This is a genomic window from Bradyrhizobium sp. CCGUVB14, assembly GCF_024199935.1.
In the GTDB taxonomy this organism is placed as follows: domain Bacteria; phylum Pseudomonadota; class Alphaproteobacteria; order Rhizobiales; family Xanthobacteraceae; genus Bradyrhizobium.
The window spans coordinates 3,130,795-3,238,663 of record NZ_JANADS010000001.1; the positions used below are offsets into that span (position 1 = coordinate 3,130,795).

Annotated in this window: 125 protein-coding genes and 9 pseudogenes (2 of these 134 running past the window's edge); 63 read left to right on the top strand and 71 right to left on the bottom strand. The window is 60.4% G+C overall.

Features of this window, described 5'->3' with window-relative positions:
* Positions 1-213: the end of a cell envelope biogenesis protein TolA gene (locus NLM32_RS14415; protein WP_254129628.1), read on the top strand. The gene continues 405 nt to the left of window position 1, outside the view; only the last 213 of its 618 coding nucleotides appear in the window; the start codon falls outside the window, past its left edge; its stop codon occupies positions 211-213.
* A 45-nt stretch (positions 214-258) separates the two neighbouring features.
* Here the strand turns inward: NLM32_RS14415 and NLM32_RS14420 are convergent, their stop codons facing one another.
* Positions 259-432, bottom strand: a complete 174-nt coding sequence (locus NLM32_RS14420) for a hypothetical protein (RefSeq protein WP_254129629.1) — start codon at positions 430-432, stop codon at positions 259-261.
* Positions 432-1,343: a non-homologous end-joining DNA ligase gene (ligD, locus tag NLM32_RS14425; RefSeq protein ID WP_254129630.1), complete on the bottom strand. Its 912-nt coding sequence runs from the start codon at positions 1,341-1,343 to the stop codon at positions 432-434. Before ligD (NLM32_RS14425) ends, NLM32_RS14420 begins: the two co-directional genes overlap by 1 nt.
* 104 nt (positions 1,344-1,447) lie before the next feature.
* On the opposite strand from ligD (NLM32_RS14425), the gene NLM32_RS14430 reads away from it, so the two are divergent.
* Complete coding sequence (locus tag NLM32_RS14430; RefSeq protein WP_254129631.1) at positions 1,448-1,636, top strand: DUF3606 domain-containing protein; 189 nt, start codon at positions 1,448-1,450, stop codon at positions 1,634-1,636.
* 42 nt (positions 1,637-1,678) lie between these two features.
* Here NLM32_RS14430 and NLM32_RS14435 read toward each other — a convergent pair whose 3' ends face one another.
* A complete protein-coding gene (locus NLM32_RS14435; RefSeq protein WP_254129632.1) occupies positions 1,679-1,942 on the bottom strand; it encodes a hypothetical protein in 264 nt (87 codons plus the stop codon).
* 626 nt (positions 1,943-2,568) lie between these two features.
* Here NLM32_RS14435 and NLM32_RS14440 point away from each other — a divergent pair.
* The 3 genes and pseudogenes from NLM32_RS14440 to NLM32_RS14450 form a co-directional block, all read left to right on the top strand.
* Positions 2,569-2,760: pseudogene (locus NLM32_RS14440) on the top strand (ArdC-like ssDNA-binding domain-containing protein); the annotation flags it as partial.
* Positions 2,757-3,194, top strand: a pseudogene (locus NLM32_RS14445) (TrbI/VirB10 family protein); the annotation flags it as partial. The pseudogenes NLM32_RS14440 and NLM32_RS14445, both read left to right, overlap by 4 nt.
* A 6-nt stretch (positions 3,195-3,200) precedes the next feature.
* Complete coding sequence (locus tag NLM32_RS14450) at positions 3,201-3,440, top strand: DUF2274 domain-containing protein (RefSeq protein ID WP_254129633.1); 240 nt, start codon at positions 3,201-3,203, stop codon at positions 3,438-3,440.
* Here the strand turns inward: NLM32_RS14450 and NLM32_RS14455 are convergent.
* Entirely contained in the window at positions 3,413-4,345 is a 933-nt protein-coding gene (locus tag NLM32_RS14455; protein ID WP_254129634.1) for a LysR family transcriptional regulator, read from the bottom strand. The two genes, NLM32_RS14450 and NLM32_RS14455, sit on opposite strands and share 28 nt — an antisense overlap.
* 586 nt (positions 4,346-4,931) lie before the next feature.
* Between NLM32_RS14455 and NLM32_RS14460 the strand changes: the two genes are divergently transcribed.
* Both NLM32_RS14460 and NLM32_RS14465 read left to right on the top strand, forming a co-directional pair.
* Positions 4,932-5,960: a LysR substrate-binding domain-containing protein gene (locus NLM32_RS14460; protein WP_309144844.1), complete on the top strand. Its 1,029-nt coding sequence runs from the start codon at positions 4,932-4,934 to the stop codon at positions 5,958-5,960.
* Between the two features lie 1,302 nt (positions 5,961-7,262).
* Entirely contained in the window at positions 7,263-8,951 is a 1,689-nt protein-coding gene (locus NLM32_RS14465) for a methyl-accepting chemotaxis protein (RefSeq protein ID WP_254129635.1), read from the top strand.
* 478 nt (positions 8,952-9,429) lie between these two features.
* Here NLM32_RS14465 and NLM32_RS14470 read toward each other — a convergent pair whose 3' ends face one another.
* The gene (locus NLM32_RS14470; protein WP_254129636.1) at positions 9,430-10,455 is read right to left on the bottom strand and encodes a LysR family transcriptional regulator; all 1,026 of its coding nucleotides are present in this window, start codon (positions 10,453-10,455) and stop codon (positions 9,430-9,432) included.
* Positions 10,456-10,660: 205 nt separating this feature from the next.
* On the opposite strand from NLM32_RS14470, the gene NLM32_RS14475 reads away from it, so the two are divergent.
* Positions 10,661-11,887, top strand: a complete 1,227-nt coding sequence (locus NLM32_RS14475; RefSeq protein WP_254129637.1) for a serine hydrolase — start codon at positions 10,661-10,663, stop codon at positions 11,885-11,887.
* 129 nt (positions 11,888-12,016) lie between these two features.
* Here the strand turns inward: NLM32_RS14475 and NLM32_RS14480 are convergent, their stop codons facing one another.
* Complete coding sequence (locus NLM32_RS14480) at positions 12,017-12,880, bottom strand: tyrosine-type recombinase/integrase (protein WP_254129638.1); 864 nt, start codon at positions 12,878-12,880, stop codon at positions 12,017-12,019.
* Between the two features lie 240 nt (positions 12,881-13,120).
* Between NLM32_RS14480 and NLM32_RS14485 the strand changes: the two genes are divergently transcribed.
* Positions 13,121-13,759: a TetR-like C-terminal domain-containing protein gene (locus NLM32_RS14485; RefSeq protein WP_254129639.1), complete on the top strand. Its 639-nt coding sequence runs from the start codon at positions 13,121-13,123 to the stop codon at positions 13,757-13,759.
* A 162-nt stretch (positions 13,760-13,921) separates the two neighbouring features.
* Positions 13,922-14,437: an NYN domain-containing protein gene (locus tag NLM32_RS14490; protein ID WP_309144881.1), complete on the top strand. Its 516-nt coding sequence runs from the start codon at positions 13,922-13,924 to the stop codon at positions 14,435-14,437.
* 428 nt (positions 14,438-14,865) lie between these two features.
* Here the strand turns inward: NLM32_RS14490 and NLM32_RS14495 are convergent, their stop codons facing one another.
* Both NLM32_RS14495 and NLM32_RS14500 read right to left on the bottom strand, forming a co-directional pair.
* A complete protein-coding gene (locus NLM32_RS14495) occupies positions 14,866-15,045 on the bottom strand; it encodes a hypothetical protein (protein ID WP_254129641.1) in 180 nt (59 codons plus the stop codon).
* Positions 15,042-15,266, bottom strand: a complete 225-nt coding sequence (locus tag NLM32_RS14500) for a hypothetical protein (protein ID WP_375143557.1) — start codon at positions 15,264-15,266, stop codon at positions 15,042-15,044. The genes NLM32_RS14495 and NLM32_RS14500 overlap by 4 nt, the downstream gene beginning before the upstream one ends.
* Positions 15,267-15,584: 318 nt before the next feature.
* On the opposite strand from NLM32_RS14500, the gene NLM32_RS14505 reads away from it, so the two are divergent.
* The 7 genes from NLM32_RS14505 to NLM32_RS14530 all read left to right on the top strand — a co-directional run bounded on the left by NLM32_RS14505 (position 15,585) and on the right by NLM32_RS14530 (position 18,202).
* Entirely contained in the window at positions 15,585-16,046 is a 462-nt protein-coding gene (locus NLM32_RS14505) for an Hsp20 family protein (protein WP_254129642.1), read from the top strand.
* Positions 16,047-16,128: 82 nt separating this feature from the next.
* A complete protein-coding gene (locus tag NLM32_RS14510) occupies positions 16,129-16,464 on the top strand; it encodes a hypothetical protein (RefSeq protein WP_254129643.1) in 336 nt (111 codons plus the stop codon).
* Complete coding sequence (locus NLM32_RS45820; RefSeq protein WP_256568249.1) at positions 16,458-16,580, top strand: hypothetical protein; 123 nt, start codon at positions 16,458-16,460, stop codon at positions 16,578-16,580. The genes NLM32_RS14510 and NLM32_RS45820 overlap by 7 nt, the downstream gene beginning before the upstream one ends.
* Before the next feature lie 141 nt (positions 16,581-16,721).
* Positions 16,722-16,991, top strand: coding sequence for a hypothetical protein (locus tag NLM32_RS14515; protein WP_254129644.1), 270 nt, complete (start codon positions 16,722-16,724; stop codon positions 16,989-16,991).
* A gap of 30 nt (positions 16,992-17,021) precedes the next feature.
* Entirely contained in the window at positions 17,022-17,513 is a 492-nt protein-coding gene (locus tag NLM32_RS14520) for a 2'-5' RNA ligase family protein (protein ID WP_254129645.1), read from the top strand.
* Positions 17,514-17,764: 251 nt separating this feature from the next.
* Entirely contained in the window at positions 17,765-17,956 is a 192-nt protein-coding gene (locus NLM32_RS14525; protein WP_254129646.1) for a hypothetical protein, read from the top strand.
* A gap of 63 nt (positions 17,957-18,019) precedes the next feature.
* Entirely contained in the window at positions 18,020-18,202 is a 183-nt protein-coding gene (locus NLM32_RS14530; protein WP_254129647.1) for a hypothetical protein, read from the top strand.
* 204 nt (positions 18,203-18,406) lie between these two features.
* On the opposite strand, the pseudogene NLM32_RS14535 reads toward NLM32_RS14530, so the two are convergent.
* The 3 genes and pseudogenes from NLM32_RS14535 to NLM32_RS14545 all read right to left on the bottom strand — a co-directional run bounded on the left by NLM32_RS14535 (position 18,407) and on the right by NLM32_RS14545 (position 20,491).
* A pseudogene (locus NLM32_RS14535) lies at positions 18,407-18,992 on the bottom strand (cell envelope biogenesis protein TolA).
* Between the two features lie 148 nt (positions 18,993-19,140).
* Positions 19,141-19,290, bottom strand: coding sequence for a hypothetical protein (locus tag NLM32_RS14540; RefSeq protein ID WP_254129648.1), 150 nt, complete (start codon positions 19,288-19,290; stop codon positions 19,141-19,143).
* Positions 19,291-19,357: 67 nt separating this feature from the next.
* The gene (locus NLM32_RS14545) at positions 19,358-20,491 is read right to left on the bottom strand and encodes a DUF1236 domain-containing protein (RefSeq protein ID WP_254129649.1); all 1,134 of its coding nucleotides are present in this window, start codon (positions 20,489-20,491) and stop codon (positions 19,358-19,360) included.
* 220 nt (positions 20,492-20,711) lie between these two features.
* Between NLM32_RS14545 and NLM32_RS14550 the strand changes: the two genes are divergently transcribed.
* From NLM32_RS14550 to NLM32_RS14560, 3 genes are all read left to right on the top strand, one after another.
* Entirely contained in the window at positions 20,712-20,939 is a 228-nt protein-coding gene (locus NLM32_RS14550) for a hypothetical protein (RefSeq protein ID WP_057746595.1), read from the top strand.
* Between the two features lie 253 nt (positions 20,940-21,192).
* Positions 21,193-21,603, top strand: a complete 411-nt coding sequence (locus tag NLM32_RS14555; protein ID WP_254129650.1) for a hypothetical protein — start codon at positions 21,193-21,195, stop codon at positions 21,601-21,603.
* A gap of 175 nt (positions 21,604-21,778) precedes the next feature.
* Positions 21,779-23,182 carry a TAXI family TRAP transporter solute-binding subunit gene (locus NLM32_RS14560; protein ID WP_254129651.1) on the top strand — a complete coding sequence of 468 codons (1,404 nt, stop codon included), beginning with the start codon at positions 21,779-21,781 and terminating at the stop codon, positions 23,180-23,182.
* Between the two features lie 124 nt (positions 23,183-23,306).
* Here NLM32_RS14560 and NLM32_RS14565 read toward each other — a convergent pair.
* Positions 23,307-23,667, bottom strand: a pseudogene (locus NLM32_RS14565) (Ku protein); the annotation flags it as partial.
* A 576-nt stretch (positions 23,668-24,243) separates the two neighbouring features.
* On the opposite strand from NLM32_RS14565, the gene NLM32_RS14570 reads away from it, so the two are divergent.
* Both NLM32_RS14570 and NLM32_RS14575 read left to right on the top strand, forming a co-directional pair.
* Positions 24,244-24,390 carry a hypothetical protein gene (locus NLM32_RS14570; RefSeq protein WP_254135570.1) on the top strand — a complete coding sequence of 49 codons (147 nt, stop codon included), beginning with the start codon at positions 24,244-24,246 and terminating at the stop codon, positions 24,388-24,390.
* A gap of 56 nt (positions 24,391-24,446) precedes the next feature.
* Positions 24,447-24,755: a hypothetical protein gene (locus NLM32_RS14575; protein WP_254129652.1), complete on the top strand. Its 309-nt coding sequence runs from the start codon at positions 24,447-24,449 to the stop codon at positions 24,753-24,755.
* Between the two features lie 241 nt (positions 24,756-24,996).
* Here the strand turns inward: NLM32_RS14575 and NLM32_RS14580 are convergent.
* The 3 genes and pseudogenes from NLM32_RS14580 to NLM32_RS14590 all read right to left on the bottom strand — a co-directional run bounded on the left by NLM32_RS14580 (position 24,997) and on the right by NLM32_RS14590 (position 26,490).
* A pseudogene (locus NLM32_RS14580) lies at positions 24,997-25,183 on the bottom strand (hypothetical protein).
* 162 nt (positions 25,184-25,345) lie between these two features.
* The gene (locus NLM32_RS14585; protein ID WP_254129653.1) at positions 25,346-26,077 is read right to left on the bottom strand and encodes a hypothetical protein; all 732 of its coding nucleotides are present in this window, start codon (positions 26,075-26,077) and stop codon (positions 25,346-25,348) included.
* Positions 26,074-26,490, bottom strand: a complete 417-nt coding sequence (locus NLM32_RS14590) for a phage holin family protein (protein WP_254129654.1) — start codon at positions 26,488-26,490, stop codon at positions 26,074-26,076. Before NLM32_RS14590 ends, NLM32_RS14585 begins: the two co-directional genes overlap by 4 nt.
* Before the next feature lie 250 nt (positions 26,491-26,740).
* On the opposite strand from NLM32_RS14590, the gene NLM32_RS14595 reads away from it, so the two are divergent.
* Positions 26,741-27,829 carry an IS5 family transposase gene (locus NLM32_RS14595; protein ID WP_254128493.1) on the top strand — a complete coding sequence of 363 codons (1,089 nt, stop codon included), beginning with the start codon at positions 26,741-26,743 and terminating at the stop codon, positions 27,827-27,829.
* A gap of 128 nt (positions 27,830-27,957) precedes the next feature.
* On the opposite strand, the gene NLM32_RS14600 is transcribed toward NLM32_RS14595, so the two are convergent.
* A complete protein-coding gene (locus tag NLM32_RS14600) occupies positions 27,958-28,458 on the bottom strand; it encodes a hypothetical protein (RefSeq protein ID WP_254129655.1) in 501 nt (166 codons plus the stop codon).
* A gap of 10 nt (positions 28,459-28,468) precedes the next feature.
* Positions 28,469-29,431 carry a DUF3618 domain-containing protein gene (locus tag NLM32_RS14605; protein ID WP_254129656.1) on the bottom strand — a complete coding sequence of 321 codons (963 nt, stop codon included), beginning with the start codon at positions 29,429-29,431 and terminating at the stop codon, positions 28,469-28,471.
* 150 nt (positions 29,432-29,581) lie between these two features.
* Between NLM32_RS14605 and NLM32_RS14610 the strand changes: the two genes are divergently transcribed.
* A complete protein-coding gene (locus tag NLM32_RS14610) occupies positions 29,582-31,018 on the top strand; it encodes an IS701 family transposase (protein WP_254128466.1) in 1,437 nt (478 codons plus the stop codon).
* A 252-nt stretch (positions 31,019-31,270) separates the two neighbouring features.
* Positions 31,271-32,665 (top strand): carbohydrate porin, encoded by a 1,395-nt coding sequence (locus NLM32_RS14615; RefSeq protein WP_254129657.1) that lies wholly within the window; start codon positions 31,271-31,273, stop codon positions 32,663-32,665.
* A 695-nt stretch (positions 32,666-33,360) separates the two neighbouring features.
* Here NLM32_RS14615 and NLM32_RS14620 read toward each other — a convergent pair.
* Complete coding sequence (locus NLM32_RS14620) at positions 33,361-33,501, bottom strand: hypothetical protein (protein ID WP_254129658.1); 141 nt, start codon at positions 33,499-33,501, stop codon at positions 33,361-33,363.
* A gap of 24 nt (positions 33,502-33,525) precedes the next feature.
* On the opposite strand from NLM32_RS14620, the gene NLM32_RS46360 reads away from it, so the two are divergent.
* A complete protein-coding gene (locus NLM32_RS46360; RefSeq protein ID WP_375143639.1) occupies positions 33,526-33,771 on the top strand; it encodes a histidine kinase dimerization/phosphoacceptor domain -containing protein in 246 nt (81 codons plus the stop codon).
* Positions 33,693-34,061 carry a sensor histidine kinase gene (locus tag NLM32_RS14625; RefSeq protein WP_254129659.1) on the top strand — a complete coding sequence of 123 codons (369 nt, stop codon included), beginning with the start codon at positions 33,693-33,695 and terminating at the stop codon, positions 34,059-34,061. Before NLM32_RS46360 ends, NLM32_RS14625 begins: the two co-directional genes overlap by 79 nt.
* Before the next feature lie 373 nt (positions 34,062-34,434).
* Here the strand turns inward: NLM32_RS14625 and NLM32_RS14635 are convergent, their stop codons facing one another.
* From NLM32_RS14635 to NLM32_RS14660, 6 genes are all read right to left on the bottom strand, one after another.
* Positions 34,435-35,523 (bottom strand): IS5 family transposase, encoded by a 1,089-nt coding sequence (locus NLM32_RS14635; RefSeq protein ID WP_254128493.1) that lies wholly within the window; start codon positions 35,521-35,523, stop codon positions 34,435-34,437.
* A gap of 137 nt (positions 35,524-35,660) precedes the next feature.
* The gene (locus tag NLM32_RS14640; protein ID WP_254129660.1) at positions 35,661-35,960 is read right to left on the bottom strand and encodes a DUF6894 family protein; all 300 of its coding nucleotides are present in this window, start codon (positions 35,958-35,960) and stop codon (positions 35,661-35,663) included.
* 301 nt (positions 35,961-36,261) lie between these two features.
* Positions 36,262-36,414, bottom strand: a complete 153-nt coding sequence (locus NLM32_RS14645; protein ID WP_254129661.1) for a hypothetical protein — start codon at positions 36,412-36,414, stop codon at positions 36,262-36,264.
* A 37-nt stretch (positions 36,415-36,451) separates the two neighbouring features.
* The gene (locus NLM32_RS14650) at positions 36,452-36,604 is read right to left on the bottom strand and encodes a hypothetical protein (RefSeq protein ID WP_254129662.1); all 153 of its coding nucleotides are present in this window, start codon (positions 36,602-36,604) and stop codon (positions 36,452-36,454) included.
* A 771-nt stretch (positions 36,605-37,375) separates the two neighbouring features.
* Positions 37,376-37,798: a hypothetical protein gene (locus tag NLM32_RS14655; RefSeq protein ID WP_254129663.1), complete on the bottom strand. Its 423-nt coding sequence runs from the start codon at positions 37,796-37,798 to the stop codon at positions 37,376-37,378.
* 92 nt (positions 37,799-37,890) lie between these two features.
* Positions 37,891-38,235: a DUF1236 domain-containing protein gene (locus tag NLM32_RS14660; protein ID WP_254129664.1), complete on the bottom strand. Its 345-nt coding sequence runs from the start codon at positions 38,233-38,235 to the stop codon at positions 37,891-37,893.
* A 199-nt stretch (positions 38,236-38,434) separates the two neighbouring features.
* Between NLM32_RS14660 and NLM32_RS14665 the strand changes: the two genes are divergently transcribed.
* Positions 38,435-39,721, top strand: coding sequence for an Nramp family divalent metal transporter (locus NLM32_RS14665; RefSeq protein WP_254135304.1), 1,287 nt, complete (start codon positions 38,435-38,437; stop codon positions 39,719-39,721).
* 141 nt (positions 39,722-39,862) lie between these two features.
* Here the strand turns inward: NLM32_RS14665 and NLM32_RS14670 are convergent, their stop codons facing one another.
* Together NLM32_RS14670 and NLM32_RS14675 are read right to left on the bottom strand one after the other, a co-directional pair.
* Positions 39,863-40,291, bottom strand: coding sequence for an AI-2E family transporter (locus NLM32_RS14670; protein ID WP_254129665.1), 429 nt, complete (start codon positions 40,289-40,291; stop codon positions 39,863-39,865).
* On the bottom strand, positions 40,243-40,932 hold the full coding sequence (locus NLM32_RS14675; RefSeq protein ID WP_254129666.1) for an AI-2E family transporter: 690 nt from the start codon (positions 40,930-40,932) through the stop codon (positions 40,243-40,245). Before NLM32_RS14675 ends, NLM32_RS14670 begins: the two co-directional genes overlap by 49 nt.
* Before the next feature lie 373 nt (positions 40,933-41,305).
* Between NLM32_RS14675 and NLM32_RS14680 the strand changes: the two genes are divergently transcribed.
* From NLM32_RS14680 to NLM32_RS46365, 3 genes are all read left to right on the top strand, one after another.
* Positions 41,306-41,704 carry a hypothetical protein gene (locus NLM32_RS14680; protein WP_254129667.1) on the top strand — a complete coding sequence of 133 codons (399 nt, stop codon included), beginning with the start codon at positions 41,306-41,308 and terminating at the stop codon, positions 41,702-41,704.
* On the top strand, positions 41,701-42,714 hold the full coding sequence (gene ligD / locus NLM32_RS14685; RefSeq protein ID WP_254129668.1) for a non-homologous end-joining DNA ligase: 1,014 nt from the start codon (positions 41,701-41,703) through the stop codon (positions 42,712-42,714). The genes NLM32_RS14680 and ligD (NLM32_RS14685) overlap by 4 nt, the downstream gene beginning before the upstream one ends.
* A 371-nt stretch (positions 42,715-43,085) precedes the next feature.
* Entirely contained in the window at positions 43,086-43,499 is a 414-nt protein-coding gene (locus tag NLM32_RS46365; RefSeq protein WP_254129669.1) for a hypothetical protein, read from the top strand.
* A 265-nt stretch (positions 43,500-43,764) separates the two neighbouring features.
* Here NLM32_RS46365 and NLM32_RS14695 read toward each other — a convergent pair whose 3' ends face one another.
* The 5 genes from NLM32_RS14695 to NLM32_RS14715 all read right to left on the bottom strand — a co-directional run bounded on the left by NLM32_RS14695 (position 43,765) and on the right by NLM32_RS14715 (position 47,686).
* On the bottom strand, positions 43,765-44,808 hold the full coding sequence (locus NLM32_RS14695) for an AI-2E family transporter (protein ID WP_254129670.1): 1,044 nt from the start codon (positions 44,806-44,808) through the stop codon (positions 43,765-43,767).
* 348 nt (positions 44,809-45,156) lie between these two features.
* Complete coding sequence (locus tag NLM32_RS14700) at positions 45,157-45,693, bottom strand: DUF4142 domain-containing protein (protein ID WP_254129671.1); 537 nt, start codon at positions 45,691-45,693, stop codon at positions 45,157-45,159.
* A 10-nt stretch (positions 45,694-45,703) separates the two neighbouring features.
* Positions 45,704-46,192, bottom strand: coding sequence for a ferritin-like domain-containing protein (locus NLM32_RS14705; protein ID WP_254129672.1), 489 nt, complete (start codon positions 46,190-46,192; stop codon positions 45,704-45,706).
* Positions 46,193-46,855: 663 nt separating this feature from the next.
* A complete protein-coding gene (locus tag NLM32_RS14710; RefSeq protein WP_375143558.1) occupies positions 46,856-47,128 on the bottom strand; it encodes a DUF3551 domain-containing protein in 273 nt (90 codons plus the stop codon).
* Between the two features lie 321 nt (positions 47,129-47,449).
* Positions 47,450-47,686 carry a hypothetical protein gene (locus NLM32_RS14715; protein ID WP_309144845.1) on the bottom strand — a complete coding sequence of 79 codons (237 nt, stop codon included), beginning with the start codon at positions 47,684-47,686 and terminating at the stop codon, positions 47,450-47,452.
* 133 nt (positions 47,687-47,819) lie between these two features.
* Here NLM32_RS14715 and NLM32_RS14720 point away from each other — a divergent pair, with 133 nt between their 5' ends.
* The 4 genes and pseudogenes from NLM32_RS14720 (at position 47,820) to NLM32_RS14735 (ending at position 51,468) form a co-directional block, all read left to right on the top strand.
* A complete protein-coding gene (locus NLM32_RS14720; protein ID WP_254129674.1) occupies positions 47,820-48,251 on the top strand; it encodes a pyridoxamine 5'-phosphate oxidase family protein in 432 nt (143 codons plus the stop codon).
* A 329-nt stretch (positions 48,252-48,580) separates the two neighbouring features.
* A complete protein-coding gene (locus NLM32_RS14725; protein ID WP_309144882.1) occupies positions 48,581-49,369 on the top strand; it encodes a DUF72 domain-containing protein in 789 nt (262 codons plus the stop codon).
* A gap of 59 nt (positions 49,370-49,428) precedes the next feature.
* Positions 49,429-50,491 (top strand): annotated as a pseudogene (locus NLM32_RS14730) (FAD-dependent oxidoreductase).
* A gap of 35 nt (positions 50,492-50,526) precedes the next feature.
* The gene (locus NLM32_RS14735; RefSeq protein WP_305884115.1) at positions 50,527-51,468 is read left to right on the top strand and encodes an ATP-dependent DNA ligase; all 942 of its coding nucleotides are present in this window, start codon (positions 50,527-50,529) and stop codon (positions 51,466-51,468) included.
* Positions 51,469-51,494: 26 nt separating this feature from the next.
* On the opposite strand, the pseudogene NLM32_RS46000 reads toward NLM32_RS14735, so the two are convergent.
* The 5 genes and pseudogenes from NLM32_RS46000 to NLM32_RS14760 all read right to left on the bottom strand — a co-directional run.
* Positions 51,495-51,566, bottom strand: a pseudogene (locus tag NLM32_RS46000) (hypothetical protein); the annotation flags it as partial.
* Between the two features lie 12 nt (positions 51,567-51,578).
* Positions 51,579-51,995 (bottom strand): hypothetical protein, encoded by a 417-nt coding sequence (locus tag NLM32_RS14745; protein WP_254135571.1) that lies wholly within the window; start codon positions 51,993-51,995, stop codon positions 51,579-51,581.
* Between the two features lie 418 nt (positions 51,996-52,413).
* Complete coding sequence (locus tag NLM32_RS14750; RefSeq protein ID WP_254129677.1) at positions 52,414-53,142, bottom strand: hypothetical protein; 729 nt, start codon at positions 53,140-53,142, stop codon at positions 52,414-52,416.
* 234 nt (positions 53,143-53,376) lie between these two features.
* The gene (locus NLM32_RS14755; protein WP_254129678.1) at positions 53,377-54,633 is read right to left on the bottom strand and encodes a hypothetical protein; all 1,257 of its coding nucleotides are present in this window, start codon (positions 54,631-54,633) and stop codon (positions 53,377-53,379) included.
* Between the two features lie 27 nt (positions 54,634-54,660).
* Complete coding sequence (locus NLM32_RS14760; protein ID WP_254129679.1) at positions 54,661-55,839, bottom strand: zinc-dependent alcohol dehydrogenase; 1,179 nt, start codon at positions 55,837-55,839, stop codon at positions 54,661-54,663.
* 138 nt (positions 55,840-55,977) lie between these two features.
* On the opposite strand from NLM32_RS14760, the gene NLM32_RS14765 reads away from it, so the two are divergent.
* The 5 genes from NLM32_RS14765 (at position 55,978) to NLM32_RS14785 (ending at position 60,446) form a co-directional block, all read left to right on the top strand.
* Entirely contained in the window at positions 55,978-56,763 is a 786-nt protein-coding gene (locus NLM32_RS14765; protein WP_254129680.1) for an SDR family oxidoreductase, read from the top strand.
* Positions 56,764-56,801: 38 nt separating this feature from the next.
* Positions 56,802-57,089, top strand: a complete 288-nt coding sequence (locus tag NLM32_RS14770) for a hypothetical protein (RefSeq protein ID WP_254129681.1) — start codon at positions 56,802-56,804, stop codon at positions 57,087-57,089.
* 81 nt (positions 57,090-57,170) lie between these two features.
* A complete protein-coding gene (locus tag NLM32_RS14775; RefSeq protein ID WP_254129682.1) occupies positions 57,171-57,569 on the top strand; it encodes a VOC family protein in 399 nt (132 codons plus the stop codon).
* A 135-nt stretch (positions 57,570-57,704) separates the two neighbouring features.
* The gene (gene uvrA / locus NLM32_RS14780; RefSeq protein ID WP_254129683.1) at positions 57,705-60,257 is read left to right on the top strand and encodes an excinuclease ABC subunit UvrA; all 2,553 of its coding nucleotides are present in this window, start codon (positions 57,705-57,707) and stop codon (positions 60,255-60,257) included.
* A gap of 18 nt (positions 60,258-60,275) precedes the next feature.
* Positions 60,276-60,446 (top strand): hypothetical protein, encoded by a 171-nt coding sequence (locus NLM32_RS14785; protein ID WP_254129684.1) that lies wholly within the window; start codon positions 60,276-60,278, stop codon positions 60,444-60,446.
* Here the strand turns inward: NLM32_RS14785 and NLM32_RS14790 are convergent.
* A complete protein-coding gene (locus tag NLM32_RS14790; protein WP_254135306.1) occupies positions 60,443-61,177 on the bottom strand; it encodes a DUF72 domain-containing protein in 735 nt (244 codons plus the stop codon). The genes NLM32_RS14785 and NLM32_RS14790 overlap by 4 nt on opposite strands.
* A 157-nt stretch (positions 61,178-61,334) precedes the next feature.
* Between NLM32_RS14790 and NLM32_RS14795 the strand changes: the two genes are divergently transcribed.
* The 3 genes from NLM32_RS14795 (at position 61,335) to NLM32_RS14805 (ending at position 65,033) form a co-directional block, all read left to right on the top strand.
* Complete coding sequence (locus tag NLM32_RS14795) at positions 61,335-63,656, top strand: FdhF/YdeP family oxidoreductase (RefSeq protein ID WP_254129685.1); 2,322 nt, start codon at positions 61,335-61,337, stop codon at positions 63,654-63,656.
* A gap of 157 nt (positions 63,657-63,813) precedes the next feature.
* Positions 63,814-64,071 carry a hypothetical protein gene (locus NLM32_RS14800; RefSeq protein ID WP_254129686.1) on the top strand — a complete coding sequence of 86 codons (258 nt, stop codon included), beginning with the start codon at positions 63,814-63,816 and terminating at the stop codon, positions 64,069-64,071.
* A gap of 44 nt (positions 64,072-64,115) precedes the next feature.
* Complete coding sequence (locus tag NLM32_RS14805) at positions 64,116-65,033, top strand: cytochrome c (RefSeq protein WP_254129687.1); 918 nt, start codon at positions 64,116-64,118, stop codon at positions 65,031-65,033.
* A 3-nt stretch (positions 65,034-65,036) separates the two neighbouring features.
* Here NLM32_RS14805 and NLM32_RS14810 read toward each other — a convergent pair whose 3' ends face one another.
* From NLM32_RS14810 to NLM32_RS45825, 9 genes are all read right to left on the bottom strand, one after another.
* The gene (locus NLM32_RS14810) at positions 65,037-65,447 is read right to left on the bottom strand and encodes a cytochrome c family protein (protein WP_254129688.1); all 411 of its coding nucleotides are present in this window, start codon (positions 65,445-65,447) and stop codon (positions 65,037-65,039) included.
* Positions 65,428-66,324: a cytochrome c oxidase assembly protein gene (locus NLM32_RS14815; protein ID WP_254129689.1), complete on the bottom strand. Its 897-nt coding sequence runs from the start codon at positions 66,322-66,324 to the stop codon at positions 65,428-65,430. Before NLM32_RS14815 ends, NLM32_RS14810 begins: the two co-directional genes overlap by 20 nt.
* Positions 66,312-66,653 carry a hypothetical protein gene (locus NLM32_RS14820; RefSeq protein ID WP_254129690.1) on the bottom strand — a complete coding sequence of 114 codons (342 nt, stop codon included), beginning with the start codon at positions 66,651-66,653 and terminating at the stop codon, positions 66,312-66,314. The genes NLM32_RS14815 and NLM32_RS14820 overlap by 13 nt, the downstream gene beginning before the upstream one ends.
* Positions 66,650-67,252, bottom strand: coding sequence for a cytochrome c oxidase subunit 3 (locus NLM32_RS14825; RefSeq protein WP_254129691.1), 603 nt, complete (start codon positions 67,250-67,252; stop codon positions 66,650-66,652). Before NLM32_RS14825 ends, NLM32_RS14820 begins: the two co-directional genes overlap by 4 nt.
* Positions 67,249-69,135, bottom strand: coding sequence for a cytochrome c oxidase subunit I (ctaD, locus tag NLM32_RS14830; protein WP_254135307.1), 1,887 nt, complete (start codon positions 69,133-69,135; stop codon positions 67,249-67,251). The genes NLM32_RS14825 and ctaD overlap by 4 nt, the downstream gene beginning before the upstream one ends.
* A 23-nt stretch (positions 69,136-69,158) precedes the next feature.
* Positions 69,159-70,133, bottom strand: a complete 975-nt coding sequence (gene coxB / locus NLM32_RS14835) for a cytochrome c oxidase subunit II (protein WP_254135308.1) — start codon at positions 70,131-70,133, stop codon at positions 69,159-69,161.
* Between the two features lie 32 nt (positions 70,134-70,165).
* Positions 70,166-70,732, bottom strand: coding sequence for a c-type cytochrome (locus NLM32_RS14840; RefSeq protein ID WP_375143559.1), 567 nt, complete (start codon positions 70,730-70,732; stop codon positions 70,166-70,168).
* A gap of 65 nt (positions 70,733-70,797) precedes the next feature.
* Positions 70,798-71,616 carry a formate dehydrogenase accessory sulfurtransferase FdhD gene (gene fdhD, locus NLM32_RS14845; RefSeq protein ID WP_254129692.1) on the bottom strand — a complete coding sequence of 273 codons (819 nt, stop codon included), beginning with the start codon at positions 71,614-71,616 and terminating at the stop codon, positions 70,798-70,800.
* Positions 71,617-71,735: 119 nt separating this feature from the next.
* Positions 71,736-71,990 carry a DUF2934 domain-containing protein gene (locus tag NLM32_RS45825; RefSeq protein ID WP_309144847.1) on the bottom strand — a complete coding sequence of 85 codons (255 nt, stop codon included), beginning with the start codon at positions 71,988-71,990 and terminating at the stop codon, positions 71,736-71,738.
* A gap of 208 nt (positions 71,991-72,198) precedes the next feature.
* Between NLM32_RS45825 and NLM32_RS14850 the strand changes: the two genes are divergently transcribed.
* From NLM32_RS14850 to NLM32_RS14860, 3 genes are all read left to right on the top strand, one after another.
* Positions 72,199-72,366, top strand: coding sequence for a low affinity iron permease family protein (locus NLM32_RS14850; protein ID WP_254129693.1), 168 nt, complete (start codon positions 72,199-72,201; stop codon positions 72,364-72,366).
* A 172-nt stretch (positions 72,367-72,538) separates the two neighbouring features.
* Complete coding sequence (locus NLM32_RS14855) at positions 72,539-72,859, top strand: hypothetical protein (protein WP_254129694.1); 321 nt, start codon at positions 72,539-72,541, stop codon at positions 72,857-72,859.
* A gap of 33 nt (positions 72,860-72,892) precedes the next feature.
* Complete coding sequence (locus tag NLM32_RS14860; protein ID WP_254129695.1) at positions 72,893-73,513, top strand: general stress protein; 621 nt, start codon at positions 72,893-72,895, stop codon at positions 73,511-73,513.
* Between the two features lie 119 nt (positions 73,514-73,632).
* Here the strand turns inward: NLM32_RS14860 and glgX are convergent, their stop codons facing one another.
* From glgX to glgA, 4 genes and pseudogenes are all read right to left on the bottom strand, one after another.
* Positions 73,633-75,870, bottom strand: coding sequence for a glycogen debranching protein GlgX (gene glgX / locus NLM32_RS14865; protein WP_254129696.1), 2,238 nt, complete (start codon positions 75,868-75,870; stop codon positions 73,633-73,635).
* A 24-nt stretch (positions 75,871-75,894) separates the two neighbouring features.
* A complete protein-coding gene (locus tag NLM32_RS14870) occupies positions 75,895-76,173 on the bottom strand; it encodes a hypothetical protein (protein ID WP_254129697.1) in 279 nt (92 codons plus the stop codon).
* 69 nt (positions 76,174-76,242) lie between these two features.
* Positions 76,243-77,379 carry a glycosyltransferase family 4 protein gene (locus tag NLM32_RS14875; RefSeq protein ID WP_254129698.1) on the bottom strand — a complete coding sequence of 379 codons (1,137 nt, stop codon included), beginning with the start codon at positions 77,377-77,379 and terminating at the stop codon, positions 76,243-76,245.
* Positions 77,380-77,398: 19 nt separating this feature from the next.
* Positions 77,399-78,806 (bottom strand): annotated as a pseudogene (glgA, locus tag NLM32_RS14880) (glycogen synthase GlgA).
* 327 nt (positions 78,807-79,133) lie between these two features.
* Here glgA and treZ point away from each other — a divergent pair.
* Both treZ and NLM32_RS14890 read left to right on the top strand, forming a co-directional pair.
* Positions 79,134-80,987 (top strand): malto-oligosyltrehalose trehalohydrolase, encoded by a 1,854-nt coding sequence (treZ, locus tag NLM32_RS14885; RefSeq protein WP_254129699.1) that lies wholly within the window; start codon positions 79,134-79,136, stop codon positions 80,985-80,987.
* Positions 80,988-81,120: 133 nt separating this feature from the next.
* Positions 81,121-81,888, top strand: coding sequence for an EAL domain-containing protein (locus NLM32_RS14890; RefSeq protein WP_254129700.1), 768 nt, complete (start codon positions 81,121-81,123; stop codon positions 81,886-81,888).
* 77 nt (positions 81,889-81,965) lie between these two features.
* Here NLM32_RS14890 and NLM32_RS14895 read toward each other — a convergent pair whose 3' ends face one another.
* Positions 81,966-82,499 (bottom strand): Lrp/AsnC family transcriptional regulator, encoded by a 534-nt coding sequence (locus NLM32_RS14895; RefSeq protein ID WP_254129701.1) that lies wholly within the window; start codon positions 82,497-82,499, stop codon positions 81,966-81,968.
* Here NLM32_RS14895 and NLM32_RS14900 point away from each other — a divergent pair.
* Together NLM32_RS14900 and NLM32_RS14905 are read left to right on the top strand one after the other, a co-directional pair.
* Positions 82,481-83,533: a DMT family transporter gene (locus tag NLM32_RS14900; RefSeq protein ID WP_309144848.1), complete on the top strand. Its 1,053-nt coding sequence runs from the start codon at positions 82,481-82,483 to the stop codon at positions 83,531-83,533. The genes NLM32_RS14895 and NLM32_RS14900 overlap by 19 nt on opposite strands.
* Entirely contained in the window at positions 83,530-84,306 is a 777-nt protein-coding gene (locus NLM32_RS14905) for a hypothetical protein (RefSeq protein ID WP_254129702.1), read from the top strand. Before NLM32_RS14900 ends, NLM32_RS14905 begins: the two co-directional genes overlap by 4 nt.
* Before the next feature lie 13 nt (positions 84,307-84,319).
* Here NLM32_RS14905 and NLM32_RS14910 read toward each other — a convergent pair whose 3' ends face one another.
* From NLM32_RS14910 to NLM32_RS14930, 5 genes are all read right to left on the bottom strand, one after another.
* Positions 84,320-85,924 carry a gamma-glutamyltransferase family protein gene (locus NLM32_RS14910; protein ID WP_254129703.1) on the bottom strand — a complete coding sequence of 535 codons (1,605 nt, stop codon included), beginning with the start codon at positions 85,922-85,924 and terminating at the stop codon, positions 84,320-84,322.
* 291 nt (positions 85,925-86,215) lie between these two features.
* The gene (locus NLM32_RS14915; RefSeq protein WP_254129704.1) at positions 86,216-86,434 is read right to left on the bottom strand and encodes a DUF6894 family protein; all 219 of its coding nucleotides are present in this window, start codon (positions 86,432-86,434) and stop codon (positions 86,216-86,218) included.
* 360 nt (positions 86,435-86,794) lie between these two features.
* Positions 86,795-87,028: a DUF6894 family protein gene (locus tag NLM32_RS14920; protein WP_254129705.1), complete on the bottom strand. Its 234-nt coding sequence runs from the start codon at positions 87,026-87,028 to the stop codon at positions 86,795-86,797.
* Positions 87,025-87,759 (bottom strand): Crp/Fnr family transcriptional regulator, encoded by a 735-nt coding sequence (locus NLM32_RS14925; protein ID WP_254129706.1) that lies wholly within the window; start codon positions 87,757-87,759, stop codon positions 87,025-87,027. Before NLM32_RS14925 ends, NLM32_RS14920 begins: the two co-directional genes overlap by 4 nt.
* 228 nt (positions 87,760-87,987) lie before the next feature.
* Positions 87,988-88,194, bottom strand: a complete 207-nt coding sequence (locus NLM32_RS14930; RefSeq protein WP_254129707.1) for a hypothetical protein — start codon at positions 88,192-88,194, stop codon at positions 87,988-87,990.
* Positions 88,195-88,385: 191 nt separating this feature from the next.
* Between NLM32_RS14930 and NLM32_RS14935 the strand changes: the two genes are divergently transcribed.
* Both NLM32_RS14935 and NLM32_RS14940 read left to right on the top strand, forming a co-directional pair.
* The gene (locus NLM32_RS14935; protein WP_254129708.1) at positions 88,386-88,622 is read left to right on the top strand and encodes a hypothetical protein; all 237 of its coding nucleotides are present in this window, start codon (positions 88,386-88,388) and stop codon (positions 88,620-88,622) included.
* Between the two features lie 46 nt (positions 88,623-88,668).
* Complete coding sequence (locus NLM32_RS14940; RefSeq protein ID WP_254129709.1) at positions 88,669-88,905, top strand: hypothetical protein; 237 nt, start codon at positions 88,669-88,671, stop codon at positions 88,903-88,905.
* Positions 88,906-89,393: 488 nt separating this feature from the next.
* On the opposite strand, the gene NLM32_RS14945 is transcribed toward NLM32_RS14940, so the two are convergent.
* The 4 genes from NLM32_RS14945 to NLM32_RS14960 all read right to left on the bottom strand — a co-directional run bounded on the left by NLM32_RS14945 (position 89,394) and on the right by NLM32_RS14960 (position 92,562).
* Positions 89,394-89,897: a ferritin-like domain-containing protein gene (locus NLM32_RS14945; RefSeq protein ID WP_254129710.1), complete on the bottom strand. Its 504-nt coding sequence runs from the start codon at positions 89,895-89,897 to the stop codon at positions 89,394-89,396.
* A 365-nt stretch (positions 89,898-90,262) separates the two neighbouring features.
* Positions 90,263-90,898, bottom strand: coding sequence for a cysteine hydrolase family protein (locus NLM32_RS14950; protein ID WP_254129711.1), 636 nt, complete (start codon positions 90,896-90,898; stop codon positions 90,263-90,265).
* 54 nt (positions 90,899-90,952) lie between these two features.
* Positions 90,953-91,504: an MOSC domain-containing protein gene (locus NLM32_RS14955; RefSeq protein WP_254129712.1), complete on the bottom strand. Its 552-nt coding sequence runs from the start codon at positions 91,502-91,504 to the stop codon at positions 90,953-90,955.
* Entirely contained in the window at positions 91,501-92,562 is a 1,062-nt protein-coding gene (locus tag NLM32_RS14960; RefSeq protein WP_256568459.1) for a YihY/virulence factor BrkB family protein, read from the bottom strand. The genes NLM32_RS14955 and NLM32_RS14960 overlap by 4 nt, the downstream gene beginning before the upstream one ends.
* 470 nt (positions 92,563-93,032) lie before the next feature.
* Between NLM32_RS14960 and NLM32_RS14965 the strand changes: the two genes are divergently transcribed.
* Entirely contained in the window at positions 93,033-94,031 is a 999-nt protein-coding gene (locus tag NLM32_RS14965) for an alpha/beta fold hydrolase (RefSeq protein ID WP_254129714.1), read from the top strand.
* Between the two features lie 192 nt (positions 94,032-94,223).
* Positions 94,224-94,436, top strand: a complete 213-nt coding sequence (locus NLM32_RS14970; protein ID WP_254129715.1) for a DNA-directed RNA polymerase subunit alpha C-terminal domain-containing protein — start codon at positions 94,224-94,226, stop codon at positions 94,434-94,436.
* A gap of 58 nt (positions 94,437-94,494) precedes the next feature.
* On the opposite strand, the gene NLM32_RS14975 is transcribed toward NLM32_RS14970, so the two are convergent.
* Positions 94,495-94,707 (bottom strand): hypothetical protein, encoded by a 213-nt coding sequence (locus tag NLM32_RS14975; RefSeq protein WP_254129716.1) that lies wholly within the window; start codon positions 94,705-94,707, stop codon positions 94,495-94,497.
* 9 nt (positions 94,708-94,716) lie between these two features.
* Positions 94,717-94,911, bottom strand: coding sequence for a hypothetical protein (locus NLM32_RS14980; RefSeq protein WP_254129717.1), 195 nt, complete (start codon positions 94,909-94,911; stop codon positions 94,717-94,719).
* Between the two features lie 491 nt (positions 94,912-95,402).
* On the opposite strand from NLM32_RS14980, the gene NLM32_RS14985 reads away from it, so the two are divergent.
* A complete protein-coding gene (locus NLM32_RS14985) occupies positions 95,403-95,576 on the top strand; it encodes a hypothetical protein (protein WP_254129718.1) in 174 nt (57 codons plus the stop codon).
* A gap of 463 nt (positions 95,577-96,039) precedes the next feature.
* Here NLM32_RS14985 and NLM32_RS14990 read toward each other — a convergent pair whose 3' ends face one another.
* The 6 genes from NLM32_RS14990 to NLM32_RS15015 all read right to left on the bottom strand — a co-directional run bounded on the left by NLM32_RS14990 (position 96,040) and on the right by NLM32_RS15015 (position 100,917).
* A complete protein-coding gene (locus NLM32_RS14990; protein WP_254129719.1) occupies positions 96,040-96,198 on the bottom strand; it encodes a hypothetical protein in 159 nt (52 codons plus the stop codon).
* A gap of 518 nt (positions 96,199-96,716) precedes the next feature.
* Positions 96,717-97,244 (bottom strand): hypothetical protein, encoded by a 528-nt coding sequence (locus NLM32_RS14995; protein ID WP_254129720.1) that lies wholly within the window; start codon positions 97,242-97,244, stop codon positions 96,717-96,719.
* A 436-nt stretch (positions 97,245-97,680) separates the two neighbouring features.
* Positions 97,681-98,196: a ferritin-like domain-containing protein gene (locus NLM32_RS15000; protein WP_254129721.1), complete on the bottom strand. Its 516-nt coding sequence runs from the start codon at positions 98,194-98,196 to the stop codon at positions 97,681-97,683.
* 125 nt (positions 98,197-98,321) lie between these two features.
* Entirely contained in the window at positions 98,322-98,684 is a 363-nt protein-coding gene (locus tag NLM32_RS15005) for a response regulator (RefSeq protein WP_254129722.1), read from the bottom strand.
* Between the two features lie 281 nt (positions 98,685-98,965).
* Positions 98,966-100,246 (bottom strand): DUF892 family protein, encoded by a 1,281-nt coding sequence (locus tag NLM32_RS15010; protein WP_254129723.1) that lies wholly within the window; start codon positions 100,244-100,246, stop codon positions 98,966-98,968.
* Positions 100,247-100,716: 470 nt separating this feature from the next.
* Entirely contained in the window at positions 100,717-100,917 is a 201-nt protein-coding gene (locus NLM32_RS15015; RefSeq protein ID WP_254129724.1) for a hypothetical protein, read from the bottom strand.
* Positions 100,918-101,238: 321 nt separating this feature from the next.
* Between NLM32_RS15015 and NLM32_RS15020 the strand changes: the two genes are divergently transcribed.
* Both NLM32_RS15020 and NLM32_RS15025 read left to right on the top strand, forming a co-directional pair.
* On the top strand, positions 101,239-102,168 hold the full coding sequence (locus NLM32_RS15020) for a Ku protein (RefSeq protein ID WP_254129725.1): 930 nt from the start codon (positions 101,239-101,241) through the stop codon (positions 102,166-102,168).
* 39 nt (positions 102,169-102,207) lie between these two features.
* A pseudogene (locus tag NLM32_RS15025) lies at positions 102,208-102,810 on the top strand (cell envelope biogenesis protein TolA).
* 41 nt (positions 102,811-102,851) lie between these two features.
* Here the strand turns inward: NLM32_RS15025 and NLM32_RS15030 are convergent.
* Positions 102,852-103,148 (bottom strand): hypothetical protein, encoded by a 297-nt coding sequence (locus NLM32_RS15030; protein ID WP_254129726.1) that lies wholly within the window; start codon positions 103,146-103,148, stop codon positions 102,852-102,854.
* Between the two features lie 141 nt (positions 103,149-103,289).
* Positions 103,290-103,559, bottom strand: coding sequence for a hypothetical protein (locus tag NLM32_RS15035; protein ID WP_254129727.1), 270 nt, complete (start codon positions 103,557-103,559; stop codon positions 103,290-103,292).
* Between the two features lie 250 nt (positions 103,560-103,809).
* On the opposite strand from NLM32_RS15035, the gene NLM32_RS15040 reads away from it, so the two are divergent.
* The 6 genes from NLM32_RS15040 (at position 103,810) to NLM32_RS15065 (ending at position 107,054) form a co-directional block, all read left to right on the top strand.
* The gene (locus NLM32_RS15040; RefSeq protein WP_254129728.1) at positions 103,810-104,052 is read left to right on the top strand and encodes a hypothetical protein; all 243 of its coding nucleotides are present in this window, start codon (positions 103,810-103,812) and stop codon (positions 104,050-104,052) included.
* Between the two features lie 235 nt (positions 104,053-104,287).
* Positions 104,288-104,743, top strand: a complete 456-nt coding sequence (locus tag NLM32_RS15045; protein WP_254129729.1) for an Hsp20 family protein — start codon at positions 104,288-104,290, stop codon at positions 104,741-104,743.
* An 84-nt stretch (positions 104,744-104,827) separates the two neighbouring features.
* Positions 104,828-105,148: a hypothetical protein gene (locus NLM32_RS15050; protein ID WP_254129730.1), complete on the top strand. Its 321-nt coding sequence runs from the start codon at positions 104,828-104,830 to the stop codon at positions 105,146-105,148.
* A gap of 216 nt (positions 105,149-105,364) precedes the next feature.
* Positions 105,365-105,538, top strand: coding sequence for a hypothetical protein (locus NLM32_RS15055; RefSeq protein ID WP_254129731.1), 174 nt, complete (start codon positions 105,365-105,367; stop codon positions 105,536-105,538).
* Positions 105,539-105,869: 331 nt separating this feature from the next.
* On the top strand, positions 105,870-106,727 hold the full coding sequence (locus NLM32_RS15060) for a glucose 1-dehydrogenase (protein WP_254129732.1): 858 nt from the start codon (positions 105,870-105,872) through the stop codon (positions 106,725-106,727).
* Positions 106,728-107,054, top strand: a complete 327-nt coding sequence (locus tag NLM32_RS15065; protein ID WP_254129733.1) for a hypothetical protein — start codon at positions 106,728-106,730, stop codon at positions 107,052-107,054.
* Here NLM32_RS15065 and NLM32_RS15070 read toward each other — a convergent pair.
* A protein-coding gene (locus tag NLM32_RS15070; protein ID WP_254129734.1) for a DNA topoisomerase IB crosses the window boundary here: on the bottom strand, positions 107,044-107,869 show its 3' portion. It continues 278 nt past the right edge of the window; 826 of the gene's 1,104 nt are visible here — the last part of the coding sequence; its start codon lies beyond the right edge, outside the window; it ends in the stop codon at positions 107,044-107,046. The two genes, NLM32_RS15065 and NLM32_RS15070, sit on opposite strands and share 11 nt — an antisense overlap.

Consider the following 107,869-nt stretch of genomic DNA (forward strand, 5'->3'; position numbering starts at 1 on the left):
GCCACCCGGCAGAAGGAGCGCGAACGCCGTCAGCAGGCGGTCGACAAGGCGCAGGCCGCGCTGAACAAGGCCGAGCAGGAGCACGCGAAGCGTGCCGCGGCCATCCAGGCCGAGGTCGAGGCTATCGAGAAGAGATCGCAGGCCGAAGAAACGCGCTGGGATAAAGAGAAGGCGCGATTGGAAGCTGCGCTGCGGCGCGCGCGGACCAGTTAGCGGTTCTTGGGCTGCTGCGCCCATGCGTGAGAGCCCTCCGTCCCTTTAGTGTTCATCGCTTGTATTCTGTGCGTGCGCTGCGGCCTGGTTGACCGCGGTGCGGCTGCGCCGGTCTTCAGGCGCGAGCTCCATGACGGCTCTATGTAGCTCAGCCGGAATCGGCAGCGTACTTTCCAGTGGCTTGTCGGCCCATTGCCAGAAGCGATCGAATGCGTCCATCAAAGGTCCTCCCGCAGGCCCCGGAAGAACGGGTGCCTGACCTTTCCCTCGGCCGACTTCGCGCGATACTCGATCTCGGCCAAAAGCTTGGGTTCAACCCAGATGCCCTTGTGGTTGATGCGCTTAGCATAGGGCTGGGTCTTTCGGATGAGAGGCTTAAGCCGCTTCTGCAGATCGGCGGCCGAGACCTTGTCGAAGCCGTGGTCGACTTTGCCGGCGTAGACCAGATCGTCGCCCTTGCGCCGGCCGACATAGAGGCCGGTACCATCGAATGCGAAGCCGGCAATGGTCAGCGTCTCCCGCTGCACGCAGGTCTTCTTGACCCAGTCGTTCGTGCGTCCCTTGGGATAGGCACTGTCCCGTACCTTCGACACGACGCCTTCGAGGCCGAGCTTGCAGGCGTGCGTGAACATCTCGCGGCCGCCTATCTCGAAACTTTCGCTGAACTGGATGTCGGTGCCATTCAGGATCTTCTTGAGTTCGGCCTTGCGCTGAAACAGCGGTAGCTTCCGGATATCGCGGCCGTTCAGATAGATTAGATCGAAGGCCACAAGCACGATGCTCTTCGACTTGCCCTTGAGCTCGTTCTGCAGGACCGAGAAGTCGGTCGTGCCGTCGGCCGCCGGTACCACGATCTCGCCGTCGACCACGGCCGAGTTCGCCTTGATCCGCCAGGCGTCATGGGCGACCTTCTTGAAACGGTGCGTCCAATCGTGGCCGCGGCGGGTGAAGATCTTCGCCGCCTCGTTGGCCAGATGGACCTGAACACGATAGCCGTCGAATTTGATCTCGTGAATCCAGCGGGCCCCTGACGGCACCTTGTCGATCGAGGATGCCAGGGCGGGCTCGACGAAGCCGGGCCGGGGCGCCTTGAGGCCGATCGCCTCGGGCTTTTTACGCTGAAACGCCACTGAACAACTCCACGCTACAGCCGATTCAAATTGGCACAGTTCGAATCGTTCCGGAACCTCAGAATCCCATTCGCGTTGCTTGGGTGTCATAACAGGAGGCACCCATGGCGGTAGCGACGAAGACGAAGACGGCGCGCGGGCGAAAACAGGATCGGGTACGGGTGGCCGGCGGGCAGAACTATGAAGTGCAGTACGAGGCAAAGAAGACCAGAAAGTCGGCATCAGCCGTGAAAAAGGCCGTCAAAAAGGTCGGGAATGCGCGCAAGCGCGTGGAGAAGAAGCTGGGCCGTTGAAGTGGGTAACCGGGCTGGCGTTGAGGCCCGGCACCAGCCCTTCTAGTCTGGGGCGCATTCCGGGCAGGTATCACCGATCGAGTTCAGCACGTCGCGAACCTCGGCCGCCGCGGCATCAGGGGAGACGCCTGCTGGCGGGTCTCCACGGGCGATATCAAGGGCCCGCTCCCGTGCATGCGGATCGGCGCGATCTTGCATCCAACCGTGTTCTTCACACTCGCGGATGGCGCCCGCTTCCTGGAGCACCTGGATCGCCCATCCGCGCAGCGTCCGTATCATTGGCCGTCGTTCACCCATCATCAGCATTGAGAAGCTCCTGATACGACGAATCGTTATGTCCGTTATTCGTTCCCCCGTTAGCACAGGGCTGGGATTCGCAATGACGAGAGAGCAAGGTTTGGCGTGCACTGCGACCGCGAAGTGCGCGCTTCTCGTAGGGGCGCGTGCCGCTTCGCCGCACCGGGCTCTCGTGAACCGAGCCGCTTTGCGTCTCGGCCATTCGGCTTCGATCCCTCGCGCAAACACTGCGGAGCTCGTCGCCGGGGGCACTCGGGAAAGGGGCTCGCCTTCGGCGACCGCTATCACTGCCCCGTTCCCGGGTGCCGTTGTTAACCGGTCTCGTCGCTGCACTCGGACCCGCGTGCCCCTTCGGGTCGCTATGCTCACGCCCTCCGGGTGCCATTTCAGTGGGGCGATGCGCCAGTGGCGCGCGCCTGATCAGGGCCTGCGGCCCTAAGCAGAAGGCCACATCCCATGAAGAAATGGGGCGGAAGGTGGGTCGCTCCGCAGATGGTCGCATTCTCTCACTTGCGAGGGCGTCACGCATCGTCGCTTCCCGCACAAGAAGCCGAGAGTAAGAGAGTTGAATGGGTTTGCCGTGACGGGTCACAGGCTGCGAGAGAGGCTCGCGGCGCCCGTCGCGGAGACCCGCGATGTCCATACACTATCCTCGGGCGCGCACCGGTGAGGACCGGGCAAGCCTTTATGACGACATCACCAACAAGATCATCGGTGAACTTGAGGCCGGCCGAATGCCGTGGGTGCAGCCTTGGGGCGCCGCGGCGGCGAAGGCGTGTTTGGCCATGCCGAAAAGCGCCGCGACTGGCCGTCAATACAGCGGCCTCAGGGAGCGCGTCTGATCGGCGTGTACGATAGCCAGGTCACTTTTGGCCAGTCACGCGTGCTGCTCGTCTGGACCCGGTTGATCATGCCGAATGGCCGCTCGATTGTTCTCGAACGGCAACGGGGCGCGGACGCGGCGGGATACGCTGGTCTAGAGGATGAAGTAGACAACCATTGGGGCGAGTTGTTCAAGGCTGCCGCGCTGTCGACATTCCTGGCTGTCGGCACCGAAATTGGCGCAGGTTCCGACACCAATAGCAATGACAGTGCGATCATTCAGGCCCTGCGGCACGGAGCAAGTGATTCCTTGAATCAGACAGGGCAACAGATCGTTCGTCGTAGTCTGAATATGCAGCCGACGCTGACGGTCCGTCCCGGATTTCCAGTGCGCGTCATCGTCAATCGCGATCTCGTGCTCGAGCCTTACAGGGGGTAATTGCGTATGACGAAACTAAAAATTGCAGTGCTCCCGGACGATAAGCCGGTCAAGGTCATCATGGAATTGCCGGCACAAGTTCATCGAGATCTCGTCGCCTACGCGGAGACGTTTGCGCAAGAAACGGGTCAGTCGGTAGATCCGATCAAGTTGATTGCCCCGATGCTGGCGCGGTTCATGGCCAACGACAGAGGTTTCGCCCGACTGAGGCGCAGCCGTCATTCCGCCACCGGCGGTGAAGGATAGCGCTCGGCCAAAAGTGCTAAGAACCGCCGAAGGGCGGGATTCTCATTGTCGTCTCTCCAATGAGCATGGAAGCCAATACGACTTGGACCGGAGCCGTCCTGTATTTCGCGATAGACCAAGCCGGCAAAGCTGGCACCGACATCCGATTCCATGACGAGGCTGACGCCGAGCCCCATGCTAATGAGACTCTTCACGATGCTGCGGCTCACGTCATGCCGTTCGATCCTGGGGCGTTTATCTTCGGCCACCAGATTGGAGATCAACAGATTCTCTATGTCTGTTCCTGGGTCATACTGACTCAAGAGAACCGTTTCATTGCGTAGATCGGTCCAATGTATTTCTTCGTACTTCGAGAGGAAATGATCTTTTGGGAGCAAGATCATGATGCGCTCACTCCAGATCGAGAGGCGCTGACTGTCCGACGATGGGCTTTGCCCCGGAACAATTGCGATGTCGATCGTGCCGTTCCGGAGTGCGGCCATAAGGCGGATCCGAGATCGCTCCACGGTAGCCAGATCGACCTGAGGCGTGCGTTGTTTGAATTCAACCAGACTTGCCCTCAGATTGCCGGCGGAGATTGATGTGCAAAAGCCTATCGAAAGGCGCCCGGAGTTGGCACTCCCGCTCGACCGGCCGGTTATGACCAGCATGTCAACTTGTTCGAGAATCATCCGGGATATCCGCAGAATGCGCCGCCCGGCGAGAGTCGGAACGACTCCTCCACGAGATCGCTTGAACAACGTCACTCCAACATATTGCTCAAGTTGACTAATTGAGCGGCTCAACAAGGAATGACGAGTACCAAGCAATTCCGCCGCTTGTCGAAAGCTTCCGGAGTCGCCGGCGGCGACCGCCGATCGCAGATGATGCAAGGTGACATTGGCTGATCCGATGATTGCGGGCATGTAGGTTCGCGTTGGCTAGGCCGTCGTGTCGGTTAATTAAAACGCGCCGCTACGCGGCACTCAAGGCGCGGATCGCGGAGCCGGAGAGATTTCCCTGGAAGGCGTTGGTGTAAAGGGACGCGCGGGCGCAGTAACGTCCTCTGGGAGGTCGATGTCGGAAAAGTCAGGCGGATCGAGGGCGAAGGTCGCGGCGGGATAGGCCGAGGCGATGGTGGCGCTCAATCGAACGGTCACATCTGAGGAGGCGCCTCGGGAGGCGCGCGAACGGTTGAAGCCGGCCCCAAGACCAGGCCGATTCATCCAAATTTTAGCTGAGGTTCTACCAAACAATCGATTTTGAAAAAGTGCCTAAGTTTTCTAGGGTCGATTGCGTTGAAGATCGCCATTGCAGCAAGCAAAGGGCGCAGGTTCACAGCGTTTGCCTGAATTGGAAGTGTGACCGGGGCGGCCGGGCGCGCCGCTTCCGGACTTCTGCACGGGGCGTGCCGTTCGTGCTGACCGTATCGGAAACATGCACTCGATCGATCAGCGCCGTGCCGGCAATTCTGATCGGACGAGATGCGGCTGCGAGGCTATTGACGCTGCGATGACTGCGTTTGTCGATAATCAGGACCGGAAGGGCGCCGCGCGGCGAGGACTTCCTCCTCTTGCAGCCTTGCGGGCCTTCGAGGCTGTTGGTCGAACCGGAAGCGTCAGAGCTGCGGGCCATGAACTCGCTGTCAGCCACTCGGCTATATCCCGGCATGTTCAGAAACTTCAATTCAACATGGGTGTCGTGCTTGTGCGCGGGAGCGGCCGGGGGATAGCGCTCACTGAGGCAGGTCGAGAGTTTCACGCCAAGATCTCGAGGGCGTTTGACACGATCGCAAATGCCGCTGGATCGCTCCGTCCATCCCGTCCATCTCCTCTAAATATATGGTGCGTTGACAGCCTGGTTGGGCAGCTCGTGGCCCGGCTTGCAGAGCTGGCCTGCGCATTCGAAGACCGCGAGATAAATCTGCGAACGATCTCTTCGCGCGCCGATCTGGCAGACATGGAAGCCGACGCAGCTATCGGCTACTACGATGACGACATCGATCTTGACGGAGATCTCGTCGCGCACGAATTGTGGCGTCCGCGGATATTCCCGATAGCCAGCCCAGCGTACCTCGCGCAATGCGCGTCGATTGACGATGTGGCGGACTTGCAGGGTGTCACGCTGCTTCATGAGGAATCGACCGAGCAATGGGAAAGGTGGCTCGAGCTTGCAGGAGTTGTCGACCCCGCGCAGCTGCGAGGCCATCGATTTTCAAATGCCTGCCTCGCCATTGAGGCGGCACGATCTGGTCATGGCGTTGCACTCGCCAATGATGCCCTCGTGACCCATCTCCTTGAATCCGGGGCGCTGGTCGAGGTTGCGTCGAGCGATGTGTACATGGGCTCGTATCAGTTCATTGCTCGCAAGCGCATATGGACCAGTCCCGCTATCGTGACGTTGCAGCAATGGCTGGAACGCGCGCTGAGTATCTCCGGATTCCTCGCGGACGGAATAACAGGGGTCGACCCGGCTGCCAACTTATCGGGTCAAAACAACGATCAAACAGGCGTTTCGCAGTCGGACGCCGATTCTGCTTAGCCAGGCATCATTGACGCCGACGTTCCGTTCGAGATCCTGAATTGACTTGAGAGAGAAGTGTGGACCCGCAAACACCGCCTAGTAGCGCTTGCTGCACGCCGACCGAGTTGCGCAACGCCATCGCCGCCGCGACCGACGAAGGGCCGAGGCTCGGCTTGTTTCCGAAGCGCCGGGTAGGGGGGCGCGCCGACATGCTGCGTCCTTCTGAGAGCCGTGCCGCCTTTCCGGAACCGCTCCATCCGGGCGAGAGCAATAGAGGCGCGCGAGCTGTGCTGCAAACGATATCAATATCCCGATCGTTCTATCGCGATGTGAGGGACGGCGACGAAGCAGCAATGCTGGTGGCGGCTATCCTGATCGCAGTCGCCGCGAGGTCGAAGCGGGGCTTCACATTCCATGAGTTCGCAGACAGGGTGCTGGCGTTTGGCTTACACCGATGCATGAAAGCTCTCCTGCGACGCCGCGCATCCATCCCGGTCATAAGCTACATTACGGCTACGAACTTCGTCGGATGGCCGCGATACAAGCAGATCAGGACCCTCGCACTAATGCGACAAGGGCTGCGGTCATCGCGGAACCTTGCGAACGCCCGGGTCCCGATCAGGGAAGACAGTGTCGATCGCAGGCGCGCTGGGCCGTCTCGAACCCGATCGATAAGTTGACGGTCATCAGGGACCGGGCCGTGCAATGATCCTTGCGACATACATCTACCGAACCGGGACGAACTTCCTTCTGCTGACCGCAACACACTTGTCTTTGAATCGTCTCGATCAATACGCCCATCGGGCAACGCTCGCTGCGACCATACTGAGCTACGCGGCTATGCGGTTTCTCACTGCCCTCCGATCGCTTTCGTTTCTTAGGAAAATCGAGCAACTGGAGCACGAGTGCCGTCACTCGGAACACGTGGTGAGGCGGCGTACGAAGTTTAGCCGTCCGCAATTATTGGCGATGGTCCGCTCGACCAGGAAAAGCAGTGAAACGATCGCCTACATCGATTGCCTTTTCCTAGCATTTGTCATCGTTCTATGTCTTTCCAAAGTGCTTCTCTGATGGCTCGGACGGTCGTCGCGTCGCTAAGCGTGAACTCGGCATTGGTGTCTATTGCGCGATCTATTGGTGACCTGGTTAGTCCAGTGACGCGAGTCTTGAATGATGGTCGCTGTCGATCGAGAGAAAAGTTCATCCGCAGCATGAAAAGCGATGGTTCGTGATGCGATGTTAAGGCGGCCATAATCGGTTCGCTGCACGGTTGTTGAACGCAGCGTGATCGCGCCGCGACGTCATCGATAGGAAAAGTTCATGAAGCTGTTTGATTACCTTCCGATCTCCGCAAAGCTCGGGTGCCTGGTATTGATTTCGCTGCTGGGGTTCGGAGCGGCCGGTCTGTGGGCCGCACGTTTGATGAGCGACGAGATCTTGAATGATCGGATAGTCCAGACGCACATCGTTGTCGAGATGGCCAAGAACGTTGGGTTGGGTCTGCAGAAACAGGTTGAAGCGGGCGAGCTATCGCGGGAGTTGGCGATCAAGGAGTATGCGCGTCGGCTCCAAAGCATGACGTACGACGGGGGCACGGGGTACGTGTTTGCTTACTCGATGGATGGCGTCGTTATCGCGATGCCCAATCATCAGCTCATAGGAACAAACTCGCTTGACGTCAAAACCAACGGGCGGATGATTGCGCGTGAGCTGCGGGACGGGGTCGCGGCAAAGGGCGAGGTCACGCTTCGCTACGAGTTCGTAAAGCCTGGCGAGAAGGAACCGGTACGCAAGCTGAGTTATGCAGTTGCCATGCCGGGTTGGGACCTGTTCATAGGGACGGGGGCATATCTCGATGATTTGGACACCAAAGTGAGACCCGTTATGTGGTCGTTGGCGCTTGCGATGCTGGGAATTGTTGCTGTGACGGGGGGCGCTGCGTGGTTGACGGCCAGAAGCATCACCGGCCCACTCGGGCAGCTCGGCCGGTGCATGCAGGAGCTCGCGGCCGGAAAGTTGGAGGTCGCTGTGCCGAGTGCCGACCGTCGCGACGAAATCGGGCCGATGGCGACGACCGTTCAGGTGTTCAAGGATAATGCAGATCGCCTCAAGGAGCTCGAACGCAAGGAAACGGAGATGCAGGGTCTCGCGGCTGCGGAACGTCGAGCAGCGATGGCCTCGCTTGCGGAATCTCTCGAACGCAGCGTTGATGGCGTGGTGCGTTCGGTGGCGTCGTCGGCAATCGAAATGCAGGCTGCGGCCGAGTCCATGACGACGACGGCAGGTGACACCAGTAACCGTGTGAAAACCGTGGGCGAAGCCTCGGAAAAGGCGTTGAACAATATGCAAACCGTAGCCGCCGCGGCCGACGAGCTATCCTCTTCAGTCGCGGAAATATCCCGTCAGGTGACGCAATCCAGTGAAGTTGCCCGGCGGGCTGTCGCCGAGGCGGAGCAAACCAACACCACGGTCATGTTGCTGTCGGCCGGAGCCGGAAAAATCGGTGCCGTGGTTCAGCTCATCCAGACGATCGCCGCCCAGACAAATCTGCTTGCGCTGAACGCCACCATCGAGGCCGCTCGCGCCGGTGAGGCGGGCCGGGGGTTCGCTGTGGTTGCCTCCGAGGTAAAGTCGCTCGCGACCCAGACGGCCAAGGCAACAGAGGAGATTGCTGCCCAGGTTGCCAACATGCAGTCCGCGACCAGCGGGGCTGTCGCCGCAATCACAGGCATTGCGGGAACGATCGGGACAATGAGTGAGATCTCTCTGATCATTTCTTCGGCGGTCGAGGAGCAGGAAGCTGCAACGCGGGAAATTGCACGGAACATCCAGTCTGCGGCGGATGGGTCGCGCGAGATCACCGATCAAGTTGGAGGCGTCAATGAGGCTGCCTCGGCCGCGCAGGCGGTGGCATCCGGCGTGCTGCGCGGTGCCCGGGAGCTCGATCAACAGGCGGGAATGCTCCGCTCGGCGGTGAGTTCGTTCCTGGGGCAAGTTCGTGCCGCTTGAATCCAGGTCGCTGAGGGATCAGCTCGCACGAGCATATGTCACGGACTTCACGTCGTGGGCGCTGGCGCGCACTCGTTAGCCGCATTCGAAACGCCAGGGCCTCGAGCGGCGGCCCGCTTGAGGCCCGGCGTCCGGATGTCGGCGGGTTTCGTTGACTGGTGGGGGACATTGGTCGGCATCGTCCTTGCGGCGCCTCTGTGAGCCGCTAGACGCCTACGGGGATGCAAGAGAACATGTACCTTGCCGCTTTGCTCCAAGCAGTGTTGCTGGGCCACAAGCCATTGCTCAACCTCGTCGGTTGGAGCAGCGCCGACAGCTCTCTCAGCAAATAGCTCAGGTCGCGTCTAAGGGGCGGCGATCACGGAAAAGTCGCTGATGCGTTGACGTACCGTGTTGCCATCAGCGCGGCTGGTACCTCGTCATGTTGCGCGCGTTAGGAGGCGGGGATCGGCCACGAATGTGATTGTAGGGTCGGAAATCAAGGCCAGAGGAGATGTTCCCGCTCTGGCAATGTCACGGCGAAGCCCGGAGGTGGGATGTTGCGGAAGAATGAGCGTAGAGTCGTGATGAACTGCCGAAGAAACGCAGGCTTTGCTTCCCCATAGATGTCGGCCACCAGCAAGACCGAGTGAGCAGCAGTCTCCTCGATGAGAGGTCGACGAACGATGCGGGGCGAATCTGGTGTTGTGCAGGTGAGCGGGCGCATATTGAGAAATGAAAATCCAAGGCCTTCGCCAACAGCCGCACGCACCGTTTCATAGGAGCGTGTACGCAGAGCCACATGTGGCTGCGCGCCGGTGATTTCAAATCTGCTCATGATGCGCGGGGAGTTATGCGGATGATCGAGCAATACAAATGGTTTGTCGACAAGGTCGAAAATCGACACCGCGTCGCGATCGGCCAAGGGGTCCGATGCCGGCAGTACGACGTGAGCCGGCACATTGCAGATCGGAGTGATCGGGGCGCCTGGTTCTAGTCCGGCATCATAGGTCACCGCAAAGTCCACGTGCCCGGCGGCGAGCCAGGTCCGTATCTGGTCTTGATCACCTTCCATCAAGACCACGTTCGATAGGCCGCTTTCGTCAATGAAGCGCTTGAGCAGCGCTGGCATGAAAAGGGCGCCAAATGGCTCGAAACAACCGATGTGCACCGAGGGCGGGGTCACCGATGCCAAAACGTCGATCTGACGATCGAAGCTCGATTCCGCGAGCAGAAGGTGATGGGCTGCGGCCAGGAAATGGCTACCCGCAGGCGTAACGGTCGTTCCACGATTGGAGCGCCGTTGAAAAATAGCGCAGCCGAAATCCTGCTCGGCGGCGGTGATCGCTGCAAGAATAGAAGAGGGAGAAATATGCAGTTTGCACGCGGCGCCGGAGACGCTGCCGACCTCCGCCACTGCGACGACGTAGCTCAACTGCCGTAACGAAATGCGCATCCAATTCTTCCAATTTATGTTGGGTTTTCCATCAGACAATGCATTTTCCGCAGCATTGCGATTGGCCAAATGTTGGGCCACGAACAAGAGGAACGAGGCAGATCGTTGTGAACGAAGAGATGTCTCTCTCGAAGAGCAGGATGAAAGACCCGTTAAGAATTTGGAGCAAAGTCTCCGCCGGCAATTGGCCGCGAGCCTCGAACTCCAGATCCAACCAGTTTGCGCCGTGCTCGTCTTCGCCAATCTTACCACAGGAATCAGGGAGTACACCAAGATGTCCTACACAGAAACCGATCCTGAGCAACTTGGTTGGATGAAAGGATTTCCACCGTTGTCAGAGCGCACCATCGCTCTTCATGATGGGTCGCTTCGCAACTTTCCCGAATTGCGTTGGACGTGGAGCAATATGCGCCAGCTCGTGCCGACCGTGAATGTGTGGCGCGGAGCAGGCCTGGCGTCGGCGCTGCCTCACGTCGAACGGGACATCGGTGGCTCCGCGTTTGTCGCCATGGATGGTCGTTCGATGACCTTTGCGCAAATGCTCGATGAGACCTACACTGACGGCGTCGTCGTCCTGCACAAGGGGCGCTTGATCTACGAGCGTTACTTCGGGGCGTTGAAGCCGCACAAGCCGCACGTCGCCATGTCGGTCACGAAGTCGTTCACTGGAACGCTCGCCGGCATCCTCGTGAGCGAAGGCAGGATCGACACCCTCGCGCCTGTCGTGGAGTATGTGCCCGAACTCAAGCGGAGCGCGTTCGGCGACGCTCGGGTCGAGGAGGTGATGGATATGACCACCAGCCTTGTCTACACCGAGAATTATACCGATGAGACGTCTGGGGTCTGGGAGTTGCGGCGAGCCAGCGGAACGGCGCCGATCGAATCGGATTACGTGGGTTCGACGAACATCTTCGATTTTCTCTGTGCACAAGGAAAGCAAGGCGAGCACGGTCGCGCGTTCGCCTATAAGTCCGTCAACACGGAGGTGCTGGCCTGGATTTGCCGGCGTGCCAGCGGTCTCACATTGGCGGAGCTTCTGTCCGACCGCATCTGGCGGAAGATCGGCGCGGAAGAGGACGCTTACTACCACGTTGATCGTGTTGGTACCGAAAGCAGTGGCGCAGGGCTTTCGACCGCCCTGCGGGACCTCGCGCGGTTCGGGGAAACCATGCGTAACCACGGTCGCTTCAATGGTCGCCAGATCGTGCCGGCGGCGGTGGTAGAAGACATCGAACGCGGCGGCGATACCAACAAATTCAAATGCGCGGGTTACACAATGCTCCCTGGCGCTTCTTATCGTAATCAATGGTGGGTGAGCAACAATGCGCATCGCGCGTACTTGGCACGTGGAATTCACGGCCAGGGCATTTACGTCGATCCCACTGCACAGATGGTGATCGTGCGCTACGCTTCGCATCCGGTTGCTGTCAATTCGGCCAACGACCCGGTGACTTTGCCGGCTTATATGGCGCTTTCGAAGCAGCTGATGGCGGACGGATGACACGTGCCTGTTCGGTGGGCAACGCTAAGCGACTGACTCAAACAACAATATGCGATGGTTGCACGTCCCTGCAACCATCGAATCCTGCGATATCGGCGCAGGCGACCCGGAAGGGTCGCCTTTGGTGACTTAAGCCTGCACGCCTCCCTTGATCGGCATCACCTTCTTGGGATCGAGCCAGTGATCGATCCGATCAGCCCAATGCTGCATCAGCTTGGTGCGCGAGCCAATCAGCGCGAGCGGTCCGTGCTTCTTGTAAAGACCTTCCACAGTAGAGTTGTCGAGATGCGCGAGCTGCAGCTCGACGACATCGCCATCCCATGCCTTCGCATCCTTGATCTCCTCATGGTGAGACAGCGTCGAGAAGGTGGTCCGGAATCCGTGGGCACAATGATCAGTCTTGGTGTCAATGCCAAGGAGCCGCAGCCGCTTGTTGTCCGTGTTGTTCGATAGTGGCGCGTCCTTCGAGCAGGAAAACGCGTATCGGCGATGGCCGGTCAGCTTTCGAACGCTATGCAGTATCGCGAGTGCCTGCCGTGACAGACGCACGACATGGTCCCAGCCGGTCTTCATTTTGGCGGCTGGAACAGTCCAGCGTTTGGTATCCCAATCGACCTCGCTCCACTCCATTTCATTGACCATGCCGGGGCGGGGAATCGTCAGCGCATCAAAGCGCAAGGCAAGGCCAACAACGTCACTAAACCTCGCTCTCGTCCACGGTGCGCTGATGAGCTTGAAAACGCGCGTCGCGTCACGTGGCTCGATGACGCCGGGGCGTGGCGTCGAAATGTTGGCGATCATCTGCCCCTTCAAGTTGCGGAATGGATTGTAGCCGTCGCCTTCGACATCGGCATAGTCGCAGATTTGCTCACCGATGCTGCGCACGCGGTCGCGCGTTTCCAGCTTTCCCTCGGTTTCGTATGAACGCATGAACGAAATCGAACGGATTGGATCCCGCGAAGAGCCGAGCTCATACGTTGGGCTTTCCAGCACTTCGCACCGAATCAAAAAGGGTCACGTTCACTGATCCACTGGATGCGTGGTGCGTCGCCCTTGACGAGTCATGGTCGACCGATTGCCAAGTTCTAAGCGTCTGGGATGGCGGAGCGCGCTTAGTGGTCCGAGATCCGCAAAACCTGACCACGTTCTTTCTTATTTTCGCGTCAAGCCCGAAACCGGTATTTCGACGATGCAAGCGGGTCTGGGTCCGCGGGAACGAACTTGAAGTCAACTATGAACGGCAGCCGCCTTGCTACGCACTGGGAAGGAATCAGCTCGATGAAGCACCCGCGCGACTTCTCGATCGATGAGATCCTGGCTACGAACTGGGACAAGCGGCTCGCAGACGACATTGCGGCCGAATTGGAACTCGCTTCGGGTGAGCCACGCATCAGCATCCCGGAGATCCGGCGCTTCTTCGCGATCAAGTCGTTCCGGAATCTGTTAGGTCGGCTCGAAAGCATACGAAGCGGCAAATCGTCGTTTTCGGCGCTTAGGGCAGTCGCCGGTGAAATGCGCCGGTTTGCGGTCGAGCACCCTGGACTGGCTGCAGCAACTTTTCGTGCGCCTTTAGGCGAATGTCCGGAATGGCGCCGAGCTTATCAGGAACTCCACGAGTTCATGGTCGCCGTGTTCGCTGAATGTAATCTCCACGGCCGAGAAGGCGATGACGCTCTGCAAATCCTCCGATGCCTGGTCCGCGGCTTTGCTTTGCACGAATTCATGGACGCGTTCTTACATACATATTCTTACGATGAGGCTTACGAGCGGGCGCTGGACATTTTTATTGCGGGCTTGCGTATCAGCAAGACAGATCGCTCTGAACTAGGTTTCCGGTATTCCATGTCCGCGACGAGCGAACCACGGATCTAGTTCAATCTCCGAAGGTTGATGACCTCTGCTTAACGTCGAATCGTGCCCAATAGGCCGACTGATTGTTCCCAAGCGGCCGAGCGAGATGAAAGCGGCTGATGCATCAGCGTTGGCTCAAAACGCGATGGATAGCTCACGGGCCAGCGGACTGCCGCACTCTTTATTGACGGGGACAGTCTCCATTTGACCGCAAGAGCCCTGCGCTTCGATGTCGATTACCGAAAGCTACTCGGCGAATTTCGAGGCAGGGCGAACGTCCTACGAGCCTTCTATTACACCGCGATCGTCGACAACCAGGACTACTCCGGAGTTCGACCTCTGCTCGACTGGCTCGACTATAACGGTTTCACGGTGGTCTCAAAGCCAGTCAAGGAGTTTTCTGACGAACGGGGCCGCCGAAAATTCAAAGGTAGTATGGGCATCGATCTCGCAGTCGGCGTCATGCAATTGTCGGAACAGTTAGACGAGATTTTCCTGTTTTCAGGCGACGGTGGGTTCAGTTCGCTGGTCAGGGCCGTCCAACGACGCGGCGTCCGCGTAACGGTTGTTTCGAGCTGTTCGACCCAGCCAACGGTGATCGCAGATGAGCTAAGACGGCAGGCGGATGACTTCATTGATCTGGCCCAGCTGCAATCAAGAATTGAACGTAATTCCGGGAGGATGGAGGAGCATATGTGAACTCGCGCAGGGTCGGGCGCCTCAAAGTCTGCAGTACCGTGCAGCCAACGACCACCGGCCGAACGGACGCGATCGCCACACTAACATCCTAACAGGACATCGTCAGTCCGGCAGACCGGATTAGGTACTTTACGGAATCGATCAGGCTTTTCTTCGCTTGGCCACAACCGAACGATGGTCCAACGACCAAGATATCGTGAAGATGGCGATCTTAGCCAGCCGGATCGCTGAGCGACGTTCGTGCTCCCTCTACCTGCGCAGAGACTTGCTCCTGCCGGGTTATCCCCAAGGCGTAGCGGTTGCGCCCGCTCCCCCTTGTATCTAGCGCCCGCGCGGCTGCACTCCAATAGGGATGCCATCACCGCTCCTCCGGTCGCGCTGTCGCAGCGCGATGTTGTAGCCGGCGAAGCCGTCCTCGTCGGCGGAGGTCATGCCGCATCCCGCATAGGCAAACCGTCGCGCAGCTGATCGAGAAGACGTTCTTCGCGCTCGATCCGCTCCAGGTACAACGCGCGTTCCCTCTCGGTCTTGGCGCCGGCGAGCAGAAGCCGATAGTGCCCGACGACCTTCTCGCTGCCGCGGATGAGCAACTCTCGTACTGCGGTCATGACACGGGTCCCGCGATCGCCGGTGGGGGCGCTTCAGCCATGTCGAACGTCAGAGGGAAGGTGCTGGACACCAGCGTCCGAAGCGCCGAGTTCTCTTCGGAGAGCCGCCGTTCGATGAACCGGCGTTCGAGATCCGAGAGCCGCGTGTTCAGCAGCTTGCGATAGCGGTGGATGTTGTTTCGGTGCGCAGGGATACGGGCAAAATCTTCGTCGAGCATCATCGCCACTCCTGACGGTCCTCCAAATCCTTCGGGTTTCGAGAACGGGAAAATAATTCCCTGCGCAGAAAATATTCGGCGGCCGGATGCTGTCAAGATGGTAGTGGTGCGGGCGCGAACGCTCCGCGGATCGCTACTCGCTTAGTTCAAAAAATTTTCGCCGACCCTCTTGAACGGTTCTTGCGTTTTTCTATCTCGTTTTTCGCCGCGAGAGCGGTGTGCGGGTCGCCTTCCAGGGTCCCGCGCGGGCGCAGGCCGGAAGTCTTGGGACCGACGTCCTGCGTTCCTTCGTAACCATCTTGCTCTTTGGAGGACTTGGATATGAGGACGACCTTCGACTTCGCGCCGCTGTGGCGCTCCACCATCGGTTTCGACCACTTGGCCGGTCTCGTCGACAGCGCGCTGCGCCAGGCCACGGACGACAACTACCCGCCCTACAACATCGAGCGTTCAGGCGAGGACCACTACCGCATCACCCTGGCGGTCGCCGGTTTTGGCGCCGACGACATTTCCGTCACCGCCGAGCAGAACGCGCTCACAATCGAGGGCCGCAAGCCGGACAAGCCGGCGGGCGAGTACCTCTTCCAGGGCATAGCCGCGCGGCCGTTCCGCCGCGTATTCAACCTGGCCGACTATGTGCAAGTGAAGGAAGCCGCCTTCCGCGACGGTCTCCTCGTCATCGATCTCGTCCGCGAGGTGCCGGAGGCTATGAAGCCGCGCCGCATCCAGATCGCCGGCGCGACCGGAACAACTCAACAGATCGAGCAGAAGAAGGCCGCCTGACGGCTTGGGGCGGCGGCGACCCCGCCGCCACCGCGCTCGCCAAACCCATCCCTTGAAAGGAGCGTAAGAAGGGAGACGACCTATGACCAATGCGAATACCAACGCTGGCAATCTCCATCATCTTTTCCATCCCGCTGCCCACTACGCATCTCCGGACGACGTCCTGAGCGATGCCGCGCTGTCCGCCTCGGAGAAGCGGATCATTCTGTCGTCGTGGGCGTCGGACATGTTCGCCGTCGAATCCTGTCCCGCCTTGCGCGAGATACCCGGCATGGAGCGCCCCATCCGTCTCGCCGACATCCTCGCCGCATTGCGCAAGTTGGACGGCGATGACGATGACCCGCCGCGCGGCGGGGGCGTCCCGATGCGGTTGCGGCGGCCCTGGGCCGCCGCTTTTCGGAGGTTGCCGGGATGCTGACGCAGGCTGTCCTGACGATGGTGATGCTCGGCAACGTCGCGGCGGCTTGGGCAGTGCCGTTCGTCGCGATGTCGACGACGCTCCGGATCGAAGGCTTTTCGCCTCCTCGACAGTAACATCTCCTCCGGCCCAACCTGTCATCGGATGGGCGGAACACGTGGACAAGCTTCAGCCCTGCCGATTGCGAATCCCTGCCGCGTGCTTACCGCCCGGAACGAGCGGTGGGCGGGAGAATTCGTCCTGCAGGAGCGATCTCGATGCTCAAGACGAAGGAAACACCGAAGGCGATCCGGACGCTGGGCGGGTGGGCGATCCACGTGCTGCAGGACGCCGGCGCCATCCACGAATGCGAGGAGCACGGCTGGGCGAAGGACCGGGCCGATCCCCACGCCCGCGACCGGGCGGTCGACATCGCACGCCGGCATCCTCCCGGAGGCGTTCCCGCCGATGGAGCTGCTGCTCTCCTTCGCGACGTGCTCGATGGCATCCGCGACACCTGTCCCGAATGTCCGGACAGAGATTGCTGAAGACAGGCGGATCGCGATATCCGAATTGAGATGACGCCGACGTTCCTCCTCACCGCAGAACTGGATCTCACGAGCTTCGCCTGGCTGGACAGCCTACGCCGGGGTCACTTTCCTCCCGAGCGCAACCTGTTGCCGGCGCACCTCACGTTGTTCCACCGTCTCTCGTCGGCGCAGACGGCGCGCCTGTGCAAAGTCCGCCTTCCACTCGGCCCGATACCGATTTTGCTGGATACGCCGCTCCTGCTCGGCTTCGGGGTCGCGATCCGCGTCCGGTCGCCGGAGCTTGAACAGGTCCGGTCCGCAGCGCGCCTGGCCATGGGCGGCGAGTTTTTCAGCCAGGACAGCCAAGGCTGGCGACCGCATGTGACAATCCAGAACAAGGTCGCCGCCGACGATGCGAGGCGGCTTCATCGGGAACTCTCGACGGGCTTCGAGCCGCGCGCCAGCGCGGCTACCGGACTTCTGGTCTGGGAATACCTCAACGGGCCGTGGAAGCTGGTAGACCGGCTCCCCTTCGAGTAGATGCCGGCGCTTCTCGTGTGCTGCGCGATGTTTCGCGCCGTCCCGTGAAGATTCGGAGGGACGGCGTCGCAGAACCGAACGGGAAAAATTGGCACTGTCGGAGCGCTCACATTTTCAAGCCCCGCAGCCCGCGGATCGCTCTTCCAAATCGACGTTTGTTGTTCCCGCAACGGCCGGCGATAAGTCGTGCGCCGGTTGAGACCACGGGCTCCGGCCATCCCCTCATTTCCCGTCAAAGTGAAAAGTCTCTGTTGACCGACCTCGAGAAGCGCGTCGAAGAGATCGAAGCCAGAGCCGCAGAGAGCAAGTTGCTCGGCAACCTGTCGATGGACGAGGAGGCGCGCATTTACAACCGCCGCCTGGCCGTCGAACTCAAGGAATACGCGCTAAAGCTCCGCGGTCAAATGGAGAGCGTCGGGAAGGAACCCAAACCGGGCGCCTGACATCGCGAAACCTTTTGCCTGCATGTCCGTATCTGCGGCGAGATGAGGGTCGAATTCAGGGCGATGGTAAGCGGATGGTTCGGCGACGACGCCGTTGCGCTCGCGACGCGACTGCAGGCCATCGAAAACTGGCTTGCGCGCAACAGCGGAGCGAGCCAAGCGGACGACGACGATCGCAAGACCGTCGAACTGATGGCGAAGCGCCTTGCGCTCCTCGCAGGAACGTCTCGAGACGTCATCCGGTAGGATGGAGGACATTTCATGCGCAGGACGAGCTCGACGTCGCCGGATACTCAATCGGACCAAGACAGAACCGACGGCCTCAGGCAGATGGTCCGCGAAGATATCGCGGAGCAACGGCAGACCGTCGAAAGACTGCTTCGTAAATTGGATCCGCGGATACCTCCGAAACTGAACTAGGTCTGCCACCTTACCCCGATCGCCCGTCTCCTATTCCCGCGTGCGGCGAAGCGCGTCCCTGAGTGTCTCCCTTTCGGCTTCCCAGCGCGCGTCCTCGGCATCTATCCGCTTCTCGACATCGCGCCGCTCGGCGTCGAGCGCCTCGGACCTTTCTTCGTGCTCTCGTTGCGCGGCGTCCAGCGCCGCCTGGGCTTTGTTAACCAGCTTCTCGCGCCTGGCGCGCTCCTTCTCCCATGCCGCCTCCTCCTTGCGACGTTCGACGTCCCGCCGCTTCTGCTCGCGCTCGAAAGCCGCAGCGGCCTTTTGCGAATCCTCGACGCTGGCCTTGGGAGCCGCTCGTCGCTTCGGCTCCGGACGGCGGCTCTTCTTGGGCTTGGCTCCTTCGTCCACGTCCGGCAGGTCGGCATGTTCGGCGAACCGCCCGCTGGAGCCGGCAGGCCGCTTCAGGACCACGCCGGGTTTCGCCATGGTCGCGGCGACGACGTCTGGATCCTCGGTCTCCGTGGCGTGTCCTTGGTGAACACCACGCCTCCAGCGCGGCCTTCATCGAAGGCGCGGCGATCGCGAGGTCGTAAAATCCGAGCGAGGTCTGGTAGGTCTTTAGCTTTCGCGGCACCTGAGTTCACCTGCGCGACGGGGAAACGCCAGTGTAACACGCGGCGTAGCGCCCGGCAGGTCCGACCGCCACTGGTCGACTTCTCTTGATCGCCGATTTGTCGAAAGTTGCTCACCTCCGCTACTCGTCCGCCAGTGGCGCGGGAATCCTAAGCGACCCCCGCTCCAAGAAGCCGCAGGGCCGTCTCGATCTTCGCGAGCAGCGCCTGGATTTTGGTTCTTTCGTTGGGTCCGGGCTCTGCCTCGAGGCGCTCCAAAAGCTGTCTCTTCTGTTCAGTCAGTTTCGCGATCGCAGACATATGGTACCCCTAATCGGAAGGGCCGCGCGGGCGGCCCTTCCTTCTCAAACAAGTCCTCTCGGTACGGTCAGTCGATCTCTTCGATCACGCGGCGCTCGCGCGGCTCGACGATGTAGGTGTGGCTGTCGCGGTTGATGTACCGGTACTCCCGCAGCGTCGGCGCGTCGCGATAGACTTCCTCGGGGAAAGTCTCGACCTCGACGCCCTCGGGCACGCGCTCGCCGGTCCGGATCTCGGTACGGACCGTGCTGCCGGTAGTCACGTGCTTCTCGCGCTCGACCGGGCGCGCCTTCGCGTGCTTCCGGATCACCTCGCGGTCGCGATCGCTGAAGGTGGTCTTGCGCTCCTCGCTGCGGGCGGGCGCTGACGCCGTGGACCTACCGGAATACGGCAGCGTGGCGACGATCTTGTAGCTGGACGGCTCGACGATGACGATCTCATCCTTCACGACGACGAAGTCGTAGCCGCGGTATTGCGGAACGATCTCGACGACGTCGGCCGGCAACTGCTGCAGGCGAACGTCGCGCGGAACGACGGTGCCGACGGACACCGAGAAGTTCACGCTGGTGAGCGGTCTCACGTCTAGACGCGCGATCGACTGGCTGACGCGGGTGCGCTGCTGGTCGTTGATATTGACCGACGCGTTCACGTTGGTCGACGAACGGTCGAAATTGTTCTGCCGGTCGTCGGTTCGCTGCGCGGCATTGGTGGAGTTCGAGCCGGTCTGGTTCTGCTGCGCCTGATTGCTGCCCGTCGCCGGCGGATTGGCCGACTGGGTCTGGCCGCTGGAGGGCTGGCTGGTCTGGGCCTGGTTCGATGGCGGATTGGTGGTGTTGGTCTGCGCCTGGCTCGGCGAAGTCGAAGTTGCCGGCGCCTGCGACGTGCTGGTGTTGCTGCCGGAACCCGTCGACTGACCCGAGGCGCTCTGGTTGGAGGTCGAAGGGGCCTGCGTCTGCGCCGAATTTGTCGACGAAGGATTCGAAGTCTGCGCGGATCCGGTCGGCGTCGTGCTCGACGTCGACGGACTGGTGGTCGACGCGGACGGTGCGTTCGTCGTCGCAGGCGTCGAAGTCGACGTCATAGAATCCTGCTGACGCTGCGCCGACGGGGCGGTTGTCGAAGTGTTCGGCGAAGATTGGGCCAAAGCCGAAGTAGCGATAGCGACGAAGGCGGTGGTCGCCAACAAAATACGTTTGTTCATCTGAACCTCCTGAAACATGGGTGCCCATCAACATTTCATGGTGTCAGCGGTTCCAAATCGGGAATTAGCGGTAATCCATTTCGCTAAGCAATATTCGATTACAAGAAAATTGCATTCGAGGCGGCTTCGGAGGTCGCGTCGGGTTTCGGGAAAAACAGGAACAATCAGCCTTTCCTCTCGTTTCCGTGATTACTAAATCGCTACTGGAGGAGAAAACATCATGAAGAAACTGATCGTGTGCGGCGCTCTCGCCGCTTTCGCTCTTGGCACCCAGGCCGCAAGCGCCGCGGAGTTCTACATCGTGCGCGACGCGACCACGAAGAAGTGCACCGTCGTCGACAGCAAGCCCACAACGACCACCACCACGGTCGTAGGCGACGGCGTGTACAAGACCAAGGTCGAGGCGGAGTCGGCCGTGAAGACTACGAAGGTCTGCACCGAACAGTAATTGGATCGGACCGCGAGGTCCTTCCGAGAGGGGTCCGTCCGGGAAACCGGGCGGGCCTTTTTCTTGGATCCCGATCGTGGTGCAGAAGATCATGACCGCTCTTTCCTAGCTTCGCGTGAGACGCTGCAGTCGCTGCTTGAGGAGTTCATGATCGCGGTGAGAAGTGTCGGCGCTGGCTCTATCGAGGCGCCAGCAACCATTGCCTGTTTTTCCCGTTAACGGCTGGGGCGCGCGCATAGAGAAAGGAATTCCGATGAAGAAGATTGTAATGTCGGCGTTGATGGTCGGCGCCCTCGGTCTGGCATCGGTAGCCACGACGTCTCCCGCCGAAGCCCGATGGCGGGGCGGTGGCTGGGGGCCGGGCATCGCCGGCGGCCTGGTCGCGGGAGCCGTAATCGGCGGGCTTGCATCGTCGGCGTACGGCTGGGGACCCGGCTATGGATACGGCCCCGGCTACTATGGCGCCGGTTACTACGGCGGCCCGTACGCTTACGACTACGGCTACGACGAGCCCTATCGCTGGGGCGGCGGCTACACCACTAGCTACTACAGCGCGCCGGTCTCCTATGGCTACCGCTATCGCCGCGTGGTGCGGCCCGCCTACGCCTACTACGGTGGATCCTATCCGTTCGTTCGGCATCGCTGGCATCGCCACCATTGGTGAGGCTGGCCGATCTCATGCAAAGGAGGCCGCGCGGGATGGCGCGGCCTTTTTTTATCGCCAGCGTCGGATCGCCCTTGCGCCGGACGGAACATTCCCGCCCGAGACCGGTTCGCCCAAACTCACGGCGCATAGTTGCGGCTCGAAGGCAGGTTGATCGTTCACCCGGGTTTTGCCGATGTCATCATCCGCCCCGATCAGGAGCGCGTACGACGGACGCCAACGAAGGCTGCTGGTGGTGCTGGCGTTGGGGTTCGTCGTCTTCGGCGCCGCCGCGGTCGCTCTCTACTACGTTCTGCAGCCCGAGACCCTCCGCATCGCGGTAGGCCCCGCAGGCAGCGACGACCATCAGGTGGTCGAGGCGATGGCCGATGCATTCGGCGAGGAGAGCAGGTCGCTCAGGCTATCCCCGATCACGACCGAAGGCGCCGCCGAGTCCCTCGCTCTGCTTGGCGCCGGCAGGGCCGAACTGGCGGTGGGTCGCGGCGACCTGAGCATGCCGACGGATGCGCAGACGTTGGCCGTGCTGCGGAAGAACTACGTGGTCCTTTGGACGCCTTCCGGACGACATGGCAAGGACTCCCGGAAGAAGGGAACTGGAAAGATCGCTGAGATCGCCGATCTGGCAGGCCACAAGGTCGGCATCCTCGGAAGGACCGGCGCCAATCTGGCGCTTCTGCGCACCGTTCTGATCGGCTCTGGCGTGGAGCCCGATAAGGTTGCGACTGTCCAATTCGGGACCGACCAGATCGAAAAGCTCGCGCAGGACGCCACTCTCGACGCCTATCTCGCGGTTGGACCGCTCGACAGCAGGATCACGGCCGACGCGATCGCTGCGACTTCGCGATCGCGCGGAGCGCCGAAGTTTCTTCCGGTCGACGTGTCCGAGTCCATCGCCTTGAAGCAACCGCGCTACGAAGCCGAGGAAATTCCCGGCAGCGTATTCAGCGCGAACCCGGCCTGGCCGGAGGACAAGGTCGACACTATCAGCGTCAGCCATCTCATTCTCACCAGGAGAGCACTTTCGGAAAGCAAGGCGGCAGCCTTCTATCGCCAATTGTTCGCGGCCCGCGACACGATCACGCGACGTGTCGTCGGTGCCGCCCACATTACCAAGCCGGAAACCGAGAAGGAAGCCGAGCCCTCCGTGCACAGGGGCGCGGCAGCAGTGATCAACGGGACGGAACGAACCTTTCTGGACAAGTACAGCGACTACTTCTGGTTCGCCTTGCTTCTTTTTTCCGGCATTGGTTCGGCCGCCGCCTGGCTGCGCCGCTATCTGAACAGAGACGATCGCGATGACGATACCGGTCGTTGCAACCGCGTTCTCGCTCTGGCATCGGAGCTTCGGGATACCGGGCCCGAGCATGACCTGCTGTCATCGCAACGCGAAGTCGACACGATCATCGCCGAAACCCTGAAATGCTACAACGATGGCGCGATTGAACAAGAGGATATGGTGGCGTTGGCCCTTGTCGTCCAACTGTTTGATCATGCTGTCGCGGAAAGACGCGCGGCGCTGGAAAGCGGTGCCGTCGATCCGACCCGGTCTACGGGTCCGACGCTGGCATCGCGCCGGTAGGCATACGATAGCTCCGCCGCGAAACTGGAATGCCCGCTGGCGTTGAGCCCAATCAAAGGCATCCGCAGAGCGATCTTGCGGCCGCATCCGCGTGCGCGCGTCGGCCCAAAACCAAGCCGAACATTCAAGCCGACTTCCGCCGCGTCCCCGCCGCAAGATTCTTTGCCGCAACTTCCTTCACCGGCTTCTTGCCGGCGATCGGCATCAGCATTTCCTTCTGTCCTTGGGCGGCCTTTTTCGGCTTCTTGACCGGCTTGGCTGCCTTCGCCGACGCGGCCTCTTGGCCAACGCAGCGCCTCCATCAGATCGACGACGTTCTCACCCTTCGGCCACGCCTTGGGGCGGATGACCCTGCCGGCCCGCTTCTCGTTGATCAGGTCCACCCAGGCCGTCTCGTAGTGGTCCTCGAATTTGTCCGGCTCGAAGTTGCCGGCCTTCTGATTGACGTGCTTGGCCAGGTCGAGCATGTCCTTCGCGACTTTGACTGGAGACGTCACCTGGAGCGGAACACCCGCGAGCCGCCGATCAGCGCCAGGCCTTCTCGTTTTTCTGCTCGTAGTCCTTGAAGGCCTTATCGAGACCGCCCAGGATTCTCGGCAGAGGTTTCGAACATCGCCTTCAATGGGGGTTCGTCCACTTTTTCGATGTCCTCGCGCAGATGGTTCCGGATGTCCCGGAGGCCTTCTGCATTTTATGTGTGTGGTGCTGCGGATCGCGGTCTGCTGCACTTCCCATGGTCTCATCACCGCTAATGTGGCCGCGCCGGGATTCGGGGAGCGTCCAGGGCGCCGGCGGGTCGACCCAATGCCGCAAGCATCGTTCCAACACGAAATTCGATAAAGACCGCATGAAATACGAGGATTTACTTACAGGGTTCATCAGGTTGCCCATTCTGCACCATGCTGCGGAGCACGAAATCTACTGCCAGTGGATGATCGAGGAACTGGCCCGCCATTGCACGTTTTCGAATTCACGGGCGAGGCCATCAAAAATAGCCTTTCGGATCATGTGTACTTGATTAGCCTCGCGAAGCCTTCATCCATGTGGTCCTGGTGGTGGCAGTGGAAAAAAGTGTCGCCGGTTGTCGGCGCGCGCACTCCATTCCCGAGCTCGACCACATGCACTGGGATGTCGAAATGGCCCGCAAGGACGGCGCCCCTGCCGACCGAATCCTGAACGCGATGCCGCTCACGGATATCACGCGCTAGCTCCGCCAGAAGCGGCGCTCGCTCGCCCGCGCCGCCTGACGTCGCAGGAGCACGACTTGACGCTCGAGGGAAGGGTCGTGGCGCTTGCCGCCGATCGCGAGCACCACTTCAGCAAGCCGTCACGGGATCAGATCGTCCTGGTGGAGGGCCATGGTGTCGAAGGCGACGCCCACGCCGGTCCGTTTGTCCGCACCGATACCTCGCCCGTCGCCAGCCCGGCTTCCCAATCTGCGGCAGGTCCATCTGATCCCTCCGAACTCTTCGCAACGCTAGTTAAAGCTGACTTTGAGGTCGGCAGCGGCGACCTCGGCGAGAGCATCACCCTGCTCGCCTGGACCTTGAGCGCCTGCCGCAAGGTTGCCTGATCGAACTCGATAGCCGGATCGAAAAACGCTCGTTAGATCGTGCTGGCAGGCCGCAACCAACGTCACGGCGTTACGCCTGGGGCTGGGAGGCAATCGACGGTCGGGAGACTGCCAATCCTCGGAGGTGTCTAATCGCGTTTCACTCGCGAACCCACTTGTTGATCTTCTTCATACGTAAAGGCCTCCAGTCATTGTGGAGGCCTCTCACTTGAAGTCGCGATGACGCGTCTTCTGCTTGGATTTACCCTTTTTGTTTCTCTTCAGCGGTTTTTCCATCCGAGCTTTTAGAGCGTTCCTCGAAACGATCAGCGCCCTTGGCTAGATCGTGCCCCATCTTGCTCTCGTTTTGCGCCTTCCTTAGAAGCGGCCTCGCGCAAGCCCTCAGCGGCCCGTTCCCCCGCTTTTGATGATTTTCGTTCGTCACTCATGTGCGGCTCCTTCCTCTAAAGACAATCGCCGGAAACTTCCTGACATAGCTTCGCCATCAAATGGCGAGCATTCTTAAAAGCGGGCACCGATGGCATTCCGCGGCGCATGTTCCTCTAACTCCGACGGGCAGTAGCGCGTGATATGGCCCACCGGGCCGCCCCTCACAACTGCTTGGTTTTGTCCTTGGCAGCGTAAGCGGCATCAGTTCCCGCCTGCTTCACGCGATCGATCGCCTCGGCTCCGATGTCACTCGCGTCGGCCGCGATCGTATCAGCAGCTTCACGCAGCGCTTTCGATACAGCGGTACCGCGTCTGCTCAGGTCCTCCTTCACGTCGTCGCTGACGCCGCCGATGTAGTTGTCTTCGATCGGGGTCGTTCTAAACGCGCCTGCGAGTGCAGCGCCGGCCGCCAAACCAATGGCGCCGATGAGCAGCGGCTGGCGCTCCATCAGGTCGCCGAGCGAAGACTGCGCTTTCGTCAAGGTATCTCCTGCCGGCAGAGGATTGCCCATCTTAGCAAACTGTTCCCGGGCGTAAGCGACGCCCTCGTCAAACCGGTCGCGGACTCTGTCCACTGCTTCAGACATCGAGTCGGTTGCCGTTTGCGCGGCATCGCGTGAATCCTTGGCCACGCTGCCCCCTTCATGATCCATCTCAGGTGCGGTCGGCGGCGCCGCGGTCCGCTGCAATCCCGAGGTTGCAGCCTTCAAATTGCTGGCACCGCTATCGACCACACCAGATGCGACGTTCGCGGCGGATTGCGCAGCGCCCTTTAATTTGTCGTCGCCGACCAGCAGCCAGAGTGCTCCGCCGCCAATAAGCAAAGCGGAAAGCGGGTTCTCTCTGGCGGCAGCGAGTAGACTGTCAAAAAAGCCGGTTTGCGCACCGCTCATCGCACCATTCCCTTCACAGTATCTTTGTCCTTTTCAAGTTGCCGGATTGTTTCCCGCGGAGTGAGGGTGCGCGCGTCAATCCGCTTGATGCCCACGGCAAACAAAGTGCCCGATATGGCGGCGGCGACGATCGCCGATGTCAGGTAAGCCAATGCTGGTGACCACCCGGCACTGATCAACGCCGACGACAACGCGAACAGGGCCATCACGATGGCGGGGATGACGAAAACCGCCCCGCCGACCAGCAGTCCCAACGCTCCGCCAAGCTTTTGAACCTTTTCGGCAAGTTCAGCCTTCGCCAGATCCACCTCATTTTGGAAAAGCTTCGCGACCTGAGCCATAGCGTCGCCGACAAGGCCCGAGATGTTGTGAAGATCGCTTTTCCCGGTTTCGATATCGTGCTTGATGCTCATGATGCGCTGCCGCCCCCCGCATTGGCTCGCTGACCCGTCGATTTCATGGTGCTTTGTCCACCGAAGCCTTCGCTCGCATACGATGTCCGATCTCCGGATGCGCCAGCTTCCGCGCCGGTCTGCGAACTTGTCCGCTGCGAGGTTGAGGAGCCGCCCGAAGCCTTTAGCAGGCTGCTGAAAAAGTCGCTTCGCGCGACGCGCGGATTGTGATTCCCTGCATTTGCTTGATTCCTTGGGGCTGGGGATTGCGATGCGCGGGGCAGATCAGCGGTCGGAAGGCATATTCAGCTACGTGCGATTGGAGCAGCGTGTTCCGGCGGATCATCCGCTGCGTGCGATCCGCGACCTGGTCGACGCTGCGCTGAAAGAGTTGTCGCGCGATTTTAGCAGGCTTTACTCGCGCGAAGGTCGGCCGTCGATCCCGCCGGAGCGGCTTTTGCGAGCGCTGCTGCTGCAAGCCTTCTATACGGTGCGTTCGGAACGGCAGTTGATGGAGCAGCTCGACTATAATCTGCTGTTTCGCTGGTTCGTCGGTCTTTCGATGGATGACGCGGTGTGGAATCCGACCGTGTTCTGCAAGAACAGGGATCGGCTGCTCGACGGCGACATCGCCGCCAAGTTCTTCGTCGCCGTGCTGAACCTGCCGCAGGTGCGAGGACTGCTGTCCAGCGAGCACTTTTCGGTTGACGGTACGCTGATCGAGGCCTGGGCCAGCATGAAGAGCTTCGTGCCGAAGGACGCTGGCGATCCGCCCGCGGGAAAGGATCGCGGCTCCCGCAATGCCGAGCGCGACTTCCATGGCGAGAAGCGCAAGAACGCCACGCATTCCTCGACGACGGACCCCGACGCCCGCCTGTTCCGCAAGGGTGCTGGCAAGGAGGCCAAGCTCTGCCACATGGGGCATCTGATGACGGAGAATCGCAACGGACTCATCGTCGATGCGCGGTTGACCGAGGCCAACGGCACCGCCGAGCGCGCGACTGCGCTCGACATGATCGAGGACAATGCCCGGCCCGGTAGCACGGTCGGCGGCGACAAGAACTACGACACTGCCGACTTCGTCGCCGGCTGCCGCGAGCGCGGCTGCACGCCGCATGTCTCGCAGAACGACACCAACCGCCGCTCGGCGATCGACGCGCGCACCACCCGCCATCCCGGCTATCGGATCAGCACCATCAAACGCAAGCTGATCGAGGAGCCGTTCGGGTGGATCAAGACGGTTGGCGGCCTGCGCAAGACGCGCCATCGCGGCCGCGGCCTGGTCGAGTGGTTCTTCGTGTTCACCGCCGCAGCCTACAACCTCGTTCGCATCCCAAAGCTGCTGGCCGCGACGGGATGAATCCGTCTGGAGCGTCAAAAATGAGCCACCAACCCCACCTATACAGCGCATGCGGAGCTCATCGAGGCCCATCGCTGGCTTCGTTTTCAAGCCGCATATTACGAAAATCATCATCCAAGGCATCTTTTTCAGCAGCCTGCTAGGAAGCGCACAGCGGCGAACCCAGCCAAAACCGATAGGCCGAGAAATGCCGCGGGTTGCCGCTTCGCAAAATCAGTCGCACCGTCGACGAGGTCGCGGAAGCTGCCATCGCGAACCTTCGCGGCCGCTTCTTCCACATAGTCGGCGGCCGAATTTATACCGCGTGCAGCAAAGGGCACGTCAGTTTCGAAGGCGCCGGCAGCTTGGCGGAAGTTACCCGCCAAGCGCTCAATGAAATCGGCACCGGTCTGTTGCTGCTCCCGTGCCCGTTCCTGAATCTGATCGACGGTGCCGCTCGCGACATTCTTGGCGGCATCGGCGGCTTCGCCGAACTTGTCCCGAGCCATGTCCGTCGATGCCTGCAGGGCTTCCCCGGCGCGCTGCTTCATCTCGGCCCCTGCATCGCCGATCTGATCCTTCAGACCGGTGGAGGAGCTGCTCTTGCCTTTGTTGAAGTTGGCCGGCTTGACCACATCTGAATCGCTCATGTTGTGTCTCTCAGGTGCTCGATTTCGGGGAAGGGCTGAATGCTGCGTCAACAACCTCGGTCGCCGCTTCCTTGAGGTTGTCAGCCAAATTACGGGTCATCCGGCTCGCGTGTCGTCCAAGGTCAGCTTCACTAACGCTTCTTGTCGCGGCATCGGCCGCAGACAACGTCGTCTCCTTGGCTGCCTCGAAACCGGATTGAGCGACCTCGCCTGCAGCGCGCTTCAGGCTGTCGCTCGCTGGCCCCGCCGCCCGATCTTCGAGCTTCGTTTCCGGAAGGGCCGCCGCGATGATTGCCCCGATGGCGATACCGAGCCCTCCGATCAGCGCGGCGTTGTCACCGATGATCTGTCGCGCCTGTTCTGGAGCGACGGAGGCCGAATCCTTGATGGAGTCCATGCCGTCCGTGATCTTGTCACCGATCGTCCCTGCGGCCTCCGTTGCCCGGGCCTTGAGGTCTTGGGCCGCTGTCTTTGCCGAATCTATCGCGTCGTTGACCGCGCCAGCGGCGCGTCCTTGGGACTCGGAGATTTTCGCCTGGGCCCCACTTCTTGCTTCCTGAACTCTGTCGACAGTCTGGTCGATGACCCGACCGGCACCATCCATCACGGGCGATACCGCTCCAGCGGCCCGGTCGCGCGCGGTCTTCGAGGTAAGAGCGAGGCCTGCAGCAATCATGAGAAGCGGCAGAGGCACCCCTTTTGCCAGTCGCAGCAACGGCACAGCTATGGCGGTACCGGCAGCGACGGCGCGCATCGGGTTATCCATCGCCTGCTGTTTGAGCCCTTCGACCCAGCCTTGGGCTTTGTCGCTTACGTAGCCCGACATTTCGGATTTAACGTGTTGAGGCGAGACCATGTGACGCAGATCCCGGGTCGTGTCCGATATCCCCTGCTTGAGACGTTCGACCGTGGCCGCCAATTCCGCCCGGTTACGCTCGGACTCCCGTCGTAGCTCCTCCACCGATCGCGTCATCTCACCCTCTTGTCTTCTTGGCTTGTGCTTCGAGGACGAACGCGCCCTTTATTGGATGGTTCCTAGTCTGACTGAGTCACAAAACCGCAGGCTTTGGCCGGCCAGAATCAGCGATGGTTGAGGCATCGACCATCAACCGACGAGGCCGACATGAACGGGCGTGGCACCAAGACCAGCGAAATGCGATTTGCGGCGTATTTGGAAGGGCTTGCCAGCGTCATCGGTCATGCGGATCGGAAGGCGCCACTGCGCGACTATTGCGTCGGTCTGATGGCCTGTGGCGGTCGCAAGAGCGTGGAGCCGATGGCGGCGGTGACGGCCCCGGAACGGACGGCCGCCCAGCATCAATCGCTGCTGCATTTCGTCGGCAGCGGCGCCTGGTCGGATGAGAAGGTGCTGGGCAAGGTACGCGAGATGGTCCTGCCGGCGATTGAACGCCAGGGCCCGATCGAAGCTTGGATCATCGATGACACCGGATTTCCCAAGCAGGGGCGACACTCGGTTGGAGTTGCACGGCAATATTGCGGGCAGCTCGGCAAGCAGGATAATTGCCAGGTGGCGGTGTCACTGTCGATTGCCAACCACCACGCCAGCCTGCCTGTCGCCTATCGCCTTTATCTTCCGAAGGAATGGACTGAGGATTGCGATCGGCGGCGCAAGGTGGGCATTCCTGCCGAAGTCGGCTTCCGGACCAAGCCTGAGATCGCGCTGGAGCAGTTGCGGTGGGCCTGTGCGAGCGAACTTCCGCGCGGTGTCGTGCTGATGGACGCGGGCTATGGCAACAACAGCGATCTGCGCACGGAGATCACGGCGCTGGGATTGACCTATGTGGCGGGTCTTCTGTCGAGCACAACGGTATGGGCGCCCGGCACCGGTCCCTTGCCGCCGAAGCCATGGTCGGGCCGCGGTCGTCCCCCGAAACTGATGCGCCGCAACCGTCAGCATCAACCGGCCGCCGTCAAGGCGCTCGCGATCGGCCTGCCGGCCAAAGCTTGGCGCACCATCACATGGCGGCAAGGAACGAACGAAAAGCTGAGCTCGCGCTTTGCCCGCGTCCGGGTCCGTGCCGCGCACCGTGATTATTGCCAAACCACCCAGCGGTTGGAGGAATGGTTGCTGATCGAATGGCCGAAAGGCGAGGACCAGCCTACCAAATACTGGCTCTCGACATTGCCGGAGGATGTGGCATTCCGGACTCTCGTAGAGACGGCTAAATTGCGCTGGCGCATCGAACGCGACTATCAGGATCTCAAGCAGGAAGTCGGGCTTGGCCACTTCGAGGGACGCGGCTGGCGCGGCTTTCATCATCACGCAACGATGTGCATTGCAGCCTTCGGATTCCTGATCTCCGAGCGGGAGACGATTCCCCCCTCAGGCGCTCGGTGCGCCCGGCCGATCCCGCTCGCTCGCGTTCCCGCAGATTACAGACCCCGCGGATCTGCCACTGCGAACCCAACGCCACATTCCAGATTCGATCACGACGATGCGACGGCGGCTCGAACAAGGGCTGGTCCGAACGTTGTTGAGATGTCCTTGTTGTGCGATCAAGTTCGCCCACTCCACCGACCACCGTTTGTGACGCAGTAGGACTAGTAGCCTTGGAGGACCTTCCGCCGCACGCCACGCGCCGACGCGCCCGCGCATTCGCCCGCCGGCTGCTGCAGGACCGACGGGGCGGTCTCGGCGACCGCGCTCGTTCCAGGTCTGTCAGAGGATCCGAGCCGCAGCGGTCGCTTTCTCGAAGGAGGAGAAGCCGCGGGTGTCCCCTTGAGTTTGCCGTTGAAGCGTGTCCCAATATTCCCGACCCCACCCAGAATCTGGTATGCGGCTCGATTGAAAATGTCCGTTAGAGGCCTGGCGCTGGCGATCCTTCTTGCGGGTCTTCTCGAAGGCTCCCACGCATTCGCGCAGGAGGACAAGAAGACCGACGACGACAAGCCCGCCGATCCCGACACCGGCGAGAGTACCGTCGAGGAGAAGACCCTCGGGCTTCTGCCGAACCCATTCCAAAAGTACGGGATCAAGTTCGCCGCAACCTACATTGGTGAGACGCTGGCGAATGTCTCCGGCGGACTGAAGCAAGGAGCGATCTACGAAGGCCGGTTAAACCTTGCGATCGATGTGGACCTGCAGAAGCTCGTCGGCGTCGACAAGCTGTCGTTCCACGCCAACATGTTCCAGATCCACGGCGAGGGATTGTCGCGCAACAATCTCGACAATTTTTTCGTTGTGAGCGGGATCGAAGCCTTGCCCTCAAATCGTCTCTACGAAGCCTACTTCGAAAAGCAGTGGGGCGACAAAAAGATCTCTTTGAAGTTTGGGCAGCTTGCCGCCGACAGCGAGTTCTTCAATACGAAATACACCGACGCCTTCACCAACGCCTCGATGGGATGGCCGGCAATCACGTCGCTCGACCTGCCGAGCGGCGGTCCGTCACCTCCGTTGGCCGCGATGGGCGCCCGGCTGCTGGTCAACATCACGGATCAGCTCTCCGTCCTTGGAGGCATCTTCGACGGCAACCAGGCGGGTCCTGGACCGGGCGACCCGCAGGAACGCAACCGATACGGCGTCAACTTCCGGATCAACGATCCGCCTCTGCTGCTAGGGCAGATCCAGTACGCCTGGAACAACAAGAAGGGCGATCCCAACCTGACTGGCCAGGTCAAGTTCGGCGGGTGGCGTCACTTCGGGCCGTTCTCCGATCTTCAACTCGCAAGCAGCGGCGTTTCGCTTGCCGCGCCGGCCAGCAGCGGCACGCCGCTCACGTTGGCGGGCGACGTCGGCGCATGGGCGGTGTTCGAGCAGCAGCTTTATCGCGTTCCCAAGAGCGATGACCGCGGAGTCGGCATCTTCGCTCGCGTCTCCGGCGCCCCCGCCGACCGCAACCTGATCGACCTCTACGCCGACGCGGGGCTCGAATTCATCGGTCTCAGCGACAAACGGCCGGACGACAAGCTTGGGATCGCGGCCGGCTACGCGCACGTCTCGAAGCGAGCCCAGGCGCTCGACTTCGACTATCGCGCACTTGCCGGTCCCGCTTGGCCGGTGCGCAGCTTCGAAGGACTCCTCACGGCGGTGTATCAGTATCAGGTGAGGGACGGCTGGACCCTCCAGCCCAATTTCCAATACATCATCCGGCCGGGCGGCGGAGCGACGGACCCGACAGGCCCGCTGCCGGGCCGGGCGCTGAAAAACGCGGCGGTCTTCGGCCTGCGCACGACGTTGAAATTCTAGGAAACTTCAGTTGCGTGTCGCTGGATGCGAAAGGTGAAGAGCTCATCTCGCTCCTCCTAAACCATGTCTCTTTCCCTCCTGCCGATGATGGGCAGACAAAAAGAACGGCCAGCTTCCGAATGCCGACGGATCGTCCTCCAGACGCCTCGAAATCCGCCGAGATTGATGGCCGATGGCGAAAGCGACGCGTCAACGTGGTTTCGAGTATTTCGGCGTCGCGGACGTTCCGTCGAGCACTATATGGCCGGCCTGTCAGCCGAGCGGATCGGCTGTTCAGGTGGCGAGGGCATTGACGAGATGGAAACCGAGTTTCAAGCCGACCCTCCTTCCGGACAGTCAGCGAAAGCCCGTCCTGTGACCGGGAGCCGCTTGAGAAGACTATCGGAAGCGGTCTGACAGCTGCTGGAACATCGAGCCTGGAAGGCACGTTCCTTTCGAATGGGAGCCTTTCTGCACCGCCTCTTCACGGCCAAGTCGGACTTTCCGATCTGGGTGTGCTAGATCTTGACGCTCAGCCTGGTCGGCATCGCGTTCTTCGCCCGGGTGATGCTGGACGATCACCTGCGCTCCTACCCCGTTCTGCTCTCATTCCGGCAATCTTCCTGTCCTCCATCCTCTTCGACCGCGGCAGTGGTATCGTGGCCACCGCGGCAGCCGCCGCGCTTGCCGCCGCATACTTCATCCCGGGACCTCCATCATCCGCTGCGATCCCGCTCGTCTTGTTCGTCTTGACCGGCATTTGCATCGCAGCCGTCACCGAGTTCCTGCGGCACGCTCTGCAGAATCTTGCCGAAGCCAAACGATATTCGGAAGTTCTGCTGCAGGAGCTCGCGCATAGAACGCGGAACGACCTCGCCACCATAGTCTCCGTCCTCAGACTTCAGGCCCGCTCAACGACCGATCCTGCGGTCCAGGCGGCGCTAGCGTCAGCGGTGAGCCGGGTGGACGTGGTCGCAAAGGTCCACGACCGTTTGCGCAATACCGCAGACAGCAGCCGCATCGACCTCGCGCCGTACATCGAAGCCCTATGCGGAGCCTCGCCGACTTCCATCGTGGGGTACGCACGATCTCGATCGGTGTCCGCTGCGAGCATATCGAGGTGCTGAGCTCGCAGGCCGCGTCGATCGGTCTGATCGTGAACGAACTGGTGACGAACTGCTTCAAGTACGCCTTTCCGGAGGGTCGCCGCGGCGCGGTGGAGGTGGACGTGCGCGCCAAGGACGACCGCATCGTCGTGACCGTACAGGACGACGGCGTCGGCTGTCCGGTCGCAGTCAAGAGCGGGCTCGGCACGCAATTGATCAGCCTGCTGGCGTCACAGATGAAGGGGGCAGTGACGAGAAGGCCTCTTTCGGAAAGCTGCGAGGTCCAGGTTTCACTCGCGCGTGACGCATGAGCGCCGCAGGACGACGCTCGCTACTCAAGATCACCTTCGGCGAGATGCGGCAAATGGGCTTGAGTGGCGTCCTGGTCTATACTGCGGTCATCACGTTGCGCTCGATGCCTATCATTGGCCGGGACCAATGCGTTTATCCGACGCTGAGCCTCGATCTGTGTGTGAGGGTCGCCGTAGTCGCGACGCCGATGTCGGACCTGACTTCGAGCGAGGTGACCCGCGCTTTACTACTAGCAGGCTGCTGAAAAAGATGCCTTGGATGATGATTTTCGTAATATGCGGCTTGAAAACGAAGCCAGCGATGGGCCTCGATGAGCTCCGCATGCGCTGTATAGGTGGGGTTGGTGGCTCATTTTTGACGCTCCAGACGGATTCATCCCGTCGCGGCCAGCAGCTTTGGGATGCGAACGAGGTTGTAGGCTGCGGCGGTGAACACGAAGAACCACTCGACCAGGCCGCGGCCGCGATGGCGCGTCTTGCGCAGGCCGCCAACCGTCTTGATCCACCCGAACGGCTCCTCGATCAGCTTGCGTTTGATGGTGCTGATCCGATAGCCGGGATGGCGGGTGGTGCGCGCGTCGATCGCCGAGCGGCGGTTGGTGTCGTTCTGCGAGACATGCGGCGTGCAGCCGCGCTCGCGGCAGCCGGCGACGAAGTCGGCAGTGTCGTAGTTCTTGTCGCCGCCGACCGTGCTACCGGGCCGGGCATTGTCCTCGATCATGTCGAGCGCAGTCGCGCGCTCGGCGGTGCCGTTGGCCTCGGTCAACCGCGCATCGACGATGAGTCCGTTGCGATTCTCCGTCATCAGATGCCCCATGTGGCAGAGCTTGGCCTCCTTGCCAGCACCCTTGCGGAACAGGCGGGCGTCGGGGTCCGTCGTCGAGGAATGCGTGGCGTTCTTGCGCTTCTCGCCATGGAAGTCGCGCTCGGCATTGCGGGAGCCGCGATCCTTTCCCGCGGGCGGATCGCCAGCGTCCTTCGGCACGAAGCTCTTCATGCTGGCCCAGGCCTCGATCAGCGTACCGTCAACCGAAAAGTGCTCGCTGGACAGCAGTCCTCGCACCTGCGGCAGGTTCAGCACGGCGACGAAGAACTTGGCGGCGATGTCGCCGTCGAGCAGCCGATCCCTGTTCTTGCAGAACACGGTCGGATTCCACACCGCGTCATCCATCGAAAGACCGACGAACCAGCGAAACAGCAGATTATAGTCGAGCTGCTCCATCAACTGCCGTTCCGAACGCACCGTATAGAAGGCTTGCAGCAGCAGCGCTCGCAAAAGCCGCTCCGGCGGGATCGACGGCCGACCTTCGCGCGAGTAAAGCCTGCTAAAATCGCGCGACAACTCTTTCAGCGCAGCGTCGACCAGGTCGCGGATCGCACGCAGCGGATGATCCGCCGGAACACGCTGCTCCAATCGCACGTAGCTGAATATGCCTTCCGACCGCTGATCTGCCCCGCGCATCGCAATCCCCAGCCCCAAGGAATCAAGCAAATGCAGGGAATCACAATCCGCGCGTCGCGCGAAGCGACTTTTTCAGCAGCCTGCTAGGGGTCATCGCACGCGACGGACGCCGTGAGAGGCCGACAGCTGAGGCCGTCTTACTTTGGCTTTTCGGCTTTGATGTGCAAGACGTAGAGCGTATTTTGAAATTCGTCCGTGACTTCCATCCGCCATCCATGGTCCGGCGTTAGCTCCCCGTCCAGGCCTCGGAGTATCTGCCCAGCCGTCACTGTGGCCTCACGCCAAGCGGCGTGCTTGTCCGGCAATTCCGCGCCTTCGGGGTCAGGTTCATAGCGTTTGTGTGTCACGTGGAAGAAATAGCGCGGCATACGCCAGTAATGCTGACAAGCGAGTGCACGTTCCAGAATAGGCGACTGGTCAAGATCAACCTGGGCCAATACGTTCGCAGACAAGAGGCTGCAAACCGCGCAGGCCTTAGTCTTTGTCCTCAGTCCAAGAGCGCTCGCCACACCGGCACTCGAACATGCGTACAGTCAGGCCGCGCACTGGATCCATCATCGTATGAGCCAGTCGAGGCTGCGCGCCGCATTTACAGCGCTGCTCTTCCCGCGTCTTCGGTCCAGAGAACTTGTCGCCACTGAAAAAATTCACGGGAATCACCCTGCCAAAGGCCGACTCAATAAGTACTAAAGTGGACAATTGTTCCCTTGCCCAATGTGAGTCTACTGCTCGGGAGGGTTAGGCTCCGGCAAGCCGCTCTTGGCTCGCTTCGCGGCTATCTTCCGGCTTCGCTTGGCTCTCCATCGCCGCTTTCAGCTTAGGGTCCGATTCTTCGGCCGCCATCCGTCTAAACTGGAGGGCGTGTTCGAGATACTCGCCGAGCAGCTTCACCACCCCTTCAGGACAGCCAGCATCGATTAGTAGAGATTCATTCGGGCGGCCGTAGGCCGGGTGAACGAAGCCAGTCACTCAGATGCGCGCCGGTCTGCGCAATTTTGGCTTGTTTCAGCAGGGCTTCGCGCTCGGCTCCAGCGGGTAACTGGCTGGCCTGTTCTTTCAGCTTTGCCGCCTGTTCTGCCATTAGTTCTTCAAGGGAGCGGGTCTGTATTATCCACCGACGATGCTGCGTCAAAACGGAGATGGCCGGTTTCGGTTCCGGGAATGAAACTAGACCTTTAGTAAAGTGGGGAAGCTTGGCGTACGTGCCCGGGGCGGGTTCAGGAGCAAAGGCCGCCGGACAAGCTCGGGACTTTCGTTGGCTCCCCACCGAGCTGGCGGAGCACGCCAAGCCCCTGCGAGGCCGGGCCCGTGTCTCCGCAAGCATACTCGCACCTTGATGGCCAGCAGGATGTTCTCCGTCGATCAAGCTCGAGCTTTTTCTTGATGCAGGCCGGCTCTCCTCGGCCGTCAGTCGCCCGAGAAAAGCCGGGTACGAACTGGGTTAATCCCGTGTCAGCCGGAAAGCGCGCGTCAGCACGCTTTTGCGCGGGCCCGCTCGCGTGACGCGCGGCGGCGCTGGATCAGGCTTCGGCCGGACCATCTGGCGCCCAGAGCAGGGGACGCCGCCGGTGCTGAAGCCGGAGGCCCCACGGCGGGGCGCAGCGCTCTCTGTCCGCCTTCTGCATCGCTGGGGCGGCGGCTACACCACAACCTACGAGACTCCGCCCGTCTTCTGCGGTTATCGCTATCCCCGTGTCATCGGCCCAGCCTACTCGTATTACGGCGGCTCCTATCCGGTCGTTCGGCCACTGGCATCGGCACTACCGGCAGGGTGAAGGAAGTCCGCATGCAACGGGGCCGCGCTATGGAAGGCGCGGCCTTTCCTTTTTCGACATCACGCCCCAGCATTCTGTCACCACCATCCGCCAGCAAATGGGTCGGGCCGCTCGAAGGCAAGACGCCGGTCGGGCGCTCTTTTCTGTGGTTTTGCCGAGCGCTTCGGATGCGGGCGAGCCGCTGCGGCCGCGCGCACAGGTGTCTCTTTCTTCACCTCAATGGCAGGTGCGGCAGGCACTGCGGCCATGGCTTCGCGCACCTGGTGCTGCGGTACTACAGGGACCGGATCGGCTTGCGCGATGATCGGCACATCGGTGCGAGGACGCGCGTCGAACACGATCTTCTCCGGTAGGCTTCTCGCGGAGGCGATCCGGATGATGGTCCTGTCCGGATCGGAAGCGCCCGCGCGCTCGAAAGGGGCCGGCAGATACCGGTCCGCAGCGAAGAGCAGCGCCAGCAACAGCGCGCCGACGAAGACGAAGTATCGGATGATCGGCATGGACGGCCGCTTGCAATGAAGGAATCAGGAATCGGCGGGGCCGGAGCGGACACGGGCGGGCCGCTTTGCTCCAGCGACCCGCCCGCAAGGATTCAGTCGATCTCCTGAACGACCGTGCGCGTCGACGGATCGACCAGCATCACGCGTTCGCCCGAATAGACGTAACGGTACTGGGTGAGCGACGGACCCCAATCGGCGGGCACGGACTCGAGCTCTACTTCGCGCGGCACGGGCTGCCCGACCACGATCTTCTCGCGGGTCTCTATGGGGCGCACCTTGTGCTCAGTGACGTAGGTGCGAATCTTCGTGCGGTATTCCGGATCGATCTGTACGGCGGCGGCGTGGCCGGCGCCGGTGGTGGTGACGACGGTGGACTGCGCCAACGCGCCGGTCGAGATCAGCGCGGCAGCCGCGCACGTCAGCATCAGCTTCTTCATGAAAATCTCCTGGCCGCAGGATGCGGCATGCGAGAACCCGCGAATGATGGCAAGGTTCCGGATTCGCGACAGGAAATTGCCTGTTTTTCCCGAGCGTACTGCGACTGAAATCGACGGCGCGCGCGACCGTGCGGACCCTTGGGAAGGTCCGAGCGTTGACGGTTCCGTGACTGAAACAAGCGGAGGGTCGGACGTGACGATGAAGGCGGGGAAGAAGCCGATTAAGAATGAAGATCGGGACAGCTTTTTGCAGCGCCTTGGTCCTGGCCTGATCACCGGCGCTTCCGACGACGATCCTTCGGGCATCGGCACCTATAGTCAGGCGGGCGCCCAGCTCGGATTCGGCATCGGCTGGACGATGCTGATCACCTATCCGCTGATGGCCGCAATCCAAGAAATCTCGGGACGCATCGGTCGGGTCACAGGCCACGGCATCGCAGGAAACGTCTGCCGGAATTTCCCTGCTCCCGTGATCTGGTCCATGATCCTGCTGCTCTTCGTGGCCAACACGATCAACGTTGCCGCCGACCTCGGGGCGATGGGCGATGCCCTCAGGCTTCTGATCGGCGGACCGGGCACGCTCTACGTCATGGTCTTCGGCGTGGTTTCGGTGATCGCGCAGATCTTCTTCAAATATGAGCGTTACGTCTCCATCCTGAAATGGCTGACGCTGGTGCTCTTCGCCTACGTGATCGCGCTTTTTCTCGCAAAGGTCCCTTGGGGCGAGGCCTTGAAGGGATTGCTCATTCCTAGGCTCCAATGGGATGGGCCCTTCCTGACGACCCTGGTCGCGATTCTCGGTACGACAATTTCGCCCTATCTGTTCATCTGGCAATCCTCTCAGGAAGCCGAGGAGCAGCGGATTGATCCTGACAAGAAGCCGCTCAAGCGCGAGCCCGAGAAGGAGGCCGAGGAGGTCAAGCGGATCCGGATCGACACCCTTGTGGGCATGGCAGTGTCGAACGTCATCGCTGTCGCGATTATCATGACGACGGCAGCAACGTTGCACGCATCCGGCAAGACCGACATCGAATCGTCCGCTCAGGCCGCGGAAGCCTTGAGGCCTGTCGCGGGGGCGATGGCCGAGTTGATCTTCGCCCTCGGCATCATTGGAACGGGGCTGCTTGCGATCCCCGTCCTGGCCGGCTCGACCGCCTACGCGATAGGCGAAGGCCGCAAGTGGCCGGTCGGACTGTCGCGAAAGCCGAAGGAAGCAGTGGCCTTCTACAGCGTCCTCGCAGTATCGGTCGCGCTCGGCGTGGCGCTCAACTTCACGGCGCTCGACCCGATCAGGGCGCTCTATTGGAGCGCCGTGATCAATGGCATATTGGCGGCACCGATCATGACCGTGATGATGCTCCTGGTGCGACGAAAATCGGTCATGGGCAATCTGGTGATCTCTGGGCCGGTCTATTGGCTTGGATGGATCGCAACTGCCGCAATGTTTTTTTGCATCGTCGGTATGGCATTCACTATTGGGGGCTGATCGGCTCCCAGTTCAAGACACCGGCTCGAGCGAAACTTATTAGATCTGGCCCGCCGCTGAGACGGGAGTAAGCGCAGCGGCATAAGGGGCCGACGATCCCGCACCCGCTCTGGCCCGCTGCGGCCATATGTGGTTGCCGGGTTAAGTGAACTTGGCGACGCCTGTTTTTGCGATAGCGGCTTCGTCATGCCTCAGGACTGGCAGGAAAATCCACTCGCGCCACATCGCCATTAGCGCGGCCATGATGATTGGGCCCACAAAGAGGCCAATAAGGCCGAATGCGGCCAAGCCGCCGAAAATTCCAACGAACGCGAGCAGGAATGGGAGCCTTGCTGAGCCGCTCACCAGCGTTGGCCAAAGGAAATGGTCGCCGGCAAACATGACGAGCGAGCCCCATAAGAAGACCGCCGCCGCAGCGATCCCGCTTCCGCCCTGCGATATCGTGACGATGGGGGCGACGGTGAAGGCCAACCAAGCGCCGAACGGGATCATGGCAAAGGCCGTCGTAAGGATAACGAAGATCAGGGCGTTGGGCACACCCGCGACGAAATAGCCGATGCCGATCGCCAATCCTTCGCCAAGGGCACCGTACCGTTCACGGTCGCACAGGTTGCATCAATCATCTTCTCGACCAGACCTTCACCCGCATCGCCGAAGAGCCTGTCGCAAGTCTCGAGGAAGCGGCTCGCAACTGAGCGGCCGCTACGAAGCAGAGCGGACAAGGCCAGCAACGAGAAAAACAAGAGGAACAGCCGGTGCATAAGCTGACCGCCCAACGTTCGAAAGAGCTCGGATACGTTGTCCGCATTCACCGACTTCAGCCATTCAGTGACTGCCTTCGGATCGGAAAGATTAGCCCGCCACCATTGCTCCATGCTCTCGGCGGCGATCGGCAAGCGTGCGATCCAGTCAGGCACCCCGATGCCGCTCTCGCGTGCCCTCTTCAGCCAATCGGCGAGCAAATTGCTTTGTTGCGCGACCTCGTACACTGCGAGTGCAATCGGCGTCACCAGGATCAGCGCGACGAGGACGGTGAAGACGAACGCTGTCGACCCGGACGGTCCACCCGTTACGCGTGTGGCGAATGCCAGATAAAGAGGCCACAGGGCGACCGCCATGATGGCGGCCCATATGAGAGCAGGCAAGAAACTCGCGGCGGTCCACAGTCCGAGCACGACCAACATCAGCGCCAGGACAATTCTGGCCTTCATGCGCGCTCCCGTCCCCAAAGGGAGCGGCTTTTGTTCGGGCGGTGAGGCTGCCGAATGAAGTCTCTCCGGTGTCCCGTTGGCTGTGGCGGTCATTAGACCTTCCGGCGTTTCCCGGCTGCGCCGCTACTGCCGTGCGTTAGCTGACATCTGGTCCGATGACGGACCGAACTGCGGGACCACACGCTTGCAAATACGGACCACATGCACTTTGCCTGTCGTGGTCCCTCGTCTCTGGATCCGTCTGCTGCGCCAGGTGGCCACCTCGTTCTCCAAGCGCGATACTTCGTCCTTGAGTTCGCCGTCGCGTTCGTTGGCCGCAGGCATCTAGTCTTTCCTCCAAGCCCTGCACGCTTAAAACGAGACAAGGCGACGTATGTTCCGTTACCAGGAACAACCGGCAGGATGGCTTCGTTCTTCAGTGGAGGACCATCGCATGAGCTTAAGAAAGTCGATCGAGGGACTTGGCCCCTATCAGTCGCTCTTCTTGCTGGCTCTACCGGCGGCTACCATAGAGCCTTTGAAGCTCGTCGCGGTAGCGGTGGCAGGAGAGGGCCATTGGATCACCGGGACGGCGATGATCGTTGCGTGCTACGCATTCAGCCTTCTGGTGGTCGAGCGGCTTTTCGTCGTCGTGAAGCCGAAGCTGCTCACGATCCCTTGGTTCGCGAAACTCTGGAAAGCTTTTGTTTCGGTTCGGACGAGCGTGATCGGGACATTCCGTAGGGGCCGAACAGAGCAGACAGTTCGCGATTCGCGGTCGGCTCCGAAATGAGCCGAAAGTCGACGTTGCCCAAACGCCTGCAGCCGATGTTGGCCTCGCTCACCGATGCTCCCTTCGACGATCCCGATTGGGTATTCGAGGACAAGTACGACGGATTCCGGATGGTATGCGAGATCCGCAGGGGCAAGGTGGCGATGTACAGCCGCAACGGCAAAATCATCAGCCATTCGTATGTAGAGGTTGCACAGGCCCTGGAAGGAGTGAAAGGCGACGCCGTGATCGATGGTGAACTCGTCGCCATCGGCCCGGACGGCGTTTCGCGCTTCCAACTCCTACAGAACGCGTTGAGACACAAAGCCAAGCTCCTTTATTGCGTGTTCGATCTCATGTTCGCCGACGGTGAAGACCTCCGGAAGCTTCCTCTCCTTGAGCGCAAGGAAAGGCTGAAGGGCATCCTGCCGCGCCACAAGCTGATCGCATTCAGCAACCATCGTAAAGGCAGCGGCACAAAGTTCTTTGCAGAAGCCGAGCAGAAAAATCTCGAAGGCATCATGGCCAAGCGCGCAGACAGCCCGTACGCGTCCGGACGCCGGACTGCTGATTGGCTGAAGGTGAAGACCGCGCAGCGGCAGGAGGTCGTGATCGCCGGGTTCACTGCGCCGAGACGAACACGGCCCTTCTTCGGCGCTCTCGTCCTGGCGGTACGCGAAGATGACGCCTGGCGGTACATCGGTCACGTTGGCACAGGCTTCGGTCATCAAGTTCTCGAAGAGCTTCACGGCAAGCTCCTGAGGCTCAAGACAGCTAAATCGCCCTTTCCTGCCAAGGTGAAGGACGAGCGGGTCACGACCTGGGTGCGTCCCACATTGGTTGCAGAAGTTAAGTTCGCGGAGTGGACGAGCAAGGGCGAGCTGCGCCAGCCGGTCTATCTCGGCCTGCGGTCCGACAAGAACCCCCAGGACGTTGTTCGCGAAAAGAGCTGGTCGCGAAATTATTGCCGACCACCCGAATCCTACGACCTGGAGTTCAGCCGGCGCGCGCGCTCAATTCGTTCGGAATAACAAAATTCGTCGCGAGCAGTTGTTCTCCCAACTACCGACAGAAATACCGACAACTCGCACGGCTGGAGCGAATTTTTGTACGCGTTTTCAATGCGCGTCGAGTACTTTCCTGAAAATATGGAAACGAACTATCACTATGAGCTATTGTTATTATTGGCATTTTCATCTTTGTGCCCTGGCCGACAATCAACTAGTCGCATAACAAACCGCGGTTTTCCGAATTGCAAGGACGAGAGCGGCCAAAAGGAATATGCGCTTGAGCTGCCTACGCTTGCGCGATCATGAAGAGGCCGTCCCGAAGAAAACAAGGTCCGCCGCCGAATACCTCGGTCGGCCACCAACGATATTGCGCTGATCAAACAGGCTGGCGGGTGAATTTCCAAGTTACGATCCTGAAGATATTGGTAAGCTACCCAAACGGGTTCGCAACCATCGTCGACGTGAAGCGTGACATGGTGATTCTTGCAACCAGTGGGCGAGAATGGTCCGAGCGAACGAAGCGCCTTGGAGCGCGGGTGCCCGATCTCGATATCTTTTCGCAACGCCTCGTGGTGCGTGAGAACGGCGGCTGGCGAATAACCGACGAGGGTCGCTCTGTGTTGTCGTTCATGGAGGGGCGCGCGCTATCCCAAATGCCGGTCCTCGAAGTTCTCGCTCTCGAAAATGCCCCCGCCCCGGTGCCGCCACTCCCGCAGCTCGCCCAGAGGGCTTTGCGCCGACGCCAACGCCGCGAGCGACGGCGAGCGGCGCGGCAGCGTCCTCGCGCAACCGCCAATAAATCATGACGCGTTCGCTCGACGACAAGTTGGCGAGGATCGTGGGATCTTCATGGCAGACAGCCGGCCAGATCCAACGCCTCTACGGCGGTGAAGCCCACGAGATCGCGAATGCGCTGGAAAGACTTTGGAGAGCGGGGCGCCTTGATCGGGAAACGCAAGACATAGGGATCGGTGCGAAACGCAAGGGGGGGAGGGGCCAGTCTGCGCCGCATCCGTTATCGCCGAAAACAGCGCGCGCTGTAAGGCTCATACGACGGCTTCCTTCCAAACATTAGGGAGACCCGCTTTGTTTTTCAGGCTGAAAAATCCATTCTCGCCAGACCGTGAGCAGCACGGCCATTATGACGGGTCCGAGAAACAAACCGAGCAGGCCGAAGGCAGCCAGACCGCCAAAAATTCCAACAAAAGCAAACAGAAAGGGGAGGCGCGCTGCACCGCCGACCAACGTTGGCCACACAAAGTGGTCGCCAGCAAGCATGACAGCGGCGCCCCAAAAGAAGACGCCCGCCGCCGCGATTCCGCTGCCGCCTGAGGACAAAAGCATCGCGGCGGCCGCTGTAAATACCGCCCAGGCACCGAACGGAAGCATCGCAAAGGCCGTTGTTATGATGGTAAACATCACGGCATTTGGCACGCCTGCAGCAAGATACCCTACACCGATCAACAGGCCCTCGCCGATGGCGACAATGACCGTGCCATTGACCGTACCTCGGATCGAATCCACGATCTTCTGCATTACGCCCTCACCGGGGTGCCCCAGAATACGATCAAATGTCTCGATAGTGCGGTTAGCGACCGAGCGCCCATTGCTGAGTAACACGAACAAGGCAAACAAAGAGAAGAATAGCATGAATAGGCGACGCATGAGCTGTCCGCCGAATGTGCTGAACAGACCAGATGCATCATCCGCATTTATAGTCTTGAGCCACGAAGCCGCAGCTTTCGGATCGGACAAATTATCCCGCCACCATTGCTGCACGATCTCTGCTACGACCGGCAGGCGAGCAATCCAGTCAGGTACTTCGATTCCGCTCTCCCGGGCTTTCTTCAGCCAGTTCGCGATGTCATTTCCTTGCTCTGCTACCTGATAGATCGCAAGCGCCATCGGCGTAAAAAGAATAAGCGCGACGACCGCCGTAAACGCGGCGGCCGTCAATCTCGTTGGACCCGAGGTCAACCGTGCAGAAAATTTGATGTAGAGGGGCCACAAGGTAACGGCTAGAATGGTCGCCCAGATCAAGGGTGGCAGAAAACCCGCAGCGGTCCATAGCGAAAGCGCTACGACCGCCAGCGCAAAGACTACGCGGGCATTCATCCGTGCGCCCGAACCTAGTGGGAGCGGCTTTTGCTCTATCGAGTGATCCGATGCGCGGCGTTCCGAGGCTGTCGGTGTGCCTGGCTTGATTATCCGCTTGCTAACCGCGTTCGGGCGACCCACTTGTTACCTCACAGACCGGGCCCGCGCTCGAAGAGCATGTCGGCCGCTGGCCGGTGCCGCGAGAGAGACACCGCTTGTCAGAAAACGGCCAAGGCTTGATTGAGGTTCCACTTGGGTAGACCGGCTCTCTTTCCGAGACCTCAAGAATGAGTTTTAGGCGATCTGAATAGACGGGGCAGACCACTTGTGCCGGCCCCGCTGTCCTTATCATCTAATTAACGCGCTTCACTTCCGGTTCTTATCGAGCTCTTGCGCCATGCCGAGATGATGCTGCAGAGCAGGTAAAGTCTTGCTCGCCCAATCCTTCAGTTTCGGATCAGCTCCGCCTTCGGCGTAACGCTGAAAAAGAGAAACCGCGTCCTTGTGAGCGCTTACCTGCATCGGATCGTATTGGCCCGCGAAGTCTTCAGCTTTGGTATCCCGCAGCTTGTCGAGCTTCTTTTTCGCGCTGTCATCAAGCCCTGACGGCAACGCGACCTTCATGTCTGGCGGGACCAGCTCCTTAAGTTCGTTGCTGGTTTTTGTATGATCGGCGATCAATTGGTCAGCGAACTTCTTCTCGTCGGGATTGCCTTTCTGCTGAGCGATCTTCGCGGATTCAATCTCCAGCAGATCGCTCATAGCTGCTTCCTTGACGAAGTCCTCAGTCTTGGGACTTATACCCAAAGCCGAGTTGACGCCCGTCTTTTCGCCTACGGACTGGGCGAACGCGGTTGCCGAAAGAGCGGTGGCGACCAAAGCGGCAATTGCAATGCGTTTCATGGACCTCACCTCACGCCGCTTCGGCATTGATGGCCGAGATCGCAAGCTTCGAAAGCGCATCGTCAGTCTTCTTTTCCTCGGCAAGCGTCGCATCGAGGAGCTTCACTGCATCCTTGTGGCCGAGCTTGTCCGCCCATGATCGCAGGGTTCCGTAGCGCGAGATCTCGTAGTGTTCGACTGCCTGTGCGGCGGCCAGCAAGCCGGCGTCCAGCGCGGGGGCATCCTCGTACTCTTCCATGATCTCCTTGCCTTCATCGAGAATGCCTTCGATCGCGTCGCACTTTTTGCCGCGCGCAGGCTTGCCGAGCAGCTCGAAGATCTGCTCAAGGCGCTCAATCTGCACCTCCGTCTCATCGTGGTGCTTTTCGAAGGCGGCGCGGAGCTGGTCCGACGAGGCGGCCTTTGCCATTTTGGGAAGGGATTTGTAGATCTGCTTTTCGGCGTAGTAGATGTCTTTGAGGGTATCGATGAAGAGATTGCTTAGGTCTTTCTCAGCCATTTTTGTCTCCTGCGCAAATTTGCCTCCTCCAAACTTCGATAACTATTCAAGGTTCCTAGTCGGCGGCTGTTGTCGCAGGAACATTGTCTTTGGATATAAATTAAACTGCCCAAGCGGCCACGGAGTGCGAGCGGTCGTTCCTGTTATCGTTTTGTGGGACTTGAATATGCCTCGCGTGACGTCACGAACATGGACGGATGCACAACTTGAACAATTGCGGGACTTGGTTCGGAAAGGGGCATCTGTAGCTCGAGCATCGGTGGTCCTGAAGAGGACCAAGGATTCTGTGCAGAACAAGGCTCGCGAAATCGGATCGCCCTTTGCTTCTCAGCGGGAACTCATGCAAATGCGAAAGCTCCGAGAGAGTGGCCCCGCCACTGCACCCGCCGACTGTGCCGACCCCGTCAGCCAGGCGGACGCGTAGCGTCCCGATGCAGGGACTATCGCTTTGGCTCTCGACGCGCGGGGCATCTCACATTTGTTAATTCTGTGCTGCCGGCTGCGCGGGGGGGGGGGGCTTTAGCAAAACTCGCCTGCACTCGCGGCTTTGCAAGTCTTTGGTCGACGCCATCGAAATGTGTGGGTCAAGCTTGTGAAGATCAGGCTGCCGGCGCAGCCCGATCTGGGGACGAAGTAAGAGAAAGCTTGAGAGTGTCCGAGTACTTACCGGACGCGATATCTGGAATACCGCTGCTGTCCCTCATAAGCCCTCATTGGGTTGATGCCGCAGCCTTCGTTGGCTCCGCTTGCGGTCGCCAAGCACTGCTGATAAGTCGAAAACTCGCAGTTCCCCGGGTAGCCCGACTGTCGACCCTGCAGACAGAAGCGATCTTGTGCGGACTCTGCTGCGGATGCGGAGGATATGATCCCCCCGGCCAGTGTGGAGAGTGCGACGAAGGTTGCGAAGGAGAAGGATCGATACATGGAGAACTCCATTTGCGCGCTCGCAATTGCGAGCCATGTATTGATTACGTTTCGCCCAACCAATGATTTCAACTCGGGAAGATTAAATTGTTGTCAAGCTTGACACTTACGGCAGTTGTCACACGGCAGAAATTCTCCTCGGCATGCAGCGAGTGGGGCTCGAAGTGACATGGACCGGTCCGAAATCGGATTCCGCCCAGCGGGCCGGGTGAGATACTGAGCCCGCTGCTGCACTGCCAATACCGCCTGTCGCCGAAAGCAAGAACGACCGTTGGCCCGGCTGCCCCAGACGCGTCTCGATCAGCGACCAAACGGGCTCTTGGGTTTTCGTTCCTAGGGACGAGTATCCTCAGCTTCGCAGACGCCAAATTGCCGCCGGTAAGCGTCGATCGCCCGGTTCGAGAGCAGGAGCCTGCTACGTTCTCCTATTTTATTGGACAGGAATAGGCTTGCCAGGGCCTCGTCGCCGAGGTCGCCCGAGCGCTCTAGGAATTCCCACGCGATCTGGACGGAATGCTCAACAAGATGGGAAAGCGGGATATCGGCCATAGTGAGCCGAACGTCCGCCATCTCGCTAGGTTCCTAGGCTGATCGGAAGACGCAATATGGCTAAACTTGCCGACGCAACATCGAACAACCGGTTGCGGACGTCGAAGGAACGTAGGTTGGACCCGGTCGTTGCTCTCAGCCACCGGAGACGAACATGTCCAAGAAATCGCTCGCTGAAATTGCCAAGGAGATGGCCGGCATCGACATTGCCATTCTTTCCACCCACGCCGAAAACGGCGAAATCGCCAATCGCCCCATGAGTAATAACGGCGATGTCGCCTACGACGGCACGTCTTATTACTTTACCTACGAAAACACGCGGAGCATTTCTGACATTCAACGGAATGCCAATGTTGCGCTCGGATTCTCCTCGCAGGCTGGTCTGTTCGCCGAAGGGATCTATATTGCCGTTGAAGGGACAGCCGAACTAATCCGCGATAAGACCGCCTTTCATCGACACTGGACGAATGACCTCGACAAATGGTTCGACAATGGCGTCGACACGCCAGGAATCGTCCTGATCAAAGTGGTGGCCGACCGGGCGACCTATTGGAAAGGTCGCGAAGAAGGTGAGGTAGAGCTTTGACCGCGAGCCCTCGTTCTGAGGGCCGTCATGCTGCTCCTATCTGCAGGCAAAGCTTTGCGTCAGTTATCGTGATCAAAAGAGGGCACGCTCTCTCGCCGGTGGGTAAAATCAGCATTGATCATAGGCGGGGCGCTCTCGGATCAGTCCTCCTCTACGATTCATGACCTCTAAAAACATTGTTATTTTTGCGCGCGGGGGTGTGGGAAAGAAATCGAGGGTCGCAAATGGCACCCCAAAAGCGGGTCGTATTAACGCCCGAGGAGCGTCGCGAACGCAGGCGTCTGCGACGCGAGAAGCAGCGAGAGGACAACATAAGGCGCGCCAAAACGATGCATGGCCGCCGCTTAAGAAGGAACGTCGAATGTCCCGAGGCACCTCCGCAGCACAAGCAGCCAGTTTACGTCGGATGCTCCGGCTGGCGTTACTGGAAATGGCGGGACTCATTTTATGCGGGAGTACCGCAGGTGCAGTGGTTCGACCACTATTTACAGCGTTTCAACACTGTTGAAATCAATGCATCGTTTTATGCGTGGCCGACAGTCGCCGGTGTTCAGGCCTGGCGGCGCCAGCCCGGGAAGAAGAAATTCATCTACACTGTCAAAGTCTCCGAGCTCATCACCCACGTGAAGCGATTTAAGGGGACAAAAACGCTCATCCGGGACTTTGGGATGATCGCCGATATCCTCGGTGACCGGATGGGCTGCTTTCTGTTTCAACTGCCGCCGAGCTATCGTTATACCAAGACCCGGCTCAATGACATTGTTGGCCAGCTTGATCCTGTGCGTCGCAACGTCGTGGAGTTTCGGCATGCGAGCTGGTGGAACGAAGAGGTCTATGAGGCCTTTCGTGCGGCCGGGATTATCTTTTGCTCTTGCAGCGGACCACGGTTGCCGGATGAACTTGTCCAGACGAGCGAGGAACTTTACATTCGCCTGCACGGCCCGAAGCGATGGTACAGGCACGACTATTCGAAAAGCGAGCTTGCGATCTGGGCCGCAAGGATCAAAGCCAGCGGGGCGAAACGGGCTTGGGTCTATTTCAACAATGACAACGACGCGCACGCCCCCAAAAACGCGACAACCTTTAGGCGTATGCTCGCCGACGCACTCAAGGTCTGACACACAGAATTTGGAACTCTGCTGGTCGTGGCAACGTTTCCACGAATCGGGAGAGCCTCATGACCAGCAAATCGCTCTGGATGGATATTAAAGTCGCACCCGATGCGGGTGTGCTCGACGGCGTGCAGGAGTGCGACGTCGCCGTAGTAGGCTCTGGAATTGCCGGAATATCAACGGCCTATGAGCTCTGTCAGCGCGGGAAATCCGTTATTGTCATCGACCGCGGACGCATTTGCGCCGGTATGACGTCAAGGACGTCGGCTCACCTTGCTCCTTTATGCGATGATCTCGTCAGCGAGATGACGAAGATCAAGGGGCACGAAACAACAAAACTGTTTTGCGACAGCCAGGCCGCGGCGGTCGACCGCATCGAGGAAATCCAGAAGAAAGAGAAGATCGATTGCGACTTTCGCAGGCTAAGATCCCTACCATTATGTCCGCCTGCAGCCGGGCCCAGCGGGCACCGATTATGTGCTGGTCGGAGGCGAGGATCACAAAAGCGGAGAGGCGGACGACGCTGATGAACGTTTTGACAAGCTGGAAGCCTGGGCTCGCAGTCTGATCTCCGGCCTCGGCAACGAGACGCACCGTTGGTCAGGGCAGGTACTCGATACAATCGATTATACAGGCTTCATCGGGCGAGATCCCGGCGGCAAAAACATCTACGTCGCAATGGGGGATTCAGGACAAGGTTTAACCCATGGTGTAGCGGGCGCGGTGCTGAATACAAGTTTGATTCTGGGTGAGAGTCACCCCTGGAGACAAATCTACGAGCCGGGCCGGGTTCCTCTCAAGGCCGCGAAGAACTTTGTGACCGAGAACGTCAGCGCACTTAAGAGCTTCGCGGAGTATGTCGCGCCTGGCGAGGTAAGTTCACTGGACGATCTGAAGCCAGGCAAAGGCGCGATTGTGAGGCGTGGACTGGAAAAAATCGCTGCATTTAAAGATGAATCGGGTGCCGTGCACCTGAGGTCGGCGAGCTGCACTCATGTCGGATGTCACCTGCATTGGAACAGCTTCGAAAGGTGTTGGGACTGCCCGTGTCATGGATCGGTATTCGATGTCGATGGGCAACCGATCAACGCTCCTGCCATCGGGCCTCTCGCTCGTATCGAGGACTAAGCGACGTGAAGAAACGCCGCAACGCCATTGAGGCAATGGAGGCCCGCTCGGTCGACGCCATTCCGACCGGAGAGAATTGGTTGTACGAACCGAAATGGGACGGCTTCCGTTGCCTTTTGATGCGCGAGGGCAAGCAGGTCGATCTTCATTCGAAATCCGGGCAGAACCTCAACCGCTACTTTCCCGAGGTCATTGCTGGCGCGCTGACGATACGCGCAAACAGTTTTGTCCTGGATGGCGAAATCGTCATTTCGATTGGTGGTCAGTTTTCATTCGACGCCCTGTTGCAGCGGATCCATCCCGCTGCAAGCCGCGTGAAGAAGCTGGCTGCGGAAACTCCGGCCTTGTTTCTCGCATTCGACCTGTTGCAGAGCGGACGCGATCTGACGGGCGCGCCGCTCGTCAAGCGGCGACCACTTTTAGAGAGCTTCGCTGCCCGCTTTTTCTCTGAGTCAAACCTGTTTCGCCTTTCGCCCGCCAGCACGAAGCTGAGAGATGCCCAACGCTGGCTTGTGGCGGCGGGGGGTGGAAGCGATGGCGTCATATCCAAACGCCTCGACCTTCCTTATCAAGCCGGCAATCGTGAGGGCATGCAAAAGATAAAGCGGTACCGAAGTGCGGACTGTGTCATCGGCGGCTTTCGCTATGGTGTAGGCCGTCGGGTTGTTGGGTCAATTCTTCTGGGGCTTTACGATGACGAGGGATTGTTGCAACACGTTGGATTTTCGTCAGGCACAGCGTCTTCGAGAAGGCACCTCTGGGCATCCGAGCCAACTCAGCCCACACGCCTAGCGCCGCATTTCCGAACACGAGCGAAAATCATGTCGCCCATTCTTGATATCGGGAACGCCGAGCAGCAGGTCAACGCTCAGCCCGAATTGACCGTGCCCACTGCGTTCTCGCTTTCGGGAACCGTGACTCTCACCGCATGGCCCTGTCTTATGGCCAGAGAGGCCGCGGTGACGGCGGCTTCATAGGCTGCTTCCTTTGTTGCATATGTGTTCCGACTGACACCATCGTGCTCAATTTGCCAGGCGCCGTCCCGACCGACGATCTCGTAGGCTGCCAAACCCATTTTGCTCTCCAATCAAGTGTCAGGCGTTGCTTTGGATGCTTGCGTGCTGCTGACCGGGTCGGACGCGGGAAAGCTGTCTTTCAGGCTCTTCTCCAAGGCGTCATCCTTCTTGTCACGTTGCGCGCTCTGCTTAGGGTCTTCGGCGTGCTTGTCGGCCGGCGCGGGGTCGAATTTCTCGGGCATGGCGGCATCCTTTCTTTCGGTGAACGCATGCGAGATCGCTCCGTTCCTGCACAGGAACGAATGGTCTCTCAGCGCCTTTCCTTCAAAATGGAGGATGTCATGGCAACTATACACGAGCGGAGAATTGTTGAATCGTCGACGGAAGCGCGACAAGCCGAACCTGGCCCGAGCATTCTTGCCCTTCTGCTCGTCAGTCTCGGTTTGGCCGCCGTGACTCTGGTGGCCGTCTGGACGTTCTTCTTCCACTCCTAAGGCGCGCCCGGCCACCGGCCAGGATGGCCAAAGCTATAAAGGAGCAGGTGAAGGCCTGATGCGCAAATTGTTCAATGGCTCGCTCAATCCGCTTATTCACATGCTGCGACGCGCAGTGCTGGCAGCGTCCGAGGGAGCTTGCGAGTTGATGGGGGTACCGGTTGGAGGGTAAGACAACCCACCGTGCCCATCTTTCCTTTCGTCGATGAGCCTACAAGAAATAAGAGGTTGTATCTGCCGCAAACTGAAAAGCGCGGCCGACAGCCTCAATGAGCGTAGCATTGGAGATTGTCCGGCTGCCTTCGCGACCGGACAATCTCCAGTCCTCTTACCGCAAGAGGAGGATCAAAATAATGAGAGGAATCGGAATTCCAAGAAGCCATAGAAGGATGGGCATGTTGCGTTCCTTTCGTTAGCGACGTTTCCAAGTGCCATCGCGAAGGCCGCCGCCTTCCGTGGCTGCGAGACTGGCACAGAATGCTCCGAGCAGAAGTGAGGCCGTCAACCAGAATGCAAGCGACGCCGTCGCTTTGCGGGCCGTATCGGCGTCTGTCTTGATCTGAGTGACGACGTCGTTGACTCGTTTGTCGGCGTCGGGCTGGCTCATCCCCGTGCGAGCCGCCACGACCTTTGCGACATAGTCGCGATCGGATGGCTTGAGATCACCGCCGTCACGGAAGCTCCGCGTGAACAGCCGTGCGATTTCGCTGCGGCTTTCAGCAGGATTGCTGGTTGAGGTTTGAGCGGCGGGATCGGCGCGCAAAAGCGAATCGATGTAGCCATCCATCGGGCTCGCCGGCCGGCTGGTGCTGGCGACAGCGCCTTGGCTTGCGCCGCTGGCCGCAGCGCCGAGAAGGCTGGTCGCCGGTGTTGCGAGGACGGCGGCTCCCAAGACCGAAGCCAGTGCCCAAGCTATCAGGCCGTGCGCCGTGTCGCGAAAATACACTTCGTCGCTGTGGACGCCCGACCAACCGGAACGCAGGCGGCCAGCGAGATAACCTCCGATCGATGAGGCGATCATCGCAATCACGATGAGATAAAGTCCGGTGGTGATCTTGAAGGTGGTCGCCGATATGCCGGAGCCTGACCACGGCGACACCATGGTCAACCCCAGACCCGTCCCGAAGGCGAGCAGGAGCAAGGTGATGGCGCAGGCCACGATGGCCCCGGCAGCGATGGCCGGCCACGAGACGCCGGTGAGGGACGAACTTGGATTGTCTCCCGGGGCAACGACGACAGTATCAATCATTGGAAACGTGCTCCTTACGATGACGCCCGACGCGTCATCGCCGCAATAATGTGCACGACTCGCGAAGGTTCCTGACCCGGCGTGTGCATGGATCGCGGCTGCGAGATATTCATCTTGCCGTCCTGATCAGGCGATTGAATCGACCCACCAGTCGGCTATCGCTTCCGTCAGATCGCGCCAAAGGCTCGAGGGAAGATCCGGCACGGCTATGCGGACGCCGTAGCTATCGGTGGTCAAGTCGTGACACCATTCCGTTGCCGCGAAATCGAATCCAAAGCTTCCGGCGTGACGGATCGGAAATCCGACTTTGCTCAGATGCTCACTCATGACGGCCGCCGCCTGCCGAGCGGCCGCCTCGTCGAGAGATCCCAACCTGACGTAAAGTCCGTGAACGGGACACAGCTGCGAAGGCACGCCTCGCAGTCTTGAGGCGAAATGCCGGGAGGAGAAGCGACCATTACGAAGGATCGAGGCCATACGCCTCCTCGTGAGGCGACGGTAGCAGGAGCTGCCTACAAAAGGAGGAAAGTGCCCTGGCAAGGCCGCGTTGCCCAAGAGCCTTACGGCATTTCGTGTTTCCGTCATTAGCCCTTCCAAGCATGAAGGGGGCGTCCGCGCCGCTGCGAAATCGTTGCGGATCAACGCAATGGAGCCCAGCCGCCCGTACTCCGCACCCAACGAATCCAGCTTGTTGTGACTTCTGATTAGGATCAACGGAATTCCCCGGCGCCATGACCATCGGACCACCTGCTCGATACGATTTGAACTGCTGGCGAAACATGTTGTGTCGAATATCATGAGGTCGAAATGCAACTTGCCGCAATTGATGATGTCCCTGAAGTCGCGTGATGCGACACAGGAATCCAGTAGCAGAACCCTGCGAGAGTTGCTGTTTGCCGAGAAACTCGCGACCGATCCGACCACCAGGCGCAGTTGATGAGCATAACCGTCGATCAGCTCCAGCGTTTCCCCGTAAGAGCCTGGCAGCGCAATGATCTCCGCATCTCTCATCGACTTGGAGAGGGCGAGTAGCAGCGCAGCAATCGCGGCCATTCCGGACGCGGTGTAGATCGTTTGTCGGATGTGCTGCTGATCGAGTGCGTAGAATGAAGGTCCTTCCACGGAGAGATCGGCGCGTTGATAGTCGTATTGAAATTTGAAGGGCCCACTGAATGGATGCGCGCTGCCGGTCCAGGCCGTTTCGGTGGCGTTCCACTCCTGCATCTCATGCGCGGCTCTGAGAGCCGCGGCCAGCTGAAATTTGCGACGGATGACTTCAGCAACCGAGCCAGGACGATCCAGAGAGATCGGGTCGGCGAGGCAACTGTTCAAAAGCCTCAATTCTTCGAATTTTCGGTCGAAGTACGCGTCTGCACTCTCCATTGCCATCTTGCTCGAGTTACCCCCAGGTCAGCCTCCGAAGGGCTTCATCACGACCTTGATGCAGCCATCCTCCTTGTCCCGAAAGGTCTTGTAGAGTTCCGGTCCCTCCTCAAGTGTCGCGCGATGGGTGATGACGAAGGACGGATCGATCTCGCCCTTCTGGATACGCGCCATCAGCTTGGGCATGTAGTGCTGGACGGGGGTCTGGGCCATTCGGAAGGTGAGGCCGCGATTGATAGCGCTGCCCATGGGTATCTTGTCCAGATAACCTCCATAGACTCCGACGATGGAGACTGTCCCGAAATTTCGGCAGCACTCGATCGCCTGGCGAAGGACGTGAGGCCGGTCTGTTCCCATGAAAGTCGCGACCTTGATCCGGTCAATCACGGAGCCAATGCTGGCCGTTGTGTCAGGCTCGGTGCCCACAGCGTCGATGCAGGCATCGGCGCCGCGCCCACCGGTCAATTCCTGGATGCGATCGTAGATGTCGTCCTTCTTGAAATCGATCACGGTTGCGCCCGACTGGGCGGCGAGCGCCAAGCGCTCCGGCACGGTGTCGATCGCTAGGACGCGCTCTGCGCCCAGCAGAAATGCGCTCTTGATCGCGAATTGTCCGACAGGGCCGCATCCCCATACGGCTACAATCTCGCCACCCTTTATGTTGCAGAATTCGGCAGCCATATAGCCGGTCGGAAAGATGTCCGACAGAAATAGCACCTGCTCGTCGGTGAGGCCTTCCGGAACCTTGTATGGTCCGACATCGGCGTAGGGCACCCGCAGGTACTCCGCCTGCCCACCAGCGAAACCTCCGAGCATATGCGAATAGCCGAACAAGCCGGCCGGGGAATGTCCCCACATCTTCTCGGCCATTTTGGCATTTGGGTTCGACCGCTCGCATCCGGAGTAGAAACCGTTTTTGCAAAAGAAGCATTCACCGCAGGAGATCGTGAAGGGCACGACGACTCGGTCGCCGACTTTGAGCTTGGTATTGTCTTTACCAACGTCGACGACCTCGCCCATGGTCTCGTGGCCTACCACGTCACCTTTCTCCATGCTCGGCATGACGCCGTCGAGCAAGTGAAGGTCGGATCCGCAAATCGCGCAGGCGGTTACCTTAATGATGGCGTCGCGGCCATGTTCGATTTTGGGGTCCGGCACCGTCTCGCATCGAATGTCGCCTTTGCCGTGCCAGGTGAGAGCTTTCATGGGGGGAACTCCAAGCGAGGTATTCCAAGCGAGGTATGACGGCTAAGCGCAATTGCGCCCCGAGGTTCCTATTGCGTTAGGAACGGGAGAAGCCCCGCGCGATTAGACAGCCAAGTTTCGACACAACGGAGAGCAGAGATGGAGAGGCAATTTGCAGTCGTGACCGGAGCATCGACGGGGATCGGTTACGAGTTGGCGCGCATTTGCGTGCGCGAGGGATTTGACCTGCTGATTGCCGCGGACGAGGTGGAAATCGAAAAGGCGGCCGCTGATCTGCGAAATGAGCCTAGTGCGGGCGCCGTCGAGGCTCTTCACGTCGACCTCGCCACACAGGAAGGCATCGACCAGCTCCACGCGGCTGCCAAAGGGCGTCCGATCGACGTGCTCATGGCGAATGCCGGACGCGGACTTGGGCACGCGTTCCTCGATCAAGACCTCGCCCGCATTCGCGATGTCATCGACACTAATGTCACCGGGACCACCGGTCTGCTGCACAAGGTCGGCAATGACATGCGCCGACGCAATCAAGGCCGTATTCTGATCACGGGCTCAATTGCCGGCTTTACGTCGGGCAGCTTCCAGGCCGTTTATAATGCGTCGAAGGCCTATCTGAACTCACTGTCGTTTGCGCTTCGTGAGGAACTTCGCGACACCGAGATCAGCGTAACTTGCCTGATGCCGGGCGCGACCGAGACCGAGTTCTTTAGGCGCGCCGACATGCTCGACACCAAGGTTGGCTCGGAAGAGAAAGACGATCCCGCCATGGTCGCGCGCCAGGGCTATGATGCCATGATGAAAGGCGAGGGCGATGTCGTTACCGGCCTCAAGAACAAGATCCAGTCCGCAGTGGCAAACGTGATGCCTGCGGAGACGCTCGCGAAACAGCATCGCAAAATGGCGGAACCCGGCTCCGCCAAGCATTAGCCGGCAAACAGGAGGCAGTTGTCATGCTTGTAAAGTCAATGTTGGTCGGCGCGCTGCTCGCGGTTAACTCCACGGTCGCGTTTGCCGGCCCCTGCAGCACCGCGAATCGAGACGCCGGTTCAGGACCGGTTACAGCCGGCAAGGCAAGCGAGACCACGGGCACGGCCGCGCCGGCCGCCAAGGAGCATCCGCCCACGTCGGCCATGAACAAGGCCAGCGAACATACGGCAACATCGTCGCAGGACGCCCAGCGTCAGATGCAAAGTCAGCCGACGGCCGCTGAACAGTCGAAGACGACAGCCGACGCCGCCGGCAAAGATTGCTAGGTCGGGAAGATTCAAGAGGAGGGCGCGAGAGGTTGGCAGCGTCGCTGCTTTTCGTGCCCTGTTTCCAGGAGAAGCTGGCCGATGATTCACCATGTATCGATCGGAACGAACGACGTGCATCGGGCGCGCAAGTTCTATGATCCATTGATGACATTGATCGGCTTTCGCGTTCTCAAGTCCTCGGATCGATCTGTTCACTACGGCGCATCCGACATCGCCTTCAGTCTCGAAACGCCGACGAACGGTGAGCCTGCCAGCGCGGGAAACGGCATCCACATTGCCTTCCAGGCCCCTGATCGGGAGACCGTGAGGCGCTTTCATGAAACAGCAGTGACGAGCGGCGGAAGCGACGACGGAGCCCCCGGAATCAGAGAAGAATACAATACCAACTACTACGGTGCTTTCGTGCGCGATCTAGACGGCAACAAGATCGAAGCCGTGACCTACACGGCACGAGAAAGTTTTGGCCTTAATCGATAAGTTTTGGCCTTAATCGATATTGAGATCATGGATCAATCGTCGGCGCAGATCTGTAATCCTGGTGGTAGAGCTTGGAAAAAGGATCATTAGGATCGGCAGCCGTGTCTTTCCTTGCGCGGAGCGAGGAGTTCATTGATGCATAAAGCGGTAAAGAGGCCGGACAAGAAAATTCGGGAACTACACGCGGATGCATTCGTCCGCGTGCGCGGTGCGCGTGAGCACAATCTCAAGAACGTGGATGTGCACATCCCGCGTGACGCGCTGGTCGTCTTCACCGGCGTGTCAGGCTCCGGGAAGTCGTCTCTGGCGTTCGGTACGCTTTATGCTGAAGCCCAGCGCCGCTATCTCGAATCCGTCTCGCCTTATGCCCGACGGCTGTTTCACCAGATGGCCGTGCCGGAGGTCGACGAGATCGAGGGCCTGCCGCCGGCCGTCGCGTTGCAGCAGCAGAGGGGATCGCCGACGACGCGATCCAGCGTTGGCAGCGTGACAACCTTGTCAAATCTTCTTCGCATGCTCTACTCGCGCGCCGGCGATTACCCGCGATCACAGAAGCTGCTTTACGCGGAAGCGTTCTCGCCAAATTCGGCAGAGGGCGCCTGTCCGCGGTGCCATGGGCTCGGTCGCATTTATGACGTGACCGAGCACTCGATGGTGCCGGACGACAGGTTGACCATCCGGGAGCGGGCGATCGCAGCATGGCCCACCGCGTGGCACGGCCAGAACCTGCGCGACATCCTGACGACGCTCGGTTACGACATCGATAAGCCCTGGCGGGAGTTGCCGAAGAAGGCGCGCAACTGGATCCTGTTCACGGACGAGCAGCCGACCGTCCCTGTCTACGCAGGATATGACGCGAGCGAGGTGCGCACGGCGTTGAAACGCAAGGAAGAGCCGAGCTACCAAGGCACGTTTACCGGCGCCAGGCGCTACGTGATGGAGACCTTCGCCAACACGACGAGCGCGATGATGAAGAAGCGGGTCTCCCGGTTCATGCTGAGCACCGAATGTCCCGCGTGTCAGGGCAAGCGGCTGAAACCCGGGGCGCTGTCGGTCAAATTCGACGGCATGGATATCGCGGACATCGCTCGGGTCCCGCTGCAACGGCTGGCTGAGCTGATGCGCCCCTACTGCTCAAATGCGGGCGTTGGTCACGAAGCTCATCCGGAAAGAGCCGTGGTCGTGCAGCGGATCGCGCAGGATCTGGTCGATCGGCTTGGCGTACTGCTAGATCTCGGGCTCGGTTACCTGACGCTCGAGCGCAGCACGCCAACACTGTCGCCGGGTGAACTACAGCGCCTCCGGCTTGCAACGCAGATCCGGTCCAATCTTTTTGGGGTTGTTTACGTGCTCGATGAGCCCTCAGCTGGGCTTCACCCAGCCGACACCGAGGCTCTTCTCCGTGCACTCGACCGGCTCAAGGCCGCCGGAAATTCATTGTTCGTGGTCGAGCACGAGCTGGATGTCATTCGTTACGCCGACTGGGTCGTCGATGTCGGACCGGATGCCGGAACGCATGGTGGCGAGATTATCTACAGTGGTCCCCTCGAGGGCTTGAGCGAGGTCGAGAGATCCCGCACCCGAGAATATCTGTTTGGATCGCGCTCTCCGCCGAAGCGGAGAGAACGATCCCCTCAGGGTTGGCTTCGTCTGCGCGGCGTCACTCGAAACAACCTGCGAAATCTTGATATCGATTTGCCCCTAGGCGTGCTGGCGAGTGTGACCGGCGTATCCGGATCCGGCAAATCCAGCTTGGCCAGTCAATTTCTGGTCGACGCGCTGGGCCAACATTTCGGAAAATCGTCTCCATCGGAGGAGCCCGACGAAGAAGATCTCGAGCGAGCACCGGTCGCAATCATCAGCGGAAAAATCACCGAAGGGCTCGAACGTCTCAAGCGGTTGGTCGTGGTCGATCAAAAGCCGATCGGTAGAACGCCCCGCTCGAACCTGGCGACCTACACCGGGCTGTTTGACCATGTCCGAAAACTCTTTGCGGCAACCAAACAGGCGCGCCGGCATCGCTACGACGCCGGTCGCTTCTCATTTAATCTGCCTAAAGGCCGATGCCCGACATGTCAGGGCGAGGGATTCGTATGCGTCGAGCTCCTCTTCCTGCCGAGCGTCTATGCGCCGTGCCCGGACTGCCATGGTTCGCGCTACAATGGTGAAACGCTCGCCATCAGGCTGAACGGAAAATCGATTGCCGATGTGCTCGCAATGACGGTCGAGACCGCCCACGCATTCTTCGCTGACGATCCCGTCATCGCGCGCTCTCTCGAAGTCTTGAGGCAGGTCGGACTCGGCTACATCCGGCTTGGTCAACCTGCCACAGAGCTGTCCGGCGGCGAAGCGCAACGCGTCAAGCTCGCCACCGAGCTACAGCGTACTCAGCGCTCCCAGACAATTTATGTCCTGGACGAACCGACGACTGGCCTGCATCCAGCAGATGTCGAGAAATTGATCGTCCAACTGGACAGTCTCGTCGAGTCCGGCAGCTCGGTGATCGTCGTCGAGCACGACATGGCGGTCGTCGCCGCAAGCGACTGGGTGATCGATATCGGCCCGGGCGCCGGTGAAGATGGCGGGCGGATCGTCGCGGCAGGAACGCCTGAGGAGGTTGCGCATCAACCGCTCAGCCGCACGGCGCACTATCTCGCGCGTACGCTCGGACAAGAAAAGCCAAATTGACGCTCGAAAGGATACTCGATGCTGGAAGAAAAACTCAAGGAAGCCATTATCGGTGAGCTGAAGCGACAGGCGGCAGACCGACCACAATCGCTGAAGGTCGATGGTTCGGACGAGTTGATCGTCCATGGCAAGATCGATCTCGACGACCTCGTCATGGTAATCGCGGGCTCGGTCGCTGGAGGTCCCTAGGCCGGTCGCTGCAGAATCGTTCTCAAAGCCTGCGCGTCCGCCGGCGCGGCACTCTTCTGGTCGTTGTCGAAATAGACGTAGACGTCACAGCCTTGCCGCTTCCAGGATTTGAGGCGCTCGGCCCATTGGGCGAGCGCTGTTTGCGAGTAGTGGCCGTGATAGCGCCCGCTCGGACCATGTCCGCGGACATAAACGAAGTCTGCCGTACGTTTCCAGGGCGCCGGCGCATCATGATGGTCGGACAAGCAGAGTGAGATGTTCTCCTCGGACAGCATTCTGAGAATGCGTGGCTGATACCAACTCGGGTGGCGAAATTCGAAACTATAGCGGCGTTTACTGGACAGGAGCTTGAAAAACGAGCCGAGCCGCTCTGCGTCCACCTCGAACTGAGGCGGAAGCTGAAACAGGATCGGCCCCGCTTTGCTGCGGAGCAGCGAAATGCGGTCCTCTAGCAGCTCGAGGCTGTTTTCGGAGCGATCCGAAAGACGCTTCCAGTGCGTGATGAACTTCGACGCCTTCCAGGCAAAGACAAAATCGCGGCCGGTCTGCTGCCACCATGCCGTCACTGCCTCCGGCGTTGGCGTGCGGTAGAACACCCCGTTCAGCTCCGTGGTGTCGAACTGATCGGCATAGTAGCTGAGCTGGTCTTTGATCCGGACCCCTCGGGGAAAGAACGGACCTCGCCAGGATGTGTAGTGCCAGCCCGAGGTGCCGACAAGAATGCGTGCCATTCGAACGTCGTCCAATCTAATCGGCGTTGCCAAATGGGCCGTGCATGACGCCTCCACGATCTATCGACGCTCCTACCCAAGCAATGTTCCTGATTGTGAGGAACTGTCGATGTTCTCTCATGTTTTCCCGTAACATGCTGAATCTTAAGGAGCCCGCATGCGGCAAAAGGCAAAGGTTGAAGTTTACGACGCTCCGGCCGGTGGTTGGGGCTCGCTCAGCGCAGTCGCTCACATCCTCACGCAAGAAGAGGTTGCCATTCTCGGCAGCGAGATCTTGCTCAAGCAAAACAAGGCCGATGGCTTCATGTGCGTGAGCTGCTCCTGGGCCAAGCCGGCACACCCTCATCCATTCGAGTTCTGCGAGAACGGAGCCAAGGCGACCGCCTGGGAGATAACAGGCAAGACTGTCACGCCGGAGTTCTTCGCAGAGCACACGCTCACGGAGCTGAGAACCTGGTCTGATCACCAGCTGGAGGAGCAGGGGCGCCTGACGACGCCGATGCGTTACGAACCCGCCAGCGACAAATATCTGCCGGTCGATTGGAGTGAAGCCTTTCGGGCGATTGGCGCAGAATTGAATGCGCTCGATCCGCGCTCGGTCATCATGTACACGTCGGGACGTGCCTCGCTCGAAGCAAGCTATATGTACCAGCTTTTCGGCCGGATGTACGGCACCAACAATTTTCCTGACAGCTCGAACATGTGCCACGAAACAACATCAGTGGCGTTGCCGGAAGTGATCGGCGTCCCCGTTGGGACAGTGCTGTTGAAGGACTTCGACGAGACTGATTGCATCTTCTTCTTCGGTCACAATACCACAACGAACGCGCCGCGCATGCTGCATCCGCTTCAGGAAGCAGCCCAGCGCGGCGTGCCGATCGTGACATTCAACCCGCTTCGGGAGCGGGGGTTGGAGCGGTTCGTCAATCCGCAAAGTCCCGTCCAGATGATCGCCGGTGGCACGCGCATCAGCTCGCAGTATTATCAGGTACGAGTTGGGGGTGATGCCGCAGCTATCGCCGGCATTTGCAAGTGGATCATCGAGTCGGATGATCTCGCGCAAACGAACGGCGGGCCCCGCGTGGTCGATGTCGGCTTCGTCGAACAGCATACGGCCGGCTTCGACGATTTTGCCGCTTTCTGTCGCGCCCAAGAGTGGGACCAGATCGAAAAGGCATCCGGGCTTTCGCGAACCGCCATACTCGACGCAGCAAATACCTATATGGCGGCCAATGCCGTCATCGCCAATTACGGCATGGGCATTACCCAGCATAAGCACGGCGTCGAAACCGCCAAGATGATCGTTAATTTGCTGCTGCTGCGCGGCAATATCGGCAAGCCCGGCGCGGGGATTTCGCCGATCCGCGGGCATTCCAACGTACAGGGCCAGCGCACTGTCGGTATCTCCGAAAAGACCAAACTGGTGCCGCTCGACAAGCTCGAGGAACTCTATGGCTTCGAACCGCCGCGATGGGATGGCATGTCGACCGTGGACGCTTGCGAGGGCATTTTGAAAGGAGATGTGCGCGGTTTCGTCAGCCTTGGCGGCAATTTTGTGCGCGCAATCCCGGAGCGATCGCTGATGGAGCCCGCATGGTCTGGTCTGCGTCTGTCTGTCCAGATTGCGACGAAACTCAATCGCAGCCACATTGTCCCAGCCGAGGTGACATATCTGCTGCCTTGCCTCGGCCGGATCGAGATCGACCAGCAGGCAGGCGGCCCGCAGGCCGTGTCCATGGAGGATTCGACGACCTGCATCCATGGATCGCGCGGCCAGCGTCGGCCTGTGGTTGACAATCTCTTGTCAGAGCCGGCGATCGTCGCCGCGTTGGCCAAGGCGACGCTTGAGCCTAATCCGGCGGTCAACTGGGATGCCTGGGTCTCGGATTACGCGCAGGTGCGGGACGCTATCGAACGCACCTATCCCGATCAATTCAGGGATTTCAACGAGCGCATGTTCGAACCCGGTGGCTTCCCGCGGCCGCTGCCCGCCCGGGAGCGCAAGTGGAAGACGCCCAATGGCAAGGCGAATTTCACCGTGCCGAAGGCTGCGTTTGCGCCGCCACGCGAAGGCGGCGGCATCTATGAGCTAATGACGATGCGTGCCGATGGCCAGTTCAACACGACGATCTACACGGAAGACGATCGATTTCGAGGCATCCGGGGCAGTCGGTATGTGGTCTTGATGAACCCGGCGGATATGAAGGACGACGGGCTGAAGTCTGGGGATACCGTCACGTTGGTCACCGAAGCGGGCGATGGTGTTGAACGGAGCCTTAGCGAACTTCAGGTCGTGCCGTACGATATCCCCCGAAAGAGCCTCGCCGGCTACTACCCGGAATGCAATGGCTTGATCCCGCTGTGGCATTATGCCGAAGGAAGCAAGGTGCCCGCGGCAAAGTCCGTTCCTGTGCGTCTGTTCAAGGATACGATTCCGGAAATCATCGAGGGCGAGGAGATTCCGATCTCGACGGGCTGAACGCGCCAATGTCTTTCGTGTCGTCGAAGGCCCCGAGCCTGCCAATAGCTTCGTAGGTGAATAGAAACTTCGACGGTCCTTCCGAATTGAACCGTCATCGACGTGGTGATCGGAGTTTAAGATGAAAAAGATCGGATTACTTGGAGCCGCTGTCGCCGTGATGGTAACAGTCGCTGCCGCCCCCGCCGACGCACATTGGCGCGGCGGCGGATGGGGCGGCCCGGGCATCGGCTTCGGGATCGCTGCCGGAGCACTCGCGGCAGGAGCTTACGGCGCATATGGTCCTTACGGATATGGCCCTGGCTACGGGCCGGGCTATGCTTATGGCCCCGCTTACGCCTATGGCCCCGGCTATGCTTACGGCCGACCTTACTACGGTCATCGTCGCTACTATCGCCATTATCGACACTGGTGATCTGACCACGACGGACTTGGCGTCGGCGGCGACAGAGGAGAAAAATGCGCAGATGCCTTTGGGTGATCTCAGCAGTCTCCACGATCGTGGCCGCCGCTGCAGTGATCTGGTTTTTGACCTCGCCCGCGCGGTTCACTTCGGCAGAGGTGGGCGACGTCTCTGACACCGCCGGCGACGCGGCACGAGGGGCGATTGTTTTTGCGGCTGGCGATTGCGCCTCCTGCCATGCCTCGCCGGGACAAACTGATCGGCTGCATCTCGGCGGCGGGCTGGCGCTGGCCTCGCCCTTCGGTACGTTTCGCGCACCCAATATCTCAACGGATTTGGTAGACGGCATCGGCAGCTGGACTGCGAAGGATCTCGCCAACGCGCTGCTGCGCGGTGTGTCTCCGGACGGTCGCCACTACTATCCCGTGTTTCCGTATTCGAGCTTTGCACACATGCGCCCCGAAGACGTTCAGGATCTCACGGCTTATCTGCGCACGCTTCCCACCGTGAAGGGGCGTGCGCCCGATCACGATCTCAATCTCGTTTTCAGCATTCGCCGCTTTGTCGGGTTCTGGAAGCTTCTCTACTTCAAACCTGGGCCGATCGTGGCGGATCCCGATCATGATGAGCCCTGGAATCGGGGGCGGTATCTGAGCGAGGCAATGGCTCACTGCGCGGAATGCCATTCATCCCGCGATCTGTTCGGCGGCATTAAATCAAAGACCCGTTATGCCGGTGGGCAAGATCCGGAAGGCACCGGTTTCTATCCCAACATCACGCCGGCATGTATCGGTGACTGGACGGAGCAGCAGGTGGCAGAGATGTTGCAGACCGGAAATACGCCCGATCATGGCCGCGTGGGTTCGTCGATGGCTGATGTCGTCACGAACACGGCGATGTTGCCGGAAAGCGATCGCAAGGCAATCGCCGTGTATTTGAAGTCGCTGCCGCCCCGGCCGACGCCTCGTCCCTGACCATCAATGCGCATAGAGATAGGCCGCGACCTCGCGCGCCTCCGCCTCGCTGATCCCTGTGGCCGGCATTGCTGACCTCGGAGAGAATGTCTGGGGCGTCACAAGCCATCGTATCAGATTGTCGGGTGTGTTGGTCATCACGCCTGCGATATAGACGCGTTGCCGGATATCGGCCAGGGAGCTTCCGACCTGACCGTCGCCGCCGGGGATACCGGAGATCGTATGACAGCCGGCGCAGCCATAGCGGCGGATCAGGGCAGGTGCCCGCGCTGGATCGCCCGCGGTCATGGCCCGAGCAGTGGTCTCGGTCTGCTTGAGGTAACCTTGGGCGACACCTCCCACGACGGCCGAGGCGGTCAGCGCTCCGGCCGCGATGACCAGGAAGATGGATCCATTACTGTGCGTGAAGGGCATCGGCCCGCTCCGGCTGTTTGGCGGCTCGCATGATCCAAAGCGCAATCAGGGCAAGAGCCGCGCCGGCATAGATCGTCCCCGCCGGCACCCACATGATGATCCCGGCCAGCTGCTGATCTTCCAGCGGGGTTAGCCCCCAGGCCGCTGCGGCCTCCTGTTGTTCCCGGTAGAGCAGGTGCGGCGCAAGTGCCATCAAAGCTCCGAGGACGCTGGTATGCAGCATGGTGATGAAGACATGCCAGGCGGCGGTGCCGGTTTCGCTGCGCCTGAACACGGACCACCAGAACAGGACGGCCGTCAGGAAGAAGCTGAGATGCTGCAGCCGATGCAGGACGAGGTTCGAAACGGCTGCATCGAACAGGAGCGGCGCGTGCCAGCCCCAGATCGCCATTCCGTGCAGGATGGTGGCGGTGCGACCGGCGCTGAAAACGCCCCACACGGCGTCGGTGGCAGGCAGCCGCATCCAGCGGCCGATCCACAAGCGAGCGCGGCGGGGCAGCGACCACAATAGCGTTCCAACTGGTCGCGCGATCACGAGCAATGGTGCGGATACGGCCATCAGGATCTCGTGCTCGATCATGTGAAAGCTGAGCAGCCGTTCGCCAAGCCAGTGCAGTGGCGCCACAAGCGCCGCGATCAGCGAGAACCAGCCCGTGCTACAGGCAACGACTTGCCATATGAAAGCGGCGGGACGGTGAGCCCGCCGCCGCCAAAGCACAAGCGCGCCGATACCGTACATCAGGCCAAAGGTGATGAGGGGGATGACGATCCATGGATCGAACGTCCAATGCGCGCCGCTCACATCCGGGGGCAGCTCGTGGGCGTGAGCCGCGCCACTCGCCAGCAAGCCAATTGTGATTGCTGCTATCTTTCGCATCCCGTCAACACCAGAGAGGCAACACCTTGCATCGCGAGAGCGAACGTGAAGAGGCCGGCGGAAAGGGCGCTGACCGCTCGCGCGAATTCGATCGTGTGAGCCGGCGCGTTTGCGACAGCCGGACTTGCTGCGCCAGACCACGACGCGACGCCCGACAGAGCCGTTAGCGCCGCGCCCGCGAGGGAGGTGATGGCAGAGATGTGCAGCGGCGATCGACAATCGGCATCCGGCACGATTTGTCCGAGCTGCATGTTGACCGCCCAGATCATCGAGGCAAACCATAGGCCGGCCCAGATCGTCAGATGAGTTCGGAATTTCGATGCGCTCATAGCCGTGCCAACCAATAGATGCAGCCATAGATCGGAAGCCAGGCCGCAACGACAAAGTTCCAATACATTGCGTTATCCTGCACATCGCCGAAGCGGCGCCTGTTTTGACCATGGCGCGTGAACATCAGCACGCCGAGGACCAGAGTATCGGCGAGATCTGTGATGATGTGCGTGGTGTGGAGGCCGAGCAGTATCCAGACCACCGAACCGTAGGCATTCGTGTCCCAGCTAATCCGGAGCGCAGGAAATTCGAAGATTCGCACGATCAGAGGCGCGATCCCGAGGATTGACATGACAATCAGACCGATCCTGACTTTGCGCAGATCCTCCTGCGCTGCCCAGCGCGAGATCAGGATGTTGGGTACCAGGCTGACGAGCAGAATGAGCGCCACCAGCGTACCGGGAAGCAGGTCGGGTGGAGGAGCGTCGATCGGCCAAGTGGTCGCCAGGCTCATTAGATAAAGGTAGACAGCGATCGCCAAGGCAAAGCCGGTCCCCTCGATCAGCATGAAGGCGAGCGTGCCCCACCAGGTGGCGCTCTGCGTTCCCATCCCATGTAACGGCAACTTGCCGAGATCGAGCACGATCCTTTCCCTCATGCCTCGTCCTCCGGGGTGCCCTTGGGCCAGAACCAGCCGATCAGCGCGATCGCGATCGGGATTGAGCCCCATACCACCGCCCAGGGCGTGAATATCGACCAGATCAGCATGATGCTGGTCGCGATTGCCGTCAAAAGTGGCCAGATCGAATTCCGTGGCGATGCCTCGCGCGCCTGCGGCTCGGCAGTATTCAACGACGTCACAACAAGTTCGCGCCGATCGGTACGCAGGCCCTTGGCAACAGCAAGCGTGTCGCGACTATCCCACAGAGGGTGCAAGCTATTGACAACGGGGATCATCGCAAAATTGTAACTGGGGGGAGGCGATGTCGTGGCCCACTCAAGAGTAGGTGCATTCCAAGGATTGTCAGGCGCGACTTCGCCTGCGCGCGCGCTTTGAATGACATTAATGAAGAACACCAAGAACCCGGCGGTGAGCACAATCGAGCTGAGGCTGGCGAACACATTGAGGGCGTGCCACGGCAGGTCGGGCTGATAGGTGTAGATGCGCCGCGGCATGCCCTCCAGCCCGAGGATATGCATCGGAAAGAAGGTGGCGTTGAAGCCTGTGATGATCAGCCAGAAGGACCATTGCCCGAGCGTCTCGCTCATCATCCGTCCGGTCAACTTCGGAAACCAGTAGTGGATGGCGCCAAGCAGCGGGAAAACGGCGCCGCCGACCAGCACATAATGGAAATGCGCGACGACGAAATATGTGTCGTGCACCTGGGTGTCGAACGGGACGGAGGCGACCATCACGCCGGTCAGGCCACCGATGACGAACGTGACGAAGAAACCGATGATGAAGAGGAGGGGCGTCTTGAACACCGGTCTGCCGTCCCACAGCGTAGCCATCCAGCAGAAGATCTGAACTCCGGCGGGGATTGCGATGGCCATGCTGGACGCCGTGAAGAAGCTCTCTCCTAACCGTGGCAGGCCCGTCACGAACATGTGGTGCACCCACAGGCCGAAGGCGAGGATGCCGGTGGCAATCAGCGCCATGACAAGGCCGAGATAGCCGAAGACAGGCCGCCGTGCGAAGGGCTCGATCATGGTCGAGACCATCCCGGCCGCCGGGAGGAAGATGATGTAGACCTCCGGATGGCCGAAGAACCAGAACAGATGCTGCCAGAGCAGCACGTCGCCCCCCTCGGCCGGATTGAAGAAATGCGTGCCGACCAGGCGGTCGAGGATCAGACTGGTGCTCGCGACCATGATCGCCGGCATCGCCATAATGATCAGAAACGACGTTACCAGCATCGCCCAGACGAACACGGGGATACGGTCGAGCGTCATGCCCGGCGCCCGCTGCTTGAAGATAGTGACGACCAGCTCGACGGCGACAGCGAGCGCGGAGAGCTCAGTGAAGGTGATCATCTGGGCCCAGATATCGGCGCGCTTGCCGGCGGCATATTGCGGCCCGGATAGCGGCACATAGGCGAACCAGCCGACGTCGGGTCCCATGTCGAGCGCGAAGGCAATCCAGAGCAGCGCGCCCCCGGCAAGATAAATCCAGTAGGAGAATGCATTGAGGCGAGGGAAGGCGATGTTGCGGGTGCCGACCATCAGTGGCACCAGATAGACTGCCACGGCCTCCATCACAGGCACGGCGAACAGGAACATCATGTTGGCGCCGTGCATGGTGAAAATCTGATTGTAGCGGTCGGGACCAAGCAAACGGGCTTCAGGCTGCGCGAGTTGAATGCGCATCAGCGCGGCAAGGACGCCTCCGAGCGCCAGGAAGACAAAAGCCGTGAAGATGTAGCGGCGCCCGATGATTTTGTGATCGACGGTGGTGAGCGCGCCCCAAGCGCCGGGCTGCGTCTTCCATGTCTCCGTCAGCGCCTCTGTCAGGCGCGGGCCTTGGATGTCGATGTCGCGCATGTCGGACGCTTTGGCGGGGCTGTTCATTTCAGGCTCGCCAGATAAGCAGAGACTCCGCGCAACTCGTCCGGTGTGAGCGGCACCATCGGCATGTTGTTGCCCGGCTTGATGGTCTGTGGATCGGCGATCCAGGCTGCGAGCGAGCCGCGCGTTGTTTCAAACAGCCCCGCCGCGATGGTCCGGCGGCTGCCGACATGGGTGAGGTCAGGCCCCGTGGTGCCGACGGCCGTGGTGCCGCGGATGGTGTGGCAGGCCGCGCACGGTTTTGTCAGGAAGGTCTGCATCCCTGCGGCTGCTTCCTCCCCGGCAGGCAGGGGCGCCGCCTGCCGTTGCGCGTTGCTCCATTTATCGAAATCGTCCTGCGACTCCGCAATCACCAGCAGCGCCATGTGCGCGTGCTGCATACCGCAATATTCTGCACACTGACCACGGTACACGCCAGGCTGCTCCGCCCGGATCGTAAGCTCATTGGAGCGGCCGGGGATCAGATCCTGCTTGCCGGCGAGGCTCGGGACCCAGAACGAATGGATCACGTCGAGGCCCTCGAGCTTGAAGTGCACGCTGCGGCCAACTGGAATGTGGATCTCGTTGGCGGTCTCAAATCGTCGGGCCGGGTCGGGGCCGATATATTCGAGACCCCACCACCATTGCAGGCCGCGCACCCGGATCGTCAGATCGTCTTGCCCGGCAACGCTGAGGTTCCGCGTGGCAAAGAAGCTCATTGTGGTTAAGGTGCCGATTATGGCGGTGGTGGCGATGACGCCGCCGGTGACCGCGAGGGTCATGCGTCGTTCGCGGCCGGGCTCAGGTGATGTGGGCCGGCCTTCCCGCCGGTGCCACAAAGCCCAGATCAGCGCGACCATCACCAGCATCCAGACCACTGAGCAGACTGCAACGATCAGAAGGATAAGATGCTTCAGGCTGATCGCCGAGGTGCCGTGGACGTCGAGCGCGGATTGCCAATTGCTGCCGCAAGCGGCCAGCGGCACGGCAAGCATCGCGCTCAAACAGATATTGCTCAGCGCGCGGATCACGGCGTCGGTCCCTGATCCAAATGGACCGGGGAGGGGCCCTGATCGAATAGCAATTTGGCGGGTGCGCGATTTTCGGCAGGTCGCGTCTGCTTCTCGTCGTTGCGGCTCGGCGCGGCGGTCTTGCCTTCATAAGAGCCGATGGTTTGCACATAGCCCGCAAGCTGCCAGATCTGATCGGTTGTCATCTTGTCGCGGAACGATGGCATGCCGTGCGGCCGCCCATCCCGGATCGAGGCGAAGATGGAGACCATCTCGGGACCGTAATACCACCAGCCATCAAGGAAGCCCGGCCCGCTCCCACCTTGACCATCGCCATGACAGCTTTTGCATCCGAACCATGCATACAGCCGCTTGCCTTGGCCCAGATTGTAGGCGTTGACCTCATACGGCTGGCCCAGCGCGAAATAGACCTGTGGAGGCGCGCCCGCGATGCCGTTCGGCATCAATGCGATCCTGTCGAGAGCATCGGCGGTCGGCGGGTCGAGGCGCAACTGCCGCTGCTCCCGCTGGCAGCCCGCCAAGGCCGTCGCAACTGCGAGGAGAATGCTGGTCATTCGCTTCATCTGGCCGTCAACTCAAGGGAACTATCAATGGGCGGGCTTCTGCTTGGTTCCTGGGGGTTGAAGCCTCACCTGATGCGCCCGGGTTCGCTGAAGATTTGGAAATCGCTACCACGTGCGATGCCGATCAGCGTCATCCCTGAGACGATCGCCGTTCTGACCGCGAGCGCAGTCGGGGCAGAGACGGCGATCAGAATGCCTATGCCAATGGCCGCGGCCTTTTGCACCAGTTCGATCGACACGCGGCTGGTGAGAACCAGCGCACCCGACGACCCGTCGACGCCCTCTGCGGCCATAGCTCCCGCGAGCTTATCGAGAGCGTTATGACGGCCGACGTCTTCGCGCAGCAGCAACTGTCCTGTACAGGGCTGGTAAAGGCCAGCTGCATGCGTTGCCCGGGTCGCACGGTTGATGTCTTGCGCCGCTGTCAGCGCGTGCATGGCAGACGAAATGTCCTCGGCGGTCAGCGACAGATCGGTTGTAGTGGAGGGGACGGGCGGACAAGCGTCGGCCAGGCTTTCGATCCCGCAAAGGCCGCAGCCGGTCGGACCGACCAGGCGCCGCCGCCGCGCCATGAGGCGATCGCTTCGGTCGGATGTGATCCACATCCGTAGCTCCACGCCGTCTTCGTGCCGAACAACGTCGAGGTTTTCTATCTCCGAAGGTGCGGCAATAATTCCTTCCGTCAGGCTGAACCCAAGGGCGAGATCGGTAAGATCGGCGGGCGTCGCCATCACAACGGCAAACGTCGTTCCGTTGTACGCCAAGGCTACGGGCGTCTCTTCAGCAAGCTGGCGAGCAACAAGTTGCCCGTCTTGGTCATGACAATCGACGCCGACGACCGCATGCGGCAGGTTCGCTTGGCGCCTGAACTTCGAGCCGTGCACCGCGTCCTCACTAAAAGAAAAAGCGACGCCGCAATCGCGCGATGGTTCCTAAGCGGACGCCCCGCAAGGTCAGCGGCGGGGGCGCGAGATACCTCCGGCCGGGGTTCGAGAGCCGGTCATTACACGGGCAGATTGTCCGTCATCCCCGGGGGGACCTCACCCTGTTCGGCTCGCTCGGCCAACAACTCGGCTTCCGCCTGGTACCAGAGGGTGTCCATCGCCCCTGCAGGTTCGCCGGCTTGCTTCCAAAGATGATACGCCCTGTTGAAAATGTCTTCTTCACTTAAGCCCGCCATTTTTACGCTCCGTTCGTGTCCTTGCCAAACCGCAATGGGTCGACAGGTTCCAAAGACCGGCGGTCGGCAAGGGTGCATTGTCGCACGCCCATCGATCGTGGAACGGCTTGTATAGGCTCACGTTGGCTGAGATGTCCTCCGCGGATCTCAAAGGCTGGCTTACCAAAATCGGCGTTGCGACGTCGCGGCCAGCGGCGTTCATTGTTTCCTGGCCTATGCGACGTGCTGGCTGGTGTTCGGCAATGGATTGGAGTGGCATTCGTTCGCCACGCTTGCGACTTGGGGAATGACGCTCCTCATCCAGCGCGCTGAGCATCGCGATACTCAGGCTATTCATGCCAAGCTTGATGAACTTCTGAAGGCAGTCGGGGATGCCAATGACGACCTGATGGAAGTCGACAAGAAGGACGCCGAGGAAGTAGAGAAAAAGCGCGCACACGTTCAGGCGTCCTAACGCTCGTAGCCGATCCTGGCGACGAGGCGACATGCTGGGACCTCAATCTGAGTGCGGGAGGCATTCGCTCTGAGGCTCTTAGCTCCTGCGCGGTCGACCTTGCCTATGGACCGGGAAAAGTTGGAACTTCGTGCCTCCGGGCAGGTTGTGCCGGTCCACTTAGGAGGACGACATGAACAACAAATTTCTTCTGTTGCTGACGGCTGCTTCGCTTCTGGCAGGTCCGTCGTTTGCACAAAATCCGCCTGCAACCGATCGGCCAAATAATAGTGCGGTCAACAGCTCCGGCCAGAACAATTCCAACAAGCCGGTCTCAGGCGCCAACAGCTTCACCGAGGGGCAAGCCAAATCGAAGATCGAGGACGCAGGCTACACCAACGTCACCTCCTTGAAAAAAGACGACAACGGCGTGTGGCGCGGGAAGGCCAGCAAGGCCGGTGCCACGACCGATGTCAGCCTGGACTTCCAGGGTAACGTGAACGCGGCCAAGTAACGATCGCCCAAAAACGAACACAGGAGAATTATGATGACCGTTACGATTTCCCGTCTGTACGACAATTATTCCGATGCGCAACGCGCCGTGACAAGTCTGGAAGCGGCGGGCGTGCCGCATTCGGATTTGAGCATCGTCGCCAATAACTCGGACAACTGGTATAGCACCGACAAGAAGATTGATCGAGATCGCGATGGTGTCGATGATCGCGCCGAAGGTGCGGCGACCGGCGCGGGTGTCGGCGCGGGACTCGGCGGCGCCGCAGGCTTGCTCGCAGGTCTTGGGCTATTAGCGATCCCGGGCCTGGGCCCGGTCGTCGCGGCGGGCTGGCTCGCGTCGACTGCTCTTGGTGCCGCTGCTGGCGGCGCTACGGGCGGCGTCGTCGGTGCGTTGACGCAGGCTGGTGTATCCGACGAGGAGGCGCCGCTCTATGCAGAAGGTGTGAGGCGAGGCGGCACGTTGGTCTCGGCGCGCGTGCCCGATTCTGATCGAGCGCGCTACGAAGCGATCCTGAACCAATCCGCTATCAACCTCCGCGACCGCAGCGCGGCCTGGCAGAAGGCAGGGTGGAAAAATTACGACCCGTCCGCCCAGCCTTACGGCGCGGACGAAGTGCGCAGGGAGCGCCAACTCTACGGCAACAATATACGGTAAGTGGGATGGCGGCCCGCCTAGGCGGGTCGCCTTTCTGCTGCGTGCGACAACCTGAATCTCGCCCCCACATTGCAGGTCGAGGCGGGCCAGCTCCACCCGACAGCCTCAGCAGCGCCTCCTTAGCCGGAGAGCGGCGTGTCGGCGATGTCCAGCAGGGCGCCGAGACCCTGTCGCAGCCGACTTGTGGCGATAGTGTCGTTTGCAAGCCCGAACACCAGCAGCGACCGTCCGGTGACCGCGTAGGCATGCCCAAACGGGAACTCCGCCATCGGCGCGTTTGGCTGATTGGTGTCGATCAATCCCAGCCAGCTACGCCCGTCGGCGACCTCGGGCAAAGTGAAGTTCACGACGTCATGATGGGCGTTGTAAACCAGCAACATGGTCGCGTCCGAGCCGCGGCGCCTGATCCCGGTTTCCTGGGCGCGCCCGTCAAGCAGCATCCCGAAGCATTTGGCGTTGCCGTCCTGCCATTGCTCGGTGGCCATCTCCTCACCTGACGGCGACAGCCACGCCACGTCCTTCACGTCCAGCTCCTCGTTGTGAGAGCCGACCAAAAACCGACTGCGGTACAAGATGGGGAAAGCCTTGCGCGTGGCGATCAGCTTGCGCGTGAATTCACGCAGATTGCGCCCGTTCGTGGGGATGCCCATCCAGTTGAGCCATGTGGTTTCGTTGTCCTGGGCGTAGGCATTGTTGTTGCCACTCTGGGTGTGGCCGAACTCGTCGCCGGCGAGCAGCATTGGTGTTCCGTGGGACAGAAGCATGGTCGCGAGCAGGTTGCGCTTCTGGCGCTCCCGCAGTGACGAGATCTCGGGATCGTCCGTCGGCCCTTCGACACCGCAGTTCCAGGAGTGGTTGTTGCTATGACCATCGCGGTTGTCTTCACCGTTCGCCTCGTTGTGCTTGTCGTTGTACGAGACGAGATCGTTGAGATTGAATCCGTCGTGGGCGGTGACAAAGTTGACGCCAGCCCACGGCCGGCGCCCGCGTTTGTTGAATAGATCGCCCGAGCCTGACACGCGTTTGGCAAAGTCGGCGAGGGTGCCCGGATCGCCCTTCCAGAAGGCGCGCGCGGTATCCCTGAACTTGTCGTTCCACTCGGCCCATCCCGGTGGGAATTGGCCGACCTGATAGCCGCCGGGCCCGATATCCCATGGCTCTGCGATCAGCTTGACGCTGGAGAGAACGGGATCCTGCCGGCAGGCATCGAGGAAGCCGCCGCCTTCGTCAAAGCCATAGGGTTCGCGTGCAAGGATGGTGGCAAGGTCGAAACGGAAGCCGTCGACGCGCATCTCGGTCGCCCAGTAGCGCAGGGAGTCCGCGACCAGCTGAAGTACGCGCGGATGCGAGAGGTTCACCGTATTGCCGGTCCCGGTGTCGTTGATGTAATAGCGCGGCTTGTCCGGCAGCAGGCGATAATAGCTGGCGTTATCGATGCCCTTGAACGACAGTGTCGGGCCGAGCTCGTTGCCTTCCGCCGTGTGATTGTAGACGACGTCGAGAATGACCTCGACGCCATGGGCATGGAATTGGTTGACCATGGCCTTGAATTCATTCGCGAAGGGCGTCTTCAGGTAACGCGGCTCGGGGGCGAAGAAGGCAATCGAATTGTAGCCCCAGTAATTGCGCAGACCCTTCTCGACCAGATAGCTGTCATCGACGAAGGCATGGATCGGTAGCAGCTCCGCGCTGGTGATGCCGAGCGAGCGCAAATAGGCGGGGATCTCCGAATGGGCCAGGCCCGAGAAGGTGCCGCGGTCGGCCTCGGGCACCAGCGGATGCATTTGAGTACAGCCTTTGACGTGCATCTCGTAAACGATCGTCCGCTCCCACGGCGTCTCCGGCTTGCGTGCCGCACCCCAGGTGAAGGCGGGGTCAATGACCCGGCACTTTTGCATCAACGACGCACTATCGCGCTCGTCGAAGGAGAGGTCCTTGTCGGCATGGTCGAGCTGATAACCGAACAGCTCTGGCCCCCACCGCAACTGGCCTATCAGTTGCTTGGCATAAGGATCGAGCACCAGCTTGTTGGGATTGAACCGATGCCCCGCATCGGGTTCATAGGGACCATGAACGCGATAGCCATAGACGGTCCCGGGGCGGGCCGACGGCAGATAGCCGTGCCAGACCTCGTCGGTGTATTCAGGAAGCTCGACCCGCTCGAGCTCAGTTTCACCGTCGTCGTCGAAGAGGCAGAGCTCGACCTTGGTGGCGTGCGCCGAAAACAGCGCGAAATTGACGCCGAGCCCGTCCCAGGTGGCGCCGAGTGGAAATGGCCTGCCCTCAGTGATCCTAGAACGACGGAGGCTGGAGGCTGCCCGGATCAGGGCGTCGTCCGGTTGCGTCTTTCGTTTCATGTCAGCCCCCCAGTGAAAGTCAGGTCACGATGTCGGCGCGGCGGCATCTATTTCGGTAGCCGGCTCGGCTGTCGCTGCCAACGCGATCACCGCCGCGGGGGGCAGGGCGGCCGGCTCGGGAATCGCGCTGGCGCGATGCTTGGCGACCTCCTTGCTGATCGCGGAGATTGAGTTGCCGATCCGCTCAGCGATCGCGACCAACTCGGCATCGGACAGGCGAAGACGTTTTCTGACGAGGCGCATCTGAACGCGATCTGAGAGGTCGAGCTTGTTGCGGATTGGCTTTGGTGTCGAGCGGCGCATTGCGGCAACTCCTGTATGAGGTCGTAACCACAGCTCGACTATTCCGTTCCAGTGTCTGGCAAGAAGGCGTCAGCCGGCGTTTGCCGCGCCGATTTCCACGCCAACAGACGGTACCGGAAAAAGGATCGCATCTTCAGCTCCAGGGATGGTGAGGACATCGAGCCGCGGTGCTTGCTGAAGCGCCGGCAGCCGGCCATAAACGGCCAGATAATCCTTTGCCATCCGCTCGACCGTAAAGCGTTGTTCGAACCGCTTCCGGATCGTCAGCCGCTCCAGCATGCCGACAGACCCTGCCGCCGCGACGGCCTCGTCGACGGAGTTCACGACAAATCCGCTCACGCCGTGGTCGATGACCTCGGGCACGGAACCATGAGCGAGGGCGATCACCGGCGTCCCACAGGCCATGGCTTCTATCATGACCAGGCCGAATGGCTCCGGCCAGCAGATTGGAAAGAGCAGGGCGCGCGCATTGCCGAGAAAATCGGCCTTCTGAAACTCATTGATCTCGCCGATGAATTCGACATTAGGATACGCCGCGACCATCGGCGCGATGACCTGATCCCAATAGCGCTGATCGGCAGCGTCGACCTTTGCAGCGATCTTCAGCGGGACTCCGGTTCTGGCGGCGATCTCGATCGCCTTATCCGGGCCCTTCTCCGGCGAGATGCGACCAAGGAACGCAAAATAATCTGCGGAAGGCGCTTGCCGATAAGGCAGCACGTTCTCAGGCAAGCCGTGAAGCACGGTCCCAAGCCAGTTGACCGGCGGCATCGGGCGGCGCTGCGCGTCCGAAATCGAGACCACCGGCGGTTCGGGGAAGGCGGAATAGAAGGGCATCAGATCGGGAAGATCGAGCCGTCCGTGCAATGTCGTGACAATCCGGTCCGAATGGGGCCGCATCAGGGGATAGTGCAGATGGTCGATGTGAAAATGGAGTACGTCAAACTCCTCCGCACGCCGTGCGACCCGGTCCAGCATCATGACGTGATGCGGCGTCATGTCCTTTACCGACGGATCGAGACGCAGGGCCATCTTCGAACATAGCACCAACTCCGCCGACGTGATCGAATCTCCACTCGCGAACAGCGTGACGTCGTGGCCCTGCCGCACCAACTCTTCGGTCAAATATGAGACAATCCGTTCGGTGCCGCCGTAAAGCCGTGGAGGGCAGCTCTCCGCAAGCGGAGCGATTTGCGCGATCTTCATGTCCGTACCCAATGCCTGCCTAGATCGACGACCTGTAGAGCGCGGCGTAGGATCTCGCCGACTGATTCCAACTGAATGCCTGCGCCATGGCGGCCCTGCGCATGTGGTCGAGACGATCCTTCATCCCGAAGGTCGAGAAGGCTCTGCAAAGACTTCCCAGGAATCCGGGAGCCGATACCCCGTCGAATAAGAATCCTGTCTCGCCGTCAACGATAGTTTCGGCAAGACCCCCGGTGCGATGACCGATCGGGAGCGAGCCGAAGCGTTGGGCATACATCTGGCTCAGTCCGCAGGGCTCGAAGCGCGACGGCATCAGCGTGAAGTCGCTGCCCGCAAAGATCTTGCGCGCCTCGGCGTCATCGAATCCGATCTTGACGGCGATGGATCGCGGCGCCCGGGCCTGAGCCTGGAGCAGAGCCTCCTCGAACCGCGGCTCGCCCTTGCCGGTGACGACGATCTGCCCGCCGTCATCGACGATCGCCTGCGCGCTGTCGATCACGAGGTCGACACCCTTTTGATGAACCAGGCGGGCAACTAGCGCGAACAAGGGCCCTCGGGAGACGGCCAGATCGAACTGGTCCCTGACATCGTCGGCATTCAGAGAACGCTCGACCCATTCACCGGCGCCGAACGGCTGAAGCAGCGAAGAGCAAGTCCGCGGGTCCCAACTCTCGTCGATGCCGTTCAGGATGCCTGACAGTTGATTACGATCGGCCCGCTGCTGCAGCAGCCCTTCAAGACCGCAGCCGAACTCCGCAGTGGTAATTTCCCGCGCGTAGGTCTGGCTGACCGTGGTCAGGTGCGAGGCATAGACGAGCCCGGCCTTGATGAAGGACAGCCGGTTGTAGAATTCGACCCCGTCGATGTTGAAGCTCGCCTCCGGAATACCCAGGGGTGCGAGCGAACTGCGGTCGAAAACACCTTGATAGGCCAAATTGGATTGTGAAGACCGTAGGAATTTTGGCGTAGTGCCATTCGAGGTAGCCAGGGATCAGCGCGCATTGCCAGTCATTGGCATGCACCAGGTCGGCGGCCCAATCCTTGTCGACCAGTCCTCTGGCCAGCTGTGCGGCGGCGTAGGAGAAGGTGGCGAACCTGACATTGTTGTCGCCCCAGTCGGCCCCGCGGCCGTCGGCATAGGGCGTCCCCTCGCGTTCGTACAGCTCCGGGCAGCGAACGACGTAATAGGTCAAACCGTCCGCGGTGTGCCCAAGGGCGATTTCAAAGGCCGGGAGTGACGCGAAGGCCTGGCATCGGCCCACGGTCTTGCGATCCTGCAAACCGCGCAGGACGGCCGGATAGCCGGGAATGATGACGCGCACGTCAGCAAAATCGCGTAAAGCGCGCGGCAGAGCCGCTGACACTGCGGCAAGGCCGCCAACTTGTATGAAGTCTGATACTTCGGGCGTCGCGAACAGGATCCGCATTCGCTAGGCCCGCCGGCCGAAATGGTCTACGGCAACCATTGTTTTTGAATTCCAGTGCGCTTCCCCAATGAAGCACAATCCGGAAATTCCGCGCCGCAACAAAGGTTCCTAAAGCCCGCGGCGGCCCGCGCGTCTTCTCGTAAGTGCAAAAGTGTACGTAGCGCGGCGCTCGCGCAATTCTCAGGGGGGTGCCCGGGGGTGGGCGGAACGAGCCGCAGACATCGGGAGGAACGAATGCAGCGATGCCAGCTTTCGTCCTCACAGGCGTGCTTAAGCGATCGTAAAGCGGTTCACCAACCCCCGTCGTGCCCGCGCTCAAGTATACCGATGTTGTTTGCGTCCGGCGAAAGGCCAACGGGTTTGCACCAAAAACTGGGAATAACCGGACATATCCGGCGCCACGGTCCTCAGATTGTGGATCATGGGGTCGTCTTCAACCTTTGGGCGCCGAGCGCGCGGTCGGTCGAACTGCTCGAGGCGGGGCGGCCGGAACGACGGATGCCCCGCGACAACGACGGATGGTATCAAGTGCTCAGCGCGACCGCACACGCCGGCACGCGTTATCAATTCGCGATCGATGCGGACTTGATCGTCCCCGATCCCGCGTCCTTTTTTCAACCCGATGACGTCGGTGCGCCGAGCGAGGTCTTGGATACGTCGACCCTTCGTGATGCCATCCTCTATCAGGGCCGCCCCTGGGCCGAAGCTGTCATCTACGAGCTCCATGTCGGCACGTTCAGTGATGAGGGGACCTATGCTGGCGTAGAGCAGAGATTGCCGTATCTGCGCGACCTCGGCATCACCGCCATCGAGTTGATGCCGCTCAATGACGTCCCCGGCCGGCACAATTGGGGTTACGACGGCGTCCTTCTAAACGCGCCGAACGCGCGGTGCGGCAGTCCGCAGGATCTCAAGCGCCTTCTGCGTGCTGCGCATGCCCTCGACATCATGGTCTACTTGGATGTCGTCTATAACCATTTCGGGCCACAGCTGAACTTTCTGCATAGCTACGCGGAAAGCTTCTTCACCTCACGCCACACGACCGGCTGGGGCCCTGCAGTCAACCTCGAGGGTGACGAGGGTGTATTCGTCCGCGAATTCCTGATTCAGAACGCGCTGATGTGGCTCCGCGACTACGGCTTCGACGGACTGCGCCTCGACGCGGTCCATGCTCTGAAGGACGATTCCGACCGACATTTTCTCGTCGAGCTTGCCGAGACGGTACGGCACGAGCTGCCCGGGCGGCGCGTGCACTTGATGCTCGAGAACGAGGCCAACCAGGCCCATCTTCTCGATCGTTCGAACGGCCAGGCCGGGCACTACGACGCGCAATGGGGCGACGACTTCCACAATGCGTTGCACGTCCTTCTGACGGGCGAGAATGAGGGCTATTATCGAGCGTTCGCCGACAAGCCGCTGGAACATCTGGCCCGATCCTTGACGGAGGGGTTTGCGTATCAAGGCGAGACCTTTCCGCTTCACGACGCGCCGCGCGGCGAGCCAAGCGCTCATCTGCCGCCCGAAGCCACCATTTTCTTCGCGCAGAACCATGACCAGATCGGCAATCGCGCACTCGGGGAACGCCTGTCCAGACTGGTCAGTCCTGAGAAACTCGGTCAGGCGCTCGTGCTGGTCCTGCTGAATCCGCACATCCCGATGCTGTTCATGGGCGAGGAGGCAGCGGCCGACACACCCTTCCTGTTCTTCGCGGACTGGACGGGAGAGGCGGCCGAGCTGACGCGCGAGGGACGGCGCAGGGAGTTTGCACATTTCAAAGCGTTTTCGTCGCCTGAGACGCGGGCCGGGATTCCGGATCCGTGCGACGACCAGACGTTTCGGGCTTCGAAGCTGGATTGGGCAAGCATCGATCGGTCTTCCGTCGGCCTGCAATTCCGGGCGCTCACGATCCGGTTGCTGCGTCTTCGCCAGGACAAGATCGTGCCACTGATCAAATTAGGCCTCGTTTCAGCCGGAGCCGAATTGCTGGGAGAAGGCTCTCGCATTGGCGGCGTCAATGTCCGTTGGCGGGCGTCGGACGGGACCATCTTGCAAATAGTTGCCAACCTTGCTGACCACGAATTGCCGATGCCGCAGCTCATCAGCGGGGAAGAGCTATGGCGATTGCGCCCGGCAAACGCCGACGCAATCCTGCCGAGCGACATTATCGTGCGATTGGGTTGAGGTCGGACCGCTGGGAAGCACGCGGGGACAGCACTGCTGTGGTTCCGAGGCCTCTTCCCTTACAAGCCTTCTCTGTTTCTTAACATGGAGGGTCTACGCATTTACGAGACCAACCCCCGATATGAGGGCCACCGTGAACGCAAAGTGTGCAGGGTGCGCGAACGGCGCTGAGCTGCCGTTCGATTTCAAGATGGCCTTCCAGCCAATCGTTGATATCTCGGAGAGCCGCGCTTGGGGTTACGAAGCACTCGTGCGCGGCCCAAATGGTGAAAGCGCCCATAGCGTGTTGAGCCAGTTGACCGACGATCTGCTTTACCGATTTGATCAAGCTGCCAGAGTTTTGGCGATTGAAACGGCAGGACGTCTGTTTGACGACCCCACCGCACGTCTTTCCATCAATTTTATGCCGAACGCCGTTTACGAACCGAGAGCCTGCATTCAAAAATCCCTGGAGGCTGCCAAGCGCGCACAATTTCCAGCTTCGAACCTGATGTTTGAGTTCACCGAAAACGAGCGTATTGGCGATCCGGCTCACGTTGAGAACATTGTTCGGTCCTATAAAAAGCTGGGGTTTCTGACCGCCTTGGACGATTTCGGCGCTGGTTACGCGGGGCTGAATTTGCTGGCTCGCCTGCAACCTGACCTGATCAAAATCGATATGGAGCTGCTCCGAAATATTCACCAGAGTCATGCCAAGCAGGTGATCGTGGCGGGTCTTGTGTCCATGGCGCGAGAACTCAACATTACCGTTCTTGCGGAAGGCGTGGAAAGCGAGGCCGAGCTCACAGTCTTGCGAGCTGCGGGAATCACGTTATTCCAAGGCTACTATTTTGCGAAACCTTCTTTGATGAGCATTCCGGCTATTTCGGAACCTCAACGGGCGTTCGTCGCCGCCGGATAGGCCGTGTACTCTTGAGGTAAAGGGACATGCGTCCCAAACCCGACATGTCGGCAAATGACCCAAAGCGGACTTGTCGATCACGAATCAACAGGAAGTTCCGTTGTCGATTTAGTTAGAGCCAATACTATCTCGCTGGTATAGGCGCGAACACCGGGGGCGACCTTCAACATACGTCGAGCAAATTCCTGGTAGTGCGCAACGTCACGGCTACGAACCAGTAAAATGTAGTCTGTGTCGCCAGCGATCAACATGCACTGCATCACGCGCGAGGAAGCCATCATTCGGGTTTCGAAAGTGTGCATCATCGCCTCGGTGGGGCCGTCAAGCTTCAAGCGCACCACTGTCAACAGCGGATACCCGAGCGCCTCGGCGGACAAAAGTGATATCGTGCGCTTGATAACCCCGGCGCCTCGCAAGCGACGGACGCGCTTCAAACAGGCCGGAGGCGACAAACCGATCTGGTCCGCCAATACCTGGTTGGCGATTAGTGCATCTGTCTGCAAGGTTTGAAGGATTCGCTTGTCGATCTCGTCGAGGGCGACTGAAGGTGCTACAGCGGGCTTTCCTTTTGGAAAGCTTTCGGCCCTCTTAGATGCTGTGGATTTCTTCATGGGTGGTTTTTAAGCAAGTCCAGCGAAGAAATCAGCAAAAAAAAGAAATCCCTGCAGAAGCCCAATTGGGTAATTTGGTCTGCATGATCTCACGGACATTTCGACTCGAACGAGCCGAGCCGCTCTCGTCGACCGGCCTTTCCATGCGGGGCATCATCTGGATGCTCCTGCTCGCGCTGATGTGGGGCCTTTCCATCCCGATCACGAAGTACGGGCTCCAATCGGCTCCTCCGCTGACTTTGACCGCGATGAGGTTTGCTGTTGCCGTGGTGCTGCTGTTCCTATGCACGATAGGCAAGCCCGTGCTCTCGCTCCGGGCGCTGCTGCGTGCGGCCGCTTTGGGTGTTCTCGGAATCGGGGTAGGGCAGGTGTCGCAGGCTTTCGGCATCCAAGGCACGACCGCCTCCGTGGGAACGATCATTTCGGCCACGATTCCTATCTTCGTCGTGGTGTTCGCCGCACTTCGGCTCGGGCAGCGGGTTTCGGGGCGGCAGAAATTTGGGCTTTTGGCGGCGTTCCTTGGCATCGGTCTGGTCGCGCTCGGGCGCGATCAAACGACCGGCGGGGTGGCTTCGTCGGACTTGGCGGGCGCCTCCTGGATGCTGCTCTCGGCGGTCACGATCGCCTTCTACTACGTCTGGAGCGTGGAGCTCACACGCGAATACGGCACCGTCACCATCGCGGCATGGAGCACGCTCTTCGGCTTCCTCGCGCTCCTGCCATGGTGCGCCTGGGAGATGTCGCACACTGAGGTTCATCTGACGGTTGGCGTCATCAGTGCGGCCGTGTACCTCGGAGTGGCGGTCAGCGTCGTTGGCCTGTTCCTGTGGCTTCACATACTCAAGACCGTTTCCGCGCCCGTGGCGGCGAGCGTTCAATATCTTCAGCCCGTGGTCGGCATCGCGGCCGCTGCGGCGATGTTCGGAGACACGCTCGGTGTTCTTTTCGGTGCCGGCGTTGTGCTGATCCTTGCCGGTCTCGCTTTGGCGGTGGCCACCAAGCGCAAGGCCGAGGAAGCAGTGCCGCACGAATGAGCCTCATCGCCTTCAAACTGACCCTGCCGCCCCTCCTCATCCTGGCTGCTTCGCTCGCGGGACGTCGTTGGGGCGACGCCATCGGCGGCTGGCTGGTCGGTCTGCCGCTGACGTCCGGACCGGTTGCAGCCTTCCTCGCCGTCCAGTACGGGCCGGACTTCGCCGCGGCGGCCACCAACGGCTCTCTGGTCGGAACGGCCGCGCAGGCGTGCTTCAGCCTTGGGTACGCCCTGCTCGCCCAGCGGGGATGGTTGGCCGCCCTAGTCTGCGGAGCTTTGGCCTATGCGCTCGCCGGGCTGCTCCTACAGTCCTTGCCGCTGGCACACTGGGGATTCCTTTTTGTCGCTCTTGCCACACTCACCGGAGCAGCGCGCTTCATTCCGTACCAGGCAGCAATCCGCGGCACGGTTCCCACTCCCTGGTGGGATTTGCCTGCTCGCATGCTGATAGCAACGATCATCGTGCTGACCTTGACCGCAGCCGCCGCGTTCGTCGGTCCGAAAACGGCTGGCGTGCTGGCGAGCTTTCCCGTGTTTGGTACCATCCTGGCGATCTTCGCGCACCGCATTAGCGGAGCCACGATGGCTATTCAGGTGTTGCGGGGCATGGTGCTGGCTCTCTACGGCTTCGCTACGTTCTTCTTCGTCCTCGGGCTCATGCTCACGACGGCTGGCGTTCTGCCGGCGTTCCTTGCCGCCCTTGCCGCCACACTATTGGTCCAGACGGGCGCCCTGCGATTACTACGGCGCGGACATTCGCTGAAGGCAGCATGACAAGTGTTGCGGGCTAGACCGGCACCACATAGCCATCGCGGCGCGGATCGCAGCCGCCACTCATCAATCCAGTCGAAGGATCACGCGTCACGCCCTGCATGCCGCCGACGCGCATGACCCAATCCTCGCTCGGAATGATGGTGTGACCGCGTTCAGCGAGACCGGCCAGGACGTCGGGCGCCAACCGCGTTTCCGGCTCGATCTGCCGGCCGTCCCAGAGACGTATGCGCGGCTGTTCGATCGCTTGCTGCAGGGGGTGGTCGAAATCGACGCATTGGACCAGCGCTTGCACCTGCGTCTGCAAGATCCCGTAACTGCCCGGAGTGCCGAGGGCAAGCACCGCCGCTCCGTCGCGGGTCGATATCGTCGGCGCCATGCATATGGGCAATGCATCGCCTGGCTTCGCGCGATGCGGCGAATCCGGCTGCACATCGGCCCAGTGCATGAAGTTATTCAGCGTCACGCCCGTACCTGGCACGATCACCGCAGCACCGTACGGCGATCCGAGGCTATTGGTTAGGCAAACGAGATTGCCGTCACCATCGCCGATCGACATTGAAGTGGTGTGATGTTCGGTGGCAGGCATTCCCATCCATTGCTCCGTCGGCCCATCGATGGTGTCACCAGAGCGCACCTTGGCACGCAACCTGGCAATGTGGTCCTCCGACAAGAGTTCGGCCAGCTTCGTCGGCGACGGATTGTTGTGCGCGATGCGCTCGCCGGCGGCGAGGCGTATGGCGCGCAGCACGATATCGACGTGCTCAATACCGTTGTTCTCTAATGCACCGAGATCGAACCCGTCCAGGATGCGGAGCGCCGACAGCATCTGGAAACCTTCGCAGGGCGGTGGCGGCAGGTTCACCTTCAGATCGCGATACCGGGCAGTGATCGGGTCCCTCCACGAATCCGCTATGTTCGTGGCGAAGGCTCCGAGATCTGCCATCGTCACCGACCCGCCGTTTTCGTACAGGTGCTCGACCATGGCCTTGCCAAGCGCTCCCGCATAAAGATGCTCAGGACCACGCACGGAGATGGTCTCATAGGTCTTAGCGAGATCCGGCTGTTTAAGCACCCAGCCGAGCCGCACCTTGCCGTAGCCGTCGGTGTAATTTTCTGCCCAGGGAGCATAGAGCGCTGGGTATCTCGCGATCTCCGGGGACGTCACGTTCGTTTCGAACTCGTTGAATTCAGTGATGCCGTAACCGTCGCGCGCCACGGCTATCGCCGACTGCAGGCAATCGCCGAACGACAATTTGCCATAGCGCTTGTTCAACTCCGCCCAGCCGGCCAGATTGCCTGGCGTCCCGACCGCCTGAGCGCCGCGCCTTACCTCTTCGCGATCGGAGAACTTCCGATAGGGGAACTCCTTGTGTATCGGGGGCACGAAATTCAGCGTGCGAGCCCTGCTTTCGCTGGCCACCCAGCACGTCGCGAGTCCCATTCCGGCAAGGCCCGACATGAACGGCTCGACCACGCTGAGCGTCGATGCAACCGCTACGACGGCATCAAATGCATTGCCGCCGCTTGCGAGTATTTTGGCGCCCGCCGATGCCGCCACGGGATGCGCCGCCGCCACCATACCATGTCTAGAGTAGATCGTCGGACGTTTCCCGTTCATGCCGACTCCTATGGCCGTGCCCGTAAGCAATTGGACCATAGCCGAGTATTCGATTGCCGTTGAGCGAAATGAAACTCCAACAGAAGCCTGCGCGTAAAAGTCCTCACGCCGTGGGCTTCATGTCAGCTTGTGGCCCTTAGCTGACGTCCACCTAAGCACCCTCAATGTCTGCTCTTGAGGGTACTGCGGACCCCGCTACCCCGTACGATGCTCGATATATGAGTAAACGCTCTAGTCCATTCCGAGCTGAATTGACACTCATCAGCGTCAATTCCTTGAGAAGCAACAGGACTAGTCGGGAAGGGTCAAAGGTGCTCGGTGAATTTCCTCGCCCCGCTCGTTCTTCACCGAGACCAAATTTCCAACTCGCAGCAAGCTCGGCTTTTCGGTCGCGAGACGATGCGCGATCAAGTCTCCTTCGTGCTTTGCTTCCTCGTCATCGGTACATTCGTGTCCCTTGATGTCGTGGGCAGGAATGTCGCCGAGCAGGTCAAAATGGTACAGGGGCATGCTGCAGCAACAACGCTGTGCCGCAGATTGTTCCTCGCAGTTTGAGACGGGGAGTTGCGCGACGTTTGAGAGGAGACTGACCGGTCAGTCGTAGCAGCATCGCTCGGACGGCCATGGCAGAGCGTAGTCCCGAGCTCGCTTTGCCGCCAAATCCCTATAGGACCGGGCCTGCTTCATGAGCTGGTCCTTGAAGTCCGAATCTTGCTCACTGGCGGTAAGCAGTTCGAGCTGAACCGCGCGTTCCAAATACTCAGCAAGCAACTTCACCCTATCTTTGTCCCTAAATGCGAAGTTGATTTTCCCTAGGCGCTCGATCCTCCGGCAACAAATGTGTTTCAAAAAGCCGACCAGCCACTGATCTTAATCCGCCCTCTCGATCAAAACCCTCACTGTGACCTGCGCAACTTTGATATCGCCCGACCGAACCTCCAAGACAATGTCGCTGGGAGAAAGCGACAGCTGATCTCGGGCCATCAAAACGGCGGCATCCGCGGCCTGAAGCAGTGCAGTATCGAGGTCGGGAAACTCAATACTCTCTTCAGCCATTTCGCCCGGCGCCGAAACGTAAAAGCGTTTTTGAAGGGGCTGCGTCACTCTGGTGCTCCGCGGCGTGTGAGCTGATGCAAGTAGGCAGGGTCGAAACCGCTGATTGCTTGTACGGTGGGAAAGTCCAGCAGCGCGACGTGGTTCCTGCGAACATCCAAGACACCCTCGCTGCGAAAACGTTGAATGATTCGGTTGGCATGAACCGCGCTAATTCCCAGCGCTTCGGCGAGCTCGGCTTGTGTCACGGAAAACTCGAACTCATTGCCCTGAACAAGCCCGACCGCCGCCATGCGGTGATAAAGTTCCGCGAAGAGATGCCCCATTCTCGCGGGCGCATCCCGCGCGCCAAGGTTCACGATCCACTCCCTGAATATTGCCGCATCGATCAAGGTTTCTCTCCACAACGCGTGAGCGACCGAGGGTCTTTCATCGACAAGTTTCAGTACATCTGAGTGTGCGATGAAAGCCAAGGTGGCCGGCGATATCGAAACGAGGTCGTGATCCATGGAGCGTAGAAAGAGGCTTTGAAGGTCTGGAATATCCCCTGCAACGTGGAAGGACAGGATCTGCCGCTTGCCCATATCCGTAATTTTTGCGCGGCAAGCAAATCCCTTCACCAGCAGACAGCAGGCGTTTGGTCGCTCACCGGTTCTGACAATGGATGTTTGCGCCGGAACGTCGCGGACATGAACCGGCAGCCGCGCGATCGCGGCTGCGTCTTCCGCGTCAATGTGCGTATCGCTCCGCAGTCGGCGGATGAGGATGTCAATGTGGGCCATTATGAACCTCGCATCATCCGACGGAGGTGCCCGTTGGATGGTTCCTGCGCCAACTGAGTTGAGGCAAGGCGGTTCCTCATGGCGGCTCTCTACACCAGCTGACGACCCGAGGATGAAGGGCAGTAGTTCCTAAATGAGCTGCCCGCTGGTCATTTAAGCGAGCCTCTCGCAGGAGAAGACACAACTCGCCACCGGTCATCAAAGCCGGTCGCTCATTCCGCAGCTAAGCTATTCCGTTCGGGGCAACTCTGCGACTGCCTTTCGCGCGATGATGCTAAACTCGCCTAAAGTCGAGCGCCCTTGGCGAGCAGCGGTGAGCAGGCATTCCGCAACGATTTTTCTCTGCGTGTGATTGCCGCCCCCTGGCAACGCTTGGCAGGCCTCTTCGAGTGTCACGTCCATCTTCGACAGAATGCTTGGCTTGAACTCGCTCATGGTCGGCCCTCACGCGTTTCTTGCCTGAATTATGCTGGCGCGAAAATCCTGTCGTTAACAAAGTTTAGTCCTCGGCCCAGTCTTTGCCGCCGCGGGGGCCCTGCAGTTATTTTCGGCAGAACCGGGATTCAACCGGATCGGTTGGTTCATTCCGGCCATCCCGCCAATCTGATGGCACCTATGAAACATCCATGCGGTTTCGTGCTTATAGCAAAATGCAGCGAATTCATCTGGTTCGAGTGATGACAGACAACGGCGAGCGCCAGATCTGGTTTGCAGCCACGGGACGCGACGAAGCGGTTGACCGGGTGCTCGACAAGATACCACCGGGTTGGACCGCCAGCCTCTTAAATCGAGAGCTTGGTGCCGACGAGGCCGTCGCATTGGATATGCAGCCCGGCGAAGTCAGGCAGCATCAATTGTCTTGAGATGCAATTACAGGGTCGATCGAAAGCCAGCTCTAGGAGGTAAAAGGTGGCAGTCAACAAACCGACCGGCGACAATGCCCGCAAGGGCGCGGTGAAAAAGCGCTCGCAGACCAGATCGACGCTGGGCGGTGCTTCCGCTTGGACCAAGCGCAACAAGGCGTCCGGCGAATTTATCGGCGTTAAGAAGCCCGCGAAGGGAAAGAAGGCCGCTAAGAAGTTCAAGGGCGTGCGAGTGGAGAAGAAGGCAGCCAACAAGAGGGTTGCGAAAAAGACCCGTCGATAGGAACGGAACATTCATTCCGCCGGTTGGCGAAAGAACTCGGGAGAGCGCCGTGAAAGCAACTCTGTCAATCGCAGCAAGCCTTATCGTCCTATTGACCGCCAACGCTTCAGCGCAACCCGCGGGCGCCCCGAGCGGGCGAGGCGCGGTTACCGGTGATCCCGCGGCCAGCTCGACGGCACCGGGCAAAGATCCGCAGGGGACCTCGGGCTTGTCGTCCGGTTCGACCAGCGGGAGTGGAAGCTCAACGTCGGGCGGAAAAGATGACAACGGAGATCAGGGGCGTGACAGGATGCCCGAGAGCAATATGAACGTCAGGCCCCAGGATCAGCAGCCGAAAAAACCTCGCTAGCTGCCGGCGGCCGTTTTTGGAGCCTTGACGAGGTAGACGAAGTTTGCCGCTACTGTAGCGAATCGACGTTACAAGAGCGGTGGTCGAGGAAAGGCCGCCCTGATTGGAGCGGACGGCTATATCCTTCCTTTGCTGCGGACTAAGCCGCCTTCTCGTTCACGCTGCGCAGGGCCATCGTGTTGAGTTTCTCATCCGTGGCTTTTTCCTCATCGAGGTTCTGCTGCAGGACTGATGCGCAGTCGTCGCGGCCAAGCTTCTTGGCCCAGGCGATCAAGGTGCCGTAACGCGTGATTTCGTAGTGCTCCACCGCTTGGGCCGCCGCGATCAACGTCGCGTCGAGCACCTGCTTGTCGTCGACATCGCCGGCAACGTCGCTTGCTTCCTTGAGGATGCCGTCGATGGCTGGACAATCGACTCCCTGAACCTCCACGCCGTGCATCTGGAAGACTTTCTCGAGACGAGTGATCTGGCCCTTGGTCTCGGACAGATGCGTCTGGAAGCCGTTCTTGAGGCCGGGATCGGTCGCCTTCTCGACCATGTCGGGAAGGTTCTTCGCGATCTGCTGCTCGGCGTAGTAGATGTCCTTGAGCGTGTGCACGAAGAGGTCGTTGAGCGTCTTGATGTCCTTGGTGAAAAATCCCATGGCGATCTCCCTGGTTGGATCCGAACGGCCAACTTTCGTTGCGACACGACGTTCCTAAGGATTCACAGGGCGATGATCTCCTGCGCGCGGACGACGAGTTCTTCCTGCGAAAGCTCTTGCTCTAGCCGCGCGTAGGGCACCAGACTCGGGCGCGAGCTTGGCCGCAATGACCTTGACGACCGCGGCCCCGTCACGCTCGGTCGTGCGGCCGGCGCGCCAAAGTCCTTGACCGGGTGGGCGGACGAAGCTGGCCGCGCCACCGAACTTGTCGGTCGGCTCCTGCAGAAAATCGTCGAACTATTCCTTCGAAATGGCTCGCCCTTTCCGGTCTCCTTGGAACAAGTACCTGCACGATTTGCAGCGGTTCACGACACCAGCCTCCCAGGGCCGCCGGCGGGCCAGTTGGCGAGCACGGTCTCCGTCGTGGCGCACTCCACCTGCTGTCCGAAGCGGTTCATGTAGATGTTCATCATGGAATCGTGCGTTTCGTCCGCTGAGCTGCAAAGCGCATCCGTCACCAGGATGACGCGGAAGCCCCAATCGACCGCGCCCAGCACGGTCGCGAGCACGCAGACATCGGTCTCCCCGCCGGTGACGATGACGGTATCGACGGCGGCTTCGCGGAGGTCCGCATGAAGCGCGCTCCCCGTCCAGGGCGAGTAGACGTACTTGTCGAACGTCCGCGCCGGCGGGACGAAGCGCGCGAGGTCCGGCACGAGGTCGACCATTTCCGGCCCGAGCCGATCGATGGTCATCGAACTCCAGCGCTCATAGTATTGGCGCCACATCCCCACGCCCTTTCCCGGGCTTCGCGCGGGGATGAAGCGGGTGAAGGTGGTCCGCTCGGGATGAACGGCGGTGATCGCGGCGACGTTCGGCAGGACGCGCGGCAGCCACGGCATCGTCCACTCTGTTCCTCCCGCGAACATACGCTGCATGTCGACGCACATGTGGACTGCGTTCTGAATGGCGCCGTGTTGGAGGTCATCGCTCTTTGTCATCAACCGGTCCTTAGAGCCAGCTCCAACGGAGGTGCGGCAGCATGGTTCCTCAGCCTACAGCGCCGGAAGCCGGTCATGATTCCCATCCGGCAACAGAACGCGGGCAGTATCACCAGCGGCTACCCGTCCTCCAGCTCGCACCGCGCCCAGGACGCCGCATCTAAATGCAGGGCCCGTCTTCACCGACGACACGACTTGCTTTTTCAGACCCGCCCTGAATCGGTCGATGAGTACGCACGGCGTCCGCAGTCCAGTCAGTTCTACGATCGCCGTTGGGCCGAGTTCGATGCGCGTTCCCAGCGGCATCGCCTCCAGGTTTAGGCCCGCCGTGGTGATGTTTTCGCCGAGCTCTCCTGGGGTGACCACGAAACCGGCCCCCTGAAGATCGTCGAACAGTTCGCACGGAAGAAGGTGGACTTGACGCAGGTTGGGCAATCGAGGGTGGCGGCGGGCCAGGTACCTGTGCCGCACGAACTCGCCGGCGTGGGCATCCCCCTCCACACCGTAGCTTTCTATCAGCATGATGTGCTCGTGAACCGGCTTGCTGAACCTGTGACGGCTGTCGGCGGCCACCGCCACGACTGCGCCCTCGACGGCGTGACTCAAGATCGTGCGGCTCCCACGGTGTCCGCCATCTTGGCGCCCCTGACGCCGAGCGGCTTGGGCCTTCCGGTGGTCGTGTCGCGGGCGGTCTGATGCTCCATCTCGGCGTTGAGCTCCGCACCCAGCAGGATGACTATTGCCGAGATCCACAGCCAGGTCATGAAGCCGATGACCGCGCCCAAGGAACCGTAAGTCTGATTGAAGGTCCCGAAGTTGGCGGCGTAGAACGAGAACAGGCCTGACGCCACAAGCCACAGAAGCGTCGCTGCGGCGCTTCCCCAGGTGATCCACGTCCACCGCGGCGCCTGACGGCTGGGTCCGAACCGGTAGATGCAAGCGATCGCGAACGCCAGCACGATGAAGAGGGCAGGCCAGCGTCCCATCCGGACCAGAAGGTCGGCGGCGTTCGACAGGCCTACGAATTGAAGGGCGATGGGAACTACGACCACGGCGCCGAGAGCCGCGAGTATGAAGGCGATGCCGCCGACCGTGAATCCTAACGACATCGCGTTCAGCTTGACGAAGCCGCGCTTCTCCTGCTCGCCGTAGACGATGTTCAACGTGTCGAACAACGACTTCATGGCTGCGTTCGCGCTCCACAGCGAGATCACGAGCCCGATTGCGAACGTGAAGCCCAGGGTCCGGTCGCCCTTCGTGGCGACGCGCGTGAGCTGCTCGCGGGCCACGTCGACGGCGCCGCCGGGAATGAAACCCCCGACTTCGTCGAGGTGCTTGGCGATGCTGCCGGGGTCCGAGAACAACCCGTAGATGGCGACCAGCGCCGCGATGGCCGGAAAGATCGCAAGCAGGCTGTAGTAGGTCATGCCCGCGGCGAGCGCGAAGATGCGGTGATCGCCGATGTTGGCGTAGACGCGCCAGAGGATGTCCTTCCAGCCCCGCGCCGGTATCTCGGACGGTGACGTCGCTTCGCGTCCGCGTTCTCCGGTTTCGCTGGCCACGCCGGCGGAGGAGGTGTTCCGTTCGGCCTTTCGCTCCTCGGGGAAGTCGTTGTTATTTTGATGCGGCCAGCCTGCGTGGGGTGGGACGAGCCGATCCCACATGAAGGCGACAGCCAAGAGTCCGACTGCCGCTGCGAGGCTCCATTTGCCGTCCGCTGCTCGCGCTTCATAGTTTTTGATTTCGGCCACCGAAACTCTCCGAAGATGAAAATCTCCGAAGACGTGGTGGAGTTCCTGGCTGCGGGCTGTTCGGTCGTGATTACAGTGTTTTTACGGGAAATGGCACAGGTTAGTTTTCACTGGAGACACGCTCGCCTTGAAGCCCTTCCGAGACTTGTCAGGCTCCGAGCGTAATCTAAGGAGCAAGGCCACTAACTGCGACGCAAGATGCTGTAGTGGGGCATTCCCGTATCAGTCGGAATCGCTTCGACGAAGCTTTTGGCCAAGGCCGTCATTGGTGACGCCCGCCCATGGACCGACCGCGAGGAACGAACGTCGCTGCCGAAGGTTCAGCCGTGCTGCAACAATTTCGGGGCGCTCGGAGATCTTGCAGTCCCAAATCGGATAAACTCATGACCGCAGTCAATCGCCGTGTGCGAATCTTCGCGTCCCCCCGGCGTCGCCAGCCCGAGCATCGCTCCTACGCCACGGCCGCTGTCGTCGCCGCAGCGACGCTTACGGCCGCCGCGGTCATCAACCGATATCTTGCCAATAAGGCGGAGGCTGCCAATCCCCCCGTCGGCAAGTTCGTCGAAGTCGATGGAGTTCACCTGCACTATGTCGAGCACGGCACCGGCGAACCGCTGGTATTGCTGCATGGCAACGGCAGCATGGTCGAAGATTTTGTCTCGAGCGGCCTTATTGATCTAGCCGCGCAGAATTACAGGGTGCTGGCATTTGACCGCCCGGGCTTCGGCCATAGCAGCCGACCGCGGGGCGTAACTTGGTCGCCGGATGCCCAAGCCGCCTTAATTGCACGCGCACTTGAGAAGCTCGGTGTTCGTAGCACACTAACACTGGGCCATTCGTGGGGAGCTTCTGTAGCAGTAGCACTGGCCCTCCGCTCCCCAGAATTGGTCACCGGTCTTGTCCTCGCGTCAGGCTACTACTATCCAACGGTGCGCCCGGTCTTCGCAGTGGCTTCAATACCCGCGTTGCCGCTGATCGGCGACATCATCGCCTGGACAATCGCACCGCTGTTCGGTCGGCTCATGGGGCCGCTTGCCGAGGAAAAGATTTTTGGGCCTCAGAAGCCGCCGCCGAAATTTGACCGGTTTCCAAAAGAGATGGCGATGCGTCCATCTCAGCAAAGGGCGTCCGCAGTGGATGGTTCTTTGTTGATTCCGAACGCTGTTGAATTCCAGCACCGATATGCCGAGCTAAAGATGCCCGTCGTCATTATAGCGGGCGACGCAGATCGATTGATCGATACCGAAAAGCAGTCGGCGCGCTTGCATCGCGACATTTCTCATAGCCGGTTTCATCGTCTGTCCGGCGCAGGGCACATGATCGAACAGACACAAACCGACGACGTGATGGCGGCAATCGACGAAGCCGCCAACCTCCATTGATTCAGTACAGGCTGTTCGGGCGGTAGGTCATTTTTAGGCTAGGGCCAGGTTAAAGATGGAACCGCGCCAAATATAGGAGCGATGCCGACTTTGTCTACTTGTGTGTAGACGCATATGAAGTCGTTTCATACGAACGTGGAGTAGGGCTAGTCGGCGCCGCCGTCGGTCGCCAAGGCGGAGTTGATTGTTATATTGTCTGATCAGTTTGCGGATGACGTGCCGATTGAAGGGATTGGTTTGCCGACAAGACTGCGCAAAGCGCTGACCAACGAAGGTCTTAAAACCGTTGGCGATGTCCGCGATCTGTCCGACATCGATCTGCGCTGCATGCGTCAAATCGGAAACAACAGCTTTCGCCTGCTTCGTGAAATTCTTGGCCCATCACGGCGCCCGCGAAAACGATAGGTTTCATGTCAGTGTGCGTCAGCGAATGGCGGGCTTACAGCTCCGCCGCCCAGGCCGTTCAATAAACACGCACCTTTGCCTTTAGCGCCTCTACGCCGGCCGCCGTAATTTTGTATTTTCTGAGTCCCTCGCCGGCGTCCCTTTTGATCCAGCCTTTACGCAAAAGCTTCATGATGGTCGCCGGGCTGGCATGGTAGTGGGGACTGCCGCGAATGGCTTCCATCGCCGCGCGTTCATGATAGCTGGGCACGTTCGAAGGCGGCGCGGGCATGTTCTCTTGCTACCCCGGCTTCTGCCCAGTCTCTACACTCACCTTGTCGATGGCTTTTTGCACCTCGGAAGCGAGTACCGAAAAATGCTCCGAGAGTTTGGTGAAAAGCTCTCGCTTTGCCTCATCCGTCGCCAGCTTGGCGACCCGCGCACAATCCGCAGCTTCAGCCCGCAGCTTCTCCAGCTGCACCTGCATGTCTTTCATGGTGTCCCTCAGCGGGATCCACTGTAGCCGGACTCCATCGTGGAGAGTGCAACAAATGTTAGGAACGCGACTGCGGGTTTTACCGGGAGGCAACTTGGTCAGCTTGGCCTGAATTTGACGACACGGTCCTTGATCGAGGCATGTGCCCGGAAGCCGGTGTTCATCCGTCTTCGCTTGGGTATGGCCGGCTTTCAAAGAGCTATCATTGCTCCACCAGGAAAGAAGATGTCGGCCGAACGCGGCAGCTCTCTGTCGAGGATATCTTCGATCTCGGAAAAGCCAGTTGAAGGCTGCGACTGCATTTGCGCAGCAGTCGTTGATGCAATGGTTCGTAGACCGATATTAGGTTCAAGATCCCACACGCCAACCGGCAGCCTAGCGACGAGCGCCGCCCGAGGAAAAGGACCGCTTGGCGGCCAGGAGATCGACGAGCGCAAAAGAAAGCAGGAACGTGCCGGCTCCTTGTCCGGTTATAGCGGGGAGGAAGCGCCGTGACCGAAATCGATGCCGAAAGGTTTAAGAGCAATGCCGACGAGTGCCGTCACCTGGCAGCGGATGCGATAAGTGAGGACGATCGGCAAGCATGGCTGCGCCTTGCCGCGGAATGGGACAAGCTGTCAGAACATGCGCGGCATTGCCGTGGGATATTTGATCGGTACGAATAATTTTGACGGGGATTGACCCATGCCTTCACGATTGAAGAGCAGTCGCCTCATCGCCTCAAGCCGTGGTTCCAGGAGGATCTCTACGATATGCGGTTAGACGGTTCGCCGTGGTCAGTCATCGCAAAGGGCGCTTTATGAACGCAGGCATATTGCGAGAGCCGTTACGCGATGTTGAAAAGTGACAGGACGCACCGATCATGTAATTTGGTTGACGCCGCTCTGACCGCGGCGAACCTCGGCCAGACCTTCTCCGGTGATTTCGTACCAGATGGCGCCGGACGGAGCGCGCGCGGCAGTGACAAGCTTGGTCTCGACCAATCGCGCAATAAGAGTGTGATCGAACAGCGGAGGGCTGGCCCACGGCTCGATTGCAAGCCTTGTGAGAAATTCGCGCTCGAGTCCGTTGAGCTCCATCTTCCCCACATGAGAAAGGCCCCGAGGTTTCCCTCGGGGCCTTTGTCGGCTACCGATTGCCTTGCTGCTGGCCACCCTGTCCGGGTTTGTCCTGGTTCGGGTTCTGCGACTGCTGGCCCGGCTTCTGGTTCGGGTTCTGACCTTGCTGACCAGTCTTGTCGCCCTGCTGGTTTTGCTGGCCACCTTGGTTTTGATTGTTCTGGCTCATGACATCCCCGCGTCGTCATTGACGGGAGCTGTCCAACCTTCGAGCGCAAGGCGCCGTTCCTGACGGCGACGCAGCAAACGTCGTGGCGATGCAACCGCTCTGTGCACTTTCGCGCGCGCGCAGGTTGCAGAAGGTATTGTTGCGGCAGAAGGCTGGCGAGGGGCGTAAGCGGTGCTTACCCGAGCGATGAGACGACCCCGGCTCCGCAGGGGAGCATAAAGCCGGGGCCGCCATGTGCCGTGTTTTGTGGGACCCGGCGAACAGCAATGCGGCATCTTACCGAGTCGTTCCTAGAAGTCTTCAGAGTGGCATCTCGGATTTAACAGCCGCGGCAGATGCTTTTGATTTTCTTTTCCAGCGCGATGTCGGCAGGGTCGCGCAGATCCTTCGTGGCTTTTGGTGAAACGGCAGTCGCCGCGGCAATCGGCGGCGCCTCTGGTGTTGACCGAAGCCGTTTGGGCTTCGCCGCCACCGATTGAAGACAGCAGGTGCCGACAAAGAGAGCAAGACGACGGAGGTCAGCAGTTTTTGCAAATCTTGCCCACCACTCGGTCGGTGCTGCTGTTCTCCCGATCAATCTTGGCGTCGGTGTCGCGCTGATCGGTGGTTGTCGGCCTGCCGATCCCACCTGCAGGGGCGGTCGTTTGGGCATTTGCCGCTGAAGACCCGGACGGGGTTGCAGTACCTGAGGCGTTGGTGCCGGGCGTCTGCGCGTTCGTACCGGACTGGTTGCTCTGCCCAGTGCCTTGCGTGATGCCGGGCTGCGCCGTTCCCGGAGCCGCCGCATTGCTTGCATTTGGATTGCCGGCTTGGCCGGCTGCCGTCCCGGTGGGGTTTGCACTGGTGCCGATACCGGCTGCATTCGTACCCGCTGTACCGGCAGCGGCGGCGCCTGCAGTGCCGGTGCCGGTAGACGAGGCCGCGCCTCCAGCACCTGACGAGGCCGAACCGCCGGCACCGCCGCCAGATGAACCGCCGCCGCCCTGGGCGAAAGCTGCACAAGGAAGAAGGACTGTTAGGACGAGAGCAAATCGAAAGAGCTTCATATCGCTATTCCTTTAGCGACCAAGCGCCCCCTCGGAGTTTCGTTCCTAACGCGACATTAGTCCTGAGGCACATCAAACAACGCATGAACGCGGTTTGGATGAGAAAGACGGAAATGGCCACTCCGGCGATCAAAACTTAAGTTCCTGAGACGGCACTCTAAGCGTTACCCATAGAAACCTAGTTGCTCCTGAATGAGCCCTGTTTCCGTCGTGACACTTGCTGCACATGGGCGCGCTTGCGACTGCGGCTAGTCCCCTGCCTTTGGGACCGCGTCGCGACCCGCGCCATAGCGGTGGTCACTGCCTGACGCGCATCTTCATGCTGGCTTACTGGACGAGCGACGGGTTACGCGCCAGCTTCGCGTCGCGCGAACGGCCCAGAGAAACAGCGGCTCCGCGATGTCGCGGAGCCGCTGAGTTTGATGCCGGGACGCTATCAGGCCGCGTCGGAGGCCTTGGCATTGACGCCCTTGCGAAGCGCCACCGTGTTGAGCTTGGTGTTCGCCGCCTTCTCTTCGTTCAGATTGGTGGTCAGGAAGCGCACGATCTCGTCGTGTCCAAGTTCTTCGGCCCACGCGATCAGCGTGCCGTAGCGGCACATCTCATAGTGCTCCACGGCTTGCGCATTCGCAACGATCGCGGCGTCCAGCACGGCTTTGTCCTCGATCTCGCCGGCGGTCTCGTCGGCCTCCTTGATGATGCCGTCGATGGCGGGGCACTTCGTGCCGCTCGGCTCCTTGCCGAGCTTGGCAAATGCCTTTTCGAGCCGTTCGACCTGCTTATTGGTCTCTTCGAGATGATTCTTCAGGCCGATCACGAGGTCGCGGTTGGTGGCCTTATCGATCATCTTCGGCAGCGCTTTGAGGATTTGCTGCTCGGCGTAGTAGATATCCTGCAGACCGTGGATCAGCAGGTCGTCCATGGTTTTGATGTCCTTGGTGAAGAAGCCCATAATCGATTTCTCCTCTTGCAATGATGGCAAGGGAACGCCCTACGGTCCTCGGGGTTCCGACCTCTTGCTGATCGTAGGCATTGGGCTCGGCAACACCGCTTCACCAACCGCTGTGAAGTAAAGAACTAGTACGGCTTCGGCCGGCCGCCCGTGACCTTGCGAATAGCCTCTACGATCTGCGCCGGATGGTACGGCTTCTGCAGCAATAGGCTGCCGGGAACGGGGCGCGGGGTGACCGGCGAGAAGCCGGTAGCGTAAATTACCGGAAGCTCGGGGTCGTGTTCGCGGCATCGCTCCGCGATCTCCCACCCATCGACCTTGCCGGGCAGCTTGACGTCGGTGACTAGGACATCCGCCACCTTGCGTCCGCACCAATTCAGCGCCTGCTCGCCGTCGGCGGCGTGCAAAACCTCGAAGCCTTCCTCGCGGAGGGCCTCGACCACGAACTCCCGGATGAGCGGATCATCTTCGACTATGAGAATGCGCACCTGCAATAGTCCTGAACGGCTTGAAAGAGAAACGAATCTCAAACTGCCGAACGTTTTTGCAGTTCCGGACATAACATGAGTTAATTACGGTGTAGACGGACACGGCGGAGACTTCGTACGACGTCCAATAGACGTAAGGCGGCACCGCAGCTGAAACGTCGGAGGCCGCGGGGATGCCGGCCCTTCAACGAATGCGGACGATCTCAAGAGATCGTCCGCATTCGCCTGCTGCATCGACCGCAACGATCTCGGCAGGCGGTGCCAGCTGGGGGCTGAGACGGCTACTCCGTTTCCCCGGTCTGTTCGATCGCGGCAGGCATTTTGGCCACCGACATGAGCGAGCGCGCGACCTGGTTCAGCAACTGATCGGCGTTCTCTTCCTCCGCCAGAGACTTCGACAGCAGGGCGACCACGGCGCTGTGTCGCAGTTGCTGGGCGAGGTTCCGAGCCGTAGTGTAGCCAGAGATTTCGTAGTGCTCGACGCGCTGCGCGGCGCCGATCAGGGCGAGATCCGCGGCGGCGTCCGCCTTCTCCTCGCCTTCTTCCATAACCTCCTGGCCCTCTTCGACCAGACCCATCATGCCCTTGCATGGCTTGGCTCGAGCCGTCTTGCCGAGAAGCTCGAAGCATTCGTTGATGCGTTCGATCTGAGCCTCCGTCTCGGAAAGGTGCACCTCGAACAGTTCGCGCAACTGATCGTGGCGAGCAGCCTCCGCCATCTTCGGAAGCGCTTTGGTAAGCTGCTTCTCGGCATGCAGGATGTCCCGGAGTTCGTCGATCAGAAGATCGCCGAGACCGACCTCGTCCATCGGCGGCGAGCTTTCGGCGACAATAGACGCCGCGGGACCCGGGTCGCCGGACTGGATGGCGGGAGATTCGGTGAAGACCCAGTCGCCGCCCTCGTTCCAGGGACCGCGGGTGTCGATCTCGCCATGGTCGCCGGCGCCGGTGGAGTCGTTGAAGAATTGGTCGACGAGGCCGGGCGTAGGCGCGATCCGCCCGATGCTGAGCGGCGGCTTGCCCATGCTTTCGAGCGCGAGCGAGAAGGCCTTCATGTGGGTGATCTCGCGGGTCATGAGGAACTGTAGCGCATCCTTCGTGCCGGCATCGTCGGTGAAGTTGATCAGCCGCTCATAGACGATCTTCGCGCGGGCTTCGGCGGCGATGTTGCTGCGCAGATCGACGTCGAGTTCGCCCGTGATCTTGAGGTAGTCGGCTGTCCAGGCGTTTCCTTGCGAGTTGAAAAGGTTCACGCCGCCGCCGCCGGCGATCGCGATCAAAGGATCGGCCTCTGCGGCTTGGCGGTCGAACTTTGAAGGCTTGAGGTGCATGCGGGCGAGCGTGCCGACGACTTCGAGATGGCTTAGTTCCTCGGTGCCGATATCCATGAGGAGATCTTTGCGGTCCGGATCTTCGCAATTGATCCCCTGGATCGAATACTGCATCGCTGCGGCGAGTTCACCGTTCGCGCCGCCGAACTGTTCGAGTAGCATGTTGCCGAAACGCGGATCCGGCTCGTCTACACGGACGGTGAACATAAGTTTCTTGACGTGGTGATACATGGAAGCCTCAGCGTGGCGGGAGGGATGATCGCCGAAAAACCTCCGCGCGAAAGCTTCGTTCCTAATGGCCGCCAGGATTCAAAAGATGGCGGCAAAACGATATTGGCCGAAAGGGCGTAAGTATCCGTTTCACTCGTCGGCTTACCGAGGAAACACGACATCTAAAGTTGAGGGAGCATCTCGTATCAGTGATAAACGACCGAGCGAAGATTATGACGACTTCGCAGTGAAGTTAGATGGTACTCACCCGCGATACGAGGAGACCCTGCAACTGCCGTTTTGACGAAGTTTAGACGGCGTTACTTCATCGCGCGCCAATAGCTCACAAGCGCGCGCCATTCCAGCGCGCCAATAGTGAGCGCGACCGCGACCGTGCCGAGGCCGGACATGAGTAAAATCATTTCCAGCATCGAATCACCTCGCATTGGAGCGAGGTTCCTAAGTATCAGAGTGTACAATTCTACCTAGGACTATTTCGGCGGCTGCAAGCCCGGCGACTTGGCCCAGTCGTCCAGATGGTTCGCAATGTCAGCCTGCCGCGCCTTCTTGATCAGCGCATCGCGCTCGGGCCCAGGTGGAAATTTCGCAGCCTCCTCTTCGACCTGCTTAGACCAAGCCGCCAGACGATCTTGAAGCGTAAGCTGTTGTTTGAAACGACGCCGCTGCAACATGGCGCTGCTCCTTTCCATCAGAGGAAGGCGGGAGCGCAATTGGGCGTTCTCATCACCGATGAAAGCCACGGTCCGTGCGGTGATAGTGTAAACTAACAAGGGGCGCGCCTGGTTTCTCCCACAAAGGTTAAGGCTCAAATCAGGCCACTGCGAAATTCAGCTTGGGCCACTGGAAGTCAGGCCAGCGCCATGCCGATATGGAACATCTAAAGAACAAAGCCGATATGCCCGGCAAAAGATTCCGGTGGAGGCCGTCGGAACCGGTCGCCGCCGTTCGTCTTGAATCCGGATTGCCGCCGCATGTGGAGTTTCTAAATAGTCATGGCACCTCGCGCCAACTGGAAGGGCTTTCTACGACTTTCGCTCGTCACCTGCCCGGTGGCGCTCTACCCGGCCACATCGGAGAGCGAGAAGATTTCGTTCAACCAACTGAACAGGCAGACCGGTCACCGGATCAAGTATCTGAAGGTCGACGCCGACACCGGCGATGAGGTGCCCAACGAGGACATCGTCAAGGGCTACGAGGTCGAGAAGGGCCAGTACATTGAGGTGACCAAGGAGGAGCTTGAGGAGGTAGCGCTTGAGTCCACGCGCACCATCGAGATCGACGAGTTCGTCGACCGCAGCGACATCGACCCGCGCTACCTGATCAGGCCCTACTATTTGCGTCCGGACGGCAAGATCGGCCATGACGCCTTCGCGGTGATCCGCGAGACCATCCGTGGGATGGAAAAGGTGGCCATCGGGCGGGTCGTGCTGACCAACCGCGAGCACATCATCGCTCTCGAGGCACAGGACAAGGGGCTCATCGGTACCCTGCTGCGCTATCCTTACGAGGTCCGGGATCCCGCGGAATATTTCGCAGAAATCCAGGACGTGAAGATCACCAAGGACATGCTGGACCTAGCTAAGCACATCGTGACCCAGAAGACAGGCCGGTTCGATCCGGACAAGTTCGAGGACCATTACGAGACCGCGCTGGTCGACCTCATCAACCAGAAGCGGGCCGGCAAGGTCATCCGCCCAGCGGAGCGTCCCCGCGGCGAGAACGTTGTCGACCTGATGGAAGCGCTGCGGCGGAGTGTCGGAGGCGAAGCGGCCGAGAGCAAAGCTTCCAAGAAGTCGGGCAAGAAATCGAAGAATGCGCCTGCCGGCCAAAAGGAAATGCTGCTGTCCATCGCTGGCAAAAAGCCCGCGAAGGGGGCTGCTGCGAAGAAGCCGGCGGCGGGGGCGCGGCGGAAGTCGGCGTGAGCGGCTGGACGCGCCTCGTCGTCCAGATAGGCACCTCGCATGCCCCGCAAACTGAAGACCTACCAGACCTCGCTCGGCTTCTACGATCTCGCGATCGCGGCGACGTCGATGAAAGCTGCGCTGGAAGCGTGAGGTGCTGGCAGCAATCTTTTCCATCAGGGCTTTGCCAGAGAGACTGATGATCCGGACATCGTCGCTGCGACCATGGCGAAGCCGGGCGTGGTACTGAAGCGCCCCGCTGGCTCAAGTGGGCGCTTCGGCGAACATGCCGAACTGCCAGACTTGGAGAAAGCTGGCGCCTCGAAGAAGGGGCGCAGGACCGAGCCGAAGAAGCTCGCTGTCCCCAATATCAGCGTCGAGGATGGGCGCAAGGCGGCGGCTGAGTTCGAGCGTGAAGAGAAGCGGCGGGATGCCCAAAGTCGCAAAGAGGAGGCTGCGCGCGAGAAGGAACGCGCAAGGCGCGAGAAGCTCGTCGCGAAAGCCCAAGGAGCGCTGGATGCTGCGCAGCGCGAGCATGAAGAGAGGTCAAAGAGCTTGATTGCCGAACGGGCCGCCATCGAAAATAAGATCGAGGCCGAGAACGCCCGCTGGGAAAGAGTGCAAGAAAAGCTCAAGGGGGCGCTGCAGCGAGCCCGCGAATAGGCTATCCGCCTGCGGGCGCCTAAGGCCGATCGCTTAGTAAGCTAAGCGCCGCCCGTGCGCTCGGCGATGAAGCGAATAACAAACTCCGATGCCGAGAGGGGGATGAACCCGTAACCGACGGATTCCAAAAGCTTCCGGTGAGCGGTCCTATCCGGTTCGCCCTCCCACAGTTCGGCGTAGGCAAAAAGGATTCCGGCTTCGATCTGGTCGGCGGTGGCGACGAGGCGACGAAAGCTTTTCGCTGCTCGGGCACTGCGGGCAACGGGCGAACAGCTCGATTGCCAAAGAGCATGCTCGAACATCTCGCGCAGGGTCTCGCGGACGATTTCGGCTTGCATGGTGGCGCCCCGATTGAAGCAGCACGCCCTGTATGATCCACCTCGACCAGTGGGTGCATTAACTTAGGTTGTGCGGAGCCAGAATGTGGTCTGCAACTTTCGTGGGAGTTGGGCGTGCGAGTTCCGCCATGTCCCCCCTCGTTAGATTTCGGTCGGCAAGCACTCCGGGCAGGTGTCGCCGATTGTGTCGAGAACATCGCAAACCTCAGCGACGGCTTCATCCGGAGCGAGACCGGGCGGTGGATCCTGGCGGGCTAGATCGAAGGCCCGTTCGCGCGCGTGAGGATCGGCTCGGTCCTTCGCCCAAGCGTGCTCCTCGCATTCGTGGATTGCACCCGCCTCCTGCAGCACTTGGATCGCCCATCCTCGCAACGTGCGGATCGCTGGTCGTCGTTGTTTGATCGTCAGCATCGAGATCGCTCCTGCTGAGACGAATCCGTCCGTCCCCCAGTTGGTTCCGCGCGATTAGCGCGGGCCAGGGATTCCGGAGCGGCAGAGCTAGGGCTTGTCCACGTGTTCCGCAGCGCCTGTGCAGAACCCCCGGACGGGCGACGCAGGTCGTGGCAGGACCACAGCAGCATGCCGAACATCGGCCTTTCGCGAAAGGAACTAGCGGACGTCCAGAGCGGTTCTCGATGGCGCGGCCAAGGGAGATGACAACATGGATATCAAAGAATCCTCAGCAATGACGGAAGCCTCCGGCCTGGTGAACGATCTCGATGGTACAGAGCTGGCTGCCGGCGCGAACGCTGGGAGGACCGCAAATGCCCGCCCGCTGGCGATGCCGACGCAAGACGACGTCATGCGCTGGGCTGATCACTTGCGCGATGTGACGGTGAAAGCGCCGCTGCGATCCCTGGTTGCAGCATTCGTGCTCGGCGTCTGGTTCGCGCGCCGGCGCTAGGTCTACTCGGCTCCTTCGGGCCGGCCGGCGAGTAGTAGCCGACGCCCGTGTTAACCATCGCGATTCCCTACGCAAAAAATTTGTCGGAGGGGCTTGAAACTTTCCTCAGGCTTCCAAATTTTTTTGGCGTCGTCACAAGACGATCGGGATGCCATTCGGGTCCCGCCTAACCGAGACGGGCACCGGTCGTGTCCGGTGCCGTTCGTAACCATTTTGCTCCCAGGAGGATCTGGCTATGCGCACTGTTGATTTTTCGCCCCTGTTTCGGTCGGCCATCGGTTTCGACCGTCTGTTCGACCTCGCCGAAGCCGCCCAGCGAGCGGGCGAGGAGACCTATCCCCCTTACAACATCGAGCGGTTTGACGAGAACCGCTTCCAGATTTCGGTCGCGCTCGCCGGCTTCACGCCGGAGGAGGTCGCGCTCACGGTCGAGCAGAACGTCTTAACGCTCGAGGGCCACAAGAGCGAGAAGGAGGGCAAGACCTTCCTGCACCGCGGCATCTCGGCCCGTAATTTCAAACGGCAGTTCACGCTCGCCGACCACGTCGAAGTCAAGGGCGCGAGCTTCGAGAACGGGTTGCTCGTCATTGATCTGCAGCGTGAGATCCCCGAGGCGATGAAGCCGCGTCGGATTGCCATCAGCGGCACCGCGCCGAGCAACGTCACGCAGATCGAATCCCGGGCGGCCTAAAGCCATTCTATAGATCAATGACCAGGCCGCGCGGGCCAGCCCGCGCGGCTATCCCTTCAACTCGTCTTGGAAATGGAGGAAGCCATGCGGCCGACGACCGCTTTTCGCGACAACGTTGTCGATCTCAACGCCATCGTCCACCCCGGTACGGTGTTCGAACGCCCCCGGGATGTGGTCTCTCATCCCACGCTCAGCCCATCTGAGAAGCGCGCCATTCTAGCCTCGTGGGCATCGGACGCTTCCGCCATCGCGTCGTGCCCATCGTTGCGGGCCCCCGAGGGGTTGAAGGCGCCTGTCACCATCGACGAGATCTTGGAGGCGCTCTGCGCGCTGGATGAAGGCCCCCGAAATCCGCCTGGCGGCAAGCCGATGCGCCTGCGGCCCGTCGACCGCGCGGCGGCCTAGGGTAGGAGGGAACGATGCTCGACGAGAACCTTGCCCACATCCGTGCTCACCGCAACAACATCCACCGCTATCGCAGTCTGCTCCAGACCCGGCTGTCGGACATCGAGCGCGACTTCATCGAGCGACGGCTGTCGGAGGAGAGTACCGCGCTGGAGGCGTTGACCTCACATACCTTCCCGGTTGCACTTGGCATCTGGCGACGACGGAGGCCGTGTCATGAGCGATGTGCGGGAGATGCTGATCCGCGGCAGCGAGAAGGTCATCGCCCACTACCGGCGGCCGCTCGCCGGGACCGATCGAGAGCGCGAGCTCTATCACGGTAGGATAGAGCGCGAGCAGCGGCTCCTGGAACAGCTTCGAGCCGGCATGCCGCGGCGCTCCGCAGCATGAAGCTCGAGATGGGAGAAGATTGCTGCCCAAGCTACGACATTGTGCTGAAACAGCGCGGGCGAGCCCGGTGGAAGTGGACTATATGCGGACCCGGAGGGAAAGTCGTGATGTCCGGCTCCGATTGCAGTCGTAAAGGCGCGAGCTACAAAGCGGGGCGCGCGCTATTCGAACTCCTATGCGTGAGTGCCTCGAGGGCGAAGTGTTCTGAAGGTCGACCGTCAGATCGGCTTTAGGAACCCTGGCCGTTGATGACCGGTTGTTCGCTTCTCGATCCTGCGAGGACGACGCGGATCCAAGAAGTACCAGTAGCATCAATTGAAGCGAGAGCGCGATGCCCGACTATCCAAAGCCTCCCTATCCAGGCCAAAGCCAGTCGATGCCGGGAACGACGGCCAAGATGAACCCTCGGCCCGATCACGGTGAGACGAGCTATAAGGGCTCCTGCCGCCTGCAAGGCAGGCGAGCCATTATCACGGGCGGCGACAGCGGAATAGGACGCGCGGTCGCGATTGCCTTTGCGCGCGAGGGCGCGGATGTCCTGATCGCCTATCTTGAGGAAAATGAAGACGCCAAGGAGGTCGCCGATCTCGTGCAGGCGGAGGGACGCAAAGCTATTCTGGTCGAAGGCGATCTTCGGTCCGCGGACCATTGCAGGAGCGTCGTCGAACGGGCGGTGAGCGAGCTCGGCGGTCTCGACATCCTCGTCAACAACGCGGCGCATCAGGCGACGTTCAAGGAACTGGCCGACATCAGTGACGAGGAATGGCGTATGACGTTCGAGGTAAACATACACGCCATGTTCTTTCTCGCGAAGGCCGCCGTGCCGCACATGAAGCCGGGCGGCGCCATCATCAACACGGCGTCCGTGAACTCCGACATGCCCAATCCGACCCTCCTGGCCTATGCCACGACCAAGGGCGCCATTCAAAACTTTACCGGCGGCCTGGCGCAGATGCTGGCAGAGAAGGATATCCGGGTGAATGCTGTCGCCCCGGGCCCGATCTGGACGCCGCTTATTCCCTCGACCATGCCGGAGGAGACCGTGAAGAACTTCGGCAAGCAGGTGCCGATGAAGCGTGCTGGCCAACCGGCGGAACTAGCGACGGCGTACGTCATGCTCGCCGATCCGCTGTCGAGCTACACCTCCGGTACGACGGTCGCCGTGACCGGGGGCAAACCCTTTATCTGAATGCCCGGCCTCAAGCATCCCGCGACGCCGGACGGCCGCTACTTCGTCGTCCGGGGAAAGCTCTGGCGGATGAGCAATCCAGATCTGGCTCCCGACGACAAGTCGCGGCTCTTAAAGCAACTGATGGACGCGCGTCGCGCCGTGAAGGCGGCGAAGGCGACCAACGAACCTGAAGCCGAAGCCGCAGCGCATCGATTGGTCGACCAGGCGAAGCACGGTTTGAGTGAGCGAGGACCGGTCTGGTGGAAGGACGGCGCGCCGGACTACAATCGTCACGCTGTCAAGAACACTCCGTACGCCGATTGGTACGCCGGCCTCAGGCGGTAGCTTTCAGGGAATCGAGACGCTTGCGGAGAAACGCAAGCACCATAATCTCGTCCGAGGTGAGTTTGGCGTACTGGCGCTTGAACTTCTGCGCGATCTTGGCCTCGATCATCCTGACGAGATCGCCGGACATGTAGGCGTTCAGGATCTCGGGGTGCACATAACACTTGCGGCAGATAGCCGGCGTGTTCCCGAGCTGCTTGGACACGCTCTCGATCGCCCCGACGACGTTGCGCTTGGCTTCCGCCTGGCTATCGTACGTCTTGAATTCCGCGAGCGCCAGCGCAGCCAGCACAGTCCCCGCCCAGGTCCGGAAGTCCTTGGCACTAAAGTCCTCGCCCGTGATGTTCTTGATGTAGGCGTTGACGTCGCCGGAATCCACCGTGCGCGGCTCTCCGTCGTCGTCGAGATACTTGAAGAGCTCGTGTCCCGGGATTTCGGCGCAGCGCTTCGCGATCGAAGCGATCCGCCGATCCTCAACGCGAAGTTTCCATTGCTTTCCGGATTTGCCGGTGAAGTCGAACCGCAGCACGCCCTGTTCGATCGCGACGTGCTTGCGGCGCATCGTGGTCAGCCCGTAGGACTTGTTCTTTTTCGCGTACTCTGCGTTGCCGACGCGGATAAGAGTCTTTTCGAGGAGGCTGACGATGGTGGCCAACACCTTCTCGCGGGGTAGCCCGTCCAGCTTCATGTCGGCGGCGACCCGGTCCCGAAGCGCCGGTAGGGCGGCCGCGAACTGGACGATGTGCTCGTATTTGTTCTGGTCGCGCAGTTCCCGCCACTTCGGATGGTAACGATACTGCTTGCGCCCGCGCGCA

Excerpts from the sequence above, each read along its gene's own strand:
- NLM32_RS14450 (WP_254129633.1), top strand. The coding sequence starts at position 3,201 with ATGACGAAACTAAAAATTGCAGTGCTCCCGGACGATAAGCCGGTCAAG.
- NLM32_RS14695 (WP_254129670.1), bottom strand. The coding sequence starts at position 44,808 with ATGAATGCCCGCGTAGTCTTTGCGCTGGCGGTCGTAGCGCTTTCGCTA.
- NLM32_RS15045 (WP_254129729.1), top strand. The coding sequence starts at position 104,288 with ATGCGCACTGTTGATTTTTCGCCCCTGTTTCGGTCGGCCATCGGTTTC.
- NLM32_RS14510 (WP_254129643.1), top strand. The coding sequence starts at position 16,129 with ATGACCAATGCGAATACCAACGCTGGCAATCTCCATCATCTTTTCCAT.
- NLM32_RS14530 (WP_254129647.1), top strand. The coding sequence starts at position 18,020 with ATGGTAAGCGGATGGTTCGGCGACGACGCCGTTGCGCTCGCGACGCGA.
- NLM32_RS14600 (WP_254129655.1), bottom strand. The coding sequence starts at position 28,458 with ATGAGCGATTCAGATGTGGTCAAGCCGGCCAACTTCAACAAAGGCAAG.
- NLM32_RS14820 (WP_254129690.1), bottom strand. The coding sequence starts at position 66,653 with ATGAGCGCATCGAAATTCCGAACTCATCTGACGATCTGGGCCGGCCTA.
- NLM32_RS14585 (WP_254129653.1), bottom strand. The coding sequence starts at position 26,077 with ATGAGCGGTGCGCAAACCGGCTTTTTTGACAGTCTACTCGCTGCCGCC.
- NLM32_RS14855 (WP_254129694.1), top strand. The coding sequence starts at position 72,539 with ATGAACAACAAATTTCTTCTGTTGCTGACGGCTGCTTCGCTTCTGGCA.
- NLM32_RS14420 (WP_254129629.1), bottom strand. The coding sequence starts at position 432 with ATGGACGCATTCGATCGCTTCTGGCAATGGGCCGACAAGCCACTGGAA.
- NLM32_RS15015 (WP_254129724.1), bottom strand. The coding sequence starts at position 100,917 with ATGTTGCAGCGGCGTCGTTTCAAACAACAGCTTACGCTTCAAGATCGT.
- NLM32_RS14840 (WP_375143559.1), bottom strand. The coding sequence starts at position 70,732 with ATGAAGCGAATGACCAGCATTCTCCTCGCAGTTGCGACGGCCTTGGCG.
- NLM32_RS14975 (WP_254129716.1), bottom strand. The coding sequence starts at position 94,707 with ATGCCCGCGCCGCCTTCGAACGTGCCCAGCTATCATGAACGCGCGGCG.
- NLM32_RS15065 (WP_254129733.1), top strand. The coding sequence starts at position 106,728 with ATGCCCGGCCTCAAGCATCCCGCGACGCCGGACGGCCGCTACTTCGTC.
- NLM32_RS14595 (WP_254128493.1), top strand. The coding sequence starts at position 26,741 with ATGCGCGGGGCAGATCAGCGGTCGGAAGGCATATTCAGCTACGTGCGA.
- ctaD (WP_254135307.1), bottom strand. The coding sequence starts at position 69,135 with ATGCGCGACATCGACATCCAAGGCCCGCGCCTGACAGAGGCGCTGACG.
- NLM32_RS14625 (WP_254129659.1), top strand. The coding sequence starts at position 33,693 with ATGCGGAGCCTCGCCGACTTCCATCGTGGGGTACGCACGATCTCGATC.
- NLM32_RS14965 (WP_254129714.1), top strand. The coding sequence starts at position 93,033 with ATGACCGCAGTCAATCGCCGTGTGCGAATCTTCGCGTCCCCCCGGCGT.
- NLM32_RS14870 (WP_254129697.1), bottom strand. The coding sequence starts at position 76,173 with ATGCGCCGCTCGACACCAAAGCCAATCCGCAACAAGCTCGACCTCTCA.
- NLM32_RS14935 (WP_254129708.1), top strand. The coding sequence starts at position 88,386 with ATGCGGTTTCGTGCTTATAGCAAAATGCAGCGAATTCATCTGGTTCGA.
- NLM32_RS14660 (WP_254129664.1), bottom strand. The coding sequence starts at position 38,235 with ATGAAGAAGCTGATGCTGACGTGCGCGGCTGCCGCGCTGATCTCGACC.
- NLM32_RS14545 (WP_254129649.1), bottom strand. The coding sequence starts at position 20,491 with ATGAACAAACGTATTTTGTTGGCGACCACCGCCTTCGTCGCTATCGCT.
- NLM32_RS14915 (WP_254129704.1), bottom strand. The coding sequence starts at position 86,434 with ATGCCCCTGTACCATTTTGACCTGCTCGGCGACATTCCTGCCCACGAC.
- NLM32_RS14715 (WP_309144845.1), bottom strand. The coding sequence starts at position 47,686 with ATGGCGGACGTTCGGCTCACTATGGCCGATATCCCGCTTTCCCATCTT.
- NLM32_RS15055 (WP_254129731.1), top strand. The coding sequence starts at position 105,365 with ATGAGCGATGTGCGGGAGATGCTGATCCGCGGCAGCGAGAAGGTCATC.
- NLM32_RS14980 (WP_254129717.1), bottom strand. The coding sequence starts at position 94,911 with ATGAAAGACATGCAGGTGCAGCTGGAGAAGCTGCGGGCTGAAGCTGCG.
- NLM32_RS14905 (WP_254129702.1), top strand. The coding sequence starts at position 83,530 with ATGAGCCTCATCGCCTTCAAACTGACCCTGCCGCCCCTCCTCATCCTG.
- NLM32_RS14815 (WP_254129689.1), bottom strand. The coding sequence starts at position 66,324 with ATGCGAAAGATAGCAGCAATCACAATTGGCTTGCTGGCGAGTGGCGCG.
- NLM32_RS45820 (WP_256568249.1), top strand. The coding sequence starts at position 16,458 with ATGCTGACGCAGGCTGTCCTGACGATGGTGATGCTCGGCAACGTCGCG.
- NLM32_RS14465 (WP_254129635.1), top strand. The coding sequence starts at position 7,263 with ATGAAGCTGTTTGATTACCTTCCGATCTCCGCAAAGCTCGGGTGCCTG.
- NLM32_RS14590 (WP_254129654.1), bottom strand. The coding sequence starts at position 26,490 with ATGAGCATCAAGCACGATATCGAAACCGGGAAAAGCGATCTTCACAAC.
- NLM32_RS14675 (WP_254129666.1), bottom strand. The coding sequence starts at position 40,932 with ATGAAGGCCAGAATTGTCCTGGCGCTGATGTTGGTCGTGCTCGGACTG.
- NLM32_RS14765 (WP_254129680.1), top strand. The coding sequence starts at position 55,978 with ATGGAGAGGCAATTTGCAGTCGTGACCGGAGCATCGACGGGGATCGGT.
- NLM32_RS14610 (WP_254128466.1), top strand. The coding sequence starts at position 29,582 with ATGAACGGGCGTGGCACCAAGACCAGCGAAATGCGATTTGCGGCGTAT.
- NLM32_RS15035 (WP_254129727.1), bottom strand. The coding sequence starts at position 103,559 with ATGCTGACGATCAAACAACGACGACCAGCGATCCGCACGTTGCGAGGA.
- ligD (WP_254129668.1), top strand. The coding sequence starts at position 41,701 with ATGAGCCGAAAGTCGACGTTGCCCAAACGCCTGCAGCCGATGTTGGCC.
- NLM32_RS15010 (WP_254129723.1), bottom strand. The coding sequence starts at position 100,246 with ATGTATCACCACGTCAAGAAACTTATGTTCACCGTCCGTGTAGACGAG.
- treZ (WP_254129699.1), top strand. The coding sequence starts at position 79,134 with ATGTTGTTTGCGTCCGGCGAAAGGCCAACGGGTTTGCACCAAAAACTG.
- NLM32_RS14485 (WP_254129639.1), top strand. The coding sequence starts at position 13,121 with ATGAACGGCAGCCGCCTTGCTACGCACTGGGAAGGAATCAGCTCGATG.
- NLM32_RS14720 (WP_254129674.1), top strand. The coding sequence starts at position 47,820 with ATGTCCAAGAAATCGCTCGCTGAAATTGCCAAGGAGATGGCCGGCATC.
- NLM32_RS14700 (WP_254129671.1), bottom strand. The coding sequence starts at position 45,693 with ATGAAACGCATTGCAATTGCCGCTTTGGTCGCCACCGCTCTTTCGGCA.
- NLM32_RS14760 (WP_254129679.1), bottom strand. The coding sequence starts at position 55,839 with ATGAAAGCTCTCACCTGGCACGGCAAAGGCGACATTCGATGCGAGACG.
- NLM32_RS14910 (WP_254129703.1), bottom strand. The coding sequence starts at position 85,924 with ATGAACGGGAAACGTCCGACGATCTACTCTAGACATGGTATGGTGGCG.
- NLM32_RS15030 (WP_254129726.1), bottom strand. The coding sequence starts at position 103,148 with ATGCAAGCCGAAATCGTCCGCGAGACCCTGCGCGAGATGTTCGAGCAT.
- NLM32_RS14475 (WP_254129637.1), top strand. The coding sequence starts at position 10,661 with ATGTCCTACACAGAAACCGATCCTGAGCAACTTGGTTGGATGAAAGGA.
- NLM32_RS14705 (WP_254129672.1), bottom strand. The coding sequence starts at position 46,192 with ATGGCTGAGAAAGACCTAAGCAATCTCTTCATCGATACCCTCAAAGAC.
- NLM32_RS14795 (WP_254129685.1), top strand. The coding sequence starts at position 61,335 with ATGCGGCAAAAGGCAAAGGTTGAAGTTTACGACGCTCCGGCCGGTGGT.
- NLM32_RS14615 (WP_254129657.1), top strand. The coding sequence starts at position 31,271 with ATGTCCGTTAGAGGCCTGGCGCTGGCGATCCTTCTTGCGGGTCTTCTC.
- NLM32_RS14755 (WP_254129678.1), bottom strand. The coding sequence starts at position 54,633 with ATGGAGAGTGCAGACGCGTACTTCGACCGAAAATTCGAAGAATTGAGG.
- NLM32_RS14950 (WP_254129711.1), bottom strand. The coding sequence starts at position 90,898 with ATGACAAAGAGCGATGACCTCCAACACGGCGCCATTCAGAACGCAGTC.
- NLM32_RS14790 (WP_254135306.1), bottom strand. The coding sequence starts at position 61,177 with ATGGCACGCATTCTTGTCGGCACCTCGGGCTGGCACTACACATCCTGG.
- NLM32_RS14560 (WP_254129651.1), top strand. The coding sequence starts at position 21,779 with ATGTCATCATCCGCCCCGATCAGGAGCGCGTACGACGGACGCCAACGA.
- NLM32_RS15040 (WP_254129728.1), top strand. The coding sequence starts at position 103,810 with ATGGATATCAAAGAATCCTCAGCAATGACGGAAGCCTCCGGCCTGGTG.
- uvrA (WP_254129683.1), top strand. The coding sequence starts at position 57,705 with ATGCATAAAGCGGTAAAGAGGCCGGACAAGAAAATTCGGGAACTACAC.
- NLM32_RS45825 (WP_309144847.1), bottom strand. The coding sequence starts at position 71,990 with ATGCACCCTTGCCGACCGCCGGTCTTTGGAACCTGTCGACCCATTGCG.
- NLM32_RS14505 (WP_254129642.1), top strand. The coding sequence starts at position 15,585 with ATGAGGACGACCTTCGACTTCGCGCCGCTGTGGCGCTCCACCATCGGT.
- NLM32_RS14725 (WP_309144882.1), top strand. The coding sequence starts at position 48,581 with ATGCATGGCCGCCGCTTAAGAAGGAACGTCGAATGTCCCGAGGCACCT.
- NLM32_RS14555 (WP_254129650.1), top strand. The coding sequence starts at position 21,193 with ATGAAGAAGATTGTAATGTCGGCGTTGATGGTCGGCGCCCTCGGTCTG.
- NLM32_RS14710 (WP_375143558.1), bottom strand. The coding sequence starts at position 47,128 with ATGGAGTTCTCCATGTATCGATCCTTCTCCTTCGCAACCTTCGTCGCA.
- NLM32_RS14960 (WP_256568459.1), bottom strand. The coding sequence starts at position 92,562 with ATGTGGGATCGGCTCGTCCCACCCCACGCAGGCTGGCCGCATCAAAAT.
- NLM32_RS14860 (WP_254129695.1), top strand. The coding sequence starts at position 72,893 with ATGACCGTTACGATTTCCCGTCTGTACGACAATTATTCCGATGCGCAA.
- NLM32_RS14850 (WP_254129693.1), top strand. The coding sequence starts at position 72,199 with ATGACGCTCCTCATCCAGCGCGCTGAGCATCGCGATACTCAGGCTATT.
- coxB (WP_254135308.1), bottom strand. The coding sequence starts at position 70,133 with ATGCTTGCCGTGCCGCTGGCCGCTTGCGGCAGCAATTGGCAATCCGCG.
- glgX (WP_254129696.1), bottom strand. The coding sequence starts at position 75,870 with ATGAAACGAAAGACGCAACCGGACGACGCCCTGATCCGGGCAGCCTCC.
- NLM32_RS14995 (WP_254129720.1), bottom strand. The coding sequence starts at position 97,244 with ATGAAGCTCTTTCGATTTGCTCTCGTCCTAACAGTCCTTCTTCCTTGT.
- NLM32_RS14435 (WP_254129632.1), bottom strand. The coding sequence starts at position 1,942 with ATGCTGATGATGGGTGAACGACGGCCAATGATACGGACGCTGCGCGGA.
- NLM32_RS14805 (WP_254129687.1), top strand. The coding sequence starts at position 64,116 with ATGCGCAGATGCCTTTGGGTGATCTCAGCAGTCTCCACGATCGTGGCC.
- NLM32_RS14990 (WP_254129719.1), bottom strand. The coding sequence starts at position 96,198 with ATGAGCCAGAACAATCAAAACCAAGGTGGCCAGCAAAACCAGCAGGGC.
- NLM32_RS14655 (WP_254129663.1), bottom strand. The coding sequence starts at position 37,798 with ATGCCGATCATCCGATACTTCGTCTTCGTCGGCGCGCTGTTGCTGGCG.
- NLM32_RS14455 (WP_254129634.1), bottom strand. The coding sequence starts at position 4,345 with ATGCCCGCAATCATCGGATCAGCCAATGTCACCTTGCATCATCTGCGA.
- NLM32_RS14605 (WP_254129656.1), bottom strand. The coding sequence starts at position 29,431 with ATGACGCGATCGGTGGAGGAGCTACGACGGGAGTCCGAGCGTAACCGG.
- NLM32_RS14775 (WP_254129682.1), top strand. The coding sequence starts at position 57,171 with ATGATTCACCATGTATCGATCGGAACGAACGACGTGCATCGGGCGCGC.
- NLM32_RS14620 (WP_254129658.1), bottom strand. The coding sequence starts at position 33,501 with ATGCGCGAGCTCCTGCAGCAGAACTTCCGAATATCGTTTGGCTTCGGC.
- NLM32_RS14515 (WP_254129644.1), top strand. The coding sequence starts at position 16,722 with ATGCTCAAGACGAAGGAAACACCGAAGGCGATCCGGACGCTGGGCGGG.
- NLM32_RS14770 (WP_254129681.1), top strand. The coding sequence starts at position 56,802 with ATGTTGGTCGGCGCGCTGCTCGCGGTTAACTCCACGGTCGCGTTTGCC.
- NLM32_RS14925 (WP_254129706.1), bottom strand. The coding sequence starts at position 87,759 with ATGGCCCACATTGACATCCTCATCCGCCGACTGCGGAGCGATACGCAC.
- NLM32_RS14665 (WP_254135304.1), top strand. The coding sequence starts at position 38,435 with ATGAAGGCGGGGAAGAAGCCGATTAAGAATGAAGATCGGGACAGCTTT.
- NLM32_RS15000 (WP_254129721.1), bottom strand. The coding sequence starts at position 98,196 with ATGGGCTTCTTCACCAAGGACATCAAAACCATGGACGACCTGCTGATC.
- NLM32_RS14875 (WP_254129698.1), bottom strand. The coding sequence starts at position 77,379 with ATGAAGATCGCGCAAATCGCTCCGCTTGCGGAGAGCTGCCCTCCACGG.
- NLM32_RS14430 (WP_254129631.1), top strand. The coding sequence starts at position 1,448 with ATGGCGGTAGCGACGAAGACGAAGACGGCGCGCGGGCGAAAACAGGAT.
- NLM32_RS14735 (WP_305884115.1), top strand. The coding sequence starts at position 50,527 with ATGGAGGCCCGCTCGGTCGACGCCATTCCGACCGGAGAGAATTGGTTG.
- NLM32_RS14825 (WP_254129691.1), bottom strand. The coding sequence starts at position 67,252 with ATGAGGGAAAGGATCGTGCTCGATCTCGGCAAGTTGCCGTTACATGGG.
- NLM32_RS14680 (WP_254129667.1), top strand. The coding sequence starts at position 41,306 with ATGTTCCGTTACCAGGAACAACCGGCAGGATGGCTTCGTTCTTCAGTG.
- NLM32_RS14520 (WP_254129645.1), top strand. The coding sequence starts at position 17,022 with ATGACGCCGACGTTCCTCCTCACCGCAGAACTGGATCTCACGAGCTTC.
- NLM32_RS14550 (WP_057746595.1), top strand. The coding sequence starts at position 20,712 with ATGAAGAAACTGATCGTGTGCGGCGCTCTCGCCGCTTTCGCTCTTGGC.
- NLM32_RS15020 (WP_254129725.1), top strand. The coding sequence starts at position 101,239 with ATGGCACCTCGCGCCAACTGGAAGGGCTTTCTACGACTTTCGCTCGTC.
- NLM32_RS14900 (WP_309144848.1), top strand. The coding sequence starts at position 82,481 with ATGCTGTGGATTTCTTCATGGGTGGTTTTTAAGCAAGTCCAGCGAAGA.
- NLM32_RS14495 (WP_254129641.1), bottom strand. The coding sequence starts at position 15,045 with ATGACCGCAGTACGAGAGTTGCTCATCCGCGGCAGCGAGAAGGTCGTC.
- NLM32_RS14945 (WP_254129710.1), bottom strand. The coding sequence starts at position 89,897 with ATGGGATTTTTCACCAAGGACATCAAGACGCTCAACGACCTCTTCGTG.
- NLM32_RS15060 (WP_254129732.1), top strand. The coding sequence starts at position 105,870 with ATGCCCGACTATCCAAAGCCTCCCTATCCAGGCCAAAGCCAGTCGATG.
- NLM32_RS14785 (WP_254129684.1), top strand. The coding sequence starts at position 60,276 with ATGCTGGAAGAAAAACTCAAGGAAGCCATTATCGGTGAGCTGAAGCGA.
- NLM32_RS14650 (WP_254129662.1), bottom strand. The coding sequence starts at position 36,604 with ATGGCAGAACAGGCGGCAAAGCTGAAAGAACAGGCCAGCCAGTTACCC.
- NLM32_RS14930 (WP_254129707.1), bottom strand. The coding sequence starts at position 88,194 with ATGAGCGAGTTCAAGCCAAGCATTCTGTCGAAGATGGACGTGACACTC.
- NLM32_RS14810 (WP_254129688.1), bottom strand. The coding sequence starts at position 65,447 with ATGCCCTTCACGCACAGTAATGGATCCATCTTCCTGGTCATCGCGGCC.
- NLM32_RS14540 (WP_254129648.1), bottom strand. The coding sequence starts at position 19,290 with ATGTCTGCGATCGCGAAACTGACTGAACAGAAGAGACAGCTTTTGGAG.
- NLM32_RS14460 (WP_309144844.1), top strand. The coding sequence starts at position 4,932 with ATGACTGCGTTTGTCGATAATCAGGACCGGAAGGGCGCCGCGCGGCGA.
- NLM32_RS14635 (WP_254128493.1), bottom strand. The coding sequence starts at position 35,523 with ATGCGCGGGGCAGATCAGCGGTCGGAAGGCATATTCAGCTACGTGCGA.
- NLM32_RS14895 (WP_254129701.1), bottom strand. The coding sequence starts at position 82,499 with ATGAAGAAATCCACAGCATCTAAGAGGGCCGAAAGCTTTCCAAAAGGA.
- NLM32_RS14500 (WP_375143557.1), bottom strand. The coding sequence starts at position 15,266 with ATGATGCTCGACGAAGATTTTGCCCGTATCCCTGCGCACCGAAACAAC.
- NLM32_RS15050 (WP_254129730.1), top strand. The coding sequence starts at position 104,828 with ATGCGGCCGACGACCGCTTTTCGCGACAACGTTGTCGATCTCAACGCC.